Raw genomic sequence first — 84,586 nt, forward strand, 5'->3', positions numbered from 1 at the left:
GCTAAAAAAACCGTCCAGACGTTTTGCTTTCTCTGTATCTCGTGCTAGACTTCGTTCCAGTTCTTCACCTTGCATAGAACACGAACCGTCTGGACGGCTTTGTTATTCTGCGAAGACAGCGGAGATGCTGACGTCGTAGATCAAACCGCCCAGACGCCTTTGTTCATGCCGTTCATCATTTCCGTTGCAGCCGTGTATCTCTCATGGGACCCAAAATGACAATCACCAGGAATGCTCGCCACCTGCTGTTCGCGCTGTCGTTTCTCTCGCTGGCAGGTTGTGCCGGCGTTCAACCCGTCGCCTATTCCGGCATTCCGTCGTCTTCGTACCTGAAGGCGAATGCGCACGACGATACCGGACGCATTCCGTACAACTACTCGACGACGGTGAACTGGCAAGCCTACTCCAGGGTAATCGTCGACACGGCCACGGTCTATAACGGTGCTGACAGCCAGTTCGGCGATATCAGCGACGCCGACAGGGCAACGCTGGCCACTTACCTCCAGACGTCTTTCACTCAGAAACTTGGGACGAGATTTGCCTCGACGACGCAGCCCGGCCCGGGCACGCTCCGCGTCAAGCTGATCCTCACGGGTGCCGAGACCACGAAACCCGTGCTTGGTCAGTTCACACATTTCGACATCGGCGGAAACGTCTATAACGGTGTGCAGGCCGTTCGCGGCGGTAAGGCGATGTTTGGCGGCTCTGTTTCGTACGCAGTCGAGATTTACGACGCGTCAGACAACAAGCTTTTGAATGCCTACGTAACAAGGCAGTATCCAAACGCCATGAACCTGGTCGCGAGTTTTGGCTCACTCGGTGCGGCGAAAGCAGGGATCGACAAGGGCGCCGACGCGCTGGTTGCTCAGCTCCGGTAAGCAGGGACACACATCGCGCGACACGGTGGATCATTCGCGTGCGAACCACTGCGCGCGCAAAGCCCTTGCAGTGCATCCGGTATCGCAGGTAACCAAGTCGGCTGACGGAGCGCTAAATGTCTGGAATCGCGTCCCTCTTCGCACTGCCCCTCCCTTCGCCCGTGATGGTGGTGCTCGTGTTCGTTGCCGCTTATCTGCTGGTTGGCATTCCGCTTCATTTCCTTGCCGGTGCCGAAGCGCGTGACATATGGGGAACGTGGACCGGACTGTTCGCCGCACTGATCTACATGGTTGTCTTCATTGACTTCTATCCTGAAGCGCACGATGTAACCACACGTCAACCGACCGTTGCGCAACAAGGACTTTCTGTATCCGGGGAAGCGCAACAGCCGCCTCGCGAAGCCAGAAAATGAGTTGGCTAGTGATACGTTGCTGGCTCACATGGGTGGCAGACAAACTATGGCGGACGGTGCTCCGCGTATATAGGGTAATCGTTGGCCAACTTTGATTCAACCGTACCGGTGACAAACCTGCGTCTGCTGGGCCCCTCGTCTTGAAGGACAGTTGATGTGAGATCAGGCAGTTAGAACCCGTTCGACGACGCCATCCATACAGGCCATTTTCACGATGAATTCTTCCACCCAACTCCAACCCGGCGCCACGCGGACATCCCGCAGGCTACTGGTTTGGACGATCCCGATCTTCACGGCCCTCTTCTGTGTGCTCGTTACGTCAATGGTATTTTCAGGCGAGGTGCCAGGACTCACCGAAGGATTCCCATCCAAGAGCAATATAGACGCACCCAAGAATAAGCCTTCCATGAATCGGCCTGAATATCAACCGTGAATTCTGTCGGCACTAAAAGTATTTCTGTCGACATGCGAAGCTCGGGTTTTTATCGCAAAGTAGCTGAGTGTGTTATCCACTCCCGCGTGGCCAGATTCCTACCGTCAAGACAAGCACAGAGAGATGGCATATATCATCGGCCAAGACGTCGACACGATTCTCGACCTGTTTTCGTCGCGTGCGTACCCGACGATCTGGCTACTAGCGCTAGCCGCCGCATTTCTATCGCTGATAGTGGCATCTCTTCACCTCTTGCGACGGGCGGAATCCTTTAAAGTTTTCTTAGGCGCGATTGCAGGACTGATTGCAGGCCTCTCATATTTTACCATTGCGCTTGGAACGCTTCCCGAAAACGACGCTCGTGCAATGCATTCGACAGGTTCGCCGACGCCTCGCGTCGATGTACACGCAAGCCCGACAGTCTTGTCTGGTGAAGGGCAACATGGTCGATGTAAGACAAAGCAATAAACGCTATTGTTTCCTTGATCGAACTTCAACCACAGAATGCTTGTTTCGAATCCGGCTTGCACAAGCACAAAAGTCTCTTGGGAAATTATTTGGAGGTAAGTAATGAGAAGCCTGGGAGCCAGGCTGACTCTGTCAATCGCGTTCACGTGCATGCTGGCAGGGTGTGCTGCGGCTGCGACGGAAAATGAAATCAAACCAGAGAGTATGTCGGAACTCACAATCGGCGCGACAACTCAGCAATACGTAATCCGGAAGCTGGGAACCCCATCATCGACAAACACCCTACCGGATGGATCGACGTTTCTGGTTTACACCTTCACGGGTAAACCACCATTTTGGGACAGGGTGATGTCAAATTTCGGGCCCTATGCAACCACAAATGTCCGCAGGACCACCGTCAGCTTTCTTTTTGGACCGGACGGGTTTCTCAAGAAATCAGATACCGTTTCATATCAATGATCGCCTGTACGAGTTACGGGACACAACGCTGCTGGTCACACCAGGGACATCAACGTTGACGCTGACTCATCCCCGCTTCCATGCGCATGTGATCACTTTCAGGTGCAGGCGTACTGGCGCCAATTCTTTTCAGGATTTCCCTACCCTCCTTCCAGCTAATCCCTCTTTATCCTTGTGATATTCCCGCCATAATGAAAAGTTCAAGCCTTGGCTCTCGCGTCGCATTCTCAGCGTCATACCGTGTTCCAGGCAAATGGCGGCTCGTGTGCATGGCCAAACGCCAGAGCCGCAACCGGCAGCCACGACGCTGCATTGTGGATCGAGGCTTCGTTCCGCGGGACCAGAAGCGAACCTTCAATCGTAACGAATGTATGGCCGCCCGCCGATGAACGCCGACTCAACGGCGCATGTCCTTGCAGTTGCAAGCACCGCAAAATCGACAATATATACATCGGTCAAAGGTGCAGTGAGAATTAGCCGGTGCGCTCAGTCAGTACAAATCGGCTGTCCAATGAAGGTGCGACCTACGCACTACGATCCTGGATTTGATCACTATGCGTATAGCGGTTCTGGACTATGACCCTGGTCAGTCGCAATTCGTCTACGAGGCGCTGACCGCCGCCGGCCACGACTGCCATGTGTTTGCCGAGGGCCGCGCGCTGATTCACTGGATGCAGCGGGAGACTTTTGACCTCGTGATAGCCGACTGGAACGTCGTTGACATTCCGGGTGATGCTGTACTTGCCTGGATCCGCAATAACGTCGACTCGAATCTGCCTGTGCTTCTCATGACAAGCCGCACGCGCGCGCAAGACGCTGTCTATGCGCTGAACGCCGGCGCCGATGACTACGTCACTAAACCGATCGCCGCCCGCCAGCTTCTCGCGCGCGTCTCTTCGCTTTTGCGCCGGACTTGCCAGCAGGAAGCGGCGGCGACCTCGCAGCAGTTTGGCGAGTACCTGTTCGATATTCGGGAGGGTAAGCTTTTTCGCCACGGCACATGCTTGCCGGTTACCCGGAAGGAGTTCCAGCTCTCGCTACTACTCTTTCGCAATCTTGCGCGACCGCTATCGCGAACTCAAATCCGTGCGGCGGTATGGAAGCAACTGACTGACATTCCCACCCGTACGCTCGATACACACATTTCCACCGTACGAGTCAAACTCGGCCTTCGGCCAGAGAACGGCTATTGTATCGTCCCGATTTACGGCTATGGCTATCGCCTTGAAAGGCTTGATGCAGCTGCGGTGTACCCGTAGTGAATGCTCGGCAGAGGTCAAATGGCCGCTCGCTTCGCTTCTCATATCCCGAGGTGTGCAGTTGATCTGCGCTTCTCGCCCTTGAAGTCGTCCGCGGCGCCACCGTCGTTGTCCTTATCGTCACCGTTCTTACGTACAAAGCTCCTGTGTCCAGCCCACGCCTGGATCAACGTACGGTCAACGCTAAAGTGCTCGCCCGAGAGCAGCTTCTTCTGAGCGATGGCCACCACCTCGTTGAAAAATTCGATCACCGCATCGTGTCTGATCAGCCGATATCGGTTCTTCGTGAAGACCGTGGGCGCCCACACCTCGTCAACCATTGCCAGGCCAAAGAACCAACGATACAGTAGGTTGTTCCCGATATGTGTTTGGGGTGCCATCTGCCGGTACTGCAAACGGAACAAAATTATGCAAACCAACGCTTGAGAAACGGCGCTTCACCCCGCGCTCCTCGAGATCTGGATGTCCATCTCAAGGCGTCGGATCGCACAGCCCCGTGCGATTTCTGCCGCCACCTTCATTCACCAATCGGATGTTCGACCACGCGAAGGGATCACGCAACCACTAATGCGCTGCGCCTCCATAGGTTTTAGCGCTGTTCCGGTGGTCGAGCGTGATAGCGCGCCGAACTAGGCATTCAATTCCTCGAGCCGCCGCCCATCGGTCTTCGCGCCGAATGCACCAATCAACACCGCCACCACCCAGCAACGCGTGTGCGTCACCGCAATCGCTTGTTTCTCCGACTTGTTCGGCCGATATTCAAAAGAATCTTAGTGGAATATCGGATCGAATGCCGGCTCAGGCATCCGCTGACTTCGACCACGCGAAGCGATCGAACACACGGTTGATATGCGTCGGAATAAGTTCTTTTCCGACTCCATAGATGTGGAGCGATACTGCGGTCTCTTGGTGGAGGTTTCCAAGACGATGAACATCATGCAGACTCGACTCCCCAACAACAATGTCTCCAACCCTTCGCAGTTTTCCACCAACCTGCACCAGCTTGTCCTCCTCCCATCCAAAATGGTCCTCCGACAGTGTGCCCTGAAGCACCAGATACCCGCACCACGTCCAGTGGCAATGGACAGGACTGCGCTGCCCGTGTTGCCACGTAAGCAACATGATGGAGAAATGACCGTCGGGATGGGTATAGAGAATATCGCGTTCGTATCGCTCGCCGCTCCCCGTTCTCTGGCGATCCGTAAGCACCTCCGCCAAAGGAGTGGCACATTTCAGCAACTTGCGCAATGCAGGAAGCAAATCAAGAGGGCGCAGGGTCGTATCGGTTGAAAGTGCAGCTGCCAGTTCTCCCACAATCTGCTCGCGCTTCGCTGTCGCCTCGATAGCGTTCATCAGCTGCTCCTAGCTTGAATGAATTGGCCGATAATCGTATCCAAAATGATCGAGCAAAAATTTCCATATTGTTGTGCAGCTACACTTCAATTTGGAAGAAAATTCTACGACCGACAATTTTCATCTAGATATAATCTCAAGCCTGCCACGCAGAAATAGCCTTTGTTTCTCGACAGAAACTTTACGATTCTTCATTTTCACCTTGGTCACCTAGTCAATTCTTCGAGGTGTAACCGGGGTTCGGCAAAGACCTTCTAACTGTTTATCGCCTACAGGACATGTCTATCTTTTCAACCGTGAGCCTTGCCCCTCGCGACCCGATCCTGGGTCTGAACGAAGCCTATAACGCCGATGCGCGCGCGACCAAGGTGAACCTCGGCGTGGGCGTGTACACCAACGAAGAAGGCAAGATTCCGCTGCTGCGCGCCGTGCGCGAAGCCGAAAAGGCGCGCGTGGAAGCCGGTCTGCCGCGCGGCTATCTGCCGATCGAAGGTCTCGCCGCGTATGACGCCGCCGTGCAAAAGCTGCTGCTCGGCGACGACTCGCCGCTGATCGCCGCGGGCCGTGTCGTTACGGCGCAGGCGCTGGGCGGCACGGGGGCGCTCAAGATCGGCGCCGACTTCCTCAAGCGCGTGAACCCGAACGCCAAGGTCGCGATCAGCGACCCGAGCTGGGAAAACCACCGCGCCCTCTTCGAAAGCGCAGGTTTTGAAGTCATCGCGTATCCGTACTACGACGCGCAGACCAACGGCGTGAACTTCGAAGGCATGCTCACCGCGCTGAACGGCTATGCCGCGGGCACCGTCATCGTGCTGCACGCGTGCTGCCACAACCCGACCGGCGTGGACCTCACGATCGACCAGTGGAAGCAGATCATCGAAGTCGTGAAGGCGCGCAACCTCGTGCCGTTCCTCGACATCGCGTATCAGGGCTTCGGCGACGGCATCGCGGAAGACGGCGAAGTCGTGCGCCTGTTCGCCGCTTCGGAACTCAATGTGTTCGTTTCGTCGTCGTTCTCGAAGTCGTTCTCGCTGTACGGCGAGCGCGTGGGCGCGCTGTCGATCCTCACGAGCAGCAGGGAAGAGTCGGCACGCGTGCTCTCGCAGCTCAAGCGCGTGATCCGCACGAACTACTCGAACCCGCCGACGCACGGCGGCTCAGTGGTCGCAGCCGTGCTCGGCTCGTCCGACCTGCGCGCCATGTGGGAAGCGGAACTCGGCGAAATGCGCAACCGCATCCGCGCCATGCGCACGGGCCTCGTCGAGCGCCTCACGGCCGCTGGCGTGGACCGCGACTTCAACTTCATCAACGTGCAGCGCGGCATGTTCTCGTACTCGGGCCTGACGGCTGCACAAGTCGACCGCCTGCGCGAAGAATTCGGCATCTACGCCGTGAGCACGGGCCGCATCTGCGTGGCCGCGCTGAACACGCGCAACCTCGACGCAGTCGCTGACGCGGTCGCGAAGATCCTGAGAGCGCCTTGAGCCGAACTGGGTCTGCTGACGACCTTTCAGATTTCTCGCCGCGACGTCGCCGGGAACCTCTCCAGATCAGTACAAGCACGTGCCTCTCGGCTAGCCCCAGACGCCGAATCCAGCGGAATTGACGAGCTATCTTTGCATCAAATCAAAAGACAAACGGGAATGGCCAAGGCTTACTGGATCAGTATTTACCCAAACATAAACGATCCTGATAAGGTTGCAGCCTATGGGAAGCTTGCGGCGCCCGCGATTGTTGCGGCAGGATGCCGCTTTCTTGCGAGAGACATGGCGGCAGAGGTCTTTGGAAGCGGAACCCAAGCAGGACTGCTCTGGGACGACCTGACATTGCTACCCAATGCTTAATATCTCACGATGCGCCAATGCCGTGTCGCCTTGCGCTGCTTCCCCGCTCATCAGAACCTAACGTGTTCTGCTTGTTCATTGAGTCTGGAGCAGCGATCTAGCGACAAATGACCGATCCAGTTCAACCACGCATCGAACAGACTACGTATCGACGGAACAATTAAGCTTTCTTGTTCCACCGACAATATCCGTATTCTGCCTCAATCGTCGTGAACAATTTGTCAAGCTTGGTCACCGATCGCGATGTTTGCGCGAACGGAAAATGCAGTTCATATGCCCTCTTGTGACACGCGCCCAACGCGTATGCAAGAAAAATGACAGTCAACTTGCTAACTGCGCCAACTTTCTATTGCGAACGTATCTCGCCAACACCCGACCGTGGAACCGCGAGATGCCTGATTATTCAGTCCCGTCTCTGAAATTCGCTCGATTGAGCCAGTGACGTAGCAGCCTGAGCATCGGCTCCTTGTACGGATGCCTGATCGCTCCAAGTCAGGGGCGATCAGGCATTTCGCGCCGAACCTAGAGTCCGATACGCGAAAAATCCTATTCGAAAGGTCACCTTTAGAAGCGGTTGTACATCCCAATCTTCACAATCGCCTGATTCCGAGAACTCGACCACGCTCCATTCGCGGTATCACCCAAGTTCGCTGTCACCGGAACTAGCCCTGTAGCAGTCGAGTTCAGTGTCTCTCCATCGGCATGGGAGTAACCTGCAAACATATAAAATCCAGTTCGTTTGCTTACCAAATAGATCGCCCTGCCGCCGATTTGATGAATCCTCGGTGTTGCCGCCTTCGACTCCGCATCGACCGCCTGCCCAAAAGTGAAATTGTAACCGAGACCCAAAGTCAAATCGGGCCTCGGCGTTACTGACACGACTGCACCAACAGAATTGAACGCTACTGGATGCGTGAATACCGTTGATGCGCCGCCCGGACGATACTGCGTGTATCCATAGTTTAAGCCGGCGGTCCATCGTCCAAACGTGTAATCTGCAACCGCGTTGGCAATCTGCACGCTGTGTGCGCCGTTGAAGCCGAGGACCAGAGATGCGTTGGGAATAGCATTCGCGCTTCCCGACCATGAGGTTGTGTTGGGGGTTGCGTTGACGGACCGGAAGTAAGTTGCCGCGAGATACCACGGACCCGTGGCGTACGAGAAGCCAGCTGTAGCAGTACTTCCTGAACTCATTGAACCCGCGACGTTACCGAACCCGTATATAACCTCTCCGGTCAGACCATTAAATGTCGGCGTTCTGTATTTAACAGAATTATTAATTCGGACGCTATTGTCAACGTCGGTCATATCACCAGGATAAGTGGCGATACCTCCGGAGCCTAAGTCCGGTCCATAGTTTTCGAGCAAGTCGGTCGTGGTTGAATATTGACGCCCGAAAGTCACGGTTCCATAGCGATCGCTGGACAGACCCATGAACGCCTGCCGGTTGAATTCCGTCCCAGCAGACGAGAAATTTCCAGTCCCAATGTCGAAACCATTTTCTAAAGTAAATATCGCAGACAAACCTCCGCCAAGGTCTTCATTGCCTTTCACACCCCAGCGATTTGCGTAATCACCGCCGCTAGCGAAGTTGAAATGCGCCTTTGCCCCGTGACTGTTCGAGAAATAATTGAAACCCGCATCGACGATGCCGTACAAAGCGACGCTTGACTGAGCGTACGCCGTAGCGCCAGAAAAATATAGTGTGCTGATTGCCAGATAGGCGAATGAACGATTTTTCACGTTTTCCTCTGTGACGTTGATAAAAATTATTTGTCGTTTTGTAATACTAAATAAATCGTATTAAGTTTCGCCTCCATAATAACGAGACACAAGACATGCAATAATTGGAAGTGCCGTATTTCTATCGATTTTACTAGCTTAAGAAAACACGGACGAGCCACTCCCTACACTCGGAACTCACTTTGAATCGACAAAAAGCGGCGCCGCGTCGTGAAAAGCGACGCAATTTGTCCCGATCAAGAGGTGACGCTCCCCCACTACCGATAAGCGGGCGACAACCACTAAAATATGAATGGCCTCATTGCCACGTTGGGACGAACTCACTCGCGCCCCCTTCACGACCTCCTCGTCGCTCCAGCAAATAACTTTGCACACGCCTCGGTACCACCTTGTACATGTGCATTGGAGCGATGTGATTGCACGACTTTGGGTGGCTCGACAATCACATCGAGAAACAGATACAAGGCCATCTATAGCCGATCGAAATTCATCTAGTTATACAGAAATTACTTAAACAACGATCACGCACCGATCTTTCCATATCTTAAATCGCTCAAATAATCTTCAAAACGATATTTCCAGACAAGGCTGTTGATGAGAGGACGATGTATTCGATGAAACCAAATGGGCTTCAGTGTCGAAATCGGGAGTACTGTATCGCGCTCGGAACCGCCCACGGCCAATGTCGCGAGATCTCGTCCCAGCATGGTGCCCATTGCGATACCGCGTCCGCTAAATCCGAAACCTGTCCATAAGCCGTCAGCCAAAGGGTAAGCTCGTGGGTATTCATCCAACGTCATATCGACCCAACCTCCCCAACTGTATTCCCAGCGCAAGTCTTTCAACATAGGAAACATCATTGTTATACGGCGACGTGCGGCGTTTAGCATTGCCTCACCGTCCATTGCGAATGGTGGCCCATCAACGCCTACCTGCAACCGTCCGTCCGGCCAAAGTCGTACACCTGAGAAAAGCTTGCGGGTGTCATTTAGCGGCTGTTTCCCGGGCAACACGATCTCCAACGCCTCTTTGCTCAGCGGCTCACTAATCATCTGATAGGCCCGAACCGGGAACACAGCGCGACCTAATCCTGGGAATAGTTCATCGCTGTTGAACGCATTGGTCGCCAAAATCACGCGACTTGCTTTCACGGAGCCAGCGTGCGTCCGCAAACGCCAACCATCTGCAGTCTTTACGAGAGCCCGAACGGGCGTCTGACAGTGAATTTGAGCACCCTCCATAATCGCCGCTCGACCCAGACCTCGAGCGTAGCCAAGTGGGTTCAATGATGCCCCGCGCGGATCGAACAGGGCAACTGAGTAGCGCTCGCTCCCGATGTAAGCTTTAGTTGCTGCCTTATCGAGAAGTTGCACCGGCAGCTTGCGTCGCTCAAGGTCCCTGGCAATTGCCTCAAGTTCAGCCCCTTTTGCCGGTGTATGTGCCGAAACCAGATTTCCAGTGTGGTATGCAGAACACTGCATCTGGTACCGTTCGATAAAGCTAAACACCAAATCCGGACCCGCAGCGCATGCTGCGTTTACCTTGGCGGCGATCGCCTCACCTAGATCGCGCTCGACTTTCGCTGGCATGAACTTCGAAAAAGCGGCGACCTGTCCCCACGCCCGCCCGGACGCACCCCATCCGATTGAACGCGCCTCCAAAACTCGGACGGAAAGCCCTTTCTTTGCAAGCTCGATCGCGGCAGAGAGTCCTGTGTATCCGGCGCCGACGACGGCGACATCTGTATCCACATCTGACGCTAGTGGAACAGTCTCTGGTTCGGGCTCGGTCATTGCCGATAGGTATTCCGAAAGGGGCCCTTGTGCTTTCGCGAGCAGAAACTTATCAAGTTGCATGAAATCTCTTCGTTACAGCCTTTAGTTACCAATATTTACGACGCTAACGTCCGCTACATGTCGGCGCCTCCGGCACATTCCCGGGCGCAGCGTACGCCTACACCGCCCATGAACCATATCCCACGCCCAGAGCATTCGCTTCGGTAAATAGTTCGACATCCACCAACGACAACTGTCCCGTACATCCTTGGGAAAGCGGAGATGCGCCGATATCTCTCGTGACGACGTTTGGATTGCCCTTATTACACAGCACGCCGCTCACTCCCGCCAATTTCGGTTCGTACCACGCTCCTGTGGCAAGCTGGATCACACCAGGCCGTACGCGGTTGTCCAAAACGACGCCGGCTAACGTAGCACCGCGGTCATTGAAGATCCGCACCGTTGCGCCGTCTCCGACCTTCAATCGCGCCGCGTCTTGCGGATTCATTCTCGCGGGTTCCCTGCCAGAGATTTTTGACGAAGCGCTATACGCCCCAAAATCTAATTGACTATGTAGGCGCGTCTTCGGCTGGTTCGCCACCAGCTGGAACGGGAACCGAGTTGCAAGCTCGGATCCGAGCCATTCGTCTGGCGGGATCCACATCGGGTGCGAGGGGACCCCAGCATATGGACTCTCTGCAATGGCCTGACAGGCGACTTCGATCCTTCCGCTTGGCGTAGGTAAGGCGTGAGCCGCTGGATCTTGATGGAATCTGGTCACCATTCCCGGCACGGGACTCAATGGCAGGTCGATTCTCTGTTTCTGCCAAAACGTATCGAAATCAGGCGCGTACCAACCTTTATCAGCCAATGCCTTCCTAGTCGGTTCATAGATGTAACGCAACCATTCTGCTGAGCTACGTCCTTCTGTGAACGCTTCCCCGACACCAATCCCAGCCGCAAGATCCGCGAAGATGTCGTAGTCATCACGCGCGTCGCCGTACGGCTCAACGATCTTTTCCATGGCAAACATGAAAGGGTCGTTCGCACTTGCGCCGATGTCGTCGCGCTCGAGTGTCGTCGTCGCGGGTAGTACAATGTCCGCGAAGCGTGTGGTAGCGGTCGCAACAGATTCATGCACGATTATGGTATCTGGCCTCCGGAAGGCTCTCTCCAGACGAAGCAGATCCTGATGGTGATGAAATGGATTTCCGCCGGCCCAATACACTAGACGGATATCCGCATACACGCGCTTCTCGCATTTATAGGTGTACGAGTCGCCTGGCTGCAGAAGCAGATCGGCGATACGAGCGACCGGAATGAAGTCTCGCACTCCGTTTTGAGCTTGTGAGAATGTTGGCAGCGGCACGCCGAGCGCATGTTTTCCGATGTTGCCAATCGACCCGAGACCGTAGGAGAACCCGCCTCCTGGTTTGTTCATATGTCCAAGCATCGCCGAGAGAACCAACGCCATCCAGATCGGCTGCTCGCCATGTTGAGCTCGTTGCAGGGAATAGCTAACATTGATGAACGTCAGCTTCGATGCTGCAGCATCGGCCAATTCAACAATCGCCTTTACCGGCACACCGGCGATTGCAGCTGCCCAAGCCGGGGTCTTAGGTATCCTGTCCGATGCCCCGGTCAAATAGCGCTCGAAGACCTCATAGCCAACGGTGAACTTCTTCAGATAGCCACGATCGACCTTACCGGTCGCGTGCAGGTGATACGCCATGCCAAGCATGAACGCCGTGTCCGACCCCGGTCGCAGCGCTATCCAATCGCACGGGATTTCATCAGGTAGATCATCACGAATCGGTCCTACAAGCACAAACCGAGTGCCCCGAATCCGTGCTTGATGCATGCAATCTCGAGCCGAATGTACAGAGTTCCCACCGTTGCTGACTGCCGTATTCTTCAGAGGCAATCCACCAAAAGCGATAACCAGCTCCGAATGCCGGGCAAGCTCCTCCCAATATGGATGATCCCGTGTAATGGTGGTTGCGGGTCCCAGTGTGTAGCCTAGAATTACCGCACCTGCGCCTGAGCTGTAGCTGTCAACGGACTTAACGTAGCCGCCAAATGCCAGATTCAGGAAGCGATGCACTTGGCTCTGAGCGTGATGAAAGCGACCGGCGCTCGCCCAGCCATACGAGCCGCCGAAAACATGTGCCCCCGGTAGAGGCGACCGATTTGCCGCGTCGGGTCCGGCCCCTTGTCGCCGCAATTCACGAACGACCAGTTCCAGCGCGTCCGGCCACCCGATCTCGACGAAACGGTCGTGCCCCCGCCGATGATCCGGTCCCGGACCGTCTTTCAACCAACCTTCCCGAACCAGGGGGCGTGCGAGCCTCAGCGGATGAGCAACTGACGCCCCGAGGTTGTCAAGAATCGAGGAGGGCTCGGGATCATCCGGGAAGCCCTTCAGCTCGAGCTTTCCGTCATGAGCACGCGCGCTGAACGTTCCCCAATGGCTACTGTGTTGCCTGAATCTATCCTTGTCCATTGTCGTATGCGCCTCACCTACGCTCAGATCGCCGAAATAACGTCGTCATACAGCCAGTCAAGATCCGTCGCCTTCTCCATCGTTAGAATCTTCGCGATATATCCCTCAGGATCCTTGAGCTTCCCGGCGGTGAGATCACGAAATTTTTCCTCAACCTCGGCATGCGTCAGCGGATTGCTTTGGGAACCTTTGTAGCCGGTGACCAAAACACTTGCGCGCTCTCCTTCCGGCCCGGAAACACGGACCCTAGAGTGTGAAAAATGCGGCAAGCTCTCCATCGGTCTATATTCGATGCGCTCAACAAGATCTCTGATCGCGGGGTCCGTCATATAAACTCCCAGACTTGAGCTATGATCCGGTACGATGCGATCAGCACCTCTCGCCCCCAATGCAACGCAATATTTGCCGCTGAAGCGGGCTTCTGTCTCGGTTGTTGGCGCCTTTGCGCTTCCCATCAATTCCGCGACCGGAGGAACGACGAAGATCTCGATACGTGCATTGTCGAAAATCGAGCCACCGTGGGCGCGGCGCAATTTAATAGCCCCGTCAATTCCTGCGTGCGTAAATCCGCAGCACGCGTGCCATTTTCGCCGGGGCTTCTCAAGCTGCCATCCCAATGAGCCTTTGAGAATATCCGCATCAAATCCCTTTGCGAGAGTTGCGTAAAGCCCTACCGGACTCTCCAGCAGATCGCGTGGCCCGGTCAGCCCGTGCGATGCATAGCGCCCAGCTAACATCCCGACGCTGGCCGGCCAGCCTCCGAACATAATCGGCTTGATCGTGCTACTTGGCCCGAACAGAACCTCAACTGGACACCAGCCAGCAAGCGTTCCAGCGATCGCGAGTGCGTTTGCGATCTGAGTATCCTTGAGGCCCAATGCGACTGACGTCAACGCCCCCACACCGATGGTCGAAGGAATTCCTTCCGATGACACGCCGACATCTGTGAACGCCTTGTTGTCCCTGCCGCCGTGGCTCTCCCGGTAAGCCATATTGATGCGGGCCGTGACCTCAATGCCTGCGATTAGCGCGCGCAGCAGGCTCATGCCATCCAGTCGCTCAACTTCGGCAAGTGCCAGCACCGCTGCCACTGCCCCAATACTTGCATGGCCGCCGATCAGGTCGTTCAATTCAAGGACATCGCCGCTGTAGCCATTAACACGCGCTGCGGCCATCGCTGACAAACGTAATTGGCGGCCAACGATGCGCGCCTCTACCTTTTCGGACATCGCCGCTTCGGCACGTGCAAAGTCTACACTCTCGGCCAGAGAGGCCCCAGCGATCATGCAGCCGATTGTGTCAAGCAGGCAGTATTTCGCCTCTGTCAGAACCGCCTCCGGGAAATTCCCGAAACTTATGTGCCCAGCGAATTCAGCGAGATGCCGGAACAGCGGACTTTGTGACGACGGAAGTGAATCGGCGATCATGATAACGATCTCTAATTAAATAGTCATATGACGATCAGGTCTATTTCTTTCTACGCTTAGACAGCGGATCCTTCAGTATGTCGATTAGGTACAATTCAGCCGACCACCTTCGTCAACGGCGAGACGGAGCTAAATTCCGCTTTAGGAAGACTGAACGTCTGATGTCCGCGCAGAAAATCCTGAGTCTTCGGCTTCTTTGGATGAACCAGCACCTCACCCGGAGAGCCCTCCTCGTAGACGCATCCCTCGTGCAGAAATACGACGCGATGCGCAACGTTGTAGGCAAAGCCAAGCTCGTGCGTAACGATCACCATGGTCATTCCTTCGTTACTCAACTCCTTCATTGTGCTGAGCACCTCACCGACCAACTCTGGATCCAACGCCGACGTTGCCTCGTCGAACAGCATTGCGGAAGGCTCCATAGCAAGCGCACGGGCAATCGCAACGCGCTGCTGCTGGCCGCCGGACAAACGGGCCGGAAATGCATCGGCCTTCTGTGACATGCCAACTTTCTCCAGGTAGACGCCAGCCCTTTTGCGCGCTTCATCCTTGTTCCGCCCCAAGACTTTGACTTGCGGAATTGCAACATTGTCAAGAACGCTCAGGTGGGGAAACAGGTTGAACTGCTGAAAAACCATTCCCACCTGCTTACGCAACTCACAGAGGTCCCGTTCACGGTACGTGACACGGCCACCTGCGTCGGCACAGCCGACTGTCCGACCGTCAAATTCGAGATATCCAGAAGTAGGCAGCTCCAGAAGATTCAGGCAACGCAACAGCGTGCTCTTCCCCGAGCCGCTAGCCCCGAGAATTACGACAGTCTCACCCTTGTCGATGGACAAATCGATGCCTTTCAATACCTCGAGCTTGCCGAAGCTCTTATGCAGATTTCGCACGGCGATCAAATGTGACATATCAAACTTTATGGAATAGATGGAAAGCGTGGCGGGGATCGAACGTCATGGAAACTCGCCATCCGGCTAGTCCGAACGTTTCATACGGTATTCGACGTAGTGCGATACTCCGCTTAACGCCATGATGCCAGCGGTCATGATCAGTGCAATCGCTGTGTATGCCTCCACCGGGCGATATTCCGTGTCGCTGATGAGCTGCGCTTGATAGAGCAATTCCGGATACGCGATCGTGGCAGCCACTGCACTAATCTTCACTACTTCGACGATTTCATTCGTCAACGAGGGAAGAATGCGTTTTATCATCTGCGGAAAAATCACCGTGATGAACATGCTCTTTCTGCTGAATCCAAGCGCTCGAGCGGCCTCCCATTGTCCACGCGGGATCGACTGCAATCCGCTGCGAAATATTTCGCAAAAATACGCGCCCGTGTAAAGCGAGAATGCGATGGACGCGGCAAGAAGCCTGCTATTCTGGATTCCTGTCATGATTGGAATCGCGTAGAAGAACCAGAACAGCATGACGAGCGCGGGCACGTTACGAAACAGTTCCACGTACAGCTTTGAGATGTTTCGCAGGATAGTGGTATTAGACGAGGCAAGCCCGGCGAACACCCCTCCTATGACCATTCCAAAGAACATGATCGTCAATGAAAGATACGCGGTATGTGCTGCACCCTGAAGCAACGCATTTTTATATCCCGCGAGAAACGAGAAGTCCCAATGATAGGCATCCATTCCTCAAACCTCCACCCGTCTCAGATGTTGCTCGTAACGACGCGCTGTAAAGCTCATTGCGAAAAGCGCTACAAAAAATATGCTGCCCAGCACCGAGAATGTTTCGATTGGTCGATAGGTCTTCGATGAAATCTGCATTGCAGAATAAACAATGTCCGAGTACGCGATCGTTGCAGCCAGTGCGGTTGTTTTGACTAGATCGATCAGCCGATTCAGGAATGCCGGGACAATGTGCCGAATTGCTTGCGGTAGCACAATGGTCCAGAACACGACATGTGAGCGCATGCCTAGCGCGCGAGACGCTTCCCATTGGCCCCTCGGGATCGCCGCGATCCCGGCTCGAAAGACTTCGCAGAAGAACGAAGCGGATTGCAACCCTACTGCGAGCACTGCGGCCGTCAATGGCGAGAACGTGACTTTCGCCAGTACGGGCAAAGCAAAGTAACACCAGTAGATCAAAATGATCGAGGGCGCTGATCGGAAGCATTCCACATAGACGGTCGCCAGCGTAGAAAGGACGGGAACGCGCGCGATCCGAACCAGGGCCAACAAGAGACCGATGGGAAGGGCCAGGAGCAGGGAAAGTACAACCAGCTCCATCGTACCCAGCGCACCAGCCCACAAAAGGCTCGCGTTCTGGAAAACAGGTAAAAATGTCCAGTGGTATTGCACGAGAGACGCCCCTCGAATTGTTGATTGGCTACAGCCACCGCGCTCGGCGGGGTGGTCACTGAAACTCGCTCTGACTGTCAGGTCCAGAGCTCACGCTGAACGGGAACGGCGGTCTTCGGATCGACGCCTCTGAATGTCAAAAATTGTTCGTAGAACCTTTGCGTCTTGCCGGAGTTGTAGTAGTAGGACGCGACAACATTAAGGAAATTGCTCCAACGTTGATCGGCCTCCTTGCGAACAGCGATCGCACCGGGGATGCCGAATGTCGGCTTAGGCACGATGGTCTTGGCAGTCTTCAATCGGGCCCTGGCGAGGTCCGAGGCAATGGCAGAAACAACTGCAGCATCTGTTCTGCCCGATTGAAACGCTGCAAATACTTCACCGAACGACTGGAAACGGCTAATGGTCGCCTTCGGCGCAACATCCGAAATGTACTCGTCAGAGTTAGTGCCGAGTGCCACTGCCAGCTTGTACTTTGGGTCGTTCAGGTCCGTCCAGTTTTTTATCGAAATCGACTCCTTCGCAACGATCCCGAGCGGATACCAAAGCATCGGCGTTTGCACGAAATCGATCGACATGGCGCGTTGAGGCGTAGCATCGAGCATGAACATGGCGTCGAACTGATCTGCCTGAAGACCTGCAACGGCGTTGCCCCATGTGGTCTCCACCATCTGAAGCTTGACACCCATGGCTTTTGCCGTTTCTTGCGCAATCGCGGGACAGATGCCGCGCCATGCAACGCCATCGATCATGACCTTGCCCGGCGCCGAAGAGTCGGTGGTGTCTTTAAAATACCAAGGCTCCAGAATCGCCGCTCCTACGCGAAGCACCTTGGTTGACTGAATTCTGTCCCAGGTGCTTTTGCCTGAAACTTCCGCCATGGCCGGCGTGGGCACAGCTGCAAGTGGAGCAGCCACGAGGGGGACAGCGGCGGCTGCCGCAAAGGGGAGCGAACTCAGGAACTCACGCTTTTTCATACGTAACCTCGTTAAATGAAGAAAAATCCCACATACAGTTGCCCGGCGTTTGTTTGGGCAGGAAGTCCAGCAATCTACTGAACTCCTGCGCGAGACTCAGGCGCTAACGCCAGATGTGCAAACGTACTTCATTTCGAGGTAGTCATCGATGCCATATCTCGAGCCCTCTCGCCCGAGACCGGACTCCTTGACGCCGCCGAACGGTGCTACTTCGGTAGAAATGATCCCCTCGTTCACTCCAACCATTCCCACTTCCAGTGCTTCGGTGACCCGCGTGATCCGACCAATGTCACGACTGAAAAAATAGGCCGACAGTCCGTATGGCGTTGCATTCGCCAATGCGATCGCTTCTTCTTCAGTGGTGAAGCGAATCACTGGTGCGACCGGACCGAAGATTTCGTCACGCACACAATCCATCTCCGTCGTCACATTTGTCAGAATGGTCGGTGGGAAGAAGTTGCCAGATTCGGCGTTCCGCCGTCCACCGATAACCGATACAGCACCTTTCGACACAGCGTCGCTAACCAGTCGCGCAACCTTGTCGCTTGCCGCCCGGTTGATGAGAGGTCCGACATTCACACCCGGCTCCATACCATTGCCCATCTTCAACGCCTTGACCGCAACAGTCAGTTTCTCGACAAAGGCGTCGTAGATACTGTCCTGCACAAGAAGACGGTTCGCACAGACACAAGTCTGTCCTGCGTTGCGGTACTTCGACGCCATAGCGCCGGCAACGGCAGCATCCAGATTCGCGTCATCAAAGACAATGAATGGGGCATTGCCACCCAACTCCAGGCCCACGCGCTTAACTGTGCCAGATGCTTGCTGCATGAGCAGCTTGCCGACCCGCGTCGAACCGGTGAAGGATACTTTTTTCACGACAGGATGCGTGGTTAAAACTTCGCCCACTTCGGCAGAGCGCTTCGACGTGACAATATTCAAAACGCCTGACGGAACACCAGCCTGCACGGCAAGTTCCGCGATCGCCAGTGCGGACAAGGGGGTATCTTCCGCCGGCTTGACGACGATCGTGCAGCCTGCTGCCAGTGCAGGCGCCACCTTCCGCGTAATCATTGCAATGGGGAAATTCCACGGAGTGATGGCCGCTACGACACCAATCGGTTGCTTCAGCACGGAGATACGACTATCTCGACGTGGAGCCAGAATCAGGTCACCATAAACGCGCTTGGCCTCCTCCGCGAACCACTCAATAAAGGAAGCGCCATACGTGACCTCGCCCAGCGACTCAGATATCGGCTTTCCTTGTTCAAGCGTCATAAGCGCCGCGAGCTCGTTCTGATTTGCGCTGAGAAGGTCGAACCACTTGCGCAAAACGCCCGCGCGCTCTTTGGCCGTCCGTGAGCGCCACTCGGGCAGCGATCGGGACGCTGCTTCGATGGCGCGTACCGTGTCTGCCGCCCCCATGTCAGGCACCGTACCGACAACATCTCCAGTCGCCGGGTTCAAGACATCGAAGATGCTTCCATCTTCTGCACCTGTCCACTGACCGTCGATCAGCGCCTTATCCTTTAACAGCCCATTCTGCATGCTTTTGTCCAATGATTGGTTGCACCCTGCCGGCTCAGTCTCAAACTTCCGTCGCCGGACTTAGTTTGCAGTAGACCTTGCGGATATATGTGTCCGTCTTCCATGCGTTAGAGACGCCACGATTAATCAGGAAAGTCTGCTCCGGCTGGTACAGCTTAGCTTCATCTATCGCATTGGTCATTTCGACTTGACCCTCGATAAAGTGCATGATTTCATAGTCCTTGAACGCTGCGAGCTTGCGAGTGTAGGACGTCGCCTCCCACAGACCGACAGTGAATTGCCCAGTGGGATCTGTGTAGATAATCTTTCGCCCAACCGTTGGCAGTGGCGAGGACGTAATTAGCTCCGGCGCCGGTCCGCTGATCGGATCCAACTTGTCGTTAAGGTCGGGCACCACCACGGCCAAGTCTGCAACGTTATCGACGGTCTTCGACGGGCCCTCGTAGTTCATGAAGAAGAACTTCGTACCTTCTGTCTGCTGCCACCTGCACTTCAAGAAACGCGGGATAGCTGCGGTATCGCGCGGCTTCAGGATCGTCTTGCGATCCTGCGCGTCAGTAATCTCAATCTGTCCAGCGACAACGATCAGGAACTGATCAACGGGGAAAGACGCGATTTGAAGATCGATCCCACGCAGCTCACAAAAGCCGGCGAACATGCCGTGATGCTCTTCGCGCGTGTAGTAATACCCACGCTTGAAGAACGTGTTTTGAGACAAGTCCAATTGCTCTGCGTCAAGCCACGGCTTGAATTGTGCATCGCGCTTTTCGTCGTAGTCAAACTCGATGATCGGCGTATTCTTCAATTGATTCCTCTGGTTTAGGGCTGAGTTGATTTCATCTTTCGGACGGACGGAGACACGATCGTTTTCTGTGAATTCGTCTGTGCGAAATTTGGGTTAGAAGGTAAGACTACGGCGACACGTATTGTGTCGTTGCTGGATCTTTCGTGCACTCAGTGAGAAGAGCATACTCAGCTTCCGTTAGCTCAATCCCCACAGTTTCGGCGCGTATCCGCATTTCTGCACGCCGGTCGCCGGGCAACCGGATATTGTCGCCTTCTCGCAGATGCCGCATGAGCGTTTTCATTCGGCCGGCAATGTCGACCCCGGTCGCTGCTTGCGGATCGAACACGACGACCAACTGGCCGGCATTGGAACTAGCAGCACCAGGGAATTGTTTGGAATTGTCTTCAAAACCGAAGTTGGCGCCGGTCATAGCCGCCGCCATCACTTCGACCATAACTGCAATGGAGGCGCCCTTATGCCCACCAAAGGGCAAAATCGCCCCCCCGTTCAACACATCAGCGGCTATTTGTGTGTGGCGCCCCTGACTGTCTAACCCGACACCCGGCGGCAGGGGTTGATTCGCCGCCGCATGCAATTTGATGTCACCCAATGACATGACACCAGACGCTTGATCCCACGCCAGGGCACCTCCATTACCATCTGGGGCCGAGAAGGCCATCGCGTTAGTGCCGATCAACCGCTTTGTCGCCCCATACGGAGCGAGGCGGCAACGAGAATTCACGTAATTGATCGCTACCATCCCAGCCTCCGCGAGTGGCACGATGTCCAGCCACAGTGCGCCGATATGATGGCCGTTCTTCACCGATAACATCGCCATGCCGAATTGCTTAGCTTTCTCAAGCAACTGCTGCCGCGCCATCACGTCTGCAACTTGTGTGAACCCGTTTCGACAATCGACTTCAATACTGGCCAACTCACCCGTCACGACGTCAGGAACGGCCGCTCCATCCAGCCATCCTGCACGAATCGACGCCACGTAATCTGGCAGGCGCATTAGTCCATGACTGCGGCTTCCTTCGCATTCGGCACGTACGATGAGATCGCAAAGGATCTCGACATTCGATGCTGCAACGCCGTGCGTTAGCAATACATCCTTCGCAAATTGAGTTGCCTGTTCAGGCGTGATGATCATGCGCGCTCCTATCTGTTCACAACCATCATTCGATGGCGTCTAGGCGCTGTAAATCGCGTGGAACCCACCTCTTTGAGGGCCAAATCTTTCCGTTCGCGAGCGAATTCGAGCAAGACAGACGGAGAATAGCCCCCACAATTTTGACCGTAAATGCTATGATTTTCGTAGCATCGGTGAATTTATGCACAGATATGGACTGGGAAAATCTGCGGTTTTTCTTGGCGGTCGCACGTGAAGGTTCGTTCTCGGCCGCAGCAAGGACGTTGAAGGTCGATCATGCAACCGTTGGACGACGCATCTCCGCGCTAGAGGCAGATCTCGGCGTTAGATTAATTGAACGCTTACCTCGGTCCTGCCCCTTGACCGCGTCGGGTGCGCGCGTGCGCGATTCGGTACTGGAGATGGAGTCGCACGCCTACAGCGTGGAGCGCATATCGCTAGCGGAGCGCACCTCGGCATACAAGGAAGTCGTCATCAGCGCACCGCCTGTGCTGTCATTCAACTTGCTGACCCCCTTGCTGCGAGACTTCAAGCGACTTCACCCACAGATCCGCCTGTCGCTATCGAGTCAGGAGAAGCCCGTCTCGCTATCCAGACTGGATGCGGACTTAGCATTGCGGCTGTTCCGGCCGACCGAGCCCGACTACGTCGTGAAGAAGCTCGGCGAATTGCGTTTCAGCCTCTACGCGACAACGGACTACCCATATCGGGACGCCCCCGAAAGTTGGCAGTTCATTACATATGACAAGACAGAGAAGGATTTCGCGCATAGACGCTATCTCAACAGCCTCACACAAGGGCGACAAATTGCCTGCAGCGTCACAGATCTGACGACCCAGTACGCGGCAGCGTGCAGTGGCGTGGGCGTGGCGTCTCTCCCTTGTTTCTTGGGAGATCGCGACTCGCGGCTGCAACGGCTTGCCGAGAATGGCGAACCCTACAAGCTGGATATCTGGCTGGTCTTGCATCGAGACCTGCGCAATATCGCGGAGATCAGGCAGACAATCACCTTCGTCACAAAGGCAATCCGCGGAGCCATCGGCGAACAAGTCTAAGAGGACCGTTTGAGTGCTCGGTCCGGCTCTGCAGGAGCGCACTTCAATGCATGTTGAGGGCGCGAAGTAGAATTGCGCTCGATTCTAAGGCGTGACTGGGAGTCGGCGCTAGAGGCTCTCACAGCGCTGTTCGAGAAGTTCACACCTGACGCGACTTCTGTGCATGAACGTCACATCGAAAGACACGCCGATGCACGAATATTGCGGTGACGCGCTCTTTTTATTTTCATTGAGGGCATAGCACAAGTTTGCGACCTACATGACGGACGAGTTATTGTCAGCGCGCAGAATGCTAGCCGCGCCGACAGTTTCGGCACAGGTCATTATCGGTGAGCAGCTGCCGCTGCCGCGATCAATGCAACGGTTCCAATCAACTGCGAAAAGATCGGTTTCTGGTCGTTGCGTTGGGGCGATGGGGCTCCGTTCCCAACCACCCGTTGCCGCAGGAAGCCTGCGAATCGTCGACACTACGCGCGCTCCCTTGCGTTGCCCTTCACGACTGCGGCGTCGCCGTGAACTGCGACTGGTTTCGACGGGATGTCGTAGTAGCCACCGAGCAATACGGAAGCGATTGATTCGAGACGACACGTTTGGAGACCGCTCGCGGCTCGCTCAAGGACAGAGAGTGCCATCGCAGCGGCAGACCTGATTTGCACGACCGCGGAAGGACCTAATCACGTGCCTTCCACGTGGTGTCGATGTCTCACCCGATGTAGATGCTTACCGGAGCAGGCAAGAGGATCCGTCGTTGCTTTTTCAGCAGCGCAAAATGAGTGTCCGGATACGGTGATGCGCCGGCCACATCCCCTTTCACGTGACAGCTCCATACTGGCGACGCGAATTCCGGCCCGTGAGGCTGTACGGAGCCAGATCAAGCGCAGTCGGTAGACCGCATATCTCATCAACTACGAGACGCGCGCTAGCGCAAGCCAATGTAAAACCGAGCGCTCCGTGGCCAGCATTTAAGCGAAGATTCGACACCTCCGAACACCCCAAAACAGGCCTGCCATCGGGAGTGGCCGGCCGAAATCCTGTCCAGACCTCTGCTTTCGTAAAGTCACCCGCATTCGGCATAACTGACTGGGCCTGCGCCTTAAGCAATTCGACCCGTCTCGGGTCGTCTCTGTATCCGGCGGGTGTCATATCCACCATGCCTGCTATTCGCAGACGAGAACCGAGTCGCGCATAAACAATCTTATGATGCACATCGGTTACGCTGATGGTCGGTGCAGCGTGCTTCTCCCCAATAGGCAACGTAAGGCTGTACCCTTTCAACGGCAGGAGAGGAAGCCTCACGCCAAGTGGGGCCAACGCCTCCCGACTGCCGTTCCCCAATGCTACGACGAAGAAATCGGCATTCACATCGCCACCCGATGTACGCGCAGCGACGATACGATCACCCTCCTGCCGAAGTCCTAGTAGCTTCGTACCGTTGACAAAGTTGACCCCGTACTTCGCCGCCGAGATACGCGCAAGCTCTCGTGTGAAGACATAGCAGTCGCCAGACCCCTCGGTCGGAGTGAAGATGCCGCCCGCAAGGACTTGCTCCATCGACTGAAGCGCGGGCTCCTTCTCAACGCACGACTGAGCGTCTAGCACAGTTTGAACGACACCAGACCAGCTTTGAATTTCAACTTGCCTCCGAGCAGCTGCAAAGTCATCCGCATCGCGATAGATAACGAGCTTCCCTGTCTGTGTGAAGTCGAAGTCAATGCTTTCATTGCTCAAAATCTCGTCCATCACCTGTTTGCTATATGCACTTAGCCGATGCAGCTCTACGGTACTCTGACGACTACGTTCGCTCGTGCACTGCAGGAGAAACTTCAAGCTCCAAACCCACTGGTCCGGGTCCAAACTCGGCAGGAAGCGGAGCGGTGCATTGCGGTCGAATAGCCATTTCGGTAGATGGGAAAAGACCGACGGCGCCGCTAGCGGAGCAACGTAGCTGTAGCAGAGCTGCGCGCCGTTAGCGAAGCTCGTCTCATGTCCCACTTGCCGATGTTGCTCAACGACCGTAACCTGGCATCCCTCCCTCGCGAGCAAATACGCAGTCGTCACCCCGATGACGCCACCACCAAGAACACAAACGTTCATTTTTCTTCAAAGATCAGGGTCCAAATTGCGCCTTGGACGGTGGCGACGGCCGCTCTTGGGGCCAAAAGTGCCCACGAGTATCGACGCGCTAAAAATCGGACGCAAGTAGCAAAAAGCTTTGGGATACTACCACTGGGCCGCCCTACTCCCTGTCGGAAGCAGCCAACTGGCGGCAAAGCCGCTACGCGACGGTCATCACGCACGCCTCGAATCTGATGTGCCACCTGGAGCGCGATGGCCGGTCCTTTGCACAGTCGGCGTAATGTTGGTACCTTCCGCGGCGCACGAAACGCGAGGACCCTCTGCAGATCCACGCCTTGTCTATCTTTTCGGTAGCGCTAGTGAAATCGGAATTTGGCACATGCACCGAGATCTCGATTCCATCCGATACTGGCTGCGTAATGCCGACGTATGGATAAGGATTCCTCTCTTATGACGGCCACAACCTTATCGACTTGAGCGCAAGCTGACACGCACACCGCAGGGGTATTCTTCGTCGTTGAGTTCGCGCGCATACTAGCAACGCATGCTTGAAGGTAGTTTCCGTTTCAACCGATTAGGGACGGCTTGATTCATTCCTCGTGCTTCACTCGGATTCGCGAATTAGAGGTGGATTGGTCTTGAGTTCCGCAGCGATGAAGTCAACGAAGGCGCGAGCGGCCTTACTGGTCGCACGTCCCATCGGGAAATACGCGTGAACGGGGAGTTCCGTCGTCTTCCAGTCGGGCAACATCAGCAATAGTTCGCCGGTTTGCACTTCCCGCCTGCAAGCCCAGGAGGTTGTGGCGGCAATCCCTAAACCACTCGCCGCAGCGGCCAGCGCGCCCGCCGTATCGTTCGTCGCGACATGCGGTTCCACCTCGACCGCCACCGTCTTTCCGTCACGCTCAAACTTCCAGGATCGTGAATTCGGTGCTGCCGGCCCGGTAACGATTCGATGCTTCTCCAGGTTCGCCGGCTCTTTGGGCATGCCGTGGCGCGCAACGTAGGCTGGCGATGCGACAAAAGCCCGGTGCATTGTCCCAAGCAGCCGCCTGGTTCCTGACGCGTCTGGAAGAACGCCCACCCTGATACCGACATCGACGGCATCTCGCACCAGGTCCTGCCACGTGTCGTCGAGGAGGAGTTCAACGCGAAGCTGGGGATGCCGTTCAGTAAATTGCGACAACCTTGGCATGATGACTCGCGTGCCCATTGTCGTGGGCATGCCGACACGAAGCAATCCGCGAAGCTCGCCCGTCTCGCGTACGCTGTTCTGGGCGTCCTCAATGGCGGCCAATGCGGGCTCCATGCGAGAAAGAAACTCAAGCCCCGCCTCCGTTGGGACGACGGCGCGCGTCGTACGCGTCAACAACCGGACGCCGAGGTTCGCCTCGAGTTCTGCGACCATCCGCGAAACCTGCGACTGGGCCAGGCCACCTTCCCGCGCCGCTGCGGAAAAGCTACCTAGCCGCGCAACGCGCGTGTAGAGCTTGAGAGTTAGAAGGTCTTTCAAGTTTTACCTCTTTCCGTCGCATGGTCGCCGCTCGAAAGCGAGCGGACGACGTCGTATCAGCCCCGCATAGATTGAAGGCAATCGGCTTGCCCCATCGTGCACAGCGGCAGCACCACCAACGCGCGCCGTGTTCGCAGTCCCTTCCATCTGACGGGATGCGCCATACGTCGATCTATGCTGTCTCAGCATAAATGTTAGACGAAATCAGTGGCTACCGGGTCAGAGGCAGCAGTTCCATCATTCACCTCAACGCAGCGACCACGACACGTGTCGTGCGCGTTCCAGCCAATGTGACTTCTCAGGAGCTACTGTCATGTCGAAGAAAGTGTTGATTACGGGCGCCACCGGTGACACCGGCGGCGCAGCCGTTCGCGAAGCGATTGCCCTCGGCCTGCATGTCCGCGCGATGGTGCGCAAGATTGACGAACCTTCCGATGCGCTAACGGCTCAAGGTGCCGAAGTGGTAGTCGGTGACATGTTTGATGTCAACTCAATCCGTGCTGCACTCGAAGGCGTCGACGCTGCCTACTTTGTCTACCCTGTTGCGCCGGGCCTTCTCCACGCCACCGTCAACTTCGCACAGGCGGCAAAGGAAGCGGGCACGAAGGCGGTCATCAACCTCTCGCAGCGGTCAGCAAATCGTCATTCGACCAGCGACTCGTGCCGTGATACGTTTATTTCGGAAGCAGTATTCAACTGGTCGGGCGTGCCTGTCATTCATCTGCGCCCTACCTACTTCCTCGACTGGCTGCTGTATCCGTTCCAACTCCCGTATCTCCAGCACGGCATCCTGCGTATTCCAGCCGGCAAGGGTCGCCATTCACCCATCGCAGTCGCAGACCAGGGCCGCGCGATTGCAGCGCTGCTGAAGAACCCGGAAGACCACATTGGTACGACGATTGACCTCTCGGGTCCGGCCGAAATGGACCACGAGCAGATGGCCGCAGAACTGAGCAAAGCGCTCGGTCGCAAGATTGTGTTTCAAGACCTGCCGATTGACGAGTACACGGCGTCGCTCACCGAGATGGGCGTACCTGAGTACGTCGTCAAGCACTTCGCAGGCGCAATGCTCGACTATCAGAACGGCCATATGTCCGGCGCTGACAACAACGTCGAGAAGCTGACTGGCCACCGCTCCATGACAGTTGCTGAGTTCGCCACGCTCCACGCGGACAGACTCAACGCTCATTAATAGCCAAGGTTCCGGCTTTCGAGCCGGTCCCACCGAGAAAAGGAGAATCATCATGAACATCACAGGCTCGATTGCTCTTGTCACCGGCGCCAATGGCGGCTTGGGACGGACCTTTGCCGCGGACCTGCTGGACCGCGGCGCAGCCAAGGTATACGTGGCAGCACGCGACACCGCTTCGCTTCACGAACTTCTCAAAGATGGCGACAAGCGCCTCGTACCGCTGCGCCTCGACGTAACCGATCCGGACCAGGTCGCCGCTGCAGCCAACGTCGCTCGTGACGTGACATTGCTCATCAACAACGCTGGCTATTCCGCTTTCGAAGGCTCGATTGCGGCACCTGATATGGAGGCTGCGCGACGCGAAATGGAAGTGAATTACTTCGGCACGCTTTCGATGACGCGTGCCTTCGCTCCAATCCTCGCGGCATCGGGCGGCGGCGCAGTGCTCAACATGCTCTCCATGCTTGCGCTCGTGAGCTTGCCGAAGGCGGCGACATATTCCGCGTCCAAAGCGGCGACGCTTTCGCTGACCCGAAGTATCCGCGCTGAACTCGGCGCGCATGGCACACAGGTAGTTGGTGTGATTGCCGTGCAGACCGATACGCCTATGGGTGCAAACATGCCTGAGCCGCGTATGACGCCGGGGGAACTGGCTACGGACGCGCTGGATGCGGTGCAAGCGGGCACGAACGACGAGGTCGTGGCGGGAGGCCAATCGCGCGTGCTTTACGAACGGTACACCGCGGACCCGAAGGCATTGCAGGCAATGATGTCGACGCGATTGCCTTAATGCCTGGATTCTTCACATTTCATATCCAAGGAAGACGTCATGGACTACATCGACACGCTGATGCATCGTAACGTTGAGTTCGCGGGGGATGGCTTCAACCCAGGCCTACGGATGATGCCGACAAGCAAGTCGCTCATCATTGGATGCGTAGACCCGCGCGTAGACCCCATGGATATTTTCAAGCTCGCGCCCGGGGAAGCCGCGATTTTGCGTAACGTCGGCGGCCGGGTGAATCCGTCCGTAGTTGAAACGCTCCGGATTCTGCGCACGGTCACCCTTGCGGCGGGCGGCAACATCGGGCCCGACTCGAACCTCATCGTCCTGCACCATACCGACTGCGGCATCAAACGGTGCTACTGTCATGAGCCCAGGCTCCTGGCAGAACATATGGGCGTTACGGCGGCCGAACTCGACACCCTGGAAATTAACGACCCATACAAAGCTGTGGCACTGGACGTGGCGGCGCTCAGGGCGAACGCCGATGTCCCAGGAGGTTACGCAGTCTCGGGGCTCGTGTACGACGTTGCAACCGGAAAAATTGAAATCGTTGTCCCGTCTTCTCGCCTGCGGCCTGACGAAGGCTGAGCCAGCCGCCGTCGTTAGTTTTGTGGGAGGACGGGCTGTCCGGGCAATCCCAACGACTCTCGCACCTTGCGAACCTGTCCTGCCGACACAAGTGCTGCATGATTTCCCCAGCTCGAACGCACGAACGTCAGCACATCTGCAATGTCCCGATCGGTCAGACGTCCGGCGAAGCCTGGCATCGAATAGTGCGTTGGGGCGGCGTTTGTCCAGGGCATCTGGGCACCGTCAAGCACGATATGGATCAGCGAGGTAGGATCGTCCGCATTGACAGCTGATGAAAGCGCGAGCTTCGGGAACGTGCTGTCGTAGCCGCTGCCACTGGTGCGATGACAGGCGGCACAATTGTCGATGAACGTCAGCTCACCGTTGCCATGAACGGTCCCTGCACGCAGTGCGTTGCCTGCGGCGTTATTGCCCTGCAGCGCGGGGGTCGACGCATCTTTCGGTGCAAGCGTTTTGAGGTACGCGGCGATCGCCTTGAGGTCCGCATCGCTCATGTGCTGGGTACTGTCCTCGACGACTTCCGCCATGCCACCAAAGGCCGCTGAATGTGAAGTGCGGCCGCTCTTCAGGAACCCGACAATATCGGATTCAGTCCACTTGCCAATCCCATCCTTCTGGTCTTCCCGCAAATTGTTCGCGACATACCCATCGATGACACTCCCGGACAGGAAGGTCCTGCCATCATCGGTGAGCGCCAACTCCTGGAAGCCAACCCCGCGTGGCGTATGACATGCGCCACAGTGCGCGAGACCCTCAACCAGATATCGACCTCGCGTGACCGGATCCGCTGAGACCGACGACTCGTTCACCTCAGCCTCCGGTGAAAATGCCATGCGCCAGAAACGCAGCGGCCAGCGCAATGACAGTGGCCACGCGATATCTTCAGTCGTGTTCGGTTGCGAGACGGGCGTCACCCCGTGCATGAAGTAAGCGTACAAAGCCCCCACATCCGACGGCCGCATTTTGGAGTAGGACACATACGGCATCGCAGGATACAGGCTCGAACCGTCCTTTCTGATCCCGCGACGTATGGCGTTGTCGAAGTCCGCGTAACTGTAGTCACCGATACCGGTGCGCCGGTCCGGCGTAATATTCGTCGAATAGATCTGCCCGATCGGTGAGTCCAGACCGAGCCCCCCGGCGAATGGCCTGCCTCCTTTTGCTGTGTGACATGCAATGCAGTCTCCCGCCGTCGCAAGATACCTGCCCTTTGCGATCATTGCGGGGGCGGCATTGTCCGTGGCACCGGTTTGTGCCAGCGCAACGATCGCCTCGCCAGGCTGCGTGGCAGCCTGAATCCGGCCGCACGCGGCCATCGCCGTCACAACGAAAATGGCTGCTGACGAGAACACGATCGACATGTGCGTCTTCATGGTCTTCACGCTGCGCCTCAAGCCTGAACCAGCGGAGCGCCGGGATTTTTCAGATACTGCTCACGGATCGCCTTCGACGTTTGAAACGCCAGAGCGGCCACGATTCCCGTGGGGTTATAGCCCATGTTCTGGGGAAACGCCGACGCGCCCATCACGAACACGTTCGGCACATCCCAACTTTGCAGATACCGGTTGACCACGCTCGTCTCTGGCGACGTGCCCATCACCGCGCCGCCGGTCGTATGTGTCGTCTGATAGACTCGGGTGTCATAGTGCTGACCTTTCCTGCGAATCGCGCGGAAATACTTTTCCGGATTCATCGCCTTCGCGACTTCCTCCATTCGGTCACCCATGTAGCCAATCATTGCGTATTCGTTGTCGTGCCAGTCAAACGTCATCCGCAACAGCGGCAAGCCATAACGGTCGCGATACGTGGGGTCGAGGTCGAGATACGCGTCGCGGTAGGGCATTACTGAACCGGAAATGCCGATCGTCATGAAGCGCTGATAGGCATCCACCACACCAGCCTTCCAGCCGCGACCCCAGGTCGGGGTGCCGGGAACAGTCGGCGTCTGCTTGATCGGACGGCCCCCATAGCGGATATGCCGAATGCTCGCACCGCCCACAAAGCCCAGCGGCCCGTGGTCGAACTGGTCGCCGTTCAGATCGTCGATGCCCACACCCCCAGCTCCCGTTCCGACAAAAGGATTGAGCTGCGTGCCCCTGGGCAGCAGTACGTTGATGCTGCCATTCATCTGATAGGCGTAGTTGCGCCCGACCGTCCCCAGACCCGTGTGGGGATCGTACGGCGTGCCGATGCCCGACAGCAAAAGCAGACGCACGTTGTGCATCTGGAACGCCGCGACGATCACCATGTCGGCCGGCTGCTCGATCTCCCGACCCTGAGCGTCGATATACGTCACTCCGGTTGCAGACTTCCTGTCGGGTGAGAGCAGAATCCTGGTCACGTAGGACTGCGTGCGAAGTTCGAAGTTGGGCTTCTTCAGCAGGACCGGCAGGATTGTCGTCTGTGGCGACGCCTTCGAATACATGTAGCAGCCGAAGTCTTCGCAAAATCCGCAGAAGTTACACGGACCAAGCCGCACGCCGTACGGATTCGTATACGGCTGCGATGTGTTCGCCGCCGGTGCGGGATACGGATGAAATCCGACGTCACGTGCTGCCTTCTCGAAGAGCTGCGCGCCCAGACCATTCTTCAGCGGTGGAGTCGGAAATTCGCTCGTGCGTCTTCCCTCAAGCGGATTGCCGCCCGGCTGGATCCGGCCGTTGAGGTTACCAGCCTTGCCCGACGTGCCAAATACCTTCTCCGCGAAATCGAAGAACGGCTCCATCTCATCGTACGTCACGCCAAAATCCTGAACCTGCATCCCTTCAGGAAAGAACCTGCTGCCGTACCGCTCTTCGTAGCGTGTCCGCAACTGCAATTCTTCTGGCAGCATGCGGTAGTGCATGCCGTTCCAGTGAAACCCTGCGCCCCCCACACCGTTGCCAAGATAAAAAGAACCCTGCTGCCGGTAAGGCACAGCAAGATCGTTCACACCATGACGGATGGTCACTGTCTCGCCGGACAGATCCTGGAACAGATGCCCGCGCACCGCATACTTCAGTTCGTCGGCGACCTTCGGATATTCCGCATCGGTCGGCGTGTCACGCATCGCGCCGCGTTCGAGTGCAACGACATTCAACCCGGCATCAGTCAGCTCCTGGCCCAGAATGGCACCAGTCCAGCCGAATCCGACAATCACGCAATCGACTTTTTCCTTTCGCATTGGTATTCCTCACCCCCGCCTGCCATCGATCGACACCGGGCCATACGGATAATGTGCGCCGGGCTGATCAATCCAGTCTGCGAAGTCCGCCCGCGCGCCTGGAAAGCCCACCATCTTCCAGCCGACCATGCCCTTGTTGCCGCCGTAGATCGGATCTGCAAAGAAGCCTTCTTTCGTATTGCCGAGCAGGCAGGAAAAGAAGGTACGCGCCGGCAGCGAGTCGAAGTGAACCGTATTCGCCTCGATGGCGTGGAACACGGCCTCCTGGCTGGCGTGATCGAGTTGCGCGAAAATCCTGCCTCCGTACTGCTTTCTGCAATAAGCGTCGCAGTCGCGGATACCGTTACGGTAGATGTCGCGCGGTGTCAGGCTCATCTGGTAGCCCATCTCGGGAGCCTGGTCTGGATGGAACGGTCCCTGCATGTACCAGAGCTTGCCGTGTCCATAGGGCGTTTCCATCTGACGGTCAATGTATTCCGGCACGCCCGCCTTCAACGCTCCAGCGCCGAGCTCGTCTTCGGGTACAAGACGGTCGACGGCCGCCCGGATGAAGGTCCACTCATCCGAAGTGAAAAAGGTCGGATAGTACATGGCGCCGCTGTCTGCTGGACCGGTCGCTGTCGCCGGACCTTCCGGGCTCGTACGGCTGCTGCAGGCCGATTGGGTCAGTGTAACGGCGGTGGAAACGGGAACTACAGCGATCACCTGCTGCAGAAAGCGACGGCGACGCTCCTGATGTGCTGTCATCTGTGTCTCACGTAGAGGCTGCAAATTCCGAGGCAAGCGCCTGGCCAATCAGACATGAGCTCTCACATGCTGGTCACTCTATGGCCGATACAGAGACGGTCTTCACAGCGAGATAGGGCTCGAGCGCTTCCGGGCCACCTTCCGAGCCATAACCCGAATCGCGCACTCCACCGAACGGCAGTTCGGGCCAGGCCGTTGCCGCCTGATTGATCCACAACATGCCCGCATGCATCCGATGGCTCAAGACGTGGACGTTCCTGACCGAGCGCGTAAACGCATAGCTGGCGAGTCCGAAGGGCAGACGGTTTGCCTCGTTGATCGCATCCTCGAGATTCGTGAAGCCCCGTATAGCCGCGATCGGACCGAACGGCTCGTTGTTGAATACGTCCGCGTCGAGAGGGACGTCCGTCAGCACGGTTGCCGCGAAGAAGTTGCCTGTGGAACCGACGCGTTCTCCGCCCGTCGCGACGGTCGCACCGCACTCACGAGCATTACGCACGATGTCGCGCATGGCCTGCAGCCTCCGCTCATTGGCGAGCGGCCCAAGTTGCGTGCCCTCTTCAAGACCATGCCCAACCTTCAACGCCCGCGCATGGCTCACCAGGGCATTTGCGAAGGCGTCACGAATGCTGTCGTGCACGAGAAACCGCGTGGGCGAGATGCAGACCTGCCCGGCGTTGCGGAACTTGGCTGCACACATCACTCTCGCCGCAAGGTCAACGTCCGCGTCGTCAGCCACGATGACCGGGGCATGTCCACCGAGTTCCATCGTGACCCGTTTCATGTGCTGGCCGGCTAACGCGGCGAGCTGCTTGCCAACGACAGTGGAACCCGTGAACGTCACCTTGCGGATGGCGGGATGTGCAATCAGATAGCTAGAGACCTCGGCTGGATCACCAAACACGAGGCCCAGTACGCCGGCCGGCACGCCCGCGTCTGCAAACGCCTTGATGAGTGCAGCTGGCGCCGCCGGCGTTTCCTCCGGCGCCTTCACCAGAAACGAACAACCAGTGGTAAGTGCGGCAGACAGCTTGCGTACGATCTGGTTGATCGGAAAATTCCACGGTGTAAACGCAGCGACAGGGCCCACCGGCTCCTTCAGGACCAGTTGCTGTGCCCACATGGTGCGGGGAGGCACTACGCGGCCGTAGACGCGGCGCCCTTCGTCGGCGAACCATTCAATGATATCCGCCGCAGACAGCACCTCAATGCGCGCTTCCGTGATCGGCTTGCCCTGCTCGAGGGTCAGCAGGCGGGCGATTGACTCCAGGCGGTCTCTGAGCAGCGACGCAGCGCGACGCATTGTTGCCGCCCGTTCGAACGCGGGGGTATTCTTCCAGCGCTCGAAGCCCGACTGCGCAGCGACGATCGCCCGCTCGAGATCTGCGTGGCGCGCGCGCGCCACAGTGCCGATCACTTCGCCAGTGGCTGGATTCGTCACTTCGATGGTCGAGCGGTCCAACGACGGACACCATTCGCCGTCGATAAAGAGTTGCGTATCGGTATAGTGTGAAGATGTCATGATTGGCAATGGGAGGTTGGAATAGTCGGCCCGCGCCGTTTGCGCCCTGGCGTTACCATACGCATCAAGGCCATGCCGTTACCAATGCTGACGGGCCTGTGGGCGTCGGCATCTTCGCCATCACGTTGAGCTGGCTGCCGTTCCATCCGTAGACCCAGATCAGGTTCTTGCTGTTTTCCTGAACATATACCCGGGATCCGTCGCGAGAGAACGCGAGCCCTTCGAGGTAGGCGCCTGACTGGGCCTGGGCCACGAGCGACAGATGGCCATGGTTCACGGCGAACATCGAGAGATAGCCATACGTGTGGTAGAACGGTGTAGTCGAGCCCTTGCTCGATCCGTTTTCCGAGCCCACGGCAAGGAAGCGCCCGTCGGGCGAGAATTTCATCGGCTCTGGTCCGCTCGGCACCGAGGCGGTGTCGACGGTCCGGTACGGCGCGCTGGTCAGATCGATCAGGCTTACCGTATCCACGTCACCGGCGCCGCGCCCCATGTTCGAGACTGCGGCGAGAGTGCGGTCCGAATTGACGTCGATCGTGAGCGGCGCGAGACCGGTGGTGATCGAGCGCTTGTCTTCGACGACCTTGTCGCCGTCGATATGCAGCACCGCCACGCGGTTCTGGTTCTGCACCGTCACCAGCACGGTCCGGCTGTCCTTGAGGAACACCGCACCGTTGGTGCCGCTGTCCTTGCCGATATCGATCGTGTAGAACGGTGTCAGCGTGTGGCCGTCAACCCTGAAGAACGACACCGACCCGCCGTTGCGGTTCGGGATCACAGCGTACCGGCCATCCGGCGACAGACGCACGGTAGTTGCGCCTGCGCCCGCGGGCAGGCGCTGCGTGATCGTCGCCTTTGCACCGGTGGGTTCGCCGCCCAGGCTGAAGACCGCCACCTCGTCGTTCGGCACGATCTTCTTCGGTGTGTCGTTGCCGATCTTCGACGAGGCGGTGACGATCCCCCACGACTCATCGGGCGAAACCCATACGCTCATCGGCGGACCGATCACACTACCCGGCATGTCGGTCGTGCTGAGCACGCGATAGCCGTTATTCGCGACGTCCACGACCGTCAGCGTGTCGGGTCTGGGCGACGCGGAGGGCAGCAGTTGACCGTCCTTGAGTTCTGTATGTCCATCGTTGCTCGACACGAGCAGGTCGGCACGACAGGTCTGACTCGCCAGCGCACCGAGTGCGGCACAGATGAACACTCCGACGCTCATTGCGCGTCGCCCTTGCCATTGCGTACTTCCGATCATGATGTCGTCTCCTTTTGTTATGGCTTTCTGCGCCGCGGCCGAAGTCAGGACGCGACCTTCGTCTCAAAGGCGCTGCGCACCTGTTCCAGCGACTCGCGTGACGCCCGTTCGTACAGTTCCATCTCGTCGAGCACCGGCGCACCCAGAGACGCCTCGAACGCATCCCGCGCACTGTTGCCTTTGCCATGCGTGCGGCCCGACTCGCCCAGGTTCGACTGGAAAATGCCGGCCGCGCTCACCGGCAGGAAGTCTTCATAAGTGACAGGCTGCGCCACGACGATGCCCGACTCGATCAGGCGTTCGAGGTCGAAACCGGCGCCGGCGTCCGCCATGTCTGTCAGGCGCGCGGCATCCTTCACCTCATAGCGGAAAAAGGCGAGACCCTGTTCGCGCAGCGCACCCAGGTCGTCGGGAAACGACGCGAACGCCTGCGCAAGGCGCACTTCGTAGCGCTCGTCGCTGCGCGCGTTCACCTGTGCGAGCAGCGTGTCATACAGCTCGCGTCCCTCACGGGTCAGCGCCATACCACGTTGCTCGATCTCGCCGAAGCGGGCCGTGTGCGTGCCATCCTCATGGCCGGCGCCATTCGGGAACAGGATCGCTTCCTCCAGCGCCTTGAAACTCGTCTGCCGCAACAGAATGGGATGACGTCGCGAAGGAGGCCCTTCGATCAGATCTTTCGCACCGATCCCGCGGCGTGGCATCTCCACCTGTGCAGCGTCGATGTCGAGTGTTCTCGGCGTGAGGTGGTTGATATGCGGTCCCTTGAAACACACCACGTCGGCAATCAGACGATGAGCATCGTGAAACTCGCGGTAAGTGTCTGCGTCCACCGTGGCTTCACGATGCCAGCGGAACGTCTCCCGTACTTCCCCGACGAACTCGTCGGCTTCTTCGCTGGTCAGGCCGCCGTTCGACTCGAACTCACGCACGAGCTCCAGCGCCCGCGCCGAGAAGATCTCTCGTCCGGCGAGAATCGTTCTGGCACGCTCGCGCAGTGCTTCGTCTTCGATCAGTTCAAGGCGCAGCAGCGAGGTGAATACCCGGAACGGATTGCGCAGCAGCGACTCGTCTGCGACGGGCCGGAATGCGGTCGAATGAACCGGCACGCCGGCCGATGAGAGATCGTAGTAACCGACAGGCAACATGCCCATCACCGCGAAGATCCGGCGGATGTCAGCGAGCTCGCTCGCCTTGCCAAGACGGATCGCGCCGTGACGCTCCACCTGCAGACGGTTGCGCTCAGGTGCGCTGACCTGCATGCCATGACCGGCATCAGCCATCGTGCGTTCGTTGATGTGCGCGACGAGCTCCAGCAACGTACTGTATTGAGGGACCTCGAGACGGTACATCTCGGACATCGCTTTCGAAAAGCGGCTTCTGATTTCGTCGCTATCGATGAACTGGCTTGCACACATGGCTATCCCATGAAAAGAGCGAAAAGAGGATGCCGTCCCCACCGCAGCGGGGAGACAGAGATCACTTTGAGAAAGGAAACAGATTCCCTACGTCTCGACGCCACGACGTACGGATCTAGTAAGTCTTACCCCGGATCAACAGAGCGGGAACCAGCCCGCAGGCGAGGAACGCCACTGCCATCAGCATGAAGCCGGCGTCGATGTGCCCCGCTGCACTGAGGTAGCCGATAGTCACGGGTGCCAGCACGCCGCCCAGCCGCCCGATGTTGTAGGCGGTGCCGCTTGCCGAGCCGCGCACGTCGGTCGGGAAGCTCTCGCTCATGAAGGTTGCGGTCACACCGTAAGGCATCCCGTAGAAGAAGCCGAAGATCGTCATCAGGTAGAGAATGTTGTCGGGCGTCTTGTAGAGGACGACGATCGGAATGAATACCGCAGTCAAAGCACTCGCGAGGAAGAACATCAGGCGTCGACCGATGCGGTCGGCCAGCCAGCCCGCCGCAATCTTCGCGAAGGTCGACGCGATAAAGGTTGCAATCAGGAAACCGGCAATCGACGAGAACGAGATGTGCATCTGCGACTGCAGGTAGGCCGGTATCCAGTTGACCACACCGTAATATGCGAACTGAAGCAGGGTCGCACCGATCGTCCAGACGATGAAGCGCTGGCGTTGCTCGGGGTTGTCGAAGATGCTCCGCAGGATCGAGGGTTGCTTGCCTGCACCACTGCGCGCCTCGGCCTCACGCTTGCGCTTCGCTTCGAGGTACGCGTCCGAATCGCGGATGAACGCGTGCATGAAGATCGCGAGCACCACCGGGACGGCTGACGTGAAGAAGAGATAGCGCCAGCCGTAGTGCGGCAGGATCGCACCCGCCAGCACCGAAGCCACCACATAGCCCACTGTCCAGCCCGATTGCAGCGTGCCGAGCACCGTCGTTCTGTGTTTGACCGGCGCGTACTCGAAGACGAGCGTGTTCGCGCCGACGTACACCGCACCGATACCGAGCGAGCCGATAAAGCGAATCAGCAGAAACTGCCAGTAGTCCTGTGTGAATCCAAGACAGGACGTACCCAGTGAGAAGATCACGGTCGCCACGACCAGCGAGCGCACCCGGCCGTAACGGTCGCAGGCCCAGCCGCCGACGATACCGCCCACCAGCATCGCAGCGAGCGAAGCACTCCCGAACGAGCCCGCCTGCACGTCGGTCAGGCCGAAGTCGTGCTTCAGGCTGGTGAGGCTGAGCGCCAGATAGAGAAAGTCGATGCCATCCGCCAGCAGCAGCAGATAGGCGAAGACCAGCACGGGAATCCAGCGGGTCTCTCTTTCGGTCAACGTCTTGCTATGAACGGCTTCCATGATCTTCCTTGTCTCCATTGTTGTGGTTTGTCTGTCCTAGACGATCAGCTCGATCAGGAAAGGCTTCCTTTCCCTGAAGCTTGCCGTCATCAGATCCGCCAGCGTTTCCATGTCGTGCGCGCGAGCGGCTTCGACGCCCAGGCCGTTCGCCAGCGCAACCCAGTCGAGATCGGGGTCCGCGAGACTCAGCATGTTCATTGCGGTCTCGCCCGGCACAGCGCCGACGTTCTTGTACTCGTTGATGAGAATGTTGTATTTGCGGTTGCTGATGACGATGGTCGTCACGGGCAGCCGCTCGCGCGCCTGGGTCCACAATGCCTGCAGCGAATACATACCCGCACCGTCGGCCTGGATGGACACCACGCGCTGTTCGCCGCCGGCCCCGATCGCCGCACCCGTGGCAATCGGCAGTCCGTCGCCGATCGCGCCGCCCACCAGGTGCAGCCATTCGTGAGCCGGCGCCGCGTTCGAAAACGCGTAGAAGCCGCGGCCGTACGACACGCTTTCATCCGAGATGATGGTGTGCTCAGGAATCACCGCTGCGATGGTCTGGGCGAGCTTCTCGGGCGACGGCGAACCGCTGGCGACCTGCGCTCGCTCGCCATGAGAAGGCAACTTCACGGGCGGGGCGTCGAGTGCGTCGGCGAGCCGCGACAGGCCTTCCAGCGCATTCTGGTCCGGCTGCGTCAGGACCAGCAACGCAGCGTCCGGTCGATACTGGATGGACGGCTTGTCCGGATACGCGAAGAACGCGACCGGCGGATTCGCGTTGACGAGGATGATGTTTTCATAGGCGCCGAGTACCTCGACCGCACGGTCCGTCGCGTACGGCACGCGCTCCAGTGCCAGGGCGCCTTCGCCGCGCTGCACGCGCGGCGCGGTGTAGTCGAGCATGATATGCGCGCCGGTCGCGCTCGCAATCCGCGCGGCCAGCGCCTGGCCTTCGCGCAGCGCGCCCTTGCCCGACAGCAGGATCAGCGTTTTGCCGCCGTTGTCCTCCAATGCCCTTGCAGCAGCGTCGATCGCTGCGGCGGCGACATGCGGCGGCTGCGGAACCGGCACGGCCGCGGCGACTTCGCCACCTTCGTTCCATGAGGTGTCCGACGGCACGATCAGCGTCGCGATCTGACCCGGCGTCGTGAGCGCGGCCGCGACCGCGTGCGCCGCGTCGCCGCCGAGCTTATCGCTGTCGCTGCTGGAGCGGACCCACTGCGAGACGGTCTCGGCCATCGCAACGGTCTTCGCTGTCAGTGGTGCGTCGTACTGCCGGTGGTAGGTTGCCTGGTCACCGACAATGTTCACGACACCGCTGCGGGCGCGATACGCGTTATGCAGATTCGCCATGCCGTTGGCGAGGCCCGGTCCGCAATGCAGCAACGTGCAGGCAACCTTGCCGGAGACGCGGTAGTAACCGTCCGCCATGCCGGTAACGACGTTTTCCTGAAGACCGAGCACGCACCGCATGCCGGGACTTTGATCCAGCGCGGCAACGAAATGCATCTCGCTCGTGCCGGGATTAGCAAAGCAGGTATCTACGCCGGACTTCAACAGCGTCTCGACGAGACTCTTGGCTCCATTCATGGCAAATCCTGAAAATGGTGAGGGCTATCTTTTGACGGATGCGTACGTCCGTATGCGAAGGTTCGGAACGCAGGCGCTCAGATGCACGCGCCCTGAATCCACGGCGCGAATTCGGACTTGCCGAAATCCATCTGTTCGCTCTTGCTCTTTTCTCCCGAGGCGACGTGCAGTAACAGATCGAAGATCCGTTGCCCGCATTGCTCGAGCGTCTCCGTTCCGTCCACGATTGTGCCGCAGTTGATGTCCATGTCGTCCTGCATGTGGCGGAACATCTTCGTGTTGGTCGCGAGCTTGATCGACGGGGCCGGCTTCGCGCCGAAGACACTGCCCCGCCCTGTCGTGAATGCGACGAGGTTGGCTCCGCTCGCGATCTGCCCCGTCACCTGGACCGGATCGAATCCAGGTGCGTCCATGAAGACGAAGCCTTTCTGCGTCACCGGTTGTGCGTACTCGATAACCTCGCGCAGATTGGTGCTGCCGGACTTCGTCATCGCGCCCAGCGATTTTTCCAGAATCGTCGTGATGCCGCCGGCCTTGTTCCCCGGCGTCGGATTCGCGTTCAGCGAAACGTTCTCGCGTTCGGCGTATTGCGTCCACCAGGCCATCCGTTCGACGAGCTTCCTGCCAATCGCTTCGTCTTCGGCGCGGCGCGTGAGGAGATGCTCCGCGCCGTACGTCTCCGGCGTCTCCGACAGGATGACCGTGCCGCCATGGCGCACGAGCAGATCGCTCGCCGCGCCGAGGGCAGGATTAGCGGTGATGCCCGAGTAGCCGTCGGAGCCGCCACAGATGAGGGCGACCGACAGAGCAGACGCGGGCACCGGCTCACGCTTCACCTGATTGGCGAGCGGCAGGCATTCCCTGATCCTTCCGACGATGTGTTCGATCGCCTTCTGGCTGCCGCCGATCGACTGGATGCTTAGCGACACGACGCGGTCCTGCAATCCAGTCCTGTCGAGGAAGGTCGAAACCTGGTTCACCTCGCAGCCGAGGCCCACGACGATGACACGAAAGAAGTTCGGATGGGTCGCATAGCCCGCCATCACGCGACGCAGGATCTGCAGTGGCTCGCCGGAACTCATCCCGCAACCGGTCTTGTGCGTCAAGGCGACCACGCCGTCGACGTTCGGGAACGCGGCGAGCGGATCTTCCCCCGTCAACGGGTTTTTCTCGAAGAAGCGCGCAGCCACCTCGGCCACGTGCGCGCTGCAGTTCACCGTCGACAGGATGCCGATGTAATTGCGCGTGGCGATGCGCCCGTCGTCGCGTACGATGCCGTTGAAAGTCGCAGCGGGAGAGATGAAGTGTGTCGGCTTCCTGTCGATGCAGAAGGCGTAGTCCTTGTCGACTTCGCCGATGCTCAGGTTATGCTCGTGCACATGATCGCCTGGCACGATCGGGCGCGACGCGTAGCCGATGACCTGACCGTACTTGCGCACCGGTTCGCCTTCCTGCAACGACCGGATCGCGATCTTGTGCGCAGCAGGAATGTCCTGGCGGGCGGAAAAGTCCGGCGTAAGGCGCTCGCCCTCGCGCAGTGCGCGTCTGCAGATGGCCACGCTATCGTCCGGGTGCAGCTGGATCAATGCGTCGCTCGTGGTGGCCCGCTCGTCGCCGATGCTGATGGTCGACATGACGTCTCCTGGTATCGTGGGTCGGGAACTCGTACACTGGAGTTCGACTTGTTGTTGAGCAGTCTAGGGGCTCGGCACATGAGCGTCCAATTCCCTGTTGATATCCGGTGATATAAAATCTGGAATATGATCCAGCTCATTCACCTGCGTTGCTTCACCATGGTTGCGGCGGAGCTCCACTTCGGGCGCGCCGCTCTGCGGCTCAACATGACGCAACCGCCGCTTACGCGGAATATCCAGCTGCTCGAACGCGAACTCGGTGTATCGCTGTTCGAACGCGACCGTCGCTCGGTCAAGCTCACGGCAAGCGGCAAGGCGTTTCTGCCCGAAGCGGAGGACATCCTGCGGCGCGTGCAACATGCGCAGCTCACGGCGCGACGCGCACGGGGTGGCGAAACGGGCAGCGTCACGCTGGGCTTTCTGGCGGTGGCCGCCTTCAGCGTGCTGCCGAAGGTCGTATCGGTCGTACGGGAGGAGTTCCCCGGCATCGAGCTGGAATTGAAGGAGATGACCACGCTCGACCAGATCGACGCGATCAACGCCGGGCGGCTAGATCTTTGCCTGATCCGGCCGCTCACGATGAGTCCGCCGGGGCTCGAGAGCGTGTGCCTGCTGCGCGAGCGTTTCGTGCTGGCGATGCCGTCGGATCATCCGTTGACACAGGAAAGGCGCCTCACGCTTCGCAGCGTCGACGGCGAAGCGCTGGTCATGTACTCGCCGTCCGATGGCCGCTATTCGTATGAGCTGCTGGCCGGCCTGTTCCGTGCAGCGTCGGTGACGCCGCGTTACGTGCAGTACGTCGCGAATACACACACCATGCTTTCGCTCGTCAGTGGGGGAACCGGCATTGCCCTCGTGCCGGAATCCGCCAGGCGGCTGAAGTTCGAGAACGTGGTGTTTCGCGCGCTGCCGATAGAGCCGCCGGTGCATGCGGAACTGTTTCTGGTGTGGCGAAGCAGCAACCCCAACAAGGCGTCGGAGTTGCTGCAGAAGAAGCTGATCGAGGAGCTGCTGGGCTCATCGGTGGACAAGGGTTAGCCCACTTCGCGTGCGGCGAATCTGCGGTGGTCCGCCGTCATCCCTCCAATTGTGGACCGGATAAGAAAAATAATCCCGCCCCAAACTGGAACGATGCCCACGGAGTACGCCCCGGCGGCCTTTCAATTGTGGGCAATTGTGATTCACTGGATTGCCATGCGACGCATCACCACCGGTGCTAGTCGACTGCTGCGCCGGATTTGATGATAACTGGCTTCCACATCGAGTGTGCATCGCTGCCACCCCATGCGGAACAGCGTCGTTCCAGTGGTGACGTCGCCTTGATAGCTCACCCTATCAGCTACAGCCATCCAGACCGCACGATTGCCCCTGCACCTGCCCTTGTGCATCGACACTCACAGCGCTTTCCCGCAACGCTCTTTCAAAGATCCGCGTGGGTTGAGCGCCCGATATATATGTCTTCGCATTAAAGACGAAGAGAGGCACCCCGCTTGCGATGGCGTTTGCTTCCATCTCGTCCTGTTTGATTTGAGCCAACACCGATTTGCCCTCAAAGTCGACCTCACCTGGTCTTATGCCAGCATCAGCGCCAAGTTGTAAAAGCACTGCACGGTCGAAAATATCTTTGCCGTCTGTTGTGCCAGCCTGGAAAAGCATCTCAGCAATGCTTGCCCTCGCCTCTCTGGAAGCTGCGGACTTCACGAGTGCATGGGCATCTACCGTGTCTCCAAACCGCATTGAGTCAAATCGATACCTGAGCCCCTCCAGTTCAGCCTGGTCTGACACGGCACCCATCATTTCGGCTGCCTGTTTGACTGAGCCGAATTTACGCGCCAGCGCCGTCGCGAAGTCAGTTGGCATCATCCCCTTGGCCAGGCGATACGCCTTCAACTCGACGACTACTTCAACCTCCGTCTCGACTGCCCTTATCGCCTGTTCGAGTCGCCGTTTTGCTATCCAGCACCACGGGCAGACAAAATCTGACCACACGACCACTTCAACCCGCCTCATGAGCCCCTCCGGGTAAACGTTCCGGTATCCAGCGCCTCAACATCGACTCGCGCAATCGAATCGACGATGCGCGCGTGCACTTCATCGACTCCGCCAAGCCCCAAGATCCTGTGATAGAACGGTGTCCCAAGCTGATGAGAAGCGTCTGTCGAACATCGCCTTTTTGAGTAGAAATCGATAAGCGGACGGGTCTGGCTGGAATACACAGAAAGCCGGCGACGAACCGTCTCTTCGTCATCGTCATCACGTATCGTGAGCGGCTCGCCCGTGACGTCGTCAAGCATCTCTCGCTTGGGCGGGTTGTACTTCACATGGTAACTTCGGCCAGAGGCCAAATGCACCCTACGACCTACCATGCGCTCTACGATGTAGTCGAACGGCACGTCAAGCTCGATGACGTGGTCGATGTGGACGTTGGCGCTCCTGAGCGCATCGGCCTGAGCGACAGTGCGTGGAAATCCGTCGAACAAATATCCGTTCATGCAGTCAGGTTCGCGAAGGCGGTCCTCGACAAGTCCAATCATGAGCGCGTCGGGAACGAGTTCGCCGGCATCCATGAACCGCTTGGCCGCAACCCCAAGCGGTGTCTGTGCGCGAACGGCGGCGCGCAGCATGTCCCCGGTCGATACTTGGGGAATCCAGAACTTCGTTCTCAGCAATTGAGCCTGCGTTCCTTTTCCGGCGCCCGGTGCGCCGAGAAGAATCACTCGCATATATTTCTCCGTCTCGGGGACACCTGGCCGCCCCCAAAAACCAACCTGCAGCGGTCACGCGGGCCCAGAAGTGCTGCGTAACCCTATGAGAGGACGGCACACGCTGTTGTTGCCTGGAACACGAAGTGCCGCCCTGCACGTGGTATCGTTGGCTACCTGAGATGCGTCACGACGTCCACGGGGTTCGCAAGCGTGTCACGAATCGGCGAGTGCTCCTGCAACCTCACGACAAGGCGCTCGAGGTCGGCTTTGGGGGTACCGGGGCTGTCGAGAGCGACGTCGACGCGAATCTGCTTGGCGCCAGGTCGAACGGACTTGTCGATGCCGAGAAAGCCGCTCAGATCCACATCGAACTCAAGCTCAACGTCGATGTTCTTCAACGCGATACCCTCCTGCGACGCCAAGGCGGCGAGGGTCACCGCGTAGCAGCCCGCGAGTCCCTTCATTATGTATTCCGCCGGACTGACCGCGGAATCTGTCCCGAGAAGCGACATTGGCTCGTCGCTTTGCAGCGTGAACTTTCCGCGGCGGCTCTCATCCTTGTTGCCAGCCTGAGAGATGGGCCCCGTCGTGGAAACCAGGCGCAGATCGCCTGCAGACTTGCCTTCCAGCGAGAATGTTACGTGCCCGAGGCTTCGGTCTTGTCGGACCGCGTCAATCGTCTCGGAAAGTGCTTTGGCGTCAAGGAACGGGTGTACATTGGACATTAGATGCCTCCAGGTAAAGTCAAAATTGCCGCCGCACGGCAGCGGGAAAAGAGTGAAGCTTGACAGCTGTCACGACGTTGATGTTGACGTTGCGGAACTGGTCACAACATTCGGCTTAGCGGTCGATACCCAGCTAAGGTTTGATTCGGCAAGCTGACGCATGCATTTCTTGTCAGCCTTGCCAACAGCCGTGCGGGGAAGCACGTCGACGAACGCCCACTTGTCGGGTATCCACCATTTCGCGACCCTCGTCATCAGGTACTCCTGAAGGTCAGCTGGACCGATAACCTTATCCTTCGCGACAACGACGATTGCCGCTGGACGCTCTTGCCATCGATCATCCGGCACCGCGATGACGGCGACATCCAGGACTGCGGGGTGGCTACGAATGGCATCCTCAAGTGCTAAAGACGGAATCCATTCCCCGCCCGACTTGATTGCATCCTTCATGCGGTCCGAGAGGTGGATAAATCCGTCCGGATCTACGGTGCCAAGGTCGCCTGTTCGCAGCCATCCGTCCTGAAGATGGCTCTCGTCGTCGGTGCCCAGATATGAGCACGTGACCCACGCACCCCGAATCTGTATTTCGCCAACCGCCACGCCATTGTTCGGCAGCTCTGTACCGTCGAGGTCGGCAACGCGAACCTCCAGCCCGCACACCACACGCCCCTGAGCTGAAGAGCAGCGCTGGAGGTCGTCAACGTCGGTAGCCCATGCCGGCGTTTGCGCGATTGCAGACATGGATGAGGTTTCCGTCATGCCCCATGCTTGAACCATGCGGATACCAAGTGCCCGGTAATCGTCAGACAACCGGCTCGGGACCTGCGCGCCACCACAGCTGATGGTCCTCAATCGTCCCAAATCGATGAGGCCTCGCTCACGCATCGTCGAAAGCACGTCTGACCAAATGGTAGGGACACCAGCGGCCACTGTCGGTGACTCAGATTCAATGAGATTAATGAGGGCCGACGGCTGCAACGCTGTCCCAGGCAAAATAAGGTCACATCCGGCCATCAATGCTGCGAATGGAAGTCCCCAGCCATTCACGTGATAAAGCGGGACCGCCGGTAGCAAACGGTCAGTGCTGCTGAGCCCCACGGAATTTGTAGTGCAGAGACTCATCGCCTGAAGCCAGATGGACCGATGGCTGTATGCGACGCCTTTCGGCAGACCTGTTGTCCCGCCCGTGAAGCAGATAATGGCCGCGTTGTCTTCATCGATGTCTGGCCAGTCTACTCGTGGCTGCCCCTCTACGAGAAGCTCCTCGTAATCGATGACCTCGCATCCCGATTTTGGAGACTCGCCAGGCGTCCTGGAGCCTACGGTAACCAGAAGTTTCAGATTGTCCAGTTCGTCGGCGAACGACCAGAACTTCTCGAGATTCTGGCTATCAACGATGAACACTTCATCCTTGGCGCACTTGGCCATGTACGCCAACTGGTCGGAGTGCAATCTCGTGTTGAGGGTGTGAAGGAGGCGTCCACTCGCGGGGACGCCGAGATACGCCTCCAGATGCTCGCGCGAAGCGCCGGCCAGCGTGCCGACAACCGTATCCGTGGGGAACCCACGTCGTTCGAGCGCGTCAGCGAGCCGGCCGGCGCGGAGCGCCGTATCGGCAAAGGTCTGCTCGATTCGTTGTCCAGAAGAAGATACGGATACCAGCCGTGAGCGACCGTTGACGCGGTATGCATGACGCATCAACAACGGAAGGCCGAGCTGATTTGCCTGCATGGTGCTTTTCATCATTGTCTCCAATGATTCGGATACCAAATTAATAAAATCTGACGCCGAACTGTTCTTGTTTAATGGCAATGCAATCGCGCTGCTCCGCGGAACAGCCGGAGCATAGTCGTGCGACGCGCAACAATCGATGGCGGCGCCCTACCGGTGATAGCGACACCGCCGTGGCTTCGAATCAAAGCTTGCCGTATCGAGAATCACGCCAATCGAGTGCCTTGCGAAGGCCCTCGTCCTTGACTCGCTGCGCAAAACCGGCCTTTTCGGGAGAATATGCTGCATTCAGCGTAGCAGCGACGTCCAGATTTGCATTCACCGCCTGTCGCAATCCCATCGCCTCGTAGGCTCGGGTCAGGGCAATCTTCGTCAGCTTGAGCGTGATATTCGGCGTAACGGCAATCTTCTTTGCAAGCTTTTCCACGGTCTCAAGCAGTTCGTCCGGCGAAACGACACGATTAATCATGCCGATTCGCTCCGCTTCGGCGGCCTGGATGACGTCGCCCGTCAGGAGCAGCTCGTTGGTCTTTTTCTGACCAATAAGGAAAGGCATAAGGATGGTGACCGGGCCCGAACCGAAACGGATTTCAGGCTCACCAAATTGGGAGCGGTCAGTCGCAATGACCATATCGCAAGCCATCGCCAGCTCACACGCTCCAGCCAGGCACCATCCGTCAACTGCCGCGATTGTCGGCTTGTGCGAGGCCCATACCGACATCGAGAGGTCTACGTTGCGCGTGAGGGCGTTGTGCCAGTCTTCCGGCCGCTCGATGCCTGCAGCGACTTCCTCGGCAATGTCATAGCCGACCGAAAATGCCTTCCCTGCGCCCTTGATGACGATGACGCGAACTGCATCGTCGTCGTTGAGCTTCTGTACCCATTGACGCATCGTGATGACGACCGTTGAGGACAGGGCGTTGAGCTTGTCCGGACGGTTAATGGTCAACCAGGCGATACCGTCTTGCACATCGCACAGTACAACATTGCTGGAATCTTCTTGCATTTCAAGTCTCCGGTTATGTAGTCGTTCTCAGTTCACGTCAACGAGGACGCGGCCGCGCAGCTGGCCTGCAAGCATGGCTTCGGCCGCAGCGCCGACTTCTTCGAGTCGGACCGTCTGCGCTGTGATGCCATCGAGGAGGTCGCCGGGCAGGTCGATAACAATTCGGTTCCACGCCATGACGCGGTCCTTCGACGGGAGCATGACCGAGTCCACGCCCAGGAGCTTCACGCCACGAAGGATGAACGGCATGACGGTCGTCGGCAAATCCGCGCCACCTGCAAGCCCACACGCCGCCACCACTCCGTTGTAGTTCATCTCGGCGAGCACACGTGCCAGGACCTTCGAGCCCACCGTATCGATTGCGGCAGCCCATTTCTGGCCTTCGAGCGGACGAGGCGGGTCGGCCCATTCCGGACCATCCACAAACTCCTGTGCTCCAAGCGCCTTCACGTACTCATGCTTATCAGTGCTGCCGGTGAGAGCGGAGACACTGTAGCCCAGCTTGCTCAGGATAGCGACCGCGACGCTGCCAACGCCGCCGGCCGCGCCGGTGACAAGAACCGGACCACTCTGCGGAGTGACGCCAGCGTCTTCGAGCGCGTTCACGCACAGCATGCCCGTGAAGCCGGCCGTGCCAATCATCATGGCCTGACGCGTTGTAAGGCCCTTCGGCAGCGGCACCAGCCACTCGCCGCGAACCCGCTGGTACTGGCTGTAGCCACCCCAGTATTTTTCGCCGACGCTCCAGCCTGTCAGGACGACCTTTTGACCCGCCTTCAGTTTTGGATTCGACGTCTCGACCACCTCCCCCGCGAAGTCGATACCCGGAACAAGGGGCCACGACTTCACAATCTTGCCCTTCCCCGTAACAGCCAGGGCGTCCTTGTAGTTGAGGGTCGAATATTCAATCTTGACTAGCGTGTCTTCACCCGGCAGCGCATCGAACGTGAGGCTCTCGATGGCAGCCTTGGTCTTCTTGTCCTCTTCGCGAAGCACCATTGCGTTAAAAGTCTGTTCAGACATAAGTTGTTCTCCTGTCAGATGTTTGTGATAGCTGGCGTCAACCTTCGAATCGACGGTCGCGCCATCGGATAGCTTCGCGCATGCCCTGCTCGCGAGCGACTTCCATAAATGCCTTCTTGTCGGGCGACCCTGCCGACTCGATTGCATGGTCGATATTGAGGGAGTGGCGTAGGGATTCCTTCATGCCCCTCACCTCGAAACTATGATTGATTGCCCGTTTCGTTACGCGGACCAGATTCGGGTCGATGACGCACATCGTGCGTGCAATGCGTAGTGCCTCAGCCAAATGCTCGCCATCCGGGACAACGCGATTAACGAACCCTAGTTCGACTGCCCTGCGAACATCGATGTGGTCGAGGCCAGTCAGGATAATTTCCTTTGCCTGCTTCGGATTGGTCATCCAGGGCAGGAGCATCGTGACGATGCCCGCGCCAAACTTCAGTTCGGGCTCTCCGAAAATAGCGGAGTCGGTTGCTACCGTGATGTCGCATGCAAGCGCAATTTCAAAGGCACCGGCAAGGCAGGCGCCATGGACGGCGGCGATAGTTGGCTTCGGGCAGTCCCAGAATCGCATCGTCGTATTGAAATCCCGGTCGAGGATTTCGCGCCAGATTGCTTCGCCTTCCGGCCGTGCTTCCAGCTGCTCCTTGAGGTCGAAGCCGGACGAAAACGCCTTACCCTCACCCGTCACGACGATTGCTCTCACGCGTCCGTCCGTTTCAGCCCGGTCCATCGCAGTGTTGATTTCCTCGAGCGACTTCTTTCCGAGCGCATTGAGCCGTTCGGGCCGGTTCAACGTGATGGTCGCGATGAAATCGTTGACGTCGTATTTCAGCGTCGAGAAGTCGGTCATTGCTGTCTCCCATCCTGTTTTCACGAACGACCCACAAGCGGTACGAGCGAGCCGCCGGTAATCATGTTTCGAAAGGCGCTACGGTCGGCCTTCCCAGTTCTACCAACAGGTAGCCCCTCGCCCACATAGATGTAATCAGGCAGCTTGAAGCGATCAAGCCGTGTCAGGAGAAACGCACGTAGCGGATCGACGTCAATGGCGCAGCCTGAATTGGGGACGATGAGAACGTGAATGCGTTCACCGAGAATCTCGTCAGGCGCACCGACGACCATGCAGTCATTTACCGCGTCAAACTGCTTGATTGCCCGCTCGACTTCCATGGGGGTGACCTTGTTGCCTCCGCGTGAGATAAGTTCCTTGGAGCGGCCCATGAGACGGATCTGGCCTTCACCGTCGAGCACCGCAAGGTCTCCTGTTTTGAACCAAACACCGGCAAATGCCGATTCAGTGAGTGCGGGTTCGTCGAGATAACCGTTCATGAGGGAAGGGCTATTGATTTGCAATTCGCCTACCTCCCCTGGAGCCGCCTCCTGCCCTACTTCGCCGACCACACGATACCGTACACGGCTCGACGGAAGCCCCAAAGAGTGGGGATTCGCCTGTCTGTCGGCCGGAAACTGGAAGAAGTCACACGTCGAAGTTTCGGTGAGGCCGTATATGTTCACAAGGTCCGTCTCCGGAAACAGATTGGCAACCTGCGCTGCCAACTGCTCACTCAATTGCTCGCCGCCCGTGAGAACCTGACGCAGGGCTGGGCATGACGGCACGAACCCCGTACATGCGCCCGCCCCTTGCGAAAGCACGGCAAGCATCGCTCGCAGCATTGTTGGCACAACCCCAACGCGATGTATGCGTTCGTTGCTCAGTTGTTCCAGCAGAAGAGCCGGAACAAATTTCTCCGGCAATACAATGGTCCCCCCGCCCATCAAGGTCAGCAGGCTGACCCAGATCCCAAAGCTGAAGGTGATATTGAGCAGTTGAAGTGTGCGCTGGCCGCGACGGAAATGAATCATCGCGTCGATTGCCCGGAGTTTCCCGGAGAAAGCATGATGACCGACCACGACCCCTTTCGGGTTACCCGTGGAGCCCGACGTGAAAATGACCAGTGCCGCGTTGGAGAGTTCCCCCCGGGGTCGTGGTGGTATTTCACCGACCTGAATTACCGGACTGCCGTTAGCCTCCGCACCACGTGCGAGGTCCACTGCAAGTCGGGCCCCCGTCTTCTCGCGAATGCTGATGGTCATTTCGACTGGTGACATCCGATGAATCGGAACCACCACTCCTCCGGCCAACCATACCCCAAGGAAGCCAGCGAGATCGGATGGGTGGTTAGAGACGGCGACATGGACAGGTTCATCCTGCTGGCAGCCGTGCTTCTTCAGGGCATGTTCGACTGCGTTCGCTTTCTCCAGCAACTCCTGATAGGTCAACGTCGACCCTACAGCATCGATCGCAGTCGCCGAAAGGAACTTTCGGCACGCCGCTGCTAGTAGGAAACCAAGGTTATGCATTTCGTCCATGAGCTTTACGTCATAAAAGTGGGCGTCAGGATTTAACGAACCAGTTACAGCAGGAGAAGCGCCCCCCCCATCACTGCGAACATGATGAAGAAGATGATGACCGTGTAGCCCATCACACGCCCCATACCAACCCCAGCGATCGCGAGCAGAGGAATGACCCACATCGGCTGAATCATGTCTGCCACACCCTCGCCGAGCGCGACGGAAATGGCGACTGCGTGTTGCGGAACACCGAGGTGCTGAGCGGCAGGAACAACGAATGGAGCCTGGACGATCCAATGGCCACCGGCACTCGGAACGAACATGCTGATGAGCGTCGAGGACACAAAACTCCAGAACGGAAGCGTGTGAGTCGTTGAGAAGCCGATAAACCACTTCGCGATGACATCGGCAAGGCCGGTTGCCGTCATGACTCCCATGATACCGCCGTAAATTGGGAACTGAAGCAGGATAGGTCCCGCAACTCGTGCTGCATTGTTGATAGCGGTGAGATACCCGCGCGGCGTCCAGTGCGTCACCAGACCGAGCAACAGGAAAATCATCACCAGCATGTTAAGGTCCATCGTGAACGACCCGACGGCAAGCTTCATCACGATATAACCGAGACCCAGGACAACGAGAATCAGGTTTAGTACCCACGCTGAATCCAGCCTGGCAGCCAACGTAGTCGGTCGACTCTTCGACACTTCGACGACGTCTTCTTCGATAAGCCGCCGGGGGTCTGCAGCGATGGTTTCATTGTCTCGCGGCATCATCATGCGGAACACCACCGGGATGACTACCGCGAGGACAAGGAGGGGGACGAAGTTCAGCGGCGAAAGCAGAAAGTCCTTCATCGGCAGAACATTACCGGTCACCTTTTCGATGATGTTCAGGGGCGAGCCGTGTGTCGCACTCAGAAGCGCGATTGAACTCGAGATGCCACACACATAGAACGACCAGCCCGCATATGCGGCTGCCACGAGCCATGCGAAATCGACGCGAACACGCTTCGCGATTTCTCGTGCGAAGAGTGCGGAAATAACAAGACCAACCGCCCAGTTCAGCAATCCGCCAGTCATCGAGACGAAGAACGTAAGTGCCATTGCACCGCCTGCCGTCTTCGGGATCGAAGCTATTTTGCGAAGAAGCAGCGATACCGGCTTCGATGTTGACAGCGCATGACCAGTGACCAGTGTCAGTGCAACCAGAAACGCGAAGCTGGCAATCTTGAACACGCCGTCGTACCAGCTAACTACGACGTTACCGATGCTTCCATGCGGCGCAATAGCTACCGCTAGAGAGCACGTAATGAGGGTCAAAAGAATCGCGATCACGAATGGATCCGGCATGATCCTTTCGACCAGTACGACGCACATACGGGTAAACCCATGCAATCCGTATGACCGCGCCGGTTTGTCCATCGGCGCCGCTGCTCCAGTGCTCACCTTCTCCATTGCTCATGTCTCCTTGGTCTGAAACGCTCGGTGGCGTTCAGTGTTATGGATGAACTAGACGGCCGGTCAGTTAGTGATGTTATAGCTCTAGGTTGACTGGTCGTCTACAAAAAACTATAGTGGTTACGGGTAAGTCCTGGCACCGACATTTCGGGAAGCCGGATGACCATCGGGCGGCGAATCGAAAACGACCATCAGGAGACATGCGAAGTGGAGACGCAGGTTGATGCAGGCCATACTGAGGCGGGTACGAGCGTTCGTGCGAGCCGCGCTATTGCGGTGATCGCTATCGCGCAACTGTTCGGTACATCGTTGTGGTTCAGCGCCAATGCGGCCATGCATGACCTGCAGACCTCATGGCATCTAAGCGCGACGGGCATTGGGTGGTTGACGAACTCGGTTCAACTCGGCTTCATCGTCGGTACACTGATTTCAGCATCGACGGGAATTGCGGATCGACTCCCCACCAGCAGAGTTTTCGCCGTATGTGGACTTTTGGGTGCAGCTCTGAACGCGCTTTTCGCGCTGTGCAGTTCTGGCGTCGCGTCAGCGATTGTGTTCCGGTTCGGAGTGGGGATTGCGCTGGCCGGGATTTATCCGCTTGGCATGAAGCTGCTCGTAACATGGGCGCCAAAGCGAGCGGCGCAAACACTTGCCTGGCTGGTCGCGATGCTCACGCTGGGTACAGCATCCGTACACGCAATCAGGGGAGTGCTCGACAACGTTTCATGGCATCTTGTTGTCCTTACGTCGTCGCTACTGGCGGTTGCGGGCGCATTGATGGTTCTATCGCTTGGCGAGGGGCCATATACCCGTCGTGCTGCGCCCGGCGCCCTGATCAGCGGAGTAGGTGCGGTGTTCCGAATTCGTGAATTCCGGGCCGCTGCGTTTGGGTACTTTGGCCATATGTGGGAGCTCTATGCTTTCTGGACGCTGGTGCCGATGCTGGTTGTGAGAGCTGTCGCCGGCGGCCCCATGGAATCCCCAAGAGATGTAGCTTTACTCTCGTTTTTTATCATTGGAATTGGTGCGGTCGGTTGTGTCGCGGGAGGCTTCTTCAGTAAGTGGTTCGGAAGTGCACGCGCCGCGTTTATCGCACTCCTTGTGTCGGGCAGTCTCTGTCTTATATACCCCTTTGTCGCCGGCAAGTTCCATGGCGTCACTCCATTGGCGCTGCTGGCTGTTTGGGGTCTGGCTGTCATCGCGGATTCTCCGCAGTTCTCAGCCCTCTCTGTCCGGGCGTGCCCGCCGGAACAAATCGGCGGCGCCCTGACACTGCAGAACAGTATTGGATTTTTTCTGTCGGCATGTTCGATATTTGCCTCGACGAGCGTGTACCACTCGTTAGGTGCGTGGATTTCGCTGTTACTACTTCCGGGGCCGGTACTTGGCCTGTTTGCAATGTCGCCGCTACTAGCGAAGAAGCCACGTTGGTAGACGAACTTGGATAATTTGAAGGACGGGTAAATGGCAACGACAACAACAAAACGCGACACGGGTCGCCGCGCGGAGCTGGTTCGGCTGGGGGTAGCCATACTGACCGAAAAAGGCTTCTACAACTTTTCGCTTGATGAACTGGTTGCACTCGCTGGAGTACCAAAGGGTTCCTTCCACTACTATTTTAACAACAAGGATGCTTACGCTATCGAGGTCATTCAGGCGTATGGGGAATACTTTGCGAAGAAACTCGATACACATCTGACAAACACTACTCTTTCCCCAATTGAGCGAATCAAGGCTTTCACCGAAGACGCTGCACGAGGCATGCAGCGACACAAATTCAAACGTGGATGTCTCGTAGGGAATCTGAGCCAGGAACTTGCCGCGCTGGACGAGAATTTTCGCAAAGCACTGCTCGACGTGCTTGGCGACTGGCGCTATCGGATCCGTGAATGCCTTGAAGAAGGCAAGCGGGCTGGCGAGATTCGCCAAGATGCAGACACAACGGCGCTCGCGCGGTACTTCTGGAACGCATGGGAAGGTGCCGTCATGTGCTCAAAGCTCGAGAAGTCAAGGCAACCGCTCGATGACGCAAGTGCCGCCTTCGTGGCACATCTCAGCTGCCCAGACAGCCGCAAGACTATCGGCTAACGGGTCACCACCTGTACGTAGCTCTTTGGCCTTGGCTTGAGGGGTCGAGCCAGGGTCCCTTTTTGCGAAGAGTCGACCTCAGGTGATCCGGCACGTCTAGGAGGCCGGTTTGCCCGCGCAACGACTCCTCGGAGCTCACCAATCGCAATCCCGCGGTGGTCATTCTGCATGCACTCGCGCATCCACCTGACGAAGAGCGGTGTGATGGCGGCACGCATATTGGTGCGTTACAGGACCTGTTGGTGCATAGGACAGCATCCTTATGCGTTGAACTGCACAAGCAACGCAAGAGCACACGGACATCGTGCATCGTGCTCTCCGTGGAATGCGACCGCCTCGACTTGGCGCGACGCTATTACGGCAGCGATGACGTGCAAACCTGACGTGAGCGCTACTGCCAAGCGAACCGCATGCGGCGCATTCAAACTCCCCTACGGTCGCCGCAAATATACCGCCAGGCAGATGTGACATCCATACGCTTCCTATCGTGTTCAGCCCCTGCCGGATCCACCGAAGTTGGCCCGAAATGCAAATTTCTCGACACCGATCATCATAGAAAGAGGCGAGGCATGCTCCTACTATTGCGAAAAGGAGCAAGGAGACATGATGCCTGCACATACAAGCATAGTGACGATTCCGTTGGTGGTCACCTCGATTCTTCGACGGATGTTTCACGTCAAAGCATGGGGCCTTCCGTATTCCGCCTTGTTGTCTGGCGCGCGGCTGGTCTTGCCGGGCGGCAATCTCGGTGGTGATGCGATCTATCGCCTCTGTACTTCAACGGGAGTTACGGTGGCAGCGGGCGTCCCGACAGTCTGGAATGCTCTTCTCGACTACATGAGCTCGCAGAACCTCCACTTCGACGCGCTGAAGCGAGCGGTGATCGGAGGTGCAGCATGCCCGCCACAGATGACTGAGGACCTAGGCGATCGAGGGATCGTGGTTTTCCACGCTGGGGCACGACCGAAGTTTCCCTGCTCGGCTCCGTGGGTCGACTGATGCCGCAGCACCAGAGACTTGACGACGAGAGCCGAAATCTCATTCTCGCAGCACAAGGTCGCCCGCTGTTCGGCCTGCAGTTTAAATTGCTGGACGTTTCGGGGGCCGACGTCGCGAAGGACGGCCGCTCTCCCGGTCGGTTGATGATCAAAGGAAACGGGGTCATCGAACGTTACTTTGGGATGCATCCCGCACTGGACGATGGTTGGTTCGATACAGGGGATATCGCGACCATCGACGCCGACGGCTATCTACGAAATACCGACCGTAGTAAGGACATGATCAAGAGCGGTGGCGAATTAATATCGTCACTCGAGATTGAGAGCATCGCTCTGGAAGCAAGACGTTCTTCTCTCTGCTTGTGTCGCCAAACCCGACGAGAAGTGGGGAGAGCGTCCTGTTCTGTTTGTGTCTTGCGGGAAGGTAGTCGTATGTCTGCCCAGCAGATTCTCGATGTATTTCACGAACGCGTTCCGAGAGATCCATTCCGGATTGGGTTCAGATCATCCAGGACATGCCCTTGAGTGCAACGGGAAAGATTCATAAAGCCAGCCCTCGGGAAGCATTGTCTGGTCAGAACAATATATTCATTTACCCTCGATTGAGCAGGGAGCACATGATGTCAATCAAGTATCTTGAGATTTCAGAAATCGGCAAGGTCGGAGTGGTGACCTTGAACAGGCCGGCGAAGCGGAATGCACTCGACGAGAGTGCGATCGACGAAATCGACGCATATTTTTCCCACATCCCGCAGCATATCCGGGTCATCCTCATGCGAGCGGAGGGCAATCATTTCTGCGCCGGCCTGGACCTGAAAGAGCACCACGACAAACAGCGAAGTGCGGTACAGTTCATGCGCGTGTGCCAAGCATGGCACACGGCGTTCGACAAGATTCAACATGGCGGCATCCCGGTAGTCGCTTGCATGCAGGGAGCGGTTGTCGGTGGTGGATTGGAGCTGGCTAGTGCGGCCCATGTCAGGATCGCTGATAAAAGTACCTATTTTTCGTTGCCTGAAGGCACGCGTGGCATCTTCACCGGCGGCGGCGCTACGGTGCGAACGGCAAAAATCGTCACGCCCAATCGTATGGTCGAGATGATGCTGACAGGTCGTGTGGTCGATGCGGAGGAAGGCCTTCGCATTGGACTTGCTCACTATGTTTGCGGTACCGAAAGCAACCCCGTAAGTGCTTACAATTTCGCGCTCGAAACTTCGCAGCGTATCGCCGAGAACGCGGAGTTGTCGAACTATGCGATCGTCAGCTCGATCAACCGGATCGCAGACATGGCCTCAACCGACGGACTGTTTGCTGAAGGATTGATGGCGGCAGTAGTACAGACGGGGATCGACGTTCAGGAACGACTGGGCGACTTTGTCAATAAGCGAGCCCACAAAGTCAAGCCGGCATCCAAGATGCCCGGCTGAAGAAGGCTCGAGGGTCTAGCAAGTGAGGCGAAGAACGCGTCCGGTAACGTAGTCGGTATCGTTCCGCGCGCTCGCCCTCGTTCAGCGAAACACCGCACTTCAACGCCTCCGTCGACAAGCCGTCCGACGAACCGCATCCGGAACTGCGTGCCTTGTCTAGCCCAGGGCACGCAGCCATGGAGACCACGGGTTGCTAGCGGTATAGGCGCCGCAAGCACACGACTATCAGAAATCTCGATCTACTCCTCATCTACGGATGAATCGGCAGTCTGATTGGTACCAACTAATGCCGTCACAAAAATGAAGAGCGCCCTCGTTCTACGCGGGCAGTATCGATTTTCCCTCCTATGTCCGCGTCGGGCGGTATGATCATCAGATGTAATTGATCCGACGCGGTGCTCGCATGACAAGAGAGGTATTCGTGCATGCCATGAAAAGCGACGACGCTCCGATACTCTCGACCGTATCATTCCTAGTCATCGAAGACCTGCTGGAAAGCCTCCGTCGCATCTGCTCACCCGAGGCATTTGATCACATCCTGCAGGAAGCCCGCATCTCGGATCCGGCCCTTCGCGCGTCTGGAGCTCGTATCACCCACGACCAACTGGTCAAACTCTATCAGAGCGCCGCCGCAAGCACGGGCGACGAAATGATGGGGCTGTGGAGTCGAACCATTCGCCCCAAGGCACTGAAAACTATCTGCAGGGTTGTCATCGATGCGCCTTCGGTAGGCGTGGCCCTACACCGGTTTACGGAAGTATGGAATCTCTTGCTTGACGACTATGAGCTGCAGCTCCAGAAGACTGATCGGACTCTTACGTTGGCACTTTGCAGCCGAGCGCCAAACAGCACCCCGAATCGCTTCGGACATGCCTTGTTGCTGAAATTGACTCATGGCATCGCTTCGTGGCTTGTTGGCAGAGAGTTGTCAGTCGAAAGCGTAGCCTTTTCGTTCTCCCGCCCCCCTTTCGCCGACGACTACCCGATTCTATTTCCGTCGAACGTGACGTTTGATGCGCCGTCGTCGGCAATCGCCTTTCATTCAGAAGTAGGAGACCTTCCCGTCGAGAGAAAGAAGGCGGATATGCACGAGTTCTTGATTCGAGCACCAAGAGACTGGATCTTTACCGACTTCAAGGAACACTCGATTCAGTTGAAGGTGCGTGAATACCTCTTTACGTCCTCGAATCTGAACAGAAGCCTGGATGAAGCGGCTAAGCAGCTAAACATGTCGCGGAGAACCTTGATTCGCAAGCTCGCCGCAGAAGGTCCAACTTTTCAGCAAATCAAAGACGGCCTCCGCCGCGACATCTCCATTCGTGATCTGAGTCTTGGTCGAAAGACTCTCGACGAGATTTCAGAATCCCTCGGCTTCAGTTGCGTGGCGGTCTTTCATAGGGCGTTCAAGAGATGGACAGGCACGACTCCAGCCGTATATCGCTCGCGACCACCAGGTGCATACCCCCCCTCGCCACAAGGCTCCCCCATAAAAACACCTCGTATTCGGACCACTCCGAATGATCTCCGAACATCATCTATCGAGATTAGGAATGCGCGTCGAACTTGCTCGTGTCAATAGCTTTCGCTGGCAAGAACCCAATACTGTCGGCAGCTACATCGCGATATGCCACTTAGCTGCCGCTTCGGTTCTGGATCCGGCACCCTGGCTGCGCATTTTCTTCACCCAGAAGTTGTGGCGTACAACAAACGAGCTCGTTCCTGCCGCCTGAGCTTCCCCCCGAGATCGCATTCCAGCCGGCCCTGTATAAGCAAACCCGAAGGGGAAACTCACTCTTCTTTCATGGGCCGCCCCGTCTGGTCAGTCGAGGAGAGCAATGCGATCAACCCCACAACACATCCCAAAATCATGTAGTACGCAGGGGTGATTGGATTGCCCGTTTTCTCGATGAGCCATGCGTCAATCATAGGGGCCGTTCCTGCGAAGATGGCGATCGTAACGTTGTAACTGACGGACATCGCCATGAAGCGGACTTTGATTGGAAACAACGTAGGTACCTGAGCAAATATGCATGAGGTCAGCGCGGCGAGGGATACGTTCAACGTGACCAAGGCTGTGACCTGCAAAATCAGATTTCCAGATTGAAGAAGATGGAAGCTAGGTGCTGCGAGTACGAGCACAGCGAGGCTCCCCGCGATCATTACGGGCTTTCGGCCAATGCGGTCCGCAAGCATCGCGAAAAGAGGGATAAGCAGGACCAGCACAAGCATAGGTAACAAGCTTATCGCTAGCGCGTCTGTTCCGCTTAGATGAAGAGTGCGGTTCAGAAAGGTCGGAATATAGCTCAATACCGTAAAGAGAGTGATATTGGTCACAATCACCATGCCCGCTGCCTGCAGCATGTGTTTCTTGTAGCCCCCAAGCCTCGCAACCTGTTTTAGGATAGTGGCTGGTTCGACGCGTCCCCGCTTTTGGGCATCCACGAAGGCTTGCGACTCTTCAAGACGGCGGCGGATATAAAGACCAATCAACGCGAGCGGAGCCGCGAAATAGAACGGTACGCGCCAACCCCATGCAGCAAGCGTAGCGTCGTCAAACATCAGATGGAGAACGTAGCTTACGAGAGCACCCGCCAAGAAGCCCGCCATAGCACCGACCTCTACCCAGGCAGTCATCAGTGTGCGATTATGGTTTTCGCTGCGCTCGGCAACATATATAGCTGCCGCGCTGACCTCCCCGCCCGCCGATAGCCCCTGGAACAGTCGCAAGACGACAAGCAAGACAGGGGCAAGCGTTCCGAGTGTTGCGTACGATGGCAAAAGGCCGATTCCAAAAGTCGCAGCTGCCATCACAAAGAGCGTTACATTTAAGATGCTCTTTCGTCCATAGCGATCCGCCAGAACACTACACATAATTCCGCCAAAAGGGCGTGCCAAAAACGCGATAGCGAATGTGGCGAATGACGCAATAATCTGTACACCAGGGGAGCTAGTCGGGAAGAAGACCTTTCCCATGATGGTGGCCAGGTACCCGTAAACCGAGAACTCGAACCACTCGATTACGCTTCCTGCCATCGCGGCGATGACGACCCGGCGAAGCCCTTGCTGTGATTCCGTGTTGCCGGCTTGTTCAACGTTGTTTCGGCGTGTCACGCCAAAATTGCTCGGTGCGCTCATAGCTTAGATTCAATAGGAGAAAAATGGAGGCACACGCTCGCGCAGCGTCGATGCATTTACTGCGAGCGTGCCGTGTTACCGCTTTACTCGACAACCGGAATCTGACGCAGCGCGTGTGCCCACACGCGCCATCGTTCTACTTCTGTCGCACACTGAGGTCCAACCAGCCGTTCTCAGTGACAATCGCCTTGTCACCGCGATGCAAAATGATAGTCGTCGTCTCGGCTTCGATAACCGCCGGACCCGAAATCTGTTGTCCAGATACAAGCTTTTCCATTGCGAAAACGTCGACCTCCACCCAATCGCCTTCCGTAAAGATTTCCTTCCGACGCTTCACACTGTTATTAGCTTCAGCCGATGTTTTCGTATTACCGAGCAACCGCGGGACAGAGCCGACAATAGCGACGTGCACATTGACCAGCACGACCTCCTGTCCTGGAGAGCTATAGGTGTATAGCGCCTCATGTCGCTCGTGGAAACGGCTGCAAACGTGCTCGACCAGATTCGCGTCGTCGAAATCGAGGCCGTCGAGGCTGACGTCGACCTCATAAATTTGCTCGCCGTAACGCATCTGCGCACTACGTTCGACCTTCAGAGGTGCCGCAAAATCGTCGACAAAGTCTGCCTGTGCAAAGGCGAACGACTCGGCTTCGTCAAACAGGGCCTTGAGGCCAGCGCCGTCCAAGCGGTTGAGGTCGACCAGGTGGCTACGGGTTGTCTCGTACCTCAGATCGGTTGCGAGCATGCCCCACGCAGACAGCACCGATGCCACTGTCGGAACGATAACGCGCGCAATGTCGAGTTCGCGTGCGACTTCGGTCGCGTGCAATCCAGCCGCACCACCGAAGCTCAATAACGCATATTGCCGCGGGTCTACGCCTCGCCGCAGCGTCATTAGCCGCACACCGTCGGCCATTTTGACGTTGATGAGGCGCAGAATCCCAGACGCAGTCTCAATTGCTGAAAGATTAAGCTTCTCCCCTAGTTCGCCCATCGCGTTCTGCACTGCAGGGAGATTGAGCTTCGTCCGACCACCCAGGAAATTATCCGCGTCGAGATAGCCGAGCATCAGATTCGCGTCAGTCACCGTGGGTTTCTTCCCTCCCCGGTTGTAGCAGACTGGGCCGGGCCACGAGCCGGCACTCTGGGGTCCAACATCAAAGGCGCCGCCTGCGTCGATGTGTGCGATGGATCCTCCACCCGATGCAATCGACAGAATATCGAAGCTGCGCAATGCGATACGCTCCCCGGCCAGGCCCCGCTCCGACGAGACGACCGCATTTCCGTCGGACACCAATGAAATGTCGGTACTCGTACCCCCCATGTCGAACGGAATCAGCTTGGGTGTCCCCGCGATATCCGCGCAAGCAAGCGTTCCCGAGATACCACCTGCCGGGCCTGACAGCGCCGTTGCTGCTGAGAGTTTGATTGCCTCAGCGACCGATGTAATACCGCCATGCGAAAGGATGATGTGCAGCGGATTGTCAAGACCGGCATCTTTCAGCTTGTGCTCGAGGTTCGTCAGGTAACGCTTCATGGCGGGCCCGACATAGGCATTGACGACCGTGGTCGATACCCGCTCGTACTCCTTGATCTGGGGCAGCACTTCTGACGAGAGCGAGACATATACATCCGGCAGGTGTTCCCGTAGAAGATCCGCTGTACGCTGCTCATGTACAGCATTGCGGTACGCGTGCAAGTAACACACAGCGACCGCCTCCACACCGCTCTTTTTCAGAAAGGTAATCTGTTCAAGAAGCGCGGCCTCATTGAGAGCAGTCGAAACTGTGCCGTCCCAGCGCACGCGTTCCTGGACACCAAGCCTCAGGTGACGCGGCACAAGGGGTTCAGGCGGCACCATCGCGAGGTTGTATCGCTCGGGCTTCAATCCCTCGCGCATTTCCAACACATCTCGATGCCCGTCCGTGGTAAGAAGCGCCGTTCGTGCACCCTTGCGCTCCAACAATGCGTTCGTCGCGACAGTCATGCCGTGCACAATTCGGAGCGTGGAACCAAGCATTGCTGGCAACGTGATTCCAAGCTGCTCAGCCAGGCGTTGAAGGCCCTCCAGCACGCCGATAGATTGATCTTGAGGAGTCGATGGAGACTTTGCGAACGTCACTTTTCCGTCCGTATCTGTAGCGGCGAAGTCAGTGAACGTACCGCCCACATCGATACCAATAATGTATTGCGAGGGCATTTCGTGTGCTCCTTTTTTAGAAGCGGTTTGGATAAGGCCAGAATTCAGATCAGTTCGTCTTCGGCGTCGCGTCTGCGCGCAAAGTCGCTGCGTTGCGAAGGGGCCCCCCATCCACCACCGCCGGCCGAGCGCACGTCAAGGACGTCGTTCGCCTTGATGACAACTCCAAATTCCTTCGTGCGGAGTTTGCGCATCTGGCCTTCGCTGACCAAGGTGTAGTCGTGCGGCTTCCCGTCACCCCCGCCGAGGATGCCGGCCGCCCCATGACGCGCTCCCTCGCCAGCTGTATGCGCAACAGCCGGTACTTCGACCCTCAAATGCATGGTCGTGCCCAGTCCGCCCCGGTACTTTCCGTCGCCGCCGGAACCCCGACGGAATTCATGGCGCTCAAAAAACAACGGGAACCGGGACTCGGTGACTTCGATACTTCCAAATTTGATGCCGCCGACCGAATGCCACTCACCTGCGGCAGACCACCCATCACCCACGGGACTGGCTCCTCCGCCAGGCCTCGCGTGGAACATGTGCCAGATGAATGGCTTGTTGGTTCGCGGGTTCTCCCCCTTAATCGAGATCCGGAATCGACGACTCCATCCACCCATTGCGCGGTCAGGGCATGCGAGGGCTAGGGCACGGACGATCGCCTCGACGATTTCATTTGACGGGTGAGTCGTCGAAAGGGTTACCGCCGCGTTATTGTTTGCGCAGACAACCGTACCGGGCTTGAGCGCCGTGGTGATGGGCCTGAAAGTCCCATCGTTCTTGGGGATCTCAGGGCCAATCAGGTATGCGAACGCCATGGCGATCGCTGCTTCGGTGTTGGCATAAGATGAATTGGCGAACCCCCTTGACTGAGGGTCTGACTCAGACAGATCGATGTGGAGAGTGCTCCCAGACTTTACAACCCTGGCACGAATGGCAATGTCCTCTCGACCGTGACCGTCATCGTCAAGGAATGCCTCTCCGAAATACTGCCCGTCGGTCCACGATGCAACAATCTCTCGCGCACGACGTTCCGCGCCGTCGAGGATATTGTCGACCGCGGTCTTCACCACACTAGCTCCATATTGTGCGAGCAGCGCGAGCATACTGCGCTCGCCGAAGTGCGCCGCACCAATCATCGCAGCCAGGTCGCCGCGGAAGTCGCGCGGGAGCCGAACGTTGGCGAGAATCATCTCCATCACATCCTCGCGCATGCGCCCAGCCTCAACAAGCTTCATCGGCGGAATACGTAGTCCTTCCTGCCATATCTCAGTGGCATGAGGGTTGTAAGCGCCATGGGTCGCGCCGCCAATGTCACCCATGTGCCCGCGTACGACAGTCCAGAAACAACGCCGATCACCGGAAAACACCGGAACAAACGCCGTGAGGTCCGGCAGATGACTGCCGCCATGGTAGGGGTCGTTCAACAGAACGACGTCGCCGGGAGAAATATCGCCCCCGAACCGTTCTTCTACAGCCTTAACCGCCCATTTCAACGCCCCCACATGAATGGGGATGTGGTCGGCCTGGGAAATCAGCCGGGCATTTGTATCGAGAATGCCGATGGAAAAATCGCGACTCGCGTTCAATATCTGCGAATAAGTTGTGCGCAGCATTGCCTCGCCCATCTCCTCTGCGATTGCCGAAAGCCGGTGCTGAATCACCGACTGAGTGATGGCATCTACGTGGCATGTCATGTTTCCGATTCCTTTTGATCACTCAATTTCAAAGCGTCCCGGCAGGCGTTGTCTGCACGCGTGGACGATCGCCTACCGATAGGTCCTCAGCAAAATGCTCGTCTCGGTGTGACGAATCGCTTTAAGCAACCGAACACGCTCGAGGACACCCGACAGGTCGCCAGGCGACGCCGCGCGCAGTTCGGCCATTAGATCCCAGCGGCCGTTCGTGTCGTGCAACGCGATGACGTTCGGCTCGCCCAGCAGCCCGGCGATAACCTCGTTAGTCCGATTCCCGTCCACCTGAATTGCCATCCAAGCGCGGATATCGGATGGTTCTGCGTCGGGCCGCAATTTCAACGTGTATCCCACGATGATGTTTCGCTCCTCCAGCCTTCGCAGTCGATGACTGATGGTCCCTCTCGCAACACCAATCTTGCCGGCGAGCGTCGCCACACTTAGCCGCGAGTCGGCACGCAACAGCCCAATAATTTCCTTGTCAACTTCGTCCACGGAAAGCCCCAGTGAATGGAAACCGCGGGGCATACCGACCCGGTTTCGGACCGGTGATCACCCTCGACGCGCCACGCTCAATATTTAATGCAATTATTTTTTGACAAAAAGTGGCCGTCAAGCGATTTCCGCACCTATCTAGCAATACACGTCAAACCTGCAGATCGCTGTGGAATTCTGGGTGGGGAAGCGTTCTGCGCGCTCATGTTTTGAGCACAATGCCAGCTCAAAAACTCTAAGATTAAAATTTTAGTTGCGTTCTGGTACGATGGTGTGCTCATTCGGGCAGGCACACCGCCTGATGAAAACAAGGAGATTTGTGTGGTTCAGGTAAAAAAGGCGGACATGCGGGGAGCCATGCTTACCGCAGCGTTCGACCTGTTCAGCCGCAAAGGCTACGCGGCTACAACGCTTAGTGAGATTGCCCGCAACGCAGGGACGACCGGTCCCAATCTCTATGTTTATTTCGAATCGAAGCTTGCCGTGGTCTACGAACTCTACGAACCATGGCTGCTGCAGCAGGTGGAAGCACTTCAGAAGAGCGTTTTTGCGTTGCGCGGTCCGAGGCAACAGCTTCATCGACTGTTCATCGGACTATGGAGCGATATCCCACTCGCCGACCGTCATTTCGCCAACGTCCTCATAGAGGCGCTCGCCAGCACGCCTCCGGACACTCGAAAGCCACGGGATCTGCTGCACACGCTTGATGCAATGGTGACTGCCATCCTGATGCGGATAGTCCCGAAGGAGCGGACTCACCTCGTGTCAGATGGCGTCTACGCCCGGATACTGTGGATGGCTTTCGACGGGTTCTCAATCAACCAGAGAATCGGGCAGAAATTTGCGATTGAGAGAACCGCCGAGCTGATGACGATGATGTTGCTCGGGGAATGATGCGCTCAGGCACCGCACGCGCGACCGCACGGTGCCAATGAAAGACTCAGGCAGCGCGACGCACAGGTGCACGCGCCCTACCTCGACTGGTCTGCGTGAAGAGATCCTTGGGATCCACCGCGTTCGGCACGAGCTCGATAGCTGAGCCAATCCCCCTCGCGAGCGCTTGCTCGTGCACGTAGCGCAGCGCGGTGTAATCTTCTAACGCAAAGCCGACCGAATCGAACACCGTCACCTGATCAGCGCCCTGCCTGCCGACCTCGCTTCCGTTCAGGACACGCCAAAGGTCAACCACAGGGAAATCAGGGCCAAATTGCTGAATATCGCCTTCAACTCGCGTTTGCGGTTCGTACTCAACGAACACACGTGCTTTGCGCAGGACATCTACGTGCAGTTCGGTCTTTCCCGGACAGTCGCCACCAACTGCATTCAGATGCATGCCTGGCTCGAGCATATCCGGCGTGATAATGGTTGCGTATGTCTTGTCCGCAGTGACCGTCGTCACGATGTCGGCACCCTGGGCGGCCTCCTTAGCCGAATCAGCCCGGATGATTCGCAGATTCGGGAACACGGCGAGATTGCGTACAAGCTTCTCGCTTGCTGCAGGGTCGACGTCGTACACCACAATCTCTTTGATTCCCAAGTGTGCGTGGAAGGCAATGGCCTGAAACTCACTCTGGGCGCCGTTTCCAATGAGCGCCATCCGACGCGATTCCGGTCGCGCCAACGCCCGGGCGGCCATCAGCGAAGTCGCGGCCGTCCGCAGCGCCGTTGCGAGCGTCAGCTCAGACAATAGAACTGGATAGCCCGTCTCAACGTCGGCGAGAACCCCAAATGCCATTACGGTATAGAGACCTCGGTTGGTGTTTTTCGGGTGACCGTTCACGTATTTGAAAGCATACCGGCACGCGTTCGACACCGGCATCAACTCGATAACGCCGATATCACTGTGATTTGCGACACGAGCAGACTTCTCAAACTCCTGCCAACGAATGAAGTCCGCACGAATCTCATGAGACAACTCTCCGAGGAACTTACTCAACCCAATGTCGGCGATGAGGTCTGACATCGATTGAACGTCTAGAAAGCGGGTCATACAGGGGTTCCCTCAAGCTGTTTCGGTCAGTCTATTTTTCCCGCTTTTGACGCAAAAAAATACCGCGCATGTTGCTCGCTTTGCGCTGTCTTGCTAGCACATTGCCGAACAAAACCGGTCGGAACGCTAGTGGCGTTCAGAGCGGCATTTCAGACTGAGTTCGCCAAAGCGACTTTCCTGAAGCGGTCCGCCGCATTGTTTCTTTTTGCAGGGCGTAGAATTGATCGGCGGCAGGCTGACCGGTTACGCGGGCATACCGGATCTGTGCTTTGGCGCCACAATCACGCCAAGCGCTGGCGACGTGTGCCGGAGTCGTAGCCGCGATCGCTGCGAATCGGGGACAGTGTTGACCAATCGCAGCAATGGGATGCGTCGTGACGGCTTGCGCCGGTCAGTATGCACACAGACCGGCACTCCGTTTGGCGTCTACGAGGCTGCGGTGCCGCGAACGGCTCTGGTACAAACGCGGCGCCAGCTGCCTCTCAGCCGTCAGCCGCTTCGAGCTCGATGAGTAAGTCCTTCGCCGCAACGCGATCGCCAGGCTGCACGTGCACTGTCGCGATCACGCAGTCGCGCTCGGCGGTGATGTGCGCCTCCATTTTCATGGCCTCCATGGCAATCAGTGTGCTGCCTGCGCGCACGGTCTGCCCGGGATGTACCGCAATACTCACGATCGAGCCCGGCATCGGTGCGGCCACATGCAGCGGATTTTCTGGGTTGGCGATTGGGCGTCCCTTGCGCGCTGTTGACGCCTGAACGGCGCTGCGCTGCTCGACTACGGCCGTACGTGACTGACCGTTCAGCTCGAACTGGACTTTCACCATGCCATCATTTACGTCGGCATGCTGGCCCTGTAGCGAGATAAGCAAGGTCTTGCCCGCGTCGATATCGACGGCAACTTCCTCCTGCGGTTGCAGTCCGTAATAGAAGGCCGTGGTGGGGAGCACGGACGTATCGCTGTAGGCACGCAGGTGCGCGTAGAAGTCAGCTGTCTGTTTCGGGTACATGAGATACGAAGCAAGTTGCCGGTCGTCCATTTGGTGTCCGCATGCGACCTCCCCCTTCACGCGCCACGCATCCAGATCGACGGGGGCAATCTCGTCGCCGGGCCGGTATGGCGCCGGCGGTTCGCCGCGCAAGACCTTGCGCGACAGCGCTTCGGGAAATCCATCGGGCGGGAAGCCGAGTTCGCCCTTGAACAGCGACACGACCGACTCGGGGAAGGCGACGTCCTTCGCCGGATCGCAGACGTCCGCAACGTTCAGGTCATTCGCCACCATCAGGAGCGCCATGTCGCCCACGACCTTCGAAGTCGGCGTGACCTTGACTATGTCGCCAAACATCCGGTTGACATCTGCATACATGCGCGACACCTCGGTCCAGCGGCGCTCAATGCCGAGCGACCGGGCCTGCTCGCGCAGATTCGTGTATTGCCCGCCAGGCATTTCGTGACGATAGACGTCCGCCGTGCCGGAGCGGATCTCCGATTCAAACGGCGCGTAGTAGCGCCGCACGCCCTCCCAGTACGTCGATGCTTCATGCAGACGGTCGAGGCTCAGCCCCGGATCACGCTCCGTACCCGCGAGCGCCGCTGCAATGCTGGAGAGGTTAGGCTGCGAGGTCAGGCCGCTCATCGCATCAAGGGCGCCGTCGACGGCATCGCAACCTGCCTGGATTGCCGCGAGTGCGGAAGCCGCCGAAATGCCGCTCGTGTCGTGCGTATGGAAGTGGACCGGCAGCCCGGTCTCCTCCTTGAGCGCCTTCACGAGCGCCGCTGCGGCCTGCGGACGGCATATGCCCGCCATGTCCTTGATTCCCAGGATGTGCACACCCGCTTCTTTGAGTTCGCGCGCAATTCCCACGTAATACGTGAGGTCATACTTCTTGCGCGCGGCGTCAAACAGATCACCGGTGTAGCAGATCGCGCCCTCGCACAGCGCGCCGCTTTCGCGCACCGCGTCGATCGACACCCGCATGTTGCGGACCCAGTTCAGCGAATCGAATACGCGGAACACATCCACGCCCGCGCTGGCCGCCTGCTGCACGAAAAAGCGCACGACGTTGTCAGCGTAGTTCGTGTAGCCCACGGCGTTCGAGCCTCGCAGCAGCATCTGGAAGAGGATATTGGGTACTCGCTCGCGCAACTGCGCGAGGCGCTGCCACGGGTCTTCCTTGAGGAAGCGTAGCGCCACGTCGAAGGTCGCTCCACCCCAGCACTCCATCGAAAATAGCTCAGGGAGCTCACGCGCGTAGAACGGCGCAATCGGCAACATGTCTGCCGTGCGCATGCGCGTTGCGAACAGCGACTGATGGGCATCGCGCATCGTCGTGTCGGTCAGGAGCGCACGCTTCTGCTCGAGCATCCATTGCGCGAACCCTTCGGCGCCCAGATTCCGCAGGCGATCGCGCGTTCCCACTGGCACCGGCTTGGACGTATCGACCTTTGGCAGCAAGGGTGTGGGCAGCGGCAAGGCCGGTAGCGAACGGCCCGTCATCTCTGGATGACCGTTCACGCTCGTTTCGCCGAGATAGCGCAGCAGCTTGGTCGCGCGGTCGCGCCGCTTGGTGAACGCGAGCAGTTCAGGAGTGCAATCGATGAAGCGGGTCGTTACTTCCCCCTTGCCGAACGCAGGATGGTTGATGACGTTCTCGAGGAACTGCAGGTTCGATGCGACGCCCCGAATGCGGAATTCACGCAGCGCGCGATCCATCCGGCGAATCGTTTCAGTCGATGTCGGCGCCCACGTTGTCACCTTTACCAGCAGGGAATCGTAGTACGGCGTGATTTCAGCGCCGCCATAGGCCGTCCCCGCATCTAGCCGGACACCGAAGCCCGATGCGCTGCGATAGGCGGTAAGCCGCCCGTAGTCGGGCAGAAAGCCGTTGTCGGGATCCTCCGTCGTGATCCGGCATTGCAGCGCGTGGCCATTCAAGGGAATCGAGGCCTGCGCGGGCACACCAGCCGCGCGTTCGACGATGTCGCCGGTCTCATGCACGGAATCTTCGGTGAGGCCAATGCGGCCGCCCTCTGTGATCCTGATCTGCGCCTTCACGATGTCGATGCCGGTGATCATTTCAGTCACCGTGTGCTCGACCTGAATACGCGGGTTGACTTCGATGAAGTAGAACCGTTCCGTATCTGCATCCATGAGGAACTCAACCGTACCCGCATGCGTATAGCCCACCGCGCGCATGAGGCGCAGTGCGGCTTCGCAGAGTTCGGCCCGGCCCGCATGATCCAGGTACGGCGCCGGCGCGCGCTCAACGACCTTCTGGTTGCGGCGCTGCACCGTGCAGTCTCGCTCATACAGATGCACGATGTTGCCGTGCGAGTCGCCAAGCACCTGTACTTCCACGTGGCGCGCGTTGCGTACCAGCTTCTCGAGGTAGACTTCGTCGTTGCCGAATGCCGCGAGCGCTTCTCGCCGCGCCGCCGAAATCGAAGGCTCGAGATCCTGTTCGCTCTCCAGTACGCGCATGCCCCGGCCACCGCCGCCCCAGCTTGCCTTGAGCATCAGCGGATAGCCGATACTGGAAGCAAGCTGCTTACATTCGTCGAGATCGGTCGGCAACGGGTCCGTTGCTGGCATCACCGGTACGCCCGCAGCGATCGCCGCGTTACGTGCGGCCACCTTGTTGCCAAGCATGCGCATAACTTCGGGCGTGGGGCCGATCCAGCGCATACCTGCATCAACTACTGCCTGGGCGAAATCCGGGTTCTCGGACAGAAAACCGTAGCCAGGATGGACCGCATCGACGTTCGCCGCTCTTGCTATGCGCAGAACATCCTCGATGTCGAGGTAAGCCGCGAGCGGCTTCTTGCCCTCGCCCACCACATAGCTCGCGTCAGCTTTGAATCGATGCAGCGCAAGACGGTCTTCCTTCGAATAAATGGCGACCGTTCTGATGTCCATCTCGGCGGCGGCACGCATGACGCGGATCGCGATTTCCGAGCGGTTGGCAATGAGCAGTGACTTGATAGGTTTGTGGTTCATGATGTGTCGGCTCGCGCCGGCCTGGTCAAAACGGGCCTTGACGACCTAAATCCACTTAAAGGCGAAAGTGAGGAAGGACCCGCGCCAACGACGCCACGTGGGCCAGCAAAAGCGACAGCCAAGCTGCCCCGAGCCCTCGACACGGCTCCGCTAACTTCGCTCGATGCCAAACAATCGCCCGAGTATGACGATGCGCGCACGCCTTGAAATAGGCCTGTTCGGTCGGATCGTCTACGGCTGCGTGCTTCGCACGGTTGGTTTGTCTCGAATAGTGGCGGGGATCCCTAGCCATTACGCGGGGTCAATGAACGGCGAATTGGAATCCATCCAGTCATATTGCCCCTGCAGAGTCGCCCATGCCCAGTTCGGGCACGTCTTGACCGCACGCGCCTGAACTGGCGTGAATCGATCCGGAGAAGGGTTAGAGTCCGCGCTGCCTGTGGCAACAGGCTGCTCCGATTCGTAACGATTATTCATCTTGCTGCGTCCCTCCTTACATTAAGGAATAGCGTTTCCAATGCGTAACCAGGACTCATTGGTGGCCGCCTCTTCAAGCGGGCAGTAACGGAGCAAGGAATGCGCCAGGTAGCCGCCAAGCACTTGAAGCTCGTGCTTTCGCGGCAGGACCGCGCCATGCCCAGCGCGGCGCGTTCAGATTTGAAATCTTGCGTTGCAATTTTGCAAATTTTCTGAACCTTCTGTCGGGAGGAATCAACCCGATCCAATGCCTCACTGGCGCCCCTTCACCGCGTCACTAACTGGGTGCCCGCAAACTCCCTGACAATAGAACATGAAGCAACTGGGGACACCGCAATTCCGCAGTGAGTGGGTCGAGTTGACGACACGGTACACAGGCACCCCTCCCACGTGTGCGGTTACCCGGGGTGGACAAGCGCTACGACTTTGCACCCTGTCAGCAGTACCTGAAAAAAGAGGGATCACGGCGCGCTCTGGCCGCCGCGGCGTTGAGGGCAAAGAACGGCCGGGCACCATCGCTGGACCGTCGAGCGCACTCATGGTTGGTTGCCGGCTTCGGCAAACTGCGCGTTCGCCTAGAGCCTCGCCTCGCCATTCAAGCCGCGATGCTATCCCTCGTCGCTGCCGCTATCTGTTCACGCATTCCTGACGACCTGGGTTAGTAAGTCGAAGGGGGCGGCGGCGCCGTGACGCGTCACTGCTACCAGACAAGGAGTCGAATACGGCACACGTCCAAAGGTTACCGTGGGCATCGAGTGTGATGACATGACAGGTTGGACCGGAGCTCGCACGGCCTGCATCACAGAGAAGGCCTTGAGCTCGCGGACACAATGAGGCGCAAGTTGGCGGATTTCGTCGGGGCCGGCAGCAAAGTAAGGTGCAAGAAGGCCGAATGTGAAGCTGCAACCCATTCTGCTACTCAACACACACGGAATCCCTCGCAATCGGGAGACCGTTCATGTAGAACCCCCGTCGTCAACCCGCGGATTTCAGCCGGATCCATCGTCGACGTTACCGCCTGCGCCGCCCGACAGATTAACAGAAAGCCAAAAGGCGATCAGAACGAACCTCACGGTACGTGATCGCAAAAGCAATTCTGGATCTAATACAGTTTATGGGCGTCCGTCGTGGACCGTTCCGAGTGTACCGTCCTCAGTATGGCGGTAATAAGCAGTTGAGCCGCGGGCGACGGAGTAGATTCAGCGCGGGTAAACAATCCAATGCTACGTCGCGTATCAGGAAGCGAAATATCAAGCGTCACAAGTGCGCCCGCCTGCAATTCCGTATAGAGCGATTCCGCGGACAGCGCCGCAATCATCTCTGAATTAAGAAGCAAGCCTCGGATCGTACTGATGTCCGCCGTTTCGACGGAGGGTATTGGAAAAGGTAAGCCGATACGCGCGAACGCTGCGTCCACAGTTTCCCGAGCTGGCGAGCCAAGCCGCGGGAAAATCCATTTCACGCCGGCAAGGTCTGCAAGAGAACTTCCATTCCGAGCTGCCAAGGGATGCCCGGCTCGTACAATGAGTTTTATATCGTCCGCGAGTAGCGGCTCAACGGCGAGTCCGTCAGTTTGATTGCCAGTGAGCACTGGTCCGAGCATTACATCCATATCTCCGCAACGCAGCGATGCTGCCATCACCGCATATGCGTTCTCTGCTGTCACGATCCTCACATTGGGATACTCGCGAGTTACCGCGGCGATTGCCGAAGGAAGAATGCGTGCACGGCCCAAGGGTAGAGAACCGACAATGACTGTACCCGTTACGGTGCCGTGCGATGCCGCGAGATCAGCGTGTACATGACGCAGGTCGCTGAGCGCACGCTGCACGTATGGTACGAACGACTCCCCTTCCGTTGTCAGCTTGAGTCGATCTCTCGAGCGGCCTCGCACAAACAACGATAGTCCACTACCGGTTTCCAATACCTGAAGCGCTCGGCTAACCGCTGGTTGGGTGATTCCGAGAGCGACTGCTGTGGTTGGCATATGACGCTCGCGCGCTAGCGATACCACTATCTGCAACCGGCGCGTGTTGAGCAACCAATCGGGTAAAACTACCCCCTCAGTCTCGAAACGACCAGTGCGTAGAGATGTGCACCAAGCGGTAAGCTTTTCCAATTCAGAAAAAATACGCTCGGAGCGCTGTAGTACCGTCTTCCCAGAGGGAGTCGGCAATACGCCGCACGAATGCCTCTCGAGCAATGGCTCACCGATGGATAGTTCAAGCTCGCGCATCATCCGCATGAGCGACGTTTGCGCACGAGAGAGCTTCCGTGCGGCCGCACTTGGCCGCCCTTCAGACACAATCGTGGAAAAAGCCCGTAGGTGCGCAAGATTCAGAAGTTCTGTCTCTCGCATGGCCAAGTAACTACTCCTCCAGCGCGTTGGGCTAAAAGTTATGCTGAATTCCTGATGTTACCGCGAACTGACGGTTCGAGGATGACGCGGAGAGGGTGTAGATTTGCGCTTTAGCACCGTGAGCTTGTTGCGCAACCGCGAGGAAATACAAGAACGTTCGTTTCGATAGCGCATACTGTATGGTTGCATCGATCTGGTCCCATGACGGCTGACGTTGTGCGCCGCTGCCGCCCTTGTACTTCCCGTCGCTTCTGATGTATGCCACGCCCGACATCCAAAAGGGCGACATCTGCCACCGCAAGTTGGCCTCAAATGTGTCTAGATTGAGTCCAGTGCTATCTAGATAGTCGTATTGCACGTGGGTATATTCGCCCCCGATCTTAATCGCCTGCCAGTCATAACTCGCACCAATTACGCTAATCCTCTGACGGAACACGCCAGCTCCACGTACACTCTGGGCAAAAGGACTCTTGTAGTCGTCGTTGATACCAGGCCCTGAGGTCCCCACGGCGCCTGCCGTCTGTGAATCCGGACGATCGGCCTGCATGTAACCAAGTGAAACCCGAAACGGACCCGGCCGGTACGTCACACCAGCACTCATCAAGCGATTTTCCGAAAATTCCGTGGAATTGCTAAAGCCGTACGTTACACCGAATGACAGCCCACACCAGGCGGAGCTTAAGTATTTGATCGCGTTGCTGGACTTAAATGGCTGAGTTTGGTTGTCTGCATTGCCGATGTGAGCACCAATATTGCCCGACCACGTTGAGGTGCTCGCCAGACCTTCGGTCATGTCTGAAAGCGCCTCAAACTGTCGCCCGAATGTCAACCGACCCGAGTTCCTTCGCTCGAACCCGACATACGAAACATTGAACGCCCGTCCAGATCCGCCCCCTGTTTGAATATTGAATGGACTCATCAAACGAAACACCGCCGATGTCCCACCACCAAGATCTTCAGTCCCGTGGAAGATGACACGGGTAGGTGTGAGTTGGGAACTAGTAGCCAACCATTGCGAATGCCCCCCAACGTTGTTTGCATACAGCACACCAGAGTTGATCATGCCACTCAAGGTGACGCTACTTTGGGCTTGCGCGCCAAAGGACAGAGCGCCCACGCTCGCGCAAATCGACAGCCTGAGAGTCGCCTTGCGGCGGGCTCCATAAAGCATTTTCGTCTCCAGATTTATATAGTCCCGGCAAACTCGTGGGTTGAACCGGCTGCACGGTGCGAAAAGCGACCTGCATTTATTGTTTGTAGCGCAAACTGCCGAATGCGCTATGTGAGCGCAGCGAAATGCTGCGCAACCTACTTTTTCAGGCCGAGCCGTTCGCGTTCAGAATTTCCACCTTGCCATTTCGAATCGGCAAAGAAGCGATCGAGTCGTCGCCCACTTCGTCGCGGATGACCGTGCTTAGACGACTGTTCATTTCAAGCAAAAGTTCGCCATGTGCCTTCCGATCTCTCGCCAAATTGCGAACCTCGTCAGGATCATTCAGCGTGTCATAAAGCTCCACGTCGTTATGTTCGAAAAGTGCCTCTAGGGAAACGGGCTCATTGAAATTGAGAACCGAGAAATAACGGGAAAATCGATAACGCCCATCGAACACACTGCGAATCGCGCCTCTAAAGCGGAAGTCTGGTTGCAGGTCTTGCATACGTTTCAGTATGACTTCCCGTGAGGCACCTTTCATCGAAAGAGTTTGAAACTCTTGTACCATCCACTCACTGTCGTAATTGCTGAGCATCGCGTAGTTAAACAGCGATACCTTGCGTTTTGCGTCAATCGGCGCCGCCTGCGGCCGCGACAGGAGATCGGAGAAATCGCGCCCGTGAGCAGCATCGCCCGCAAGCCGCGTCACGGTGGCCGCATCCGCCCCAGTTAGCCCAAGCAGAGTCGGGGCAATGTCCAGATGAGAGGTCAGTGCGCGGCAGCTTGTCCCCCCCGGATACGCGGGATGTCGAATGACCAGTGGAACGTGGTTCTGGGGGGCATACGCGGTTGCGCCCTTGCCAACGAGTTGGTGCGCGCCTACGTGGTCTCCATGATCCGAAGTCATCACAACGATCGTATTGTCACGCAACCCCAACGCGGCAAGTGTTTCAAGCAGGCGCACGACGTGTGCGTCGGAATCGCGGACGCAGTTGAAATAGTAGTTTTGATATGTTCGGATTCGATCATCAGTAAATGGGAACGCTCCCGTGATGTGCTCCATGGCCGTTCGGAACATGCCGTGCGCGGCTGGGCGTCCAGGTTCATCATATGGCTGATGTCGGGACGCAGCGAGCGGAACTTGATTCCAAGACGCGTAATATGTCGCATCATTGGGCACCGGCGCTATGTGTAACAAATGTTGACTGTTGGTCTGTTCCTGTTGGCCAGTGGGGTCCGTGTTCAAAAACATTACGTCGTGAGGATTCACGATGTTGACTGCCAAGAACCAGTTCTTCTTTTCTGCGGCAAGCTTCGCCGTGTGGTTTCGAAGCCAACTGACGGCCAATTCGGTCGTGACGCCGTCATAGTTGTAGCCGCCACGAGCCGCGCCAACGAGGTCGCCAACACCAAAATAGTCGTCGAACCCATACTCCGCCATAGTTCGGTTGTAGGCTTCCACAGGCGCGTTATACGGACTATTCGTTTTGCGCATGTCTCCGCCAAGGTGCCATTTGCCGAGATACGCGGAGTAGTACCCTGCGTCATGAAGCATATGCCCTACAGTCCGGATATCCGTCGACATATCGGGTTGCCACGGCATTCCCGCGTTGTCGTTGATTTTCGTGTGCTGTGTGTGCTGCCCCGTATAGATCACCGAACGCGACGGCGAACACACGCACGATGCGATTTGATGATTTGTGAATGTGATCCCTTCGCGCCGCAATGTTTCACGACCCGGTACTGGAAACGGCCACTTGTCAAAGTAACGCTCTTGGTCCGTCAGAATGAACAAGATGTTATATCCGGGCGGCGGTACGGAAGGCGCGACGCGCGGCATACTACGAGAAGTGGACGGCACGCTCTGCGATCGGTCGACTGCATTTGCTGTAGGTACATGGACGCCGACACCGAATGCCGCTGTCGCAAGCCCAGCCGCTCGCAGGAACCCACGACGCCCAGCTACCTCAGGTTCGTCAACTGAAGACGTATCGATTCCAGAATCATCAGATTTTTGTGGTCGCTTCTTCATGCAATATTCCCTTCTCTCTGTTCTCAGGATCGTGAGAATCACTCTCACCAACGGTGGTCTTGCTCTTCGCAGTCACCCAGAACGATTGCGATCCGCCGCCCAGCCACGATAAAGAACCCGCAAGGGCATAAAAGCTCGGGTTTATCCGGAGAAAGGAATTAGAATGCGACGTCGGCAGGGCCTTGGGCCGGGCGCCGCCGGCCAACACACCCAAGAAGCAAGGGCTGGTTGCCCAAAATGTCCGGCAATACGTTCGACTCGGATCGATAAGCAAATCCTCAATCGCTGAACGCACAACGCAATACCAGAGAAAGCGCCATGGACTGATATTCCTTTCCGTGTCAATCGTGATCGGTTCTCGGTCTTGGCGCATCCGAGTTCCCTGAGGGCGACGTCGCAGCAAGCCTCAACTGTGAATCACGCTTCTATGAAGAAGGCTCCTGTCAAGATCGCAGTCCTACAGCACTTCCTTCCGCAGTTGTCCACAATCGCGCATCCACTGACGCGATCCCTTGTCCTGCGATGACGGTACGCCACGAGGATCCGACCGCGCTCGCCGCGCAACCACGAGCGCAAGTTGACCACCAGCTTGATCGCATCGATCCGGTCGGTCTTCGCGTACTGGATCCCGGACTACGGGCTACTCGGGCGGCGCGGCCTCGCGGTCTGGCTCGTTGATGCGCGCCAGATGGATTACGCCCTCGGCCACATGAGTGACGTGTAGGACTGTCAGTAGCCGCAGAAGCTGAAGAGTCTCGAATTGCTGAGCGCCGCGTGGCGGCCTGCTTGCGAAGTCTGCGTAGTACGCGCGCCAATCCGGCAGCGTGAGTTGCTGCTCACTGAGCGGGGGCAACTGGATCGAGCGCATGCAGAAGGCGCTGTTGCAGATGAACCTACAGGTCGCCGATTTGATGGCCATGACCGGGCAGACAATCGTCTGCGCCATCGGTGCCGGCGAACGAGACCCGAAAGTCCTTGCGCCCTTTCGCCACAATCACAGTAGGGCCAGCACTGACAACGTCATCAGCGCGTTAACTGCCAAATTGCGCGGGGCGCACCTGTTCGTGCTCGGGCAGACATGTTGTGGGGACCCGCTCAGCTGCCACCACCTAACGGTGGCACTCCTATCGTCTCGTAAAACGTGGCATGCCGCCGCAAGACAAACAGCGACTATGAACAACATGCGTGCGCCAGAGTCGCCTCAAACTATCTTTTGCCGGCACCTAGATGTCGACTAAGCCCCAGTTTTTTGCGAAAACGCGATGCACAACGTCGCTATAACGATAATCCTTCTTATCTCGCCCCGGAGTAGATCAGTGATGTAAATCGTGCCCGTGAATCTCTCCATCATCTGGCAGTCGCCATATCCTTGCAATTGTTTAGTTATCCGATTCGAATTAATTTCGATACCTACATTCAGGATTCGAGACGTACTGATTGCCGCGCGGTCCGCGGCGGTTCAGTTGAATGTCTGCTGTAAGCTGTCGGTCGGACGGTTAGTTGCGAGGTACGCCATGATGTATCTTACGATGCAAAGTTGACGTATAAACAATTATCAATCTCGGCATGATGTTTTCTAACGTCTGGTTCAGTCGTCGGCCATCAGGTCATCGAGAGCCGACAGCTCGGCCTCGGCCCACGCACTGAAGTCCTCGACCTCGCCAATCACCGCGTGCAGCTGGTGCTCGCTCTCGATATCCACGGGTGTCATCGCCTTGAGTGCCGAAAGCCATCCGCCGGCCGCCCGAACGTAGTTCTCCAGGATGGGCCTGCGGTTGCGCATCATGTGGACCTTGAACTCATCCTTCATCGGGATTTTCAGGTCGATCGATTCCTGCCAAAGCGTTATGCTCGCCAGCATGTAGTCGGCGTCGAATTGAACCGCGATCTTCGGCATTCGGTGGTTCTCCCTCAATTCCGGTCCTGGCCGTGTCGCCCAACGCACTATCATCTTAGCTGACGCCGCCGGGCGCGGCCGCTGCCGACACTCAACGAGCTGACGACCTGGCTAAACACCGGGTGACCGCGCTCGTCAACGCCGTATAGCTGGAAAATGTTCTTGGCCAGATCGATGCTTAGCAGCGCGACGCTCATGACGGCCTCAGCTCATTCGTGGACCAGGAAGTGCTCATACTGCCATGTCCTCCGATGGCGATTGTTCGCATTCATCCACCGGAGGTGGGACGAGGCCATTCCACTAAATCCGGGGTCAGCCGGAGGAACTGTCAGCTTCGCCTTTCAACGACCCACCGAGCCGCCGAAGGCCGCGGGGAATCGAAAACGCATTCAGCCAGTACGATGCGCACAGAATCAGCATTACTTCTCCCGGCGCGAGCAACAGCAGGCCAACGAACGATCCTATATCGAAGCGCAGGTTCAATTCAATGATGGCCCAAACGCCAGCTGCAAAAAGGAGGATGGCGAACAACGGCGTCCAGCGACGAAACGTGCGGCTTCGCTTCGAGAGGAAGGATCCAAGCTCAATACGACCGACTGAGTGGATCGGATTTAGCCCCTTTACCGACCCGGTTAGCTTGGGCACAAACCGCGTTGAAGTGTGCAAAGCTTCCAGAAGCACCCCATGGTTCCCGTCCCAATGGTCGAAATCAATTTGCCAAGAGCCGTCACCCAAGTTTTTGGGCTTGAACCCGAGCGCACCATCTGAGGATTCGAGCACCGACAGATCCAGAATGCGGGCGCCCGGGAAGGTGGCCTTCAAAGGATTTGCTGCGTATACGTCCGCTGGAAGAATCGCTTTTCTACCTGAATTCCAGAGCCATATCCGGGACTTCGTAAGGCGTTCAATGCTCTCACCGTTGTGCGTCACGCTCAGTCCGTCAAGCGAATCGCGCTTCTCGATGACCGTCATACCTTCCGCGCCATATTCCAGCCTCCGGCGTTCCAGAAAGCGATTGACCAGCATTGTCATCATGCTGCCACCCGCAATCGTGACAGCTCCGGACAAGAAAGGAACAAAATTCATCTGATTCGAATGTTGTGATTTTGCTTTTCAGGAATCCGCGTGATGCCGCGCTAGTGCTAAGCCCTTGCGCCGCACGTTTGAGATAAACCCGGCTTAGTGCTTTACTTCCCAGCCAGCGCTTGTAAGTCGCATGACGACCGAGGACGTATTTCCGGTTCCCGCCCCGCGGACGAGCCGTCCGAGGGTGGGAAAGGCGTGCTGAATATCCGGCCGCTTGGCCCATTCAGGAAACCCGACCATTTCATAGTTGAAATAGGCCGTGCTTTCCCCCATGGAAGCTGGATCCCACTTGACGACTCGTGTGATATGCACGTGGCCGTAACAGAATGCACCGGTACGCGAGCCGGACTCAACTGAGCCGCTCGAGCGCGGCGCATCAGTGAAGGCGGTCGAGCCTGAGTCCGTCAGGCTGTATGTCCGCGCCACCGCACCGTCGCTGGCCGGGCCCGGAGCGTCGTGCGACACCAAGAGGCCGGCCGACTTCAATGCTTCGAGTCCGGGAATTGGGGTCAGCACGGGATCGTTCTGGATATCCGCCGCATTCCTGATGTCAGCGCGACTGATTGCGTATGGAAATTGCCAGCTGCGCAGGCAGATCCCCGGACCAGGAGCGTAATAAGCGTTCAGTGCATCAGTCAGATTCGCCTCGTTCAGGTCCTGCTTATTGGAGCAACCAGCAACGAAGATTGCAAGTGCAGTGACTGCTATGGCGGTTAGTGCGGTTTGGTCCTGTCGCATAGAAACTTATGGTTGGCTTTTGGCGGAGCAATCATAAGACAAAATATCGCGCGCGAGGCGACCTAGGCAAACAACACAGGATTGGCCGTTGGGCACGTGATAAGCTAAGATAGCTGTATGGATATACAGTATCGAGGCCGACATGGGGCACGCAATTCAAGCTGAGATGATCCATCCGGATCTGTGGCGAGCGTCCCAACTGGGCTCGGCGCACGGCCGCACGGTGACGAGCGGACACGAGGCGCTCGACGCGGAGTTGCCGGGCCACGGCTGGCCGACGGGTGCCCTGACCGAGGTGATCGTCCCGCAACCGGGCTGCGGCGAACTGCGCCTGCTTAAAGCCGCGCTTGAAGCCGTCGCGACCCGGCCTGTCTTCGTTCTCCAACCTCCGCATAGACTCCAGCCGGCAGCGTTCACCTGGTGGGGTGTGGGCGCTGAAAACATCCGGGTGCTCAAGGCAGCCACGACCGCAGACAGCCTTTGGGCAGCGGAACAGATCCTTCGTGCCGGAACCGCAGGGGCGCTGCTTTTCTGGCAGCAGCAGGTCCGCCCGGAGGCGCTACGTCGCCTGCACCTCGCCGCGCAGCACGCAGACACATTGCTGTTCCTCTTTCGTCCTACTGCGGCGGCGAACTCGACGTCCCCCGCCCCGTTGCGTATCTCGATCGACGCGGCGCCCGACGGCGTGAACGTCTCATTCATCAAACGCCGTGGGCCGCATCGCGACAAGCCCGTATTCGTTGCGCTCTCTATATGAACGCCTCCCGTTTGCACAAGGCTTCGTGTGTTCCAACTGACAGATAGGGTTGCAGCTCTATATGCGGCCTTCTTGCAGCCGTATTTCGCTGCGGGCCCCGATGAAATCCGCTGACCTACACCTCATTCCCCACTCGAGCTCGAAGCTCTGGAGAGCGCTCAGGTTCAGTAGGTCACGGTCCGACCTGTTTGTCATCACACTCGCTTGCCTGCGCAACCTTTGACGTCTATAGCCTCCGCACCAGCCCCAGTTATTCCCGCCTAAGCCGCTTTCATACTCATGTAGCCCTTCTCGTACTTCCTGCTGTGCGCCAACATCGCCCATATCGTCCGGGCCATCTTGTTCGCCAGCGCAACAGTCACTACATTCGGCGGTCGACGTTTGTTGATCTGTTCTACCCACGGGCCAGGCTCTTTCGCATGCCCCAGCACGACCCGCGCGCCGTGGATCAGCAAAGTTCGCAAATAAGTATCGCCGCGCTTGCTTATACCAAGCAGTCGGACTCGTCCACCAGAGCCGGTCTGCGCAGGTACCAGCCCAAGCCACGCCGCAAATTCCCGCCCGGATTTGAAGGACTTCGCATCGCCCATCGTAGCAACGGCCGCTGTCGCCGTCAGTAACCCCACTCCCGGTATCTCCAGAATCGCTTTACAAGACGGATCTTGCCGCATCCATTCCTGCAGACGCCTTTCGATCTCTGCAATCTGCGTATCTACAGTACTCAGCCTTGCCCATTGCTCACGCAGTGTTTCAATCAACACTGCCGGCAAACGCTCACTTAGCGCAGCCAAAACACTTGGCATCGCCCGGTTCAATGCAGCCCGCCCCTTGTTCATTACTTCGCCGTACTCCGTCAGCAGACCGCGAAGGCAATTGCTCTGCGCTGTTCGAAACTTCACCAGTTGTTCGCGCATCCGGTGCAGCGCAAGCACCGCCTGCTGTGCTTCCGTCTTCACCGCAACCGACTTTCCGGGTTGCTGGACAGCTGTCCAAATCGCACGCGCATCCGCCACGTCATTCTTATTGCCAGCTACAAACGCCTTGACGACCTTCCCCGGGAGTAGTCGAACCTCGTGCCCCATTTCAATTAAACGTCTCGCCCAGTGTTGGGCACCACCGCAGGCTTCCATACCAATCAAGCAGCGCTCGCGATTTGCGAAGTGCGCCAGGAAACTAGCGCGCTTGATCTGCTTGCTGACTATCTCACCGGTTTGAGCATCAACCCAATGGACCTGGAAGACATTTTTTGCGATATCCACACCTACCGTCGTATTCTTCATCGTGGACCCTCCGGTTTGCCTGTGAAGATCGTCATGATCTTCCATTCTGGGCACTTTGATGCCGTCGGCCCGTGAGGGTCCACCTTGGCACCGCGACCCGCCTACGCGGGAGGGAGGCGTTCATATCATTCCCCTTCGCCTGTTCTCCTGAATCGTCATGCACCACTGGATCGGCGTTCATCTGCCACGCCTGCCCATCGAGAGCTTCTGCCCAACCTGGTACATGCCGGTGTCTGACAACGGTTTCGTTGTTCTGGAAAAAGGCCGCGTGCTCGATGCCGACGCAGCCGCGCGGGCGCAGGGGGTTGTCGATGGCATGCGCCGGGGCGGCGTGCTCACGCTCGCGCCGAACGCCGATCTCAGGGAGCGCGAGCTCATGCGCGAAGAGCAGACGGTACGGGGTGTCGCGTTCGCCCTGCTCCAGTTCACGCCAAACGTCGTGATCGCTGACGAGAACGTCGTTCTTGCAGATGTGACCGCCAGCCTGCGGCTTTTCGGTGGACTGCGCGCGCTTCGCCGGCGCGTGCGTCGCACGGTTGCAGACTTCGGCGTGACGAGCACGGCTTCGATCGCACCGACCGCCGAGGCAACCTGGCTTATTGCGCGCGCCGGTGGTGGCGTTGCGCTCACACAGCGGTCCCTTTCGCGTGTACTCAAGCGCATCCCTCTGGGCGTGCTGCCAGCCGCGAGACGTTTCGCCGAATGGTTTGAGGGTCTTGGATGCACGACGATCGATGACGTGACGCGCCTGCCGCGCACCGGACTGAAAAAGCGCTGTGGCACCGCGTTGCTCGATGCGCTTGACTGCGCGAAGGGTGAAGCACCCGAAGTCCACGAATGGCTCACGATGCCGCCCGCGTTCGATGCCCGCGTCGAGTTACCGGACCGCATTGAGCATGTTGAAGCGGCGCTCTTCGCAGCGCGCCGGCTTACGCTGCAGATGACGGGATGGCTTGCCGCCCGCCAGCTCGCCGTCGCGCGTTTTGTCGTCTCGCTCGAGCACGAGCGCGGCCGCGATGCCATTCCCCCAACAGAGGTAGAAGTCGCACTTGGCGAGCCGACCTGGCACGAGGAACATCTCGTACGGTTGCTCAGGGAGCGACTCTCCCGCCTCGAACTCGCGGCCCCGGTCATTGCACTGAGGCTCGAGGCGAAAGACGTGCGGGACGCGGAAGCGCCGAGTGAATCGCTGTTTCCCGAACCAGGCGGATCGCCACAGGATCACGCCCGGCTCACGGAACTGCTCACGGCGAGGCTCGGTTCGGCGAACGTGATGAGAGCAGCGCCAGTCGCCGACTTCCGTCCCGAGGTTGCCGCGCGATGGGTGCCGGTCAGTAGCGATGCCAGGCCATCGCGCACGGACCTGCCGCTTGATCTGCCGCGGCCGGCATGGCTCCTTGAGATGCCCATCCAGCTCATCATGCGTGGCCACCGACCGTTCTACGGCACGCCGCTGCGCATGGTGTCGCCGGGCGAGCGGATTGAGTGTGGCTGGCAGGATGGCCACATCGTGACACGCGACTATTTCGTCGCCGAAGCTGAAAATCATTTGCACTACTGGGTATTTCGCGAGCGCGTCGGCAGTCGTGACGAACGAGAACCAAGGTGGTTCCTGCACGGTCTGTTTGGATGAAGTGCGGACGTTGCCGCGAGATCGCTGTTATCCGCCGGGAGCGCGCTTGTCCACGGCCCCTTGCCCAGACATCCTGTAGCGCGATCGTCACGCCGCCTGGTGTACGCTGCGGATCCCGTCCGCCCGGCTCAGGCAACTGGGTTGCGAAGCTCGGGTAACGGCTTCGCGTGGAGCAACATACAACTGCTTCTCGTGTAGCGTCAGCACTTTCGCAAACACTTCAGAGCTCGCCTGATCGATACCTCAGACGTCCGACGCCACCGCGACGCGCAGGCTGCGCTCAAGCGCGTCGTGAGCTTCGGTCAATCCCCCGATGCACGCCTTGCCAAACTCCGTGCCGAAGAGGTGTGATGTACTGACGACGATCTGTGCCATCGTCACGAAATGCGCAAGATCGCCGCGCTGCAGCCGAAGGCGGGAAAGCGTGATCTGATATGCGTGCCCGACGCCCTCTTCTGCACCGTGGTGTGCGTAGACCACGCGCTTGAATGTCACCGGCAACGCTTCCCATCACTCGCTATCTGATATCTCGTGTCTGCGCGAACTGGTCGACAGAAGCCGGGGCGGTTCGAGCACCATGCCCCATGCGGTCAGCAAGCCCTCGAATGATGGCTGGCCTGCCTGCGTTCGGGGCGCGGGCAACGCGATACCGGTTGCCCTATACTGGACGCGCTCCTTCGCGCTCGCGCCTGAACGAACGACGCGTTCAAGCGCGCCATTGCGCAGCGCGTACTTCACGGCATCAGAAGCGGTGCGCGACTTCATCAGTCCGGATGCCACAACCTCGCTCACCGTCGCGCGCGATCGTTCGCGAAACCACGAGAGCAGTACTTCTGCGTTTTCATGCGTGCTCATGCCCTGGTCTTCCCGGGTGCGGCGCCTTGCAGCGCCGTATATGTCGTTGTTGTCGATCCAGCGTCTGATCCACTCAGTGGA

General features: G+C 57.8%; 68 protein-coding genes and 2 pseudogenes. 19 read left to right on the plus strand and 51 right to left on the minus strand.

The genetic code is table 11. The features are described from left to right. Nucleotides 1-215 precede the first annotated feature (215 nt). Both U5A52_RS35735 and U5A52_RS35740 read left to right on the plus strand, forming a co-directional pair. Nucleotides 216-878, plus strand: a complete 663-nt coding sequence (locus tag U5A52_RS35735) for a DUF3313 domain-containing protein (protein WP_321938702.1) — start codon at nt 216-218, stop codon at nt 876-878. Between the two features lie 116 nt (nt 879-994). Continuing rightward, the gene (locus U5A52_RS35740; protein ID WP_321938703.1) at nt 995-1,291 is read left to right on the plus strand and encodes a hypothetical protein; all 297 of its coding nucleotides are present in this window, start codon (nt 995-997) and stop codon (nt 1,289-1,291) included. A gap of 162 nt (nt 1,292-1,453) precedes the next feature. Here U5A52_RS35740 and U5A52_RS35745 read toward each other — a convergent pair whose 3' ends face one another. After that, complete coding sequence (locus U5A52_RS35745; protein WP_321938705.1) at nt 1,454-1,585, minus strand: hypothetical protein; 132 nt, start codon at nt 1,583-1,585, stop codon at nt 1,454-1,456. Between the two features lie 1,620 nt (nt 1,586-3,205). Between U5A52_RS35745 and U5A52_RS35750 the strand changes: the two genes are divergently transcribed. Continuing rightward, nucleotides 3,206-3,910, plus strand: a complete 705-nt coding sequence (locus U5A52_RS35750; protein ID WP_321938707.1) for a response regulator transcription factor — start codon at nt 3,206-3,208, stop codon at nt 3,908-3,910. A gap of 53 nt (nt 3,911-3,963) precedes the next feature. Here U5A52_RS35750 and U5A52_RS35755 read toward each other — a convergent pair. Continuing rightward, nucleotides 3,964-4,335: pseudogene (locus U5A52_RS35755) on the minus strand (transposase); the annotation flags it as partial. Nucleotides 4,336-4,708: 373 nt separating this feature from the next. Beyond that, nucleotides 4,709-5,263 (minus strand): cysteine dioxygenase family protein, encoded by a 555-nt coding sequence (locus tag U5A52_RS35760; RefSeq protein ID WP_321938708.1) that lies wholly within the window; start codon nt 5,261-5,263, stop codon nt 4,709-4,711. 278 nt (nt 5,264-5,541) lie between these two features. Between U5A52_RS35760 and U5A52_RS35765 the strand changes: the two genes are divergently transcribed. Together U5A52_RS35765 and U5A52_RS35770 are read left to right on the plus strand one after the other, a co-directional pair. Further along, nucleotides 5,542-6,747 (plus strand): amino acid aminotransferase, encoded by a 1,206-nt coding sequence (locus U5A52_RS35765; RefSeq protein WP_321938709.1) that lies wholly within the window; start codon nt 5,542-5,544, stop codon nt 6,745-6,747. A gap of 159 nt (nt 6,748-6,906) precedes the next feature. After that, on the plus strand, nt 6,907-7,107 hold the full coding sequence (locus U5A52_RS35770; protein ID WP_321938710.1) for a DUF1330 domain-containing protein: 201 nt from the start codon (nt 6,907-6,909) through the stop codon (nt 7,105-7,107). Between the two features lie 564 nt (nt 7,108-7,671). On the opposite strand, the gene U5A52_RS35775 is transcribed toward U5A52_RS35770, so the two are convergent. From U5A52_RS35775 to U5A52_RS35825, 11 genes are all read right to left on the minus strand, one after another. Then, nucleotides 7,672-8,850 (minus strand): porin, encoded by a 1,179-nt coding sequence (locus U5A52_RS35775; protein WP_321938711.1) that lies wholly within the window; start codon nt 8,848-8,850, stop codon nt 7,672-7,674. Nucleotides 8,851-9,371: 521 nt separating this feature from the next. Beyond that, nucleotides 9,372-10,706, minus strand: a complete 1,335-nt coding sequence (locus U5A52_RS35780) for an FAD-dependent oxidoreductase (protein ID WP_321938713.1) — start codon at nt 10,704-10,706, stop codon at nt 9,372-9,374. A 97-nt stretch (nt 10,707-10,803) separates the two neighbouring features. Then, the gene (locus tag U5A52_RS35785) at nt 10,804-13,128 is read right to left on the minus strand and encodes a molybdopterin-dependent oxidoreductase (RefSeq protein WP_321938715.1); all 2,325 of its coding nucleotides are present in this window, start codon (nt 13,126-13,128) and stop codon (nt 10,804-10,806) included. Between the two features lie 23 nt (nt 13,129-13,151). Continuing rightward, entirely contained in the window at nt 13,152-14,555 is a 1,404-nt protein-coding gene (locus U5A52_RS35790) for an MmgE/PrpD family protein (protein WP_321938717.1), read from the minus strand. A 95-nt stretch (nt 14,556-14,650) separates the two neighbouring features. Then, nucleotides 14,651-15,460 (minus strand): amino acid ABC transporter ATP-binding protein, encoded by an 810-nt coding sequence (locus U5A52_RS35795; protein WP_321938816.1) that lies wholly within the window; start codon nt 15,458-15,460, stop codon nt 14,651-14,653. Between the two features lie 75 nt (nt 15,461-15,535). Beyond that, nucleotides 15,536-16,204, minus strand: coding sequence for an amino acid ABC transporter permease (locus U5A52_RS35800; protein WP_321938719.1), 669 nt, complete (start codon nt 16,202-16,204; stop codon nt 15,536-15,538). A gap of 3 nt (nt 16,205-16,207) precedes the next feature. Next, nucleotides 16,208-16,876, minus strand: a complete 669-nt coding sequence (locus U5A52_RS35805) for an amino acid ABC transporter permease (protein ID WP_321938722.1) — start codon at nt 16,874-16,876, stop codon at nt 16,208-16,210. Nucleotides 16,877-16,953: 77 nt separating this feature from the next. Next, nucleotides 16,954-17,853, minus strand: a complete 900-nt coding sequence (locus tag U5A52_RS35810; RefSeq protein ID WP_321938723.1) for a transporter substrate-binding domain-containing protein — start codon at nt 17,851-17,853, stop codon at nt 16,954-16,956. A 96-nt stretch (nt 17,854-17,949) separates the two neighbouring features. Then, the gene (locus U5A52_RS35815; RefSeq protein WP_321938725.1) at nt 17,950-19,401 is read right to left on the minus strand and encodes an NAD-dependent succinate-semialdehyde dehydrogenase; all 1,452 of its coding nucleotides are present in this window, start codon (nt 19,399-19,401) and stop codon (nt 17,950-17,952) included. 40 nt (nt 19,402-19,441) lie between these two features. Then, nucleotides 19,442-20,206 (minus strand): hypothetical protein, encoded by a 765-nt coding sequence (locus U5A52_RS35820; protein ID WP_321938727.1) that lies wholly within the window; start codon nt 20,204-20,206, stop codon nt 19,442-19,444. A 106-nt stretch (nt 20,207-20,312) separates the two neighbouring features. After that, complete coding sequence (locus U5A52_RS35825) at nt 20,313-21,341, minus strand: Ldh family oxidoreductase (protein WP_321938728.1); 1,029 nt, start codon at nt 21,339-21,341, stop codon at nt 20,313-20,315. 155 nt (nt 21,342-21,496) lie between these two features. Here U5A52_RS35825 and U5A52_RS35830 point away from each other — a divergent pair, with 155 nt between their 5' ends. After that, nucleotides 21,497-22,396, plus strand: a complete 900-nt coding sequence (locus U5A52_RS35830) for a LysR family transcriptional regulator (protein ID WP_321938730.1) — start codon at nt 21,497-21,499, stop codon at nt 22,394-22,396. 810 nt (nt 22,397-23,206) lie between these two features. On the opposite strand, the gene U5A52_RS35835 is transcribed toward U5A52_RS35830, so the two are convergent. After that, nucleotides 23,207-24,490, minus strand: coding sequence for a D-amino acid dehydrogenase (locus U5A52_RS35835; RefSeq protein ID WP_321938732.1), 1,284 nt, complete (start codon nt 24,488-24,490; stop codon nt 23,207-23,209). Nucleotides 24,491-25,076: 586 nt separating this feature from the next. Then, complete coding sequence (locus U5A52_RS35840) at nt 25,077-25,985, minus strand: LysR family transcriptional regulator (RefSeq protein WP_321938734.1); 909 nt, start codon at nt 25,983-25,985, stop codon at nt 25,077-25,079. A 313-nt stretch (nt 25,986-26,298) separates the two neighbouring features. On the opposite strand from U5A52_RS35840, the gene U5A52_RS35845 reads away from it, so the two are divergent. The 3 genes from U5A52_RS35845 to U5A52_RS35855 are packed head-to-tail and all read left to right on the plus strand — an operon-like array spanning nt 26,299 to nt 28,552. After that, nucleotides 26,299-27,177, plus strand: coding sequence for an NmrA family NAD(P)-binding protein (locus U5A52_RS35845; protein WP_321938736.1), 879 nt, complete (start codon nt 26,299-26,301; stop codon nt 27,175-27,177). Between the two features lie 52 nt (nt 27,178-27,229). Next, a complete protein-coding gene (locus U5A52_RS35850; RefSeq protein ID WP_321938738.1) occupies nt 27,230-27,967 on the plus strand; it encodes an SDR family NAD(P)-dependent oxidoreductase in 738 nt (245 codons plus the stop codon). Between the two features lie 39 nt (nt 27,968-28,006). Further along, nucleotides 28,007-28,552 carry a carbonic anhydrase gene (locus U5A52_RS35855; protein ID WP_321938740.1) on the plus strand — a complete coding sequence of 182 codons (546 nt, stop codon included), beginning with the start codon at nt 28,007-28,009 and terminating at the stop codon, nt 28,550-28,552. A 14-nt stretch (nt 28,553-28,566) separates the two neighbouring features. Here the strand turns inward: U5A52_RS35855 and U5A52_RS35860 are convergent, their stop codons facing one another. The 9 genes from U5A52_RS35860 to U5A52_RS35900 all read right to left on the minus strand — a co-directional run bounded on the left by U5A52_RS35860 (nt 28,567) and on the right by U5A52_RS35900 (nt 41,232). Then, nucleotides 28,567-29,928, minus strand: coding sequence for a c-type cytochrome (locus tag U5A52_RS35860; RefSeq protein ID WP_415774106.1), 1,362 nt, complete (start codon nt 29,926-29,928; stop codon nt 28,567-28,569). A 17-nt stretch (nt 29,929-29,945) separates the two neighbouring features. Further along, the gene (locus tag U5A52_RS35865; RefSeq protein ID WP_415774104.1) at nt 29,946-31,718 is read right to left on the minus strand and encodes a GMC family oxidoreductase; all 1,773 of its coding nucleotides are present in this window, start codon (nt 31,716-31,718) and stop codon (nt 29,946-29,948) included. A gap of 9 nt (nt 31,719-31,727) precedes the next feature. Beyond that, nucleotides 31,728-32,465 (minus strand): gluconate 2-dehydrogenase subunit 3 family protein, encoded by a 738-nt coding sequence (locus U5A52_RS35870; RefSeq protein WP_321938744.1) that lies wholly within the window; start codon nt 32,463-32,465, stop codon nt 31,728-31,730. A 73-nt stretch (nt 32,466-32,538) separates the two neighbouring features. Then, nucleotides 32,539-33,987: an NAD-dependent succinate-semialdehyde dehydrogenase gene (locus tag U5A52_RS35875; RefSeq protein WP_321938746.1), complete on the minus strand. Its 1,449-nt coding sequence runs from the start codon at nt 33,985-33,987 to the stop codon at nt 32,539-32,541. Between the two features lie 64 nt (nt 33,988-34,051). After that, nucleotides 34,052-35,245, minus strand: a complete 1,194-nt coding sequence (locus tag U5A52_RS35880; protein ID WP_321938747.1) for a YncE family protein — start codon at nt 35,243-35,245, stop codon at nt 34,052-34,054. Between the two features lie 44 nt (nt 35,246-35,289). Then, nucleotides 35,290-36,606, minus strand: a complete 1,317-nt coding sequence (locus U5A52_RS35885; RefSeq protein ID WP_415774105.1) for a VOC family protein — start codon at nt 36,604-36,606, stop codon at nt 35,290-35,292. A 172-nt stretch (nt 36,607-36,778) separates the two neighbouring features. After that, nucleotides 36,779-38,017: an MFS transporter gene (locus tag U5A52_RS35890; RefSeq protein ID WP_321938751.1), complete on the minus strand. Its 1,239-nt coding sequence runs from the start codon at nt 38,015-38,017 to the stop codon at nt 36,779-36,781. A gap of 36 nt (nt 38,018-38,053) precedes the next feature. Then, the gene (locus U5A52_RS35895; protein ID WP_321938753.1) at nt 38,054-39,598 is read right to left on the minus strand and encodes an acetolactate synthase large subunit; all 1,545 of its coding nucleotides are present in this window, start codon (nt 39,596-39,598) and stop codon (nt 38,054-38,056) included. 77 nt (nt 39,599-39,675) lie between these two features. Next, nucleotides 39,676-41,232 (minus strand): altronate dehydratase family protein, encoded by a 1,557-nt coding sequence (locus U5A52_RS35900; RefSeq protein ID WP_321938755.1) that lies wholly within the window; start codon nt 41,230-41,232, stop codon nt 39,676-39,678. Nucleotides 41,233-41,358: 126 nt separating this feature from the next. On the opposite strand from U5A52_RS35900, the gene U5A52_RS35905 reads away from it, so the two are divergent. Continuing rightward, nucleotides 41,359-42,270 carry a LysR family transcriptional regulator gene (locus U5A52_RS35905; RefSeq protein WP_321938756.1) on the plus strand — a complete coding sequence of 304 codons (912 nt, stop codon included), beginning with the start codon at nt 41,359-41,361 and terminating at the stop codon, nt 42,268-42,270. 297 nt (nt 42,271-42,567) lie between these two features. Here the strand turns inward: U5A52_RS35905 and U5A52_RS35910 are convergent, their stop codons facing one another. The 9 genes from U5A52_RS35910 to U5A52_RS35950 all read right to left on the minus strand — a co-directional run bounded on the left by U5A52_RS35910 (nt 42,568) and on the right by U5A52_RS35950 (nt 52,231). Beyond that, nucleotides 42,568-43,242, minus strand: a complete 675-nt coding sequence (locus tag U5A52_RS35910; RefSeq protein WP_321938757.1) for a DsbA family oxidoreductase — start codon at nt 43,240-43,242, stop codon at nt 42,568-42,570. Further along, on the minus strand, nt 43,239-43,955 hold the full coding sequence (gene adk, locus U5A52_RS35915; RefSeq protein WP_321938758.1) for an adenylate kinase: 717 nt from the start codon (nt 43,953-43,955) through the stop codon (nt 43,239-43,241). Before adk ends, U5A52_RS35910 begins: the two co-directional genes overlap by 4 nt. Before the next feature lie 152 nt (nt 43,956-44,107). After that, on the minus strand, nt 44,108-44,662 hold the full coding sequence (locus U5A52_RS35920; protein WP_321938760.1) for an OsmC family protein: 555 nt from the start codon (nt 44,660-44,662) through the stop codon (nt 44,108-44,110). Nucleotides 44,663-44,731: 69 nt separating this feature from the next. Continuing rightward, the gene (locus tag U5A52_RS35925) at nt 44,732-46,405 is read right to left on the minus strand and encodes a long-chain-fatty-acid--CoA ligase (RefSeq protein WP_321938762.1); all 1,674 of its coding nucleotides are present in this window, start codon (nt 46,403-46,405) and stop codon (nt 44,732-44,734) included. Between the two features lie 172 nt (nt 46,406-46,577). Next, nucleotides 46,578-47,399 (minus strand): enoyl-CoA hydratase/isomerase family protein, encoded by an 822-nt coding sequence (locus tag U5A52_RS35930; RefSeq protein WP_321938764.1) that lies wholly within the window; start codon nt 47,397-47,399, stop codon nt 46,578-46,580. A 27-nt stretch (nt 47,400-47,426) separates the two neighbouring features. Beyond that, on the minus strand, nt 47,427-48,422 hold the full coding sequence (locus U5A52_RS35935) for an MDR family oxidoreductase (RefSeq protein WP_321938766.1): 996 nt from the start codon (nt 48,420-48,422) through the stop codon (nt 47,427-47,429). Nucleotides 48,423-48,459: 37 nt separating this feature from the next. Then, nucleotides 48,460-49,275: an enoyl-CoA hydratase/isomerase family protein gene (locus tag U5A52_RS35940; protein WP_321938768.1), complete on the minus strand. Its 816-nt coding sequence runs from the start codon at nt 49,273-49,275 to the stop codon at nt 48,460-48,462. A 20-nt stretch (nt 49,276-49,295) separates the two neighbouring features. Next, the gene (locus tag U5A52_RS35945) at nt 49,296-50,795 is read right to left on the minus strand and encodes a class I adenylate-forming enzyme family protein (protein WP_321938769.1); all 1,500 of its coding nucleotides are present in this window, start codon (nt 50,793-50,795) and stop codon (nt 49,296-49,298) included. A 44-nt stretch (nt 50,796-50,839) separates the two neighbouring features. Continuing rightward, on the minus strand, nt 50,840-52,231 hold the full coding sequence (locus tag U5A52_RS35950; protein WP_321938770.1) for a short-chain fatty acid transporter: 1,392 nt from the start codon (nt 52,229-52,231) through the stop codon (nt 50,840-50,842). Between the two features lie 210 nt (nt 52,232-52,441). Here U5A52_RS35950 and U5A52_RS35955 point away from each other — a divergent pair, with 210 nt between their 5' ends. From U5A52_RS35955 to U5A52_RS35975, 5 genes are all read left to right on the plus strand, one after another. Then, nucleotides 52,442-53,668, plus strand: a complete 1,227-nt coding sequence (locus U5A52_RS35955) for an MFS transporter (RefSeq protein ID WP_321938772.1) — start codon at nt 52,442-52,444, stop codon at nt 53,666-53,668. Nucleotides 53,669-53,698: 30 nt separating this feature from the next. After that, on the plus strand, nt 53,699-54,322 hold the full coding sequence (locus U5A52_RS35960) for a TetR/AcrR family transcriptional regulator (RefSeq protein ID WP_321938774.1): 624 nt from the start codon (nt 53,699-53,701) through the stop codon (nt 54,320-54,322). Between the two features lie 603 nt (nt 54,323-54,925). Next, nucleotides 54,926-55,321, plus strand: coding sequence for an AMP-binding protein (locus U5A52_RS35965; protein WP_321938776.1), 396 nt, complete (start codon nt 54,926-54,928; stop codon nt 55,319-55,321). Nucleotides 55,322-55,940: 619 nt separating this feature from the next. Further along, nucleotides 55,941-56,747: a crotonase/enoyl-CoA hydratase family protein gene (locus U5A52_RS35970; RefSeq protein WP_321938820.1), complete on the plus strand. Its 807-nt coding sequence runs from the start codon at nt 55,941-55,943 to the stop codon at nt 56,745-56,747. Nucleotides 56,748-57,177: 430 nt separating this feature from the next. Further along, nucleotides 57,178-58,326, plus strand: a complete 1,149-nt coding sequence (locus U5A52_RS35975; protein ID WP_321938778.1) for an AraC family transcriptional regulator — start codon at nt 57,178-57,180, stop codon at nt 58,324-58,326. A gap of 209 nt (nt 58,327-58,535) precedes the next feature. Here the strand turns inward: U5A52_RS35975 and U5A52_RS35980 are convergent, their stop codons facing one another. From U5A52_RS35980 to U5A52_RS35995, 4 genes are all read right to left on the minus strand, one after another. Further along, on the minus strand, nt 58,536-59,882 hold the full coding sequence (locus U5A52_RS35980) for an MFS transporter (protein ID WP_321938780.1): 1,347 nt from the start codon (nt 59,880-59,882) through the stop codon (nt 58,536-58,538). A gap of 136 nt (nt 59,883-60,018) precedes the next feature. Then, entirely contained in the window at nt 60,019-62,082 is a 2,064-nt protein-coding gene (locus U5A52_RS35985; protein ID WP_321938782.1) for a hydantoinase/oxoprolinase family protein, read from the minus strand. Nucleotides 62,083-62,126: 44 nt separating this feature from the next. Beyond that, the gene (locus U5A52_RS35990) at nt 62,127-63,761 is read right to left on the minus strand and encodes a hydantoinase B/oxoprolinase family protein (RefSeq protein ID WP_321938783.1); all 1,635 of its coding nucleotides are present in this window, start codon (nt 63,759-63,761) and stop codon (nt 62,127-62,129) included. A 72-nt stretch (nt 63,762-63,833) separates the two neighbouring features. Next, on the minus strand, nt 63,834-64,253 hold the full coding sequence (locus U5A52_RS35995) for an Lrp/AsnC family transcriptional regulator (protein WP_321938785.1): 420 nt from the start codon (nt 64,251-64,253) through the stop codon (nt 63,834-63,836). Between the two features lie 321 nt (nt 64,254-64,574). On the opposite strand from U5A52_RS35995, the gene U5A52_RS36000 reads away from it, so the two are divergent. Beyond that, complete coding sequence (locus U5A52_RS36000) at nt 64,575-65,147, plus strand: TetR/AcrR family transcriptional regulator (RefSeq protein ID WP_321938787.1); 573 nt, start codon at nt 64,575-64,577, stop codon at nt 65,145-65,147. A 46-nt stretch (nt 65,148-65,193) separates the two neighbouring features. On the opposite strand, the gene U5A52_RS36005 is transcribed toward U5A52_RS36000, so the two are convergent. Both U5A52_RS36005 and U5A52_RS36010 read right to left on the minus strand, forming a co-directional pair. Continuing rightward, the gene (locus U5A52_RS36005) at nt 65,194-66,243 is read right to left on the minus strand and encodes an ornithine cyclodeaminase (RefSeq protein ID WP_321938789.1); all 1,050 of its coding nucleotides are present in this window, start codon (nt 66,241-66,243) and stop codon (nt 65,194-65,196) included. Nucleotides 66,244-66,725: 482 nt separating this feature from the next. Further along, nucleotides 66,726-70,238: a pyruvate carboxylase gene (locus U5A52_RS36010; RefSeq protein ID WP_321938791.1), complete on the minus strand. Its 3,513-nt coding sequence runs from the start codon at nt 70,236-70,238 to the stop codon at nt 66,726-66,728. An 887-nt stretch (nt 70,239-71,125) separates the two neighbouring features. Between U5A52_RS36010 and U5A52_RS36015 the strand changes: the two are divergent. Next, nucleotides 71,126-71,377 (plus strand): annotated as a pseudogene (locus tag U5A52_RS36015) (IS5/IS1182 family transposase); the annotation flags it as partial. Between the two features lie 440 nt (nt 71,378-71,817). Here the strand turns inward: U5A52_RS36015 and U5A52_RS36020 are convergent. The 8 genes from U5A52_RS36020 to U5A52_RS36060 all read right to left on the minus strand — a co-directional run bounded on the left by U5A52_RS36020 (nt 71,818) and on the right by U5A52_RS36060 (nt 79,980). Continuing rightward, the gene (locus tag U5A52_RS36020; protein ID WP_321938821.1) at nt 71,818-73,074 is read right to left on the minus strand and encodes a LysR family transcriptional regulator; all 1,257 of its coding nucleotides are present in this window, start codon (nt 73,072-73,074) and stop codon (nt 71,818-71,820) included. Nucleotides 73,075-73,105: 31 nt separating this feature from the next. Further along, entirely contained in the window at nt 73,106-74,245 is a 1,140-nt protein-coding gene (locus U5A52_RS36025) for a porin (protein WP_321938793.1), read from the minus strand. A 145-nt stretch (nt 74,246-74,390) separates the two neighbouring features. After that, the gene (locus tag U5A52_RS36030) at nt 74,391-76,259 is read right to left on the minus strand and encodes a sulfatase-like hydrolase/transferase (RefSeq protein ID WP_321938795.1); all 1,869 of its coding nucleotides are present in this window, start codon (nt 76,257-76,259) and stop codon (nt 74,391-74,393) included. Between the two features lie 640 nt (nt 76,260-76,899). Further along, a complete protein-coding gene (locus U5A52_RS36040) occupies nt 76,900-77,205 on the minus strand; it encodes a hypothetical protein (RefSeq protein ID WP_321938797.1) in 306 nt (101 codons plus the stop codon). A gap of 642 nt (nt 77,206-77,847) precedes the next feature. Further along, nucleotides 77,848-78,156 carry a hypothetical protein gene (locus U5A52_RS36045; RefSeq protein WP_321938799.1) on the minus strand — a complete coding sequence of 103 codons (309 nt, stop codon included), beginning with the start codon at nt 78,154-78,156 and terminating at the stop codon, nt 77,848-77,850. 50 nt (nt 78,157-78,206) lie between these two features. Then, the gene (locus tag U5A52_RS36050; RefSeq protein WP_321938801.1) at nt 78,207-78,353 is read right to left on the minus strand and encodes a hypothetical protein; all 147 of its coding nucleotides are present in this window, start codon (nt 78,351-78,353) and stop codon (nt 78,207-78,209) included. A 115-nt stretch (nt 78,354-78,468) separates the two neighbouring features. Beyond that, on the minus strand, nt 78,469-79,242 hold the full coding sequence (locus tag U5A52_RS36055; protein ID WP_321938803.1) for a hypothetical protein: 774 nt from the start codon (nt 79,240-79,242) through the stop codon (nt 78,469-78,471). 93 nt (nt 79,243-79,335) lie between these two features. Next, nucleotides 79,336-79,980, minus strand: coding sequence for a hypothetical protein (locus U5A52_RS36060; RefSeq protein WP_321938805.1), 645 nt, complete (start codon nt 79,978-79,980; stop codon nt 79,336-79,338). 166 nt (nt 79,981-80,146) lie between these two features. Here U5A52_RS36060 and imuA point away from each other — a divergent pair, with 166 nt between their 5' ends. Continuing rightward, nucleotides 80,147-80,737 carry a translesion DNA synthesis-associated protein ImuA gene (imuA, locus tag U5A52_RS36065; RefSeq protein WP_321938807.1) on the plus strand — a complete coding sequence of 197 codons (591 nt, stop codon included), beginning with the start codon at nt 80,147-80,149 and terminating at the stop codon, nt 80,735-80,737. 260 nt (nt 80,738-80,997) lie between these two features. On the opposite strand, the gene U5A52_RS36070 is transcribed toward imuA, so the two are convergent. After that, nucleotides 80,998-82,017: an IS110 family transposase gene (locus U5A52_RS36070; protein ID WP_321938808.1), complete on the minus strand. Its 1,020-nt coding sequence runs from the start codon at nt 82,015-82,017 to the stop codon at nt 80,998-81,000. Between the two features lie 157 nt (nt 82,018-82,174). Between U5A52_RS36070 and U5A52_RS36075 the strand changes: the two genes are divergently transcribed. Beyond that, nucleotides 82,175-83,650, plus strand: coding sequence for a DNA polymerase Y family protein (locus tag U5A52_RS36075; RefSeq protein WP_321938810.1), 1,476 nt, complete (start codon nt 82,175-82,177; stop codon nt 83,648-83,650). A 243-nt stretch (nt 83,651-83,893) separates the two neighbouring features. Here U5A52_RS36075 and U5A52_RS36080 read toward each other — a convergent pair whose 3' ends face one another. Continuing rightward, on the minus strand, nt 83,894-84,145 hold the full coding sequence (locus tag U5A52_RS36080) for a hypothetical protein (RefSeq protein ID WP_321938812.1): 252 nt from the start codon (nt 84,143-84,145) through the stop codon (nt 83,894-83,896). Nucleotides 84,146-84,160: 15 nt separating this feature from the next. Next, a partial coding sequence (locus U5A52_RS36085; protein WP_321938814.1) for a hypothetical protein occupies nt 84,161-84,586 on the minus strand: 426 nt, incomplete at its 5' end.

It is taken from the genome of Paraburkholderia sp. J8-2, assembly GCF_905220195.1.
Taxonomy (GTDB): domain Bacteria; phylum Pseudomonadota; class Gammaproteobacteria; order Burkholderiales; family Burkholderiaceae; genus Paraburkholderia.

Excerpts from the sequence above, each read along its gene's own strand:
- U5A52_RS35785 (WP_321938715.1), bottom strand. The coding sequence starts at position 13,128 with ATGGACAAGGATAGATTCAGGCAACACAGTAGCCATTGGGGAACGTTC.
- U5A52_RS35945 (WP_321938769.1), bottom strand. The coding sequence starts at position 50,795 with ATGGACGAAATGCATAACCTTGGTTTCCTACTAGCAGCGGCGTGCCGA.
- U5A52_RS35790 (WP_321938717.1), bottom strand. The coding sequence starts at position 14,555 with ATGATCGCCGATTCACTTCCGTCGTCACAAAGTCCGCTGTTCCGGCAT.
- U5A52_RS36045 (WP_321938799.1), bottom strand. The coding sequence starts at position 78,156 with ATGCCGAAGATCGCGGTTCAATTCGACGCCGACTACATGCTGGCGAGC.
- U5A52_RS36060 (WP_321938805.1), bottom strand. The coding sequence starts at position 79,980 with ATGCGACAGGACCAAACCGCACTAACCGCCATAGCAGTCACTGCACTT.
- U5A52_RS35770 (WP_321938710.1), top strand. The coding sequence starts at position 6,907 with ATGGCCAAGGCTTACTGGATCAGTATTTACCCAAACATAAACGATCCT.
- U5A52_RS36005 (WP_321938789.1), bottom strand. The coding sequence starts at position 66,243 with ATGACCCGCTTTCTAGACGTTCAATCGATGTCAGACCTCATCGCCGAC.
- U5A52_RS35830 (WP_321938730.1), top strand. The coding sequence starts at position 21,497 with ATGATTTTCGTAGCATCGGTGAATTTATGCACAGATATGGACTGGGAA.
- U5A52_RS35905 (WP_321938756.1), top strand. The coding sequence starts at position 41,359 with ATGATCCAGCTCATTCACCTGCGTTGCTTCACCATGGTTGCGGCGGAG.
- U5A52_RS35815 (WP_321938725.1), bottom strand. The coding sequence starts at position 19,401 with ATGCAGAATGGGCTGTTAAAGGATAAGGCGCTGATCGACGGTCAGTGG.
- U5A52_RS35810 (WP_321938723.1), bottom strand. The coding sequence starts at position 17,853 with ATGAAAAAGCGTGAGTTCCTGAGTTCGCTCCCCTTTGCGGCAGCCGCC.
- U5A52_RS36020 (WP_321938821.1), bottom strand. The coding sequence starts at position 73,074 with ATGCGAGAGACAGAACTTCTGAATCTTGCGCACCTACGGGCTTTTTCC.
- U5A52_RS35850 (WP_321938738.1), top strand. The coding sequence starts at position 27,230 with ATGAACATCACAGGCTCGATTGCTCTTGTCACCGGCGCCAATGGCGGC.
- U5A52_RS35965 (WP_321938776.1), top strand. The coding sequence starts at position 54,926 with ATGATGCCTGCACATACAAGCATAGTGACGATTCCGTTGGTGGTCACC.
- U5A52_RS35930 (WP_321938764.1), bottom strand. The coding sequence starts at position 47,399 with ATGCAAGAAGATTCCAGCAATGTTGTACTGTGCGATGTGCAAGACGGT.
- U5A52_RS35825 (WP_321938728.1), bottom strand. The coding sequence starts at position 21,341 with ATGATCATCACGCCTGAACAGGCAACTCAATTTGCGAAGGATGTATTG.
- U5A52_RS35865 (WP_415774104.1), bottom strand. The coding sequence starts at position 31,718 with ATGCGAAAGGAAAAAGTCGATTGCGTGATTGTCGGATTCGGCTGGACT.
- U5A52_RS35855 (WP_321938740.1), top strand. The coding sequence starts at position 28,007 with ATGGACTACATCGACACGCTGATGCATCGTAACGTTGAGTTCGCGGGG.
- imuA (WP_321938807.1), top strand. The coding sequence starts at position 80,147 with ATGATCCATCCGGATCTGTGGCGAGCGTCCCAACTGGGCTCGGCGCAC.
- U5A52_RS35980 (WP_321938780.1), bottom strand. The coding sequence starts at position 59,882 with ATGAGCGCACCGAGCAATTTTGGCGTGACACGCCGAAACAACGTTGAA.
- U5A52_RS35860 (WP_415774106.1), bottom strand. The coding sequence starts at position 29,928 with ATGAAGACGCACATGTCGATCGTGTTCTCGTCAGCAGCCATTTTCGTT.
- U5A52_RS36075 (WP_321938810.1), top strand. The coding sequence starts at position 82,175 with ATGCACCACTGGATCGGCGTTCATCTGCCACGCCTGCCCATCGAGAGC.
- U5A52_RS36040 (WP_321938797.1), bottom strand. The coding sequence starts at position 77,205 with ATGGCGCAGACGATTGTCTGCCCGGTCATGGCCATCAAATCGGCGACC.
- U5A52_RS35985 (WP_321938782.1), bottom strand. The coding sequence starts at position 62,082 with ATGCCCTCGCAATACATTATTGGTATCGATGTGGGCGGTACGTTCACT.
- U5A52_RS35920 (WP_321938760.1), bottom strand. The coding sequence starts at position 44,662 with ATGTCCAATGTACACCCGTTCCTTGACGCCAAAGCACTTTCCGAGACG.
- U5A52_RS35935 (WP_321938766.1), bottom strand. The coding sequence starts at position 48,422 with ATGTCTGAACAGACTTTTAACGCAATGGTGCTTCGCGAAGAGGACAAG.
- U5A52_RS35740 (WP_321938703.1), top strand. The coding sequence starts at position 995 with ATGTCTGGAATCGCGTCCCTCTTCGCACTGCCCCTCCCTTCGCCCGTG.
- U5A52_RS36010 (WP_321938791.1), bottom strand. The coding sequence starts at position 70,238 with ATGAACCACAAACCTATCAAGTCACTGCTCATTGCCAACCGCTCGGAA.
- U5A52_RS35880 (WP_321938747.1), bottom strand. The coding sequence starts at position 35,245 with ATGATCGGAAGTACGCAATGGCAAGGGCGACGCGCAATGAGCGTCGGA.
- U5A52_RS35845 (WP_321938736.1), top strand. The coding sequence starts at position 26,299 with ATGTCGAAGAAAGTGTTGATTACGGGCGCCACCGGTGACACCGGCGGC.
- U5A52_RS35990 (WP_321938783.1), bottom strand. The coding sequence starts at position 63,761 with ATGACATGCCACGTAGATGCCATCACTCAGTCGGTGATTCAGCACCGG.
- U5A52_RS35890 (WP_321938751.1), bottom strand. The coding sequence starts at position 38,017 with ATGGAAGCCGTTCATAGCAAGACGTTGACCGAAAGAGAGACCCGCTGG.
- U5A52_RS35950 (WP_321938770.1), bottom strand. The coding sequence starts at position 52,231 with ATGGAGAAGGTGAGCACTGGAGCAGCGGCGCCGATGGACAAACCGGCG.
- U5A52_RS35870 (WP_321938744.1), bottom strand. The coding sequence starts at position 32,465 with ATGACAGCACATCAGGAGCGTCGCCGTCGCTTTCTGCAGCAGGTGATC.
- U5A52_RS35800 (WP_321938719.1), bottom strand. The coding sequence starts at position 16,204 with ATGGATGCCTATCATTGGGACTTCTCGTTTCTCGCGGGATATAAAAAT.
- U5A52_RS36055 (WP_321938803.1), bottom strand. The coding sequence starts at position 79,242 with ATGAATTTTGTTCCTTTCTTGTCCGGAGCTGTCACGATTGCGGGTGGC.
- U5A52_RS35835 (WP_321938732.1), bottom strand. The coding sequence starts at position 24,490 with ATGAACGTTTGTGTTCTTGGTGGTGGCGTCATCGGGGTGACGACTGCG.
- U5A52_RS35780 (WP_321938713.1), bottom strand. The coding sequence starts at position 10,706 with ATGCAACTTGATAAGTTTCTGCTCGCGAAAGCACAAGGGCCCCTTTCG.
- U5A52_RS35970 (WP_321938820.1), top strand. The coding sequence starts at position 55,941 with ATGTCAATCAAGTATCTTGAGATTTCAGAAATCGGCAAGGTCGGAGTG.
- U5A52_RS35875 (WP_321938746.1), bottom strand. The coding sequence starts at position 33,987 with ATGACATCTTCACACTATACCGATACGCAACTCTTTATCGACGGCGAA.
- U5A52_RS35735 (WP_321938702.1), top strand. The coding sequence starts at position 216 with ATGACAATCACCAGGAATGCTCGCCACCTGCTGTTCGCGCTGTCGTTT.
- U5A52_RS36025 (WP_321938793.1), bottom strand. The coding sequence starts at position 74,245 with ATGCTTTATGGAGCCCGCCGCAAGGCGACTCTCAGGCTGTCGATTTGC.
- U5A52_RS35765 (WP_321938709.1), top strand. The coding sequence starts at position 5,542 with ATGTCTATCTTTTCAACCGTGAGCCTTGCCCCTCGCGACCCGATCCTG.
- U5A52_RS35960 (WP_321938774.1), top strand. The coding sequence starts at position 53,699 with ATGGCAACGACAACAACAAAACGCGACACGGGTCGCCGCGCGGAGCTG.
- U5A52_RS35760 (WP_321938708.1), bottom strand. The coding sequence starts at position 5,263 with ATGAACGCTATCGAGGCGACAGCGAAGCGCGAGCAGATTGTGGGAGAA.
- U5A52_RS35750 (WP_321938707.1), top strand. The coding sequence starts at position 3,206 with ATGCGTATAGCGGTTCTGGACTATGACCCTGGTCAGTCGCAATTCGTC.
- U5A52_RS35940 (WP_321938768.1), bottom strand. The coding sequence starts at position 49,275 with ATGACCGACTTCTCGACGCTGAAATACGACGTCAACGATTTCATCGCG.
- U5A52_RS35910 (WP_321938757.1), bottom strand. The coding sequence starts at position 43,242 with ATGAGGCGGGTTGAAGTGGTCGTGTGGTCAGATTTTGTCTGCCCGTGG.
- U5A52_RS35895 (WP_321938753.1), bottom strand. The coding sequence starts at position 39,598 with ATGAATGGAGCCAAGAGTCTCGTCGAGACGCTGTTGAAGTCCGGCGTA.
- U5A52_RS35925 (WP_321938762.1), bottom strand. The coding sequence starts at position 46,405 with ATGAAAAGCACCATGCAGGCAAATCAGCTCGGCCTTCCGTTGTTGATG.
- adk (WP_321938758.1), bottom strand. The coding sequence starts at position 43,955 with ATGCGAGTGATTCTTCTCGGCGCACCGGGCGCCGGAAAAGGAACGCAG.
- U5A52_RS35885 (WP_415774105.1), bottom strand. The coding sequence starts at position 36,606 with ATGTCCGAGATGTACCGTCTCGAGGTCCCTCAATACAGTACGTTGCTG.
- U5A52_RS36030 (WP_321938795.1), bottom strand. The coding sequence starts at position 76,259 with ATGAAGAAGCGACCACAAAAATCTGATGATTCTGGAATCGATACGTCT.
- U5A52_RS36050 (WP_321938801.1), bottom strand. The coding sequence starts at position 78,353 with ATGAGCGTCGCGCTGCTAAGCATCGATCTGGCCAAGAACATTTTCCAG.
- U5A52_RS35975 (WP_321938778.1), top strand. The coding sequence starts at position 57,178 with ATGAAAAGCGACGACGCTCCGATACTCTCGACCGTATCATTCCTAGTC.
- U5A52_RS36070 (WP_321938808.1), bottom strand. The coding sequence starts at position 82,017 with ATGAAGAATACGACGGTAGGTGTGGATATCGCAAAAAATGTCTTCCAG.
- U5A52_RS35900 (WP_321938755.1), bottom strand. The coding sequence starts at position 41,232 with ATGTCGACCATCAGCATCGGCGACGAGCGGGCCACCACGAGCGACGCA.